Here is a 113928-nt window from a genome sequence, read left to right on the forward strand (position 1 = left end):
GGCATGTTCCGTCTGACCCAGGCGGCGCAGGCTACCCGTGGCCCGACGTTGCAGGCCGACCCGAGCATTCGCGTCATGTCTGGCGTGCTGGAAGGCAGTAACGTTAAGCCGGTGGCCGCGATGACCGACATGATCGCCAGCGCACGCCGTTTTGAAATGCAGATGAAGGTGATCTCCAGCGTTGATGAAAACGCCGGTCGCGCCAACCAACTGCTGTCAATGAGTTAACAGGACTTCTTATGATCAGTTCTTTATGGATCGCGAAAACGGGTCTCGACGCGCAGCAAACCAATATGGACGTCATCGCCAACAACCTGGCGAACGTCAGCACCAACGGGTTTAAGCGCCAGCGTGCTGTTTTCGAAGATTTGCTTTATCAAACCATCCGCCAGCCAGGGGCGCAGTCGTCTGAACAGACCACGCTGCCTTCCGGCCTGCAGATCGGTACCGGTGTTCGCCCGGTGGCGACCGAGCGTCTGCACAGTCAGGGCAACCTGTCCCAGACCAACAACAGCAAAGACGTGGCGATCAAAGGCCAGGGCTTCTTCCAGGTTCAGCTCCCGGACGGCACCTCTGGCTACACCCGTGACGGTTCGTTCCAGGTGGATCAGAACGGCCAGCTGGTGACCGCAGGCGGTTTCCAGGTGCAACCGGCGATCACCATTCCGGCGAACGCCCTAAGCATCACCATCGGGCGTGACGGGATCGTGAGCGTGACCCAGCAGGGCCAGGCCGCGCCAGTGCAGGTCGGCCAGCTTAACCTGACCACCTTCATGAATGACACCGGTCTGGAAAGCATCGGTGAGAACCTGTACATCGAAACCCAGTCCTCCGGTGCGCCGAACGAGAGCACGCCGGGTCTGAACGGTTCAGGTCTGCTGTATCAGGGGTATGTGGAAACCTCAAACGTCAACGTCGCGGAAGAGCTGGTGAATATGATCCAGGTGCAACGCGCGTACGAAATTAACAGTAAAGCAGTGTCGACGACCGACCAGATGCTGCAGAAACTGACGCAACTCTAAGGTGCAGTCCGGTGCGGTTCGCGCCGCACCGGCTCCCTGTTTTCGAAGATGAAGGCAATGCAAAAACACGCGGCGATTCGTTATCCGATAGTGACTCTCCTGGCCGTTACCCTCAGCGGTTGCGCCTGGGTTCCGTCTCAACCGTTGGTGCAGGGTGCGACTTCCGCCCAACCCATTCCTGGCCCGACCCCGGTAGTGAATGGCTCAATTTTCCAGACCGCGCAGCCGATTAACTACGGTTATCAGCCGCTGTTTGAAGACCGTCGCCCACGTAATATCGGCGATACGCTGACCATCCAGCTGCAGGAAAACGTCAGCGCCAGTAAGAGCTCGTCGGCGAATGCCAGCCGCGACGGGAAAACCAATTTTGGCTTCGACACCGTGCCACGCTACCTCGAAGGCCTCTTCGGTAACGCGCGTGCCGATGCCGAGGCGTCTGGCGGCAACTCCTTTAACGGAAAAGGCGGCGCCAATGCCAGCAACACCTTTAGCGGCACCCTGACGGTCACCGTCGACCAGGTGCTGGCGAACGGCAATTTACACGTTGTGGGTGAAAAACAGATCGCCATCAACCAGGGCACTGAGTTCATTCGCTTCTCCGGTGTGGTTAACCCTCGCACCATCAGCGGCTCCAACACCGTACCGTCCACCCAGGTGGCCGATGCGCGCATTGAGTACGTCGGCAACGGCTACATCAACGAAGCGCAGAATATGGGCTGGTTGCAGCGCTTCTTCCTTAACCTCTCACCGATGTAATCGAGGTGACCTATGTTTAAATCCCTCTTCGGGTTCCTGCTGGTGCTGGTGGCGACCTGTGCCCAGGCCGACCGTATTCGCGATCTCACAAGCGTACAGGGCGTGCGGGAAAACTCACTGATCGGTTACGGTCTGGTGGTGGGGCTGGACGGTACGGGTGACCAGACCACTCAGACGCCGTTCACCACCCAGAGCCTGAACAACATGCTCTCCCAGCTCGGCATCACCGTGCCGGCCGGAACCAACATGCAGCTGAAAAACGTGGCGGCGGTCATGGTCACCGCTTCCTTCCCGGCCTTCGCGCGCCAGGGGCAGACCATCGACGTGGTGGTCTCCTCCATGGGTAACGCGAAAAGCCTGCGTGGCGGTACCCTGCTGATGACCCCGCTGAAAGGGGTGGACAGCCAGGTCTATGCCCTGGCGCAGGGGAATATCCTCGTCGGCGGGGCGGGAGCCTCCGCAGGCGGCAGCAGCGTGCAGGTTAACCAGCTTAACGGCGGGCGTATTACTAACGGGGCCGTCATCGAGCGTGAGCTGCCGACCCAGTTCGGCACCGGCAACACCATCAACCTGCAGCTGAACCAGGATGACTTCACCATGGCGCAGCAGATTGCGGATACCATCAACCGCGGCCGCGGCTTCGGCAGCGCCACCGCGCTGGATGCCCGCACCGTGCAGATCCGCGTCTCCAGCGGCGGCAGCAACCAGGTACGTCTGCTGGCAGATATCCAGAATATGGAAGTGAACGTCACGCCGCAGGACGCCAAAGTGATCATCAATTCCCGTACCGGCTCGGTGGTCATGAACCGCGAGGTGACGCTGGACAGCTGTGCCGTGGCGCAGGGCAACCTCTCCGTTACCGTTAACCGCTCGGCGAACGTCAGCCAGCCGGATACGCCGTTTGGCGGCGGTGAAACGGTGGTGACGCCGCAGACCCAGATTGATTTACGCCAGAGCGGCGGCTCGTTGCAGAGCGTGCGTTCCAGCGCCAACCTGAACAACGTGGTCCGTGCCCTCAATGCGCTGGGCGCCACCCCGATGGATCTGATGTCGATTCTGCAGTCCATGCAGAGCGCGGGCTGTCTGCGCGCCAAACTGGAAATCATCTGATGCTGACCGATAGCAAACTGCTGAGCAGCGCGGCCTGGGATACCCAGTCGCTCAACGAACTGAAGTCCAAAGCGGGTAAAGATCCGGCGGGGAATATCCGTCCGGTGGCCCGCCAGGTCGAGGGAATGTTTGTCCAGATGATGCTGAAAAGCATGCGTGAAGCCCTGCCGAAAGACGGCATCTTCAGCAGCGACTCAACGCGTCTGTACACCAGCATGTATGACCAGCAGATTGCGCAGCAGATGACCGCCGGTAAAGGGCTCGGGCTTGCGGACGTGATCGTCAAGCAGATGGCGGCCGCCCAGGGCGTGCCCCCGGAAGATGCGCCGCAGCAGGTGCCGATGAAGTTCGATCTGGAAAAGGTGACCAGCTATCAAAATCAGGCCCTGACCCAGATGGTGCGTAAAGCGGTACCGAAGGCGCCTGAAAGTAACGATGAACCCCTCACCGGCGACAGCAAAGACTTCCTGGCGCAGCTCTCGCTGCCGGCGCGTCTTGCCAGCCAGCAGAGCGGGGTGCCGCATCACCTGATCCTCGCCCAGGCGGCGCTGGAGTCGGGCTGGGGGCAACGTCAGATCCGCCGCGAGAACGGCGAACCGAGCTTTAACATCTTCGGCGTCAAGGCCTCGGGAAGCTGGAAGGGGCCCACCACCGAGATCACCACCACCGAATATGAAAATGGCGAGGCGAAAAAGGTCAAAGCCAAATTCCGCGTGTACAGCTCGTATCTGGAGGCGCTTTCAGACTATGTCGGCCTGCTGAGTCGTAACCCGCGCTATGCGGCGGTGACCCAGGCCGCGACGGCAGAGCAGGGGGCGCAGGCGTTGCAGAATGCGGGCTACGCTACCGACCCGCAGTATGCCCGCAAGCTGACCAGCATGATTCAACAGCTGAAATCGATGGGTGAGAAAGTCAGCAAAGCCTACAGCAACGATATCGAAAATCTGTTCTGAAAGTTCTCAAGTCCGGCTGGAGACTGCCGATAATCTCCAGCAGGACTCGTGTCTGAAAGTATAAAAGGAACCCCCATGTCCAGTTTGATCAACAGCGCCATGAGTGGCCTCAGTGCGGCACAGGCTGCGCTGAATACCGCCAGTAATAACATTTCAAGCTACAACGTGACGGGCTACACCCGTCAGACGACGGTGCTGAGTGCCTCAAACAGCACGCTGACGGGCGGCGGTTGGGTTGGCAACGGCGTGTATGTCTCCGGGGTACAGCGAGAATATGATGCATTCATTACCAACCAGCTGCGCACCGCGCAGAACCAGAGCAGCGCCCTGACCACGCGCTACCAGCAGATGTCCAAAATCGACGACATTCTGTCTGGCAGCAGCAACAGCCTGGCCACCACCATGCAGGACTTCTTCAGCAGTCTGCAGACTCTGGTCAGCAACGCCGAAGATCCGGCTGCGCGCCAGACGGTACTGGGCAAGGCCGATGGCCTGGTGAACCAGTTCAAGGTGAACGATCAGTATCTGCGCGATCAGGATAAGCAGATCAACACCGCGATCGGCACCAGCGTTGAGCAGATCAATAACTACGCCAAACAAATTGCCAACCTCAACGATCAGATTTCCCGTCTGACCGGCGTAGGCGCGGGCGCGTCCCCGAACAACCTGCTCGATCAGCGCGACCAGCTGGTGAGCGAGCTGAACCAGATCGTGGGCGTTGAAGTCTCCGTTCAGGACAGCGGCACCTATAACGTCTCCTTCGGTAACGGCTACAACCTGGTTCAGGGCAGCACCGCCAACCAGCTGGCAGCCGTGAAATCCAGCGCCGATCCGTCCCGTACTACGGTAGCCTTTGTTGACGGTACCTCGGGCCCGGTCGAGATCCCGGAAAAACTGCTTACCAGCGGTTCTCTGGGCGGCATGATGACCTTCCGCACCGAAGAGCTCGACGCGGCACGCAATACCCTCAACCAGCTGGCGCTCTCATTCGCTAACGCAATGAATACCCAGCATGAAAAGGGCTTTGACGTAGAAGGCAAAGCCGGCGGTGAATTATTTGATATCGGCGCGCCAGCGGTGTTGGCCAACAGCAAAAATACCGGTACGGCAGCCGTGTCCGCGACGGTCGATATGGACAACTTTTCCAAAGTGCAGGCGACTGATTACAAAATGGAGTTTGATGGCTCCAACTGGAAAATCACCCGCCTTTCCGATAAAACGACGGTCACTGCCACCGATGACGGTAACGGAAATCTCTCCTTCGATGGCCTGAAGGTTAACGTATCCGGCGCGGCGAAAAACAAAGACAGCTTTACCATCAAGCCTGTTGCTAATGCCATCGTGAATATGGACGTGTCGATCAGCGAAGAGGGAAAACTGGCGCTGGCCTCTGACCCTGATGGCGGTGAAAGTGATAACCGCAACGGCCAGGCGCTGCTGGATCTGCAGAACAGCAAAGTGGTCGGCGGCAACAAAACCTTTAACGATGCCTATGCCTCGCTGGTCAGTACCGTCGGCAGCAAAACCGCGACGCTGAAAACCAGCAGCACTACCCAGGCAAACGTGACGACGCAGCTGAGCAACCAGCAGCAGTCGATCTCCGGCGTTAACCTCGACGAAGAGTACGGCAACCTGCAGCGCTACCAGCAGTACTACCTGGCCAATGCCCAGGTGCTGCAAACCGCCAGCATGCTCTTCGACGCGTTAATTAATATTCGCTAAGGCTGAGGTGAACGATGCGTATTAGCACCCAGATGATGTACCAGCAGAACATGCGCGGGATCACCGATTCCCAGAGCAAGTGGCTGAGTTACGGTGAGCAGATGTCCACCGGCAAACGCGTTAACCGTCCGTCTGACGACCCCATTGCCGCGTCGCAGGCGGTGGTGCTGTCGCAGGCCCAGGCGCAGAACAGCCAGTTTACGCTGGCCCGCTCTTTTGCCTCCCAGCGAGTAGGGCTGGAGGAGAGCGTTTTGGGTCAGGTGACCACGGCGCTGCAATCAGCGCAGGATAAAATTGTCTATGCCGGTAACGGCTCCCTGAGTGACAACGACCGTAGCTCTATTGCTACCGACCTGCAGGGTATCCGCGATCAGCTGGTGAACCTGGCAAACAGCACCGACGGTAACGGACGCTATATTTTCGCCGGTTATAAAACGGACGCTGTGGCTTTCGATCAGGCCACGGGTACCTATAACGGCGGTGACACGCCTATCCGGCAGCAGGTTGATTCCGCGCGTAACATGCAGATCAGCCATACCGGCAGTGAAGTGTTTGAATCCTTCACCAGTAACGCAGCGCCAGAGCCGGACGGCTCAACCCCGGAAACCAATCTGTTCAAGATCCTGGATAATGCGATTGCAGCCCTGAAAACGCCGGTCAGCGGCGATCAGGACAAGACGGATCAGCTGAATCTGGATATCGATAAGGCCAACCGCGGTCTGCGTAACTCCCTTGATAACGTGCTGACCGTGCGCGCTGACCTGGGGACTAAGCTGACCGAACTCGATGCACTGGATACGCTGGGCAGCGATCGTGCGTTAGGCCAGACCCAGCAGATGAGCGATCTTATTGACGTAGACTGGAACGCTGCAATTTCGTCCTACACCATGCAGCAGGCGGCGCTTCAGGCATCCTATAAAGCGTTCAGCGATATGCAGGGTATGTCGCTGTTCCAGATGAATAAATAACTGACTTGACCTTTAGAACATGGCTTGAAACTGGTTATGTTCTCTGTGCCCAATCCGTTTTGCGGATTGGGCATTTTTTTTCAGGAATTCTGCACGGCTGATGGGGTTGAGCGGACGTTCCCGGTCATACGAATAACCAGCGCCACACCGGCTGTCATCGTCGCCAGGGCAATCACGCCCGGCCAACCGGCCAGGGTATACAGCTGACTACCCAGCGCTGAACCCAACGCCATGCCGATAAACACGCCGGTGAAGAGCAGGGCGTTCAGGCGACCACGCGCCTGCGGCTCGAGGCTGTAAACCAGGTTCTGGTGGGCCACCAGGCTTGACTGCAGACCGAGATCAAAGCCCACGGCGGCAACGGCAATCAGGATCAGCTGGCCATGTACGCCTAAAGCAGGCATTAAAAACATCAGGGCGAAGGAGACGGTCACCAGGGCGGCACCCAGTTGGGTGACTTTACCCGCGCCCAGTTTATCCGCCAGACCCCCCGCCAGCGGCGCGGCCAGGGCACCTGCGGCACCGGCAATACCGTATCCTCCGGCTACCGCGCTGCCAAGCCCATAATGTTCCATCAGCATGACCGCCAGGGTCGACCAGAAGGCGCTAAAGGCGATGGAGAGGAAACCCTGAGCCAGCGCGGCGCGGCGCAGGGCCGGGTAGCGGCGCCACAGATGCGCCATGGAACGCATCAGTTCCGGATAACGCAGGTTCGAGGGTACCGCGAAGCGGGGCAGAATGAACCACATCACGGCGGCGAGGATCGCAATGCTGCCCGCAGCCAGCTGATACATCACGCGCCAGCCAAAGGCTTCCCCTACCACGCCGCTCACCGTACGGGAGAGCAGGATCCCCAGCAACAGGCCGGTCATCACCGTACCGACGGTTTTGCCCTGTTTGCCCTGAGGCGCAAGAATTGCCGCAGCCGGGACGATATCCTGCGCCATGGTGGCGGTCATACCAATCAGCAGGCTGACCAGCAGCAGGGAGTGGATCTGCCCCGTCAGGCTACAGGCCAGAAGCAGCAGCGCCAGGGCGACGCTTTTCACCACTATCAGGGTGCGACGGTCGTAGCGATCGCCGAGCGGCAGCAGGAACAGGATCCCCAGTGCATAACCGGCCTGGGTGAGAGTTGGCACCATTCCCATCCCTTCAACGCTGAGATGCAAATCTGAGCCCATCAGCGGCAGCAGCGGCTGAGCATAATAGATGGCGGCGACGCTAAATCCTGCGCCGATGGCGAGGATAAAAATGACCCAGCGGCTGACGGCTGGGGTTAAGGAGTTGGTGTTCATATGCGATTCCTCATTTCGGGTGTGTCGCTATTCTTTATCAGCCCGCCTTGCGGTGGTAGCCAGCCCAGTGATAAAACACTTATACGTGTAACGTATAACCGTGACGATAATGAAACGTTCAGAACGTATAGACAGAGTAGAGTTAATGCGGACCTTTGTACGCATCGTCGAAACCGGCTCTCTTTCCGCTGCCGCCGTGCAGATGGCTACCAGCCAGGCCACAGTCAGCCGCCGACTGCAGTCGCTGGAGATGCTGCTCGGCGCGCGCCTGATCCTGCGAACAACCCATGCCATGAAGCTGACCGATGACGGCGAACGCTGCTATCAACATGCCCGGCGGGTGATCGACAGCTGGCATGCGCTGGAAGATGAAGTGGGGCAGACGGAAGATGAACCGGTGGGGGTGCTCCGGGTGAGGGCACCGCATGCCTTCGGTCAGGAGCAGTTGCTGGAGCCGCTAACGCAGTTTTTGCTGCGCTATCCCCGGCTGAACGTGGAGTGGATGCTCAACGATCGCTCGGCTGATTTTTTAAGCGACAATATCGACTGCGCTATTCGGGTCGGGGCGGAGATCGACCCGGCCACGGTGTCGGTGCTGCTGGCCGAGGTGCCGCGCTGCATTGTGGCATCCCCTGAACTGCTTGCACGCTTTACCCCTGTGGAGAAGCCCGAAGATCTCTCCGCGCTGCCCTGGGTGGCACTCAATACGTTTTATCGTCAGCATGTAGAGTTGTTCAGCGCGGGGACATCACAACCGCTGCGGGTGGCTATCTCGCCTCGATTAAGTACCGACAGCCTGTACGTGGCGCGTAAAAGCGCACTCACCGGGCTGGGCATTGCTGTGGTCTCGAGCTGGACGGTAGAAGCGGATATCCGCGAGGGCAGGCTGGTGCATCTCCTGCCGGACTGGCAGCCGGCCGCGCTGCCGGTTCATCTGGTCTACCCGTGGTCACGCTATTATCCGGCGCGACTGCGTCGTTTTCTGGAGATGATGAGAGAGGTGATGCCTGAAATTGCGGGAATGCGCAGGCCTGAGCAGATGCAATAAAAAAGCCGACCCGAAGGTCGGCTTTTACGCTTAAGCGGGCTTATTCAGCCGGCTGTGGGCGCGTGGCTGGCGCAGTGGCCTGATGCGTGGCGCTGTGACCGCCTGCAGAGCCTTTACCGTCAAACTCAAATGCCGGACGTACCCAGTCGCTGTGACGCGGTGCTTCCGCAACATATTCCGGTGCCGGAGCACGGGTCATTGGGGCAGTGGCGTGATGCGCTTTAGCGTGAACCTGCGCGGCTGGCGCCGGTTTCACCTCAGGTTCTGGTTTCACTTCTGGCGCTTTTACTTCCGCGACTTCAATGTCTTCAGGTTCCACTTCAGCAACCTCAACCGGTTCAACATCGATTTCGATTTCAGGTTGAACTTCAGTTTCCACTTCAACTTCCACGACCGGCTGCGGCTCGGCTGCAACCTCGGTGGTTTCAGCCGGTTCAGCAGCGGCAGCTTCTTCCACAACCTGTTCTGCGACAACCGCGTCTTCAGGAGTGACGATCTGCGGTTGTTCAGTCACAGGCGCAGCAATCACTTCCGGATGTGACGTTTCAACTTCAGCAACCTGCGGCTCAGGGATCGCAACGGCAGCGGCCTCAGTAATCGCCTCAACGGCGGCTGGCGCAACAGGGGCTACCGTTTCTGCAGCAACGTTCTGCTCTTCAAACTGTGGCTCCTGAGGACGGGCAACCGGATAACGGATCCAGGCTTTACCTGATGCCATCTCTGGTGACGCACAGGCAATAGCCAGCGGCATTGGAGACTGCAGCGGATAACGCTCGTCACGATAACGGCGACGACGCTGACCGCTCACGCGCAGGTGACGCGGGGAGCGACGTGAACGACGCGGCATGCCGGCGTTTTCACGGCCTTCGCCGTTCTCTTCCTGCTCAGGTGCGTTTTCGATAACGGCAGGCAGGTCAACTTTTGCCAGTTCGGTGCTCTGGGCTGGTTCAGCCTGAGGTGCGACCGCTTCAACCGCTGCCTCTTCAGTCTGAGACTCGAAGCGCACTTTCTGGTTCAGCTGACGCTGCTTACGGCGTGGCATGACCTGAACGCGTTCTTCCTGCTCAGCATCCTGCACGGTCTCTTCTTCGCGATTCAGCGCTTTGACTTCCTGCTGGGCCTGGCGCTTGTCATCATTACGACGACGGTTACGCTCACGGCGCGGCTGCTGCTCATCACGCTGTCTGCCTTTATCAGACTCTTCGCTGACCGGCTGGCGAATTTCACGATCTTCCGCGTTCTGCTGCGGCTTCTCACGGCGGTTGCGACGGTTGTCGTCACGCCCTTCACGGCGCTCACGACCCTCACGGTTGTCGCGATTATCGCGATTGTCACGACCTTCGTTGCTGTCTGAACGGTTATCGCGGCGCTCGGTGCGGTCTCGACGGTTGTTCTGACGTTTACGACGATCCGGTGAACGCTCCTGTTTCTCTTCTTTCTTCTCAACCGGCGCCGGGGCTGGCTGCGGCTCTTCGCCTGCAAACATTTTTTTCAGCGCGCTGAAGAAGCGGCTCAGCAGGCCTGGCTGCTCAGTCGGCTGGCTGGCTTCTGCCGCCGGTTTGGCTGCAGCAGGCTTAGCCGCAACGGTCTCCTGCGCTGGCGCAGGTGGCGCTTCAGGCATCACGAATGCCGCAAGAGCAGGTTGCTCAGGCAGCTTACGCTCTGAGTACTCTTCCTCAGACGGCAGCGCCATCTCTTCTTCATGCAGCTTCGGCAGCATGTAGCTCAGGGTGGACGTCTCTTCACCTTTGCGCACGCGCAGCACGGAATAGTGCGGGGTTTGCATCTGGTCGTTAGGGACGATCACGCAGCGTACGCCGCTCAAACGGGATTCGATTGCGCTTACCGCTGCACGTTTTTCGTTCAGCAGGTAGGAGGCAACCGGCACAGGCACAATGGCGTGAACTTCTTTGGTGTTCTCTTTCAGCGCTTCTTCTTCGATGAGACGCAGGATAGAGAGCGCCAGCGATTCGTTGTCACGCACGGTACCGGTGCCGCTACAGCGTGGGCAGACGTGGTGGCTGGATTCGCCGAGCGACGGGCTCAGACGCTGACGGGACATCTCCAGCAGGCCAAAACGGGAGATATGGCTGATCTGGATACGCGCACGATCCTGACGCACCGCTTCACGCAGGCGGTTTTCCACCGCGCGTTGGTGACGTACTGGCGTCATGTCGATGAAGTCGATAACGATCAGGCCGCCGAGGTCACGCAGACGCAGCTGACGCGCAATCTCATCTGCCGCTTCCAGGTTGGTGTTGAACGCCGTCTCTTCGATATCGCCGCCGCGGGTTGCACGTGCGGAGTTGATATCGATGGCGGTCAGCGCTTCGGTGCTGTCGATAACGATAGAGCCGCCGGATGGCAGACGGACTTCACGCTGGAAGGCGGATTCAATCTGCGATTCGATCTGGTAGTGGCTGAACAGCGGGATCTCACCGGTGTACAGTTTGATTTTGCTGGTGAAATCCGGACGACCCAGGGCTGCGATGTGCTGGCGAGCCAGCTCAAGCACTTTCGGATTATCAATCAGAATTTCGCCGATGTCCTGACGCAGATAGTCGCGGAAGGCACGTACAATAACGTTACTTTCCTGGTGGATCAGGAACGGAGCAGGGCGACTTTCAGCGGCTTTCTGGATCGCTTCCCAGTGCTTCAGGCGGAAGCCCAGGTCCCACTGCAGGGCTTCGGCAGATTTGCCAACGCCTGCGGTACGGACAATCAGGCCCATGCCGTCCGGCAGCTCAAGGCTTGCCAGCGCTTCTTTCAGCTCGGTACGGTCGTCGCCTTCGATACGGCGAGAGATACCGCCCGCGCGCGGGTTGTTAGGCATCAGAACGAGGTAGCTGCCTGCCAGGCTGATAAAGGTTGTTAGTGCCGCGCCTTTGTTGCCGCGCTCTTCTTTATCAATCTGGACAATAACTTCCTGACCTTCACGCAGAACATCTTTGATGTTTGGACGGCCATGGGCGTTATAGTTGGAAGGGAAATACTCGCGAGCGATCTCTTTCAGCGGGAGGAAACCATGACGCTCGGCACCGTAATCGACAAATGCGGCTTCAAGGCTGGGTTCAATGCGGGTGATTTTGCCTTTGTAAATGTTCGCTTTTTTCTGTTCGTGTCCAGGACTTTCGATATCCAGATCGTACAGACGCTGCCCATCCACAAGGGCGACACGCAACTCTTCTTGCTGAGTTGCGTTGATTAACATTCTTTTCATCGTAACTTACTCATTATTCTTACATTGACGACTAAGCTGCGGGCAAGGTGACGCTTTCCGGGGTATGAACCGATGGCCTCGTGTCTATTCACGTCGCCAACCTCACGGTTGTCGCTCGCTTAAGAGGCGCAAAGTGTCGGTTGCCTGTATTTCATACGGAAATACAGCGCGATTATCAGGGGAATAGCCTGGGTAAAACTCTCCAGAGAAGATTCCATTTACCGGTAAGTACTGCAACCCGCAGCCCGCTAACTGTCTGAAAGATCAATACGTCTTACGCCATTGCTGCGTGGATGATCGGTCAGACAAAATTGGTCATTCCGTCGATATCCTTACAAAACCCGGATTTAACGCGGAAAACAGCAGCATTATTCCATTGCTAACCGGGTTATAGCAAGATGACTTTTACCAATTATCACCCGGTTACTCACAGTTTTTTCACTTCTCTGACGTGATTGGTTTAATAACCATCAAATCGATTGCGTGAATGAAACACCGTCCGGGTAAAGGTAAATATAAGCACAGAAAAATGAGTGGCGCTATTGGCTGCCGATAATTAGAATCGCCCCCCATGAAAACAGAGACTCCAGCCGTAAAAATGGTTGCCATTACCGATGATGAAGCGGGGCAACGCATCGACAACTTTTTGCGCACCCAATTGAAGGGCGTGCCGAAGAGTATGATTTATCGCATCCTGCGTAAGGGTGAAGTGCGTGTGAATAAGAAGCGCATCAAACCTGAATACAAACTTGAAGCAGGTGATGAAGTCCGCATTCCACCCGTTCGCGTCGCCGAGCGGGAAGAAGAGGCGGTATCGCCGCATCTGAATAAAGTTGCTGCGCTTGCGGATGTGATTTTATATGAAGACGATCATATCCTGGTGCTCAACAAACCGTCCGGTACCGCAGTACACGGCGGCAGCGGACTGAGCTTCGGCGTCATTGAAGGCCTGCGCGCGCTGCGTCCGGAAGCCCGCTTCCTTGAGCTGGTTCATCGCCTTGACCGCGACACCTCTGGCGTACTGCTGGTGGCGAAAAAGCGTTCGGCGCTGCGTTCGCTGCATGAACAGCTGCGTGAGAAAGGGATGCAGAAGGATTACCTCGCGCTGGTGCGCGGCCAGTGGCAATCCCATGTCAAAGTAGTGCAGGCACCGCTGCTGAAAAACATTCTGCAGAGCGGCGAGCGAATTGTCCGCGTGAGCCAGGAAGGCAAGCCGTCAGAAACACGCTTCAAAGTTGAAGAGCGTTATGAATTCGCCACCCTGGTACGCTGCAGTCCGGTCACCGGTCGTACCCATCAGATCCGTGTTCATACTCTGCATGCGGGACATCCTATCGCTTTCGACGATCGCTATGGCGACCGGGAATTTGATAAGCAGCTGGCCGGTACGGGGTTATCTCGCCTGTTCCTGCATGCCGCCGCGCTGAAGTTTACCCATCCGGGTACCGGCGAGGTAATACGTATCGAAGCCCCGATGGACGAGCAGCTGAAACGCTGTCTTAAAGTTCTGCGTGGTTGATTGCCCGGCGGCGCTGCGCTTGCACGGGCCTACGGTTTTGTAGGCCGGGTAAGCGCAGCGCCACCCGGCGTAAATTACGCCATCAACGGGTTGCTGTGCTCGCGACGCAGCATCTGACACAGCGCAATCAGCGGTAATCCCACCAACGTGTTCGGGTCACGCCCGTCCAGCCTGTCGAATAACGCAATCCCCAGTCCTTCGCTCTTAAAGCTGCCCGCGCAGTTTAACGGACGCTCTTTGCGGACGTAATCTTCAATCTCCTGTTCACTAAGATGGCGGAAATGAACATCAAAGGGCTCGCATTCCGTCTGCAGATGGCCCGTAGCGCTGTTATAGAGGGCGAGGCCAGTATAGAAGGTCACAATAGTGCCGCGTGCTTTCAGCAGCTGCTGGCGCGCATTCTCTTCGGTGTGCGGTTTTCCGGTGATAATCCCATCAAGGACGCAAACCTGATCGGAACCTATAATAAGATGGTCAGGAAATCGTGCTGCCAGGCTTTTCGCTTTTTCCTGCGCCAGACGTACCACCAGATGCCGTGGCGATTCACCGGGTTGTGGGCTTTCATCCACGTCCGGCGCGGCGCATTCAAAGGGTACGCCAAGTTTTTCCAGCAGCATGCGGCGGTAGGGCGAAGTCGAGGCGAGGATCAGATTTGGCATATTTTTTTCACCAGATATAGCGTATCGATGCCAGCCATTTTAAACTACGGGCCGCAATGTGTGCGAATAATTGGCAAAAGGCAGCCTGAGGTTGCCTTTTTCTTTGACTCTATGACGTTACAAAGTTAATATGCGCGCCCTATGCAAAAGGTAAAATTACCCCTGACTCTTGATCCGGTTCGTACGGCTCAAAAACGCCTTGATTACGAAGGTATCTATACTCGTGATCAGGCTGAGCGTATCGCCGAATCCGTAGTCAGTGTGGACAGTGATGTGGAATGCTCCATGTCGTTCGAAATCGATCCCCAGCGCCTTGCCGTTATCACCGGTGATGCAAAGGTGTCGGTCACGCTCGAGTGTCAGCGTTGCGGGAAACCGTTCCCACTTCATGTTCACACAACATATTGTTTTAGTCCGGTTCGTTCAGACGAACAGGCTGAAGCACTCCCGGAAGCGTATGAGCCGATTGAGGTTAACGAATTCGGTGAAATCGATCTGCTGGCGCTGGTTGAAGATGAAATCATCCTCACCTTGCCTGTAGTTCCGGTGCATGATTCTGAACACTGTGAAGTGTCCGAGGCGGACATGGTCTTTGGGGAACTGCCTGATGAAGCGCAAAAACCAAACCCATTTGCCGTATTAGCCAGCTTAAAGCGTAAGTAATTAAGGAGTAAGGTCCATGGCCGTACAACAGAATAAACCAACCCGTTCCAAACGTGGCATGCGTCGTTCCCATGACGCGCTGACTGCAGTTACCAGCCTGTCTGTAGACAAGACTTCTGGTGAGAAACACCTGCGTCACCACATCACTGCTGACGGTTTCTACCGCGGCCGCAAGGTTATCACTAAGTAATCACGCGTTTGCGTGATTAGGCTTAGTGAGGGTTTCCCCGTGCAAACGGGGATATACCGAACCAGGCTGCGACGATACCTTGACACGTCTAACCCTGGCGTTAGATGTCATGGGGGGAGATTTTGGCCCTTCCGTGACAGTGCCTGCAGCATTGCAGGCACTGAACTCTAATTCGCAACTCACTCTCCTTTTAGTCGGCAATCCCGACGCTATCACGCCATTACTCGCAAAAGCTGACTTCGAACAACGTTCGCGTCTGCAGATCATTCCTGCGCAGTCAGTTATTGCCAGTGATGTCCGTGCCTCACAGGCGATCCGCAGCAGTCGCGGAAGCTCGATGCGCATTGCGCTGGAGCTGGTAAAAGAAGGACGCGCGCAGGCGTGCGTCAGCGCCGGAAATACCGGCGCGCTGATGGGGCTGGCAAAATTACTGCTCAAACCGATTGATGGTATTGAGCGCCCGGCGCTGGTGACGGTTCTGCCGCATCAGCAAAAGGGCAAAACGGTGGTGCTGGATTTAGGCGCTAACGTCGACTGCGACAGTGTTATGCTCGCGCAGTTTGCCGTTATGGGCTCGGTGCTGGCAGAAGAGGTCGTCGGGATTTCGCATCCCCGCGTTGCCTTGCTGAATATTGGCGAGGAAGAGACTAAAGGTCTCGACAGCATCCGTGAGGCGTCCGAGAGGCTAAAAAATGAGCCATCCATAAACTATATTGGATATCTCGAAGCCAACGAATTATTGACCGGAAAAACGGATGTCCTGGTGTGTGACGGGTTTACAGGAAACGTTACATTAAAAACCATGGAAGGGGTGGTGAGAATGTTTCTTTCTCTGCTTAAATCGCAGGGAGAGGGTAAAAAACGGTCATGGTGGCTGATTATATTGAAGCGTTGGTTACAAAAGAGCCTGGCGCGGCGATTCAGTCACCTCAACCCCGACCAGTATAATGGCGCCTGTCTGTTAGGATTGCGCGGCATTGTGATTAAGAGTCACGGTGCGGCCAATCAGCGAGCCTTTACCGTCGCGATTGAACAGGCAGTGCAGGCGGTGCAGCGACAAGTCCCACAGCGGATTGCCGCTCGCCTGGGATCTGTATTAGCAAAAAGTGACTGAGCGTACATGTATACGAAGATTTTAGGTACCGGCAGCTATCTGCCAAAGCAAGTGCGAACCAACGCCGATCTGGAAAAAATGGTCGATACCTCTGACGAGTGGATCGTCACACGTACAGGTATCCGCGAACGTCGTATTGCCGCGCCAGATGAAACAGTTTCCACCATGGGCTATGAAGCCGCCCAGCGCGCGCTGGAGATGGCGGGTGTCGATAAAGATGACATCGGCCTGATTATCGTTGCGACCACCTCAGCCACGCATGCTTTCCCAAGCGCCGCGTGCCAGGTTCAGAACATGCTGGGGATCAAAGGCTGCCCGGCGTTTGACGTTGCCGCTGCGTGCGCAGGCTTTACCTATGCGCTGAGCATTGCCGATCAATACGTGAAATCCGGTGCCGTGAAGCATGCGCTGGTTATCGGTGCTGACGTGCTGGCTCGCACCTGCGATCCAAACGATCGCGGGACGATCATTATTTTTGGTGATGGCGCGGGTGCGGTCCTGTTAGGACAATCTGAAGAGCCGGGCATCATCTCCACGCATCTCCACGCGGACGGCCGCTACGGTGAGCTGTTAACGCTGCCAAACGCGGATCGTGTTAACCCGGACAGCTCTATTTACCTGACCATGGCCGGTAACGAAGTCTTTAAAGTGGCCGTGACCGAGCTCGCGCACATCGTTGACGAGACGCTGGAAGCCAATAATCTGGAGCGCTCCGCTCTCGACTGGCTGGTGCCGCACCAGGCTAACCTGCGTATTATCAGCGCCACAGCTAAAAAGCTCGGCATGTCTATGGATAACGTTGTGGTGACGCTCGATCGTCATGGCAATACGTCTGCAGCATCAGTACCGTGCGCGTTTGACGAAGCGGTGCGCGATGGACGAATTCAACGAGGCCAACTGGTCTTGCTCGAAGCCTTCGGTGGCGGTTTCACCTGGGGCTCTGCGCTGGTTCGTTTCTAGAAAAAGGATAAAAAATGACGCAATTTGCTTTTGTATTCCCGGGTCAGGGTTCTCAGGCCGTTGGAATGTTGTCTGTATTAGCGGAACAGTATCCGGTTATCGAAGAGACTTTTCGTGAAGCTTCTGATGCGCTGGGCTACGATCTGTGGGTGCTGACCCAGCAAGGGCCAGCCGAAGAGCTGAATAAAACCTGGCAGACGCAGCCAGCACTGCTGACCGCATCGGTCGCACTGTGGCGCGTATGGCAGCAGCAGGGTGGTAAAACCCCAGCGCTGTTGGCCGGTCACAGCCTGGGTGAATACTCAGCGCTGGTTTGCGCGGGCGTGATTGCGTTTGCTGATGCTGTGCGCCTGGTTGAGCTGCGCGGCAAATTCATGCAGGAAGCGGTGCCGGAAGGTACTGGCGGTATGTCAGCGATTATTGGTCTGGATGATGCTGCCATTGCGAAAGCGTGCGAAGAGTCCGCAGAAGGCCAGGTCGTTTCGCCGGTAAACTTCAACTCGCCGGGCCAGGTGGTTATCGCCGGCCATAAAGAAGCGGTTGAGCGTGCAGGCGCAGCCTGTAAAGCCGCTGGCGCGAAACGTGCGCTGCCGCTGCCGGTGAGCGTTCCGTCCCACTGCGCGCTGATGAAGCCTGCTGCGGATAAACTGGCTGTTGAGCTGGAAAAAATCACCTTCAGCGCACCGGCTATTCCGGTGGTGAATAACGTTGATGTGAAATGTGAAACCGCACCAGAGGCCATCCGCCATGCGCTGGTTCGCCAGCTGTACAGCCCGGTTCAGTGGACGAAGACCGTTGAATTCATGGCAGCACAGGGCGTTGAGCACCTGTATGAAGTGGGCCCGGGTAAAGTCCTCACCGGTCTGACCAAACGTATTGTTGATACCCTGACCGCATCGGCGATTAACGAGCCTGAAGCACTGTCAGCGGCACTTGCGCAGTAAGAAGAGGAATATCATGAGCTTTGAAGGAAAAATCGCACTGGTCACTGGCGCAAGTCGTGGTATTGGCCGTGCCATCGCTGAAACCCTCGTCGCGCGCGGCGCGACAGTGATCGGTACCGCGACCAGCGAAAACGGTGCGCAGGCCATCAGTGAATACCTGGGTGCGAACGGTAAAGGTCTGATGTTGAATGTGACCGATCCTGCATCTATCGAATCTGTTCTGGGAAATATTCGCGCAGAATTTGGCGAAGTGGATATTCTGGTCAATAATGCCGGAATCACTCGTGACAACTTACTGATGCGAATGAAAGATGATGAGTGGAACGATATTATCGAAACCAATTTGTCATCTGTGTTCCGTCTGTCAAAAGCGGTAATGCGAGCTATGATGAAGAAGCGTCATGGACGTATTATCACTGTCGGTTCTGTGGTTGGTACCATGGGAAATGCTGGTCAGGCAAACTACGCTGCGGCGAAAGCAGGCCTGATCGGTTTCAGTAAGTCGCTGGCACGTGAAGTTGCGTCCCGCGGAATTACTGTAAACGTTGTTGCTCCGGGCTTTATTGAAACGGACATGACGCGTGCGCTGACCGATGAGCAGCGTGCGGGTACGCTGGCGGCAGTTCCAGCGGGTCGTTTAGGCGACCCTAAAGAAATCGCCAGCGCGGTTGCATTTTTAGCCTCTGACGAAGCGAGTTACATCACTGGTGAGACTCTCCACGTCAATGGCGGGATGTATATGGTTTAACCACGATAGAAAATATTTGCGTTATGAGGGGGAATGGCCTCAAAATAACGTAAAATCGTGGTAAGACCTGCCGGGATTTAGTTGCAAATTTTTCAACATTTTATACACTACGAAAACCATCGCGAAAGCGAGTTTTGATAGGAAATTTAAGAGTATGAGCACTATCGAAGAACGCGTTAAGAAAATTATCGGCGAACAGCTGGGCGTTAAGCAGGAAGAAGTGACCAACAATGCTTCTTTCGTTGAAGACCTGGGCGCAGATTCTCTTGACACCGTTGAGCTGGTAATGGCTCTGGAAGAAGAGTTTGATACTGAGATTCCGGACGAAGAAGCTGAGAAAATCACCACCGTTCAGGCTGCCATTGATTACATCAACGGTCACCAGGCGTAAGTGAGCATCTCCAGGCGGTCATTCGACCGCCTGTGTTTTTTCTTTTGTAGTCCCTCGATTTTCTTTTTTTATCCCTCCCTGGAGGACAAGCGTGTCTAAGCGTCGTGTAGTTGTGACCGGACTTGGCATGTTATCTCCTGTCGGCAATACCGTAGAGTCCACCTGGAACGCTCTCCTTGCCGGTCAGAGTGGCATTAGCCTAATCGACCATTTCGATACTAGCGCCTATGCAACGAAATTTGCTGGCTTAGTAAAGGATTTTAACTGTGAAGAGATCATCTCGCGCAAAGAACAGCGCAAGATGGATGCCTTCATTCAATATGGAATTGTCGCTGGCGTTCAGGCCATGCAGGATTCTGGCCTTGAAATTACGGAAGAGAACGCAACCCGTATCGGCGCCGCTATCGGCTCCGGGATTGGCGGTCTTGGCCTGATTGAGGAAAACCATACCTCTCTGGTGAATGGTGGTCCGCGTAAAATCAGCCCGTTCTTCGTTCCGTCAACGATTGTTAACATGGTGGCAGGTCACCTGACCATCATGTTCGGCCTGCGTGGCCCAAGCATTTCAATTGCCACGGCCTGTACGTCTGGTGTGCATAACATCGGTCAGGCAGCGCGTATGATTGCCTATGGCGATGCTGATGCGATGGTCGCCGGTGGCGCAGAAAAAGCCAGCACCCCATTGGGCGTGGGCGGTTTCGGCGCAGCGCGTGCCCTGTCTACCCGCAACGATAATCCGCAGGCGGCAAGCCGTCCGTGGGATAAAGACCGTGATGGCTTTGTGCTGGGTGACGGTGCAGGTATGGTCGTACTGGAAGAGTACGAGCACGCGAAAAAACGCGGCGCGAAAATTTATGCAGAAGTCGTCGGCTTCGGCATGAGCAGCGATGCCTATCACATGACCTCTCCACCGGAAAACGGTGCAGGTGCTGCGCTGGCGATGGTTAACGCTATCCGTGACGCGGGTATCGAGCCGGGTCAGATTGGCTATGTGAATGCGCACGGTACCTCTACGCCTGCGGGCGATATCGCAGAAGCGCAGGCGGTTAAGTCTGTGTTTGGCGAGGCAGCCAGCCGCGTAATGGTCAGCTCCACCAAATCCATGACCGGCCACCTGCTGGGTGCGGCGGGTGCAGTAGAGTCTATCTACTCCATCCTGGCACTGCGCGACCAGGCCGTTCCGCCAACCATCAACCTGGATAACCCGGATGAAGGTTGCGATCTGGACTTCGTTCCACACGAAGCACGCCAGGTCAGCGGAATGGAGTACACCCTGTGTAACTCCTTCGGCTTTGGCGGCACCAACGGCTCTCTGATCTTCAAAAAGGTCTGAGGCTAATCGCCGGGGCGATAGTCTTGCTTCCCGGCACACTGATAAAAAAGGTCCGCTTGTCGGGCCTTTTTTATTCGGTTTTCTTCCCTTGTCCCGGGCTCACCTTCCTGCCAGACTATTTGACCATCTTAAAGGAGCCATCATGTTCTTGATAAATGGCATAAAGCAGGCAGTGCTTCCGGCAAATGACCGGGCTATCCAGTTTGGTGACGGATGCTTTACTACGGCGCGCATTGTCAAAGGCAAAATCAGTTTGCTTAACGCGCATGTGCAACGTTTGCAGACGGCCTGTGAAAGATTGTTCATTCCCTTTGCCCAGTGGGCAGAGTTAGAAAAGGAAATGGCAGAGCAGGCGCTGGGCATCGATCATGGCGTACTGAAGGTGATTATCAGCCGGGGAAGCGGCGGCAGGGGATACAGCGCAGCTGGCTGTCAGCAGCCGGTTCGCATTCTTTCCGTGTCGGCGTATCCGGCCCATTACGATCGCTGGCGGACCGAGGGGATCGCCCTGGCATTGAGTCCGGTGCGTCTTGGCCGTAATCCGCATCTGGCGGGGATAAAACACCTTAACCGGCTAGAACAGGTGTTGATCCGCTCCCATCTTGAACAGACGGACGCCGACGAGGCGCTGGTCCTTGACAGCGAAGGGTTCATTACGGAATGCTGTGCGGCGAATTTATTCTGGCGGCAGGGTAAGGATGTGTTTACCCCCCGTCTGGATCAGGCGGGCGTCGATGGCCTGATGCGCCAGTTTTGTCTGCGACAGCTGGCACACTCCGCCTTTCGCGTTGTCGAAGTGCAGGCGTGCGAAGCTGCGCTGAAGGATGCCGACGAGATCGTCGTGTGCAATGCGTTGATGCCTGTTGTGCCGGTGCGCCAGTATGGTCCTCACCATTTTTCATCGCGTGAGTTGCACCTGTTTTTAGCCCCTCTGTGTGAGCAAACCAGATAGTCATGAAGAAAATGTTGCGCTTTATTCTCCTCGTTGTTGTCGTGCTGGGCATTGCCGCTGGCGTGGGGATATGGAAGGTTCGCCAGCTGGCGGACAGCAAAATCCTCATCGCGGATGAGACGATATTTACCCTGAAGCCAGGCACCGGACGACTGGCGCTGGGCGAGCAGCTGTATGGCGAAAAGGTCATTAATCGCCCGCGGGTGTTCCAGTGGTTATTACGCGTGCAGCCGGAGCTGTCGCATTTCAAAGCCGGTACTTACCGTTTTACGCCAGGCATGACCGTTAAGGAGATGCTGGAGCTGCTCGAAAGCGGTAAAGAGGCCCAGTTCCCGCTGCGTTTTGTTGAAGGGATGCGCTTGAGCGATTACCTGAAACAGCTGCGCGATGCGCCATACATCAAGCACACGCTGCCGGATGACAGCTATGCCGCCGTCGCTGAAGCCCTGAAGTTTGAACATCCTGAATGGGTAGAAGGCTGGTTCTGGCCGGATACCTGGATGTACACGGCGGGCACCACCGATGTGGCGCTGCTGCAGCGTGCGCATAAAAAGATGGTCGAGGCGGTGGAGAAAGCCTGGGAAGGGCGGATGGAAAACCTGCCGTATAAAGATCAAAACCAGTTCGTGACCATGGCGTCTATCGTCGAGAAAGAGACGGCGGTGGCCAGCGAGCGCGATCAGGTGGCGTCGGTGTTTATTAACCGCCTGCGTATCGGCATGCGCTTGCAGACCGACCCAACGGTGATTTACGGGATGGGTGAGAACTACAAGGGCAAGATCTCACGTAAAGACCTCGAAACCCCAACCGATTATAATACCTACGTCATTAGCGGATTACCCCCGGGACCGATTGCCACACCGGGCCAGGCATCGCTGAATGCCGCCGCGCATCCGGCAAAAACGCCGTATCTCTATTTCGTCGCTGACGGAAAGGGTGGACATACTTTTAACACCAATCTTGCCGGTCATAATCGTTCGGTTCAGGACTATCTGAAGGCACTTAAGGAAAAAAATGCGCAGTAACTACATCGTCATTGAGGGGCTGGAAGGCGCCGGGAAAACCACCGCACGCAACGCGGTGGTTGAGACGCTGAAACAGTGTGGCATCGAAGAGATGATCTTCACCCGCGAACCGGGCGGCACACAGCTGGCGGAAAAACTGCGTAGCCTGGTGCTGGACATCAAATCGGTTGGCGACGAAGTGATTACCGACAAAGCCGAAGTCATGATGTTTTACGCTGCCCGTGTTCAGCTGGTTGAAACCGTGATTAAACCTGCGCTGGCGCGCGGTTGCTGGGTCATCGGCGACCGCCACGATCTCTCCACCCAGGCTTACCAGGGTGGAGGTCGCGGCATTGACCAGAATATGCTCGCCACGCTGCGCGACGCGGTGCTGGGTGATTTCCGCCCGAACCTGACGCTCTATTTAGACGTGACGCCGGAAGTGGGCCTGAAGCGGGCCCGCGCCCGTGGGGAACTGGATCGTATCGAACAGGAGTCGCTGGACTTCTTCAACCGTACCCGCGCCCGTTACCTGGAGCTGGCGGCACAGGACAGTTCAATCCGCACAATCGACGCGACGCAGCCTCTGGAAGCGGTGATGGGGGACATTCGTGCCACCGTTACTGACTGGCTGAAGGAACAACAGGCATGAAATGGTATCCATGGTTGCGCCCGCACTTTGAACAGCTGGTGAACGGCTATCAGTCAGGTCGGGGGCATCATGCGTTACTGATCCAGTCGCTGCCGGGGATGGGGGATGATGCGCTTATCTACGCCATCAGCCGTTTCCTGATGTGCCAGCAGCCGCAGGGGCATAAGAGCTGCGGCCAGTGCCGTAGCTGTCAGCTGATGCAGGCGCAAACCCATCCGGACTATTACGCCCTGGAGCCCGAAAAGGGCAAAACGACCCTTGGCATTGATGCGGTGCGCGGGGTTAGCGAGAAGCTGTACGAACGCGCGCGCCTCGGCGGGGCAAAAGTTGTCTGGCTGAAAGATGCCGCCCAGTTGACCGAAGCGGCCGCCAACGCGCTGTTAAAAACCCTGGAAGAGCCGCCGGAAAATACCTGGTTTCTGATGGCCTGCCGTGAACCGGGGCGATTGCTGCCGACTCTGCGCAGCCGCTGTCGTTTGCATCATCTCAGCGTTCCGCAAGAGGCGTGGGCTATCAGCTGGCTCGCAAGAGAAGTGACAACGTCACAAGAGGCGGCGCTGAGTGCGCTGCGCCTGTGCGGTGGGGCGCCCGCCGCGGCGCTGGCCTTGTTGCAGCCTAAAGTCTGGACCCAACGCGAACAGCTTTGCCAGGCGCTCGGGGCGGTGTCCGACAGCGGCGACTGGATGAGCCTGCTGCCAGTACTTAATCATGAGCAGGCGGCAGATCGCCTGCACTGGCTGGCAGCGTTGTTGCTGGATGCGCTTAAAATTCAGCAGGGCGCGACCCTGCTCAGCAATGCCGACGTCTGGCAACTTGTGAATAATCTCGCCCATAGCCTGCCAGGTGTGGCACTGCGGGCTATTCTTCATGACGTATGCCAGTGTCGCGAACAATTACTCAGCGTAACGGGGCTGAACCGGGAGCTTGTGCTGACCGACCTGTTACTCACTATCGAGCATTACCTGCAACCGGGCACGACGCTGCCTGTATCCCATCTCTGAGAGAGACATTATGTTTTTAGTCGACTCACACTGCCATCTCGATGGCCTGGATTATCAATCCCTGCATAAAAACGTCGATGACGTGCTGGAAAAAGCGGCCGCCCGCGATGTGAAATTTTGTCTGGCGGTCGCCACGACGTTGCCCGGCTATCGCACCATGCGCGAACTGGTGGGCGTGCGTGACAACGTGGTTTTCTCCTGCGGCGTGCATCCCCTGAACCAGGATGAAGCCTATGACGTCGAGGATTTACGCCGTCTGGCGGCGGAAGAGGGCGTGGTGGCGATGGGCGAAACCGGGCTGGATTATTTTTACACCCCGGAAACGAAAGACCGCCAGCAGACGTCCTTCCGCGACCATATCCGCATTGGCCGGGAGCTGAACAAGCCGGTGATTGTCCATACCCGCGATGCCCGGGCCGATACGCTGGCGATCCTGAAAGAAGAAAAGGTGACGGATTGTGGTGGCGTACTACACTGTTTCACAGAAGACAGAGAAACAGCGGGCAAGCTGCTGGATCTGGGTTTTTATATCTCGTTTTCCGGGATCGTAACGTTCCGTAACGCCGAGCAGCTTCGTGACGCTGCGCGGTACGTGCCGCTCGATCGCCTGCTGGTGGAAACAGATTCCCCTTATCTGGCACCGGTGCCGCATCGCGGTAAAGAGAACCAACCCGCGATGGTACGGGATGTGGCCGAGTACATGGCCGTTTTGAAAGGCGTCGACGTTGAAGAACTGGCACGCATTACCACCCACAACTTCGCCAGTCTGTTTCACATCGATTCCTCCCGCCTGCAATCTGCCTGATTAGTCAGTTTTTTTTTGGGCTCGTAATTAATAGCTAAAGCGAGTACAGTTCACCGCCCAAATGGGGGCGGTGAATACGTTTCTGGTAACATCTGGCAATCTATTTTGTAAAAATCTGAAAGTTTTTCAGCTGCCGAGCGCTGAAACGTGATAGCCGTCAAACAAAGATCCGCAGATTTATTTTACTCTGCGTAATAAATAAAGGGCGCTTAGATGTCCTGTCCACGGCACGGTTCTCCCCCCGGGCCAATGCGTGAAAACGTAAAAAAAGCACAAATACTCAGGAGCACTCTCAATTATGTTTAAGAATGCATTTGCTAACCTGCAGAAGGTCGGTAAATCGCTGATGCTGCCGGTATCCGTACTGCCTATCGCAGGTATCCTGCTGGGCGTCGGTTCTGCAAACTTCAGCTGGCTGCCAGCCGTAGTTTCCCACGTGATGGCCGAAGCAGGCGGTTCTGTTTTCGGTAACATGCCACTGATCTTCGCTATCGGCGTTGCGCTTGGCTTCACTAATAACGACGGCGTATCTGCGCTGGCCTCTGTTGTTGCCTACGGCATCATGGTTAAAACCATGGCTGTGGTTGCACCTCTGGTGCTGCACTTGCCACCGGAAGAGATCGCAGCAAAACACCTGGCTGACACCGGTGTTCTGGGCGGTATCATCTCGGGTGCTATTGCGGCGTATATGTTTAACCGCTTCTATCGCATCAAGCTCCCTGAATATCTGGGCTTCTTTGCTGGTAAGCGTTTTGTTCCAATCATCTCTGGTCTGGCGGCGATCTTCACTGGTGTGATCCTCTCCTTCATCTGGCCACCAATTGGTTCCGCTATCCAGACCTTCTCTCAGTGGGCTGCTTACCAGAACCCGGTACTGGCGTTCGGTATCTATGGCTTCATCGAGCGTTGCCTGGTGCCGTTTGGTCTGCACCATATCTGGAACGTTCCTTTCCAGATGCAGATCGGCGAATTCACCAACGCGGCGGGCCAGGTATTCCACGGCGATATCCCACGCTACATGGCAGGTGACCCAACTGCAGGCAAACTGTCTGGCGGCTTCCTGTTCAAAATGTACGGCCTGCCGGCTGCTGCGATTGCAATCTGGCACTCTGCTAAACCAGAGAACCGTGCAAAAGTGGGCGGTATCATGATCTCCGCAGCGCTGACCTCGTTCCTGACCGGTATCACCGAGCCGATCGAGTTCTCCTTCATGTTCGTTGCGCCGATCCTGTACGTTATCCACGCGATTCTGGCTGGCCTGGCGTTCCCAATCTGTATCCTGCTGGGTATGCGTGACGGTACGTCCTTCTCACACGGTCTGATCGACTTCATCGTACTGTCCGGTAACAGCAGCAAACTGTGGCTGTTCCCAATCGTTGGTGCGGGCTACGCGGTGCTGTACTACACCATCTTCCGCGTGCTGATCAAAGCACTGGACCTGAAAACACCAGGTCGTGAAGATGCAACAGAAGACAGCAAAGCGGGTGCGACCAGCGAAATGGCTCCAGCACTGGTTGCAGCCTTCGGCGGTAAAGAGAACATCACTAACCTGGACGCATGTATCACTCGTCTGCGTGTTAGCGTTGCCGATGTCGCGAAAGTTGACCAGCCAGGTCTGAAAAAACTGGGCGCAGCTGGTGTAGTTGTTGCAGGTTCCGGTGTACAGGCTATCTTCGGTACTAAATCCGATAACCTGAAAACCGAAATGGATGAGTACATCCGCGGCAACTAAGCTGTGACCTGGGGAGACTAAGGCAGCCAAATGGCTGCCTTTTTTATTGCCTGAGATTTGGGAAATGCCCGGCGGCGCTGCGCTTGCACGGGCCTACATATCCTGGGCCACAGGCAAACCGCGCGTACAAAAAAGGGAGCCTTCTGGCTCCCTTTGGTAACGGATGCTGTATCAGAACTGATAGCTTGCGGTCACGCTGACGTTACGCGGTTCGCCATAGACAATCGCGCCTTCAATATTCGTGTCGTAAGTCTTATCAAACAGGTTATTCACATTACCCTGCAGAGAGAAGTTCTTCGTGACCTGATAACGGGTGAAGAGGTCAACCAGCGCGTAGCTGCCCTGTGACGCTCGCCATGTGCCGTACGGCGTGTCCTGATAGGTATACACGCTGTTTTGCCAGTTAACGCCACCACCTACGGTCAGCTCAGGCATGACCGGCAGACGATAGCTGGTAAACAGTTTCACCGTGGTACGCGGCAGCTGCGGGTTAACCGCCTTGCCCTGGTTATCTTCTGCAACGTAACGCGTCGCACCGAAGGTCATCTGCCAGTTATCCGTCAGCGCGCCGTTGATTTCAAACTCAACGCCTTTACTCACGGTACCGTCTACGCTCTCGTAAGCCGTATCCGTCGAGCCCTGAATGGTCCGGCCGGTGCTTTGTCCCAGATTATCCTGCTCAATGCGGAAGACGGAGAGGGTGGTCGTCAGACGGCTGTTCATCCAGTCGGATTTCAGACCCGCTTCGTAGTTATTACCGGTGATCGGGTCGAGATATTTGCCCGAGCTGTCGCGGTAGTTCTGCGGCTGGAAGATAGAGGTATAGCTGGCGTAGGCAGACCAGTTGTCGTTGATGTCGTAGACCAGACCCGCGTAAGGCGTGGTGTGGTTCTTCTCCATGCCGTAGGTCAGGGTGTCAATGCTCCAGTTGGTATAGCGCGCGCCGAGGATCAGGTGCAGCGGATCGGCCAGCGAGATACGGGTTGCCGCATACAGCGACTTCATGTTGGTGGTATCGTCCTGGGCGAGGGACTGCGATCCCCAGTTGGTTTCCGGGAAGTTACCGTCATAGTCGTAGAAACTGCCGAAATCATCCGGGAAGACGTTGGCCCAGGAGTTGGTGTAACGGTTCGTCTGACGGCTGAAGCTGCCACCGATCATCACGGTGTGCTGACGACCTAACAGCTCGTAACCACCGTCAGCAAAGAGATCTACAGCATCCACTTTACGCTTGCCGCTGTTCCAGCCGGTACCGCCAATGTAGCCGTAATCCGGACCGTAGTTCACGTAAGGACCTTCCAGCATGCCGGTGCTCTTGTTGACATAGGCATCAAGGTACATCGCTTTACTGTCGAATTTCGCTTCGGTATGGGTCGCATTTAACGTGGCCTGCCAGTCGTCGGCAAAACGCTGCTTCAGCGTAAAGAAGACCTTATTGAACTCTTTGTCGTTGTAGGCCCAGTCTGGTGACGTGCTGTGTGCGCGATCGTAGTGTCTGACGCTGCCATCGGTGTTCCAGCGCGGCAAACCACCCCACGTCTGGTTGTTGATGTCGATACGCTGGTATTCGTAGCCCGCCGACAGCGCGGTGCTGGTGCCCAGGTCGGCGTCAAGAATTCCGGAGAAGAAGGTCCGCTTCTGGTTGTAGTTGTCGAGCCAGGAGTCGCTGTCCTGATAACCCGCCACGATGCGGCCGCGCAGATTGCCGTCATCCGTCAGCGGGCTTTGCATGTCCATCACGTAGCGCTGTTTGTTCCAGCTACCGTATTCCGCAGACAAATTGGCCTTAAATTCGCGGCTGGTGGCATGCTTACGCACCATATTGATCGCCGCAGAGGGGTTGCCTGTTCCGGTCATCAGACCGTTGGCGCCGCGCACCACTTCAACCCGCTCAAACAGGGCAGTGTCAGACTGAGAATCACCCAGATTCCAGCGTGATTCGAAGTAGGTTGGGATGCCATCGACCATGTAGTTGTCGATTTCAAACCCACGGGAGTAGAAGTTGCTGCGATCGGAATCGGTGGTGCTTTTGCTGATCCCCATCGTGTTGTCCATCACGTCGCCCAGCGTCTGCAACTGCTGGTCTTCCATGCGCTGCTCGCTGACGATAGTGACCGACTGCGGAATGTCACGCTGGACCATCTGCATTTTGGTGCCGACGGTTGTGGTTTTTACGCTGTAGTCCTGGCTGTCATCGCCAGATGCATCGGACTGTGAGGTACCATCGACAATGACGGTTTCCTCTGAAGGAGCAGCAAAACTGGCGGTAGGCATCAATGCCATAGCAATGCAGGCTGCCAGCAACGAAGGTGTTGCGACAGACTGAGATTGCCCTTCCCTGGATTGAATGGTGAAAGACATCATCAAACCCTTAATGAACGGTGAATGGTGTGCATCAGTCTCTTAAACGAGCTGAAATAGTTTTCTAGGTATTAATTGCGCATGAAAATGCAAATGCGAAATATACGCATTCGGTTTATCACTGTAAACAGATGTTGCGGTGGTAAGTGAAATAATGTTTCAGACGGAGCAGGGAAGAGATGGTCATTCAGCGAGCAGATCGGGGCGAACCAGCAAAGAAATCGTGGGATAAGGTTGAAAGGACTGGAGAAAGTCGCTCATACTCTTGAGTCGTGTCACAAAATAATGCGCCTGTACCGGGCGGGTTGTCTCCGGTCACGTCGCCAGATTAAATGAATAAGGAAAACCTCATGGCTGAAGAAACCATTTTCAGTAAAATTATCCGCCGCGAGATCCCGGCAGATATCATCTATCAGGATGAACTGGTTACTGCTTTTCGCGACATCTCCCCGCAGGCGCCTACCCACATTCTTATTATCCCCAATATTCTGATTCCTACGGTAAATGACGTGAAAACTGAGCATGAACTGGCATTAGGCCGTATGCTGACAGTAGCAGCGAAAATCGCTGAGCAGGAAGGGATTGCCGAGGAGGGTTACCGTTTGATCATGAACTGCAACCGCCACGGTGGGCAGGAAGTTTATCACATTCATATGCATCTGCTGGGCGGACGTCCGCTGGGCCCGATGCTGGCGCATAAAGGTCTCTAAGATGCAAAGAGGATGGATGGCGGCTCTGGTCATGGCGACGGTGTTAGCGGGATGCAGCTCGCAACCCTCGATACCCGTCAATGACGATCAGACGCTGGTAATGGAGTCATCGGTGCTGGCTGCAGGGATCACCGCGGATCAGCCTTCGCTTACCACTAGCGAAATTCAACCGTCCGCCTCCTCTGTGCTGTTTAATGAAAGAGATGAGCCGGTTACCGTTCACTACCGCTTTTTCTGGTATGACAACCGTGGCCTGGAGATGCATCCACTGGAAGCGCCGCGCAGCGTAATCATACCGGCAAAATCGTCGGTTAAGCTTTACGGCAGCGCAAACTACCTGGGTGCGCATAAGGTCAGACTTTATTTATATCTCTGAGGGGTGAATTTTGATTAATAACTTCAGTCGTTACGCGCTTGTCACGGCTTTTGCACTGTTCCTGTCGGGCTGTATTAGCCGCACTGAGCAACCACCGGCACCGGTGGAAGAGGTTAAACCGGGCGTTGAGCAGCCGGTTGAGCCAACCCAGCCAGTCCCAACCGTACCGACCGTGCCGTCAGTACCGGAGCAGCCAGGCCCGATCGAGCATCAGGAGCAGCCTGCTCAGCCCACACCGCGTGAACGTCACTACGACTGGAACGGGGCAATGCAACCGATGGTCGGCAAGATGCTGCAGGCGCAGGGCGTGACAGCGGGCAGCGTGCTGCTGGTGGACAGCGTCAACAACCGCACTAACGGCAGCCTGAATGCGGGTGAAGCCACCGAAACGCTGCGTAATGCGCTGGCGAATAACGGGAAGTTCACGCTGGTATCCGCGCAGCAGCTTGCGGTGGCCAAACAGCAACTGGGCCTCTCTGCGCAGGACAGCCTGGGCTCGCGCAGCAAAGCTATCGGTATTGCCCGTAACGTGGGCGCCCAGTACGTGCTCTATTCCAGCGCGACCGGTAACGTTAACTCCCCGGCGCTGCAAATGCAGCTGATGCTGGTTCAGACAGGTGAAATTATCTGGTCGGGTAAAGGTGCAGTTCAGCAACAGTAACCTGACGCGCGACACGCTGCTGTCGCGCTTTTTCCCGCAGTATCGCATCATCGCGCCGCCAGCCCACGCCGGGTTGAGCGGCGCGAGCTGCATTATCGAACATGCAGGGCACCGTCTGGTGCTGCGCCAGTGCCATGCCGGGCTGGCAACGCCTGCCCATTTTCGCCGTCAGTACCATGCCCTGCGCCATCTTCCCGCCGACATTGCTCCTCAACCGCGTTTTTACAGTCCTGGCTGGATGGCGGTGGATTATCTGGCGGGCGATATCAAAACCACGCTGCCCGCCGCACCTGCGCTGGCCGCAATGCTGTATCATCTCCATCAACAGCCGACGTTCGGCTGGAGCATCACCCTGACGCCGCTGCTGGAACAGTACTGGCTACAGGCCTCGCCCTCCCGACGCACGCCGCTATGGCTGAGATGGCACAAGCGCCTGCTAAAACGAGGAGAGCCGCGCCCGCTGCGCCTGGCGCCGCTGCATATGGACGTTCATGCGGGTAATATCGTGCATACCGACCTCGGCAGTCGGCTGCTGGACTGGGAGTACGCCGGTGATGGTGACGTGGCGCTGGAGCTTGCCAGCGTCTGGACCGATGGTGACGCCGGGCGTCAGGCATTGCTCGCCGCCTATGCAGAGGCCGCACAGCTTGACCTGACGCAGCTGCAACGACAGGTGAAGCGCTGGCGCCCCTGGGTGCTGATGCTGATGGCGGGCTGGTTTGAGCTGCGCTGGCAGCAATCACAAAACAAACAATTTATAACCCTGGCCGATGAAGTCTGGCGCCAGTTAGCAACGAGAGAATAAGAGAGGTTCGTGTGGGTCCGGTCATGTTGGATGTGGAAGGTTATGAGCTGGATGCGGAGGAGCGCGAGATCCTGGCGCACCCGCTGGTGGGTGGCCTGATCCTGTTTACCCGTAATTATCACGATCCGGCGCAGCTGCGCGAGCTGGTTCGCCAGATCCGCGACGCTTCCCATCACCGGCTGGTGGTGGCGGTGGATCAGGAGGGGGGCCGCGTGCAGCGTTTCCGCGACGGCTTTACCCGTCTGCCGGCTGCCCAGTCCTTTGTGGCGCTGCTCGGCCTGGAAGAGGGCGGCAAGCTGGCGCAGGAGGCGGGCTGGCTGATGGCCAGCGAGATGATCGCCATGGATATTGATATCAGCTTCGCCCCGGTACTGGACGTGGGCCATATCAGCGCTGCCATCGGCGAGCGTTCTTACCATGATGAACCGCAGAAGGCGCTGCAGGTGGCGACCCGCTTTATCGACGGAATGCATGAAGCGGGGATGAAAACCACGGGTAAACACTTCCCGGGACATGGTGCCGTCACGGCGGATTCCCATAAAGAGACTCCGCGCGATCCACGGCCACAGGCGGAGATCCGCGCCCGGGATATGTCGATTTTCAAATCGCTTATCAGCGACAACAAGCTCGACGCCATCATGCCTGCGCATGTGATCTACCCCGATGTCGATCCCCGTCCGGCCAGCGGCTCGCCGCACTGGCTCAAAACCGTTCTGCGTCAGGAGCTGGGTTTCAACGGGGTGATTTTTTCCGACGATCTGTCGATGGAAGGGGCGGCGATCATGGGCAGCTACGCTGAACGGGGTCAGGCATCGCTGGACGCGGGTTGCGATATGATCCTGGTCTGCAATAATCGTAAAGGCGCAGTGAGCGTGTTGGATAACCTGTCGCCGATCAAGGCTGAACGTGTTACACAATTGTATCATAAAGGTTCTTTTAGCCGTCAGGAGCTGCGGGATTCCGCACGCTGGAAAACCGTGAACGCGCAGTTACAGGCGCTTCATGAGCGCTGGGAAGCGCATAAAGCGGGGCAGTAATCCCTCCTGACAAGCGTAGTGTGGCGAGGATACGATGATCATCTATTTGCACGGTTTTGATTCGAACAGTCCCGGTAATCACGAGAAAGTACTGCAGCTGCAGTTTATCGATCCGGATGTGCGTCTGATTAGCTACAGCACGCGCCATCCGAAGCATGATATGCAGCATCTGCTGAAAGAAGTGGACAAAATGCTGCAGCTGAACGTTGACGACCGTCCGTTGATTTGTGGCGTCGGCCTGGGAGGGTACTGGGCTGAGCGCATTGGGTTCCTGTGTGATATTCGCCAGGTGGTGTTCAATCCTAACCTGTTCCCGAACGAGAACATGGAAGGCAAAATCGACAGGCCGGAAGAGTATGTTGATATCGCCACCAAGTGCGTGAGCAATTTCCGTGAGAAAAACCGCGATCGCTGTCTGGTGATCCTCTCCCGCAACGATGAGGCGCTGAACAGCCCCCGTGCGGCGGAGCTGTTGCACCACTACTACGAAATTGTCTGGGACGAAGAGCAGACGCACAAGTTCAAGAATATTGCCCCCCACCTGCAGCGTATCAAAGCGTTCAAGACTTTAGGATAAGGCTCATTTTTCCAACTAAGCCCGGCCACTTTCGTGAGCCGGGCTTTCTTTTTGCTAAGCTTGGGTGAATTTTAAGCGGCAAAACTTGATGCACATCAATTTTGGTATGACCAATGCACCGAACATGTTATTCTCATGACGGTTGAATGGTTTCAGTGCGGTAACCTGTTGTTAATTAAAGGTTATTTTAATAACTTTTAGTTAACAATTGGTTAATAATTTAGGGGGTCACGTTGACTACACCATTGAAAAAGATAGTGATTGTGGGCGGCGGCGCAGGCGGGCTGGAGCTGGCTACGCAGCTGGGTAAGAAGCTCGGCCGCGGTAAAAAAGCCAAAGTTACGCTCGTCGATCGCAACCACAGCCACCTGTGGAAACCGCTGCTGCACGAAGTCGCCACCGGTTCTCTGGATGAGGGCGTGGACGCGCTGAGCTATCTGGCGCATGCGCGCAACCACGGGTTCCAGTTCCAGCTGGGTTCAGTGGTCGATATCAACCGTGAAAGCAAAACTATTACGCTGGCAGAGCTGCGTGACGAGAAGGGCGAGCTGCTGGTGCCGGAGCGCAAGCTGGCGTATGACACGCTGGTGATGGCGCTGGGCAGCACCTCCAACGACTTCAACACCCCGGGTGTAAAAGAGAACTGCATCTTCCTCGACAACCCGCATCAGGCGCGTCGTTTCCATCAGGAAATGCTGAACCTGTTCCTGAAATATTCCAATAACCTCGGCGCAAGCGGCAAGGTGAATATCGCTATTGTCGGCGGTGGCGCGACGGGCGTTGAGCTCTCTGCGGAGCTGCATAACGCGGTGAAACAGCTACACAGCTACGGCTATAAAGGCTTAACCAACGACGCGCTGAACGTGACGCTGGTGGAAGCGGGCGAACGTATTCTGCCTGCGCTGCCGCCGCGTATCTCCGGCGCTGCACATAGCGAACTGACCAAGCTGGGCGTGCGTGTTCTGACCCAGACAATGGTGACCAGTGCCGATGAGCACGGCCTGAACACCAAAGACGGCGAGCACATCAAAGCCGATCTGATGGTCTGGGCGGCAGGGATCAAAGCGCCTGATTTCATGAAAGAGATCGGCGGCCTTGAAACCAACCGCATCAACCAGCTGGTGGTTGAGCCAACGCTGCAAACCACCCGCGATCCGGACATCTACGCCATTGGCGACTGCGCCTCATGCGCCCGCCCGGAGGGTGGATTCGTACCACCGCGCGCTCAGGCTGCTCACCAGATGGCAAGCCTGGCGCTGCACAACATCCTGGCCCAGGCGAAGGGCAAAACCCTGAAGAGCTACGTCTATAAAGATCACGGTTCCCTGGTTTCGCTTTCGAACTTCTCCACCGTGGGCAGCCTGATGGGTAACCTGATGCGCGGTTCAATGATGGTCGAGGGGCGCATTGCCCGCTTCGTCTATATCTCCCTGTACCGTATGCACCAGGTTGCGCTGCACGGTTACTTCAAAACCGGGCTGATGATGGTGGTTGGCAGCATCAATCGCGTGATCCGCCCGCGACTGAAACTGCACTGAGTTCTAAGCCCCTCCGCATCCGCGGTGGGGCTTTTTTAGCATATCGTTCTGCAAAACGCCCTCTCTGGGTCTAAGAGTCCTCCTAAACCAGCCAGTTTTGCGCTTGTCGCCGCATTTTTAATCCTTTCTCTGATTTGCCTGCGTACACCTTTCGTTGCAAAATTGTTACTAATAGCAATAAAAAGGAGAACGTCACATGAATAAATCCATGGTGGCAGGTATAGGGATTGGCGTGGTTGCCGCATTAGGTGTGGCGGCCGTTGCCAGTCTTAATGTTTTTGATCGTGGCCCACAATATGCGCAGGTGGTTTCGGCTACACCTATCAAAGAGACGGTAAAAACACCGCGCCAGGAGTGCCGCAACGTGACCGTAACGCATCGCCGCCCTGTGCAGGATGAAAACCGTATCGCCGGTTCCGTTCTTGGCGCGGTAGCCGGCGGGGTGATTGGTCACCAGTTTGGTGGCGGCCGCGGTAAAGATGTCGCAACGGTAGTGGGTGCCTTAGGTGGTGGTTACGCCGGGAATCAGGCGCAGGGTGCCCTGCAGGAGCGCGATACCTACACCACGACCCAACAGCGTTGTAAGACGGTCTATGACAAATCAGAGAAAATGCTCGGCTATGATGTGACCTATAAAATTGGCGATCAGCAGGGCAAGATCCGTATGGATAAAGATCCCGGCACCCAGATCCCGCTTAACGGCGACGGTCAGCTGGTACTGAATAACAAAGCATAAAAAAATCTGTTCTCTACATTTAGCTCCCCATTCGCTCAGGCTGGGGAGCTTTTTTTGCGCAAAAAAAAGACCTTAACACCGGCGCCGGTTGCGCGATGACTAAGGTCTTTCTCAGGGATACAGCAGGGTAAGAGTGGTTAGAGGTCGAATTCGTGATACTGGCGTAGCAGCAAAAATCCCGTTATCAGTACGGAAAGAAAAGCAAATAAAACTGACCCACCACATAAAACCCAGAGACCGAATAACAATGTAATTACTATTAACACCTTGAATAAAGGTAATAGCAAAATCATTTATATTCTCCTTCTGAATGTGTATAGCCAGAACTTCTCCGCCACAACTCATGCGCCTAATCATTAGCACATCAATAATCACACAATAAAGAATAGCAAACAGCAGAGCCAGGGGAGTAATTTTTGCCAGGCTTTGAGAAAGTATAGTTGAGAGGAGGGGATCAGGGCGGCAGGCCGCCCTGACGATCAGGCTTTCAGAAGTTCGGGCCACAGACGCAGGGTAATTTGCGTTATGGTCAGCAGTTTTTCCAGGCTGGCGCCTTCCCGGGCGCTGATGGACATGCCCTGTAAAACGCAGTTCAGATATTGGGCAAGTTTATGGGGATCGCTCTGGGCCGGGATCTCATCGCGCTGCTGACGCTGCTGTAAAAACCGGCACAGCGTCTCCTCCTGCATGGCATGGCGTGATTTCACCGTGTGGGCAATCTCTTCCGAAGAGGCCGCAAGCGTCGCCGAGGTATTAATCATAAAGCAGCCCGCAGGCGTATCTTTGCTGGTAAAGCAGGTCGCCACTGCGGTGAAGTAGTCTTCCAGCGCCTGTTCGACGCGCTTCTCTTCACAAAACAGCTGCGCTTCATGGCGTGCGGCGAAGCGGCTGATATAGCGATCCAGCACCGCGCGGAACAGCCCCTCTTTATTGGTAAATTCTGCATACAGCGTAGGCGCTTTCGCCCCCGTCGCGGCAACCAGGTCTGCCAGCGATGTGGCTTCATACCCATGCTGCCAGAACAGCGTCATGGCCTTATCCAGCGCCGCTTCCCTGTCGAACACTTTTGGTCGGCCACGGCTTTTCTTTTCGCAACGCGTGTCATCGGTTGTCATAGCCGTTGTACCTCTGTTGGTTTGTTGAACGACCATTATAAAAATAATCCCTTTCTGCGACCAGCGCTGAATGGATAAAAATTTATTCATCCTATCAATATGAATTTAAACGCTTTTAAAATTATTTTAATGATCGTTATAAAAATTAATTGACGTGTGACGCAGATCACATCTATCATTTTGTTATCGATCGTTAAGTAAATTCTTGCGACATCCCTTCACTTGCAAAAGGTCTTTATCATGAAAAACGTAAAAACACTGATCGCCGCCGCCGTACTTAGCTCACTCTCATTTGCCAGCTTTGCAGCCGTTCAGGTGCAGTCTACCCCTGCCGATCAACAAAAAGTGGGCACTATCGCCGCGACGGGTGGGACTAACCTGGATTCACTGGAAAGCCAGTTAGCGCAAAAAGCGGATGAAATGGGGGCGAAATCTTACCGTATCACTTCCGTTACCGGCCCGAACACCCTGCACGGTACTGCAGTGATCTACAAATAAGCATGGCTTAACCCTCATTAATGCCACTACGAAAAAAAACGCTCTGCCTGTGCAGAGCGTTTTTTGTTTGTGCAGTTTACATCGACTGGGTTACAGGATGTGGCGTCACGTCCACCGGCATACCCGAACGCGCTTCCATGGCGCGCTCCATCACCACCTCGTCAGCGCTGGCCTTAAAACCCTGCTGGGCGGCATTGAGGATAATCGGCAGGGTTTGCGGATCGTCATTCAGCTGCTTCGACAGCGGCTGGTGTACCTCCACCAGACGCACGCTGCCTGGCTCTTCCGACACCTTGATCGGCGTATTCATGATATTCACTTTGGTGCCGGGCTGGATGACACGGAACAGCGTCTCGATGTCATTGTCCCGCAGGCGAATACAGCCGGAACTCACGCGCATGCCGATGCCAAAATCGGCATTGGTGCCATGCAGCAGATACACCCCACCGTAGGCTGCGAGGCGAATGGCGTGATGTCCCATCGGGTTTTCCGGCCCGGCGGGCACCACCGCAGGCAGATCGATACCCTGGGCTTTATAGCGGGCGCGGATGTTGGCGGTTGGGGTCCAGGTCGGATTGGCGCGTTTGTCCGACACCGTAGTCACCATCGTTGGCGTCAGGGTATCGCCCCCCAGCTGACCAATGCCGATGGGGTAAACCGTGACCTCATTTTTACCCGGCGGGTAATAGTAGAGCCGCAGCTCGGCCAGGTTGATCACAATTCCTTCCCGCGGCGCGTCGGGGAGCAGGGTTTGCAGCGGGATAGTCAGCACGCTGCCCGCACGGGGAACGTAGGGGTCAACGCCCGGATTTGCCTGCAGCAGGGCCAGGAAACCGACGTTATATTTTTTGGCAATGGCTTCCAGCGAGCCGCCATCGTTCTCCACCACATGAAAACGATTTTCGCCCACCAGCCGACTGCCCGCCGGGGGCAAGGGCCAGGTATTGGCCCGGGTGGGCAGGGCAAGCGCCAGGGTCGCGAGGAGCGCAACCAACGGTATCCAACGGGTAAAACGCGACGTTTTTTTCATCACCAGAATCCATAGCAATAAAGATTATTATTATCTGAACGTTAATCGATAATTATGGCGAATGAGTGTGTCGGGAAGTCCAGGCGGATTGCAAAGAGTTGTAAATTGCGCGGGGGAAATCATGCCGGGCGACATCAACATCGCCCGGCACGGGGTCAGGCTACGGCGTTCTCTTCCAGCTGACGCATAAAGTTGCACACCCACTCCATGCGGGTTTTGCGCTCCGCCAGATCCTGAGTGAACTTCAGGCGCGTCGGGCCGTCAAGCCGGTAGTGCTGGGGCTGTTTCTGCAGCAGGCCGATCAGCCACATCGGATCGACATGGTTCTTCTCGGCAAACTCAATCATGCCGCCTTTTTCATTCCCTTCCAGCTTGCGGATCCCCAGTTTCTGCGCCTGCTGACGTAACCGGGCGATATCCAGCAGGTTACGCGCTGCATCCGGCAGCAGGCCAAAGCGGTCGATCAGCTCTACCTTAATTTCGTCGAGACCGGCCTCGTCTTTGGCGCTGGCAATACGCTTGTAGAACGAGAGGCGGGTGTTGACGTCCGGGATAAAATCATCCGGCAGCAGGGCTGGCATGCGCAGCTCCACTTCCGTTTGCTGGCTGGTGAGATCTTCCAGCGACGGCTCGCGCCCCGCCTTCAGCGCATCGACGGCGTTTTCCAGCAGCTCCATATAGAGCGAGAAGCCGATGGTCTCCATCGAGCCGCTCTGATCTTCCCCGAGCAGCTCACCCGCCCCGCGGATCTCCAGGTCGTGGGTGGCCAGCGCAAAACCGGCACCCAGATCTTCCAGCGAGGCGATAGCTTCCAGGCGCTTCTGCGCATCGGTGGTCATCGCTTTCGGATGCGGGGTCATCAGCCAGGCATAGGCCTGATGGTGCGAGCGCCCGACGCGACCGCGCAGCTGGTGGAGCTGCGCGAGGCCGAAGTGATCTGCCCGCTCGATGATGATGGTGTTGGCGGTAGGAATATCGATACCGGTTTCGATGATCGTGGTACACACCAGCACGTTAAAACGCTGGTGGTGGAAGTCGTTCATCACCCGCTCCAGCTCGCGCTCGCGCATCTGGCCGTGGCCGATGGCGATACGCGCTTCTGGCACCAGCTCCGCCAGCCGGTCGGCCGCTTTCTGGATATTCTCCACATCGTTATAGAGATAGTAGACCTGGCCGCCGCGCAGCACTTCACGGAGGATCGCCTCACGCACCACCAGATTGTCGTATTCACGGACAAAGGTTTTCACCGCCAGACGACGGGCAGGCGGGGTGGCGATAATCGACAGATCGCGCATGCCGCTCATCGCCATGTTCAGCGTACGCGGGATCGGCGTGGCGGTGAGGGTCAGAATGTCCACGTCGGCACGCATCGCTTTGATGCGCTCCTTGTGGCGAACGCCGAAGCGGTGCTCCTCATCGACAATCAGCAGCCCCAGATCTTTCCACTTCACGTCGCTCTGCAGCAGCTTATGGGTGCCGATCAGAATGTCGATCTTGCCTTCGCTTGCCTGCTCCAGGATCTGCGCCTGCTCTTTGGCGCTGCGAAAACGCGACATCATCTCGATGCGCACCGGCCAGTTGGCAAAGCGGTCGCGGAAGTTATCGTAGTGCTGCTGCGCCAGCAGGGTGGTGGGAACCAGCACCGCCACCTGCTTGTTGTTTTCTACCGCCAGGAAGGTGGCGCGCATCGCCACTTCGGTTTTACCAAAGCCCACGTCGCCGCAGACCAGCCGGTCCATCGCCAGCGGCTGACACATGTCGCTGAGGACGGCGTTAATCGCCTGGGCCTGATCCGGGGTGGTTTCAAACGGGAAGCTATCGCAGAACAGCTGATACTGCTCTTTATCGTGCTTGAAGGCATAGCCCGCTTTCGCCGCACGCTGGGCGTAGATATCCAGCAGCTCCGCCGCCACGTCGCGCACTTTTTCTGCCGCTTTCTGCCGTGCTCTGGCCCATGCGTCACCGCCGAGCTTATGCAGCGGCGCGTTCTCTTCCGCACCGCCCGCGTAGCGGCTGATCAGATGCAGGGAGGAGACCGGCACGTAGAGTTTGGCGTCGTTAGCGTACATCAGCATCAGATATTCACCCTTGATGCCACCGGCCTCCAGGGTCGTCATCCCCGCGTAACGGCCTACGCCATGCTCCAGATGGACAATCGGCTGGCCGGTATGCAGCTCCGCCAGGTTGCGGATCAGCGTGTCCGGGTTGATGGTGCGACGGCTGTCCTGCCGACGGCGCGCCACGCGCTCACCCAGCAGATCGCTTTCACAGATCAGCGCCAGATTATTGATGGTATCAATAAACCCATGTTCGGCTGCGCCGATCATCAGGTAGCGCCCGGTGCCGCTGGCTTCGTCCAGACGCAGGATCCGTTTCGGAGCCACCTTAATGCGGCCAAGCAGTTCGCCCAGCGCCTCACGACGGCCTTCGCTCTCCACAGAGAAGATCACCGGCCCGGTAAAGGATTCGAGAAATTTACGCAGGTTATCCAGCGGCGATTTATTCTGCGCCTGCACCGCGAGGTCCGGCAGCGGCTGATAGGCGAGGTTGGTGTTGGCGGCTTTATCCGGCAGGCTTTCGGTTTTGAGCTGCACGCGCGGCCAGCGTTTCAGCTCGCTGAACAGTTCGTCAGTGCGCAGCCACAGCAGCTCGGGCTCCAGCAGCGGACGCATCGGATCGACACCGCGATTCTCAAAGCGGGCGCGGGTTTCACTCTCAAAACGGTTGGCGCTGGCCTCCAGATCGCCGGTGTTCAGCACCAGGGTATTCGCCGGAAAATAGCTGAACAGGGGAGGCAGCGGCTCGCTGAAGAACAGCGGCTGCCAGTATTCGATCCCCGACGGCAGGGTGCCTTTGCTCACCTGCTGGTAGATATGCTCGGCGTCACGCTTGACGTCAAACTTATCGCGCCACTGGCTGCGGAACAGCTCGATAGCGGTTTTGTCGGTGGGGAATTCATGGGCCGGCAGCAGGTTGATGGATTCCACTTCCTCCAGCGTGCGCTGGGTGTCGGCATCAAACAGGCGCAGGCTGTCGATTTCGTCATCGAAGAAGTCCAGACGATAAGGCTGTGCGCTGCCCATCGGGAAGAGGTCGAGCAGCGCGCCGCGGGTGGCGTACTCCCCATGCTCCATCACCTGATCGACATGGCGATAGCCGGCGCTGTCGAGCTGCACGCGCAGGCCATCCCTTGAGAGGCGCTGGCCTTTTTTCATCACCAGGGCGTGACCGTGCAGATAGCTGTGCGGGCAGACGCGCTGCATCAACGTATTAACCGGCACAATCAGCACACCGCGCTGCATGGTGGGCAGCTGATAGAGCGTGGAGAGGCGCGAGGAGATGATCTCCTGGTGCGGCGAGAAGCTGTCGTAAGGCAGCGTCTCCCAGTCGGCAAGGCTGGTGACCAGTTGATCGGTGAACTGGCGGATCTCATCATGCAGACGCAGGGCGTTTTGCATGTCAGGCGCGACCAGCACCACCGGGCCCTGATGACGCTCTGCAATTTCCGCAACCAGCGTGGCGCAGGCAGCCCCGGTCAGTTCACCCAACTGGCGTTGGTCGCCCGCTTTGCCGGGCAGGGAAAAACGATTTTGTTCAGGCATGGCTTTGTCAGGATCTCTTATGGGCATATCACTGATACACAATGTCTTTATTATCCTTGATCGTTTTACATTAGCAAACCGTAACCGCACACAGGGTGAAGACGCCCCCTGAGGGGCGTTAACGCGCGGCCTGAACCGGCGTAAGACGGGCAGGCGGGGTAAAGAAGAAATCCCCTGTCAGCGAAGTGGAGAGTTTGCGGGCAGCCAGGCCCACCAGCGTGCAGAGCAGCAGGCTGGCAAACGGGTAGAACAGCACCAGGGTCAGCTCTGCCCATACCGGCCATGCGCCGCCATTCAGCTCGTGAATCAAAAACAGGCTCATCCCTTCGATAAGAATGCGGTGGGTGGTGTAAATCGCAATGGTGTTCGAGCCAATCACGTTCAGCAGATTGTCTGGTCCGACGGCGAAGCGCTGCTCCAGGCGCGAGAACAGGGTCATGATCAGTAAAATAGAGAGCAGCGACAGCGGCAGGGGCACGTTCGCGAACCACAGCACGACCGAAACCACCGCAAAAGCCGCCACCGCCAGCCAGTCGCGTCGCCACACCCTGGCCTGCATCCAGGTCATCAGCTGCACGCCGTACCAGGCTCCCAGGCTGTAATAAATCATATTGCGCACCACGCTGTTCATCCCCCACCACGGCAGCGGCATAAAGTTAATGGCGATGCTCGCCAGGGCCAGCAGCCCGACCAGCGGCAATTTCCAGCGGCTCAGCAGCTTGCAGAGGGTGAAATAGACCACCAGGGCATAGAGATACCACAGGCTGGTGCTGGCGGTGAGCATACCGGTGATAAAGCCGGTCAGCGAGTCAGCGTAGGCGGCGTTAGAGGTGGTGTTGAGCTCGCGCTCCGGTGCCAGCCAGGCGTTGAGATGGGTCAGCGCCTGCCACTGCAACACGCCCCACAGCATCAGAACCCAGACAATGCTCCAGAGCCGCTTATCGAGGCTGTTTTTCCAGTCCACCTCGTCGATATAGCGGCGGATCAGATAGCCTGAAATAAAGAAGAACACCGGCATGCGAAACGGGGCAAGATAGAGATTAAAATAGACCCAGCATTTGGCAAGCAGCGCCGACAGCGGCGAGTGCAGCGCGTTCAGATGGGGATAAAAGGTGATGACCGAGTGGTAGATCACCACCAGGCAGATGCAGAGCCCCTTTATCTGGTTAATCCATAGTGTTTTTTGTTTCATCGCTTACCGGGTCCTGTTGTTACCTTGTTCGAACGGGTAAGTGTGTTGGGCGGCGGGCAGGATGTAATGGGTAAGAGTCTGTATCCGTACGATTTTCAGAAAAGCTGCAAACAACCCCGGGCGTCAGGCTTGCGGGCAGATACGGTTATTACGCTGATTTATCGTGCTTTTTCAGACAACCGGTAAGCAAAGCTTAGGGTTTCAGTCATTTACCCTTTGCGGATTCGCTTATATACTCGTGGGTCTGCTATCAGCAAACAGACGGATTTCATGTACCAACCTGTCGCACTATTCATAGGCCTGCGTTATATGCGTGGGCGCGCCGCGGACCGCTTCGGTCGCTTTGTCTCCTGGCTTTCAACCATTGGCATTACGCTTGGCGTGATGGCGCTGGTGACGGTTCTCTCCGTCATGAACGGCTTTGAGCGCGAGCTGCAAAATAACATTCTGGGGCTGATGCCGCAGGCCATCCTCTCATCCAGCAACGGGTCGGTTAATCCGCAGCAACTGCCCGAAAGCGCCGTGAAGCTGCAGGGCGTCAGCCGTGTGGCGCCGATCACCTCCGGTGACGTGGTGCTGCAAAGCGCCCGCAGCGTGGCGGTGGGGGTGATGCTGGGCATCGACCCGGCGCAAAAAGATCCCCTGACGCCATACCTGGTTAACGTCAAACAGACCGATCTGGCTCCCGGCCAGTACAACGTCATCCTCGGCGAACAGCTTGCCGGACAGCTGGGCGTCAATCGGGGCGACCAGCTGCGGGTGATGGTGCCGTCTGCCAGCCAGTTCACCCCGATGGGACGTCTGCCGAGCCAGCGCCTGTTTAACGTGATCGGCACCTTCGCCGCCAACAGCGAAGTGGACGGCTACCAGATGCTGGTCAATATTCAGGACGCGTCGCGTCTGATGCGCTATCCGCTCGGCAATATCACCGGCTGGCGTCTGTGGCTTAACGAGCCGCTGAAGGTCGATGTTTTGAGCCAGCAAACGCTGCCGGAAGGGACAAAATGGCAGGACTGGCGCGAACGCAAGGGCGAGCTGTTCCAGGCCGTGCGGATGGAAAAAAACATGATGGGCCTGCTGCTGAGCCTGATTGTGGCGGTCGCCGCGTTTAACATTATTACCTCCCTTGGCCTGATGGTGATGGAGAAACAGGGCGAGGTGGCGATCCTGCAAACCCAGGGGCTGACGCCGCGGCAGATCATGGCGGTCTTTATGGTGCAGGGCGCCAGCGCCGGTATCGTTGGGGCGCTGCTGGGCGCCGTGCTCGGTACGCTGCTTGCCAGCCAGCTGAACAATTTAATGCCGATTATCGGCGCGCTGCTCGACGGCGCGGCGCTGCCGGTGGCCATTGAGCCGCTGCAGGTGGTAGGCATTGCGCTGGCCGCGATGGCCATTGCCTTACTCTCCACGCTTTATCCTTCATGGCGCGCTGCCGCCACTCAACCCGCTGAGGCTTTACGTTATGAATAAGATCCTGTTGCAATGCGACAACCTGTGCAAACGCTATCAGGAAGGCACGGTGCAGACGGATGTCCTGCACAATGTCAGCTTCAGCGTAGGCGTTGGGGAGATGATGGCGATCGTCGGCACCTCCGGCTCCGGCAAAAGTACTCTGCTGCACCTGCTCGGCGGGCTGGATACGCCAACCTCCGGCGACGTAGTCTTCTCCGGCACCCCGCTGAGTACGATGTCATCGAGCGCCAAAGCCGACCTGCGTAACCGCGAGCTGGGCTTTATCTACCAGTTCCACCACCTGCTGCCTGATTTTACGGCGCTGGAAAACGTGGCGATGCCGCTGCTGATCGGCAAAAAGAAACCGGCTGAAATCAACGCCCGCGCCAGCGATATGCTGAAGGCGGTCGGGCTGGGCCATCGCGGCAACCACCGTCCTTCGGAACTCTCCGGCGGCGAGCGCCAGCGCGTGGCAATTGCCCGTGCGCTGGTGAACAACCCGCGCCTGGTGCTGGCTGATGAACCGACCGGCAACCTGGACGCCCGCAACGCCGACAGCATTTTCCAGCTCCTCGGCGAGCTGAATGCCTCCCAGGGCACCGCGTTTCTGGTGGTGACCCACGATCTGCAGCTGGCGAAACGCATGTCCCGCCAGCTGGAGATGCGTGACGGGCATCTGAATACCGAGCTGACCCTGATGGGGGCAGATTGATGGCTTCACCGTTATCGTTACTTATTGGTCTGCGTTTCAGCCGGGGCCGCCGTCGCAGCGGCATGGTGTCGCTGATCTCTGTTATCTCCACCATCGGTATCGCGCTGGGCGTGGCGGTGTTGATCGTTGGCCTCAGCGCCATGAACGGTTTCGAGCGTGAGCTGAACAACCGCATTCTGGCGGTAGTGCCGCACGGTGAAATCGAGCCGGTTAACCAGCCGTGGAATAACTGGAACGATGCGCTGAACAAGGTGGAAAAAGTGCCGGGCATTGCCGCGGCCGCGCCGTACATCAACTTCACCGGGCTGGTGGAGAGCGGCGCAAACCTGCGCGCCATTCAGGTGAAAGGAGTCAACCCGCGCCAGGAAGAGAAGCTCAGCGCGCTGCCGCAGTTTATCCAGAAAGATGCCTGGGCGAACTTTAAGGCCGGCGATCAGCAGATCATTATCGGCAAGGGCGTCGCCGACGCGCTGAAGGTCAAGCAGGGCGACTGGGTGTCGATCATGATCCCAAACGCCAGCGCCGATCATAAACTGCAGCAGCCGAAGCGCGTGCGTCTGCACGTCACCGGCATTCTGCAGCTGAGCGGCCAGCTGGATCACAGCTTCGCCATGGTGCCGCTGGAAGATGCCCGCCAGTATCTGGATATGGGCAGCAGCGTCACCGGCATCGCCATCAAGGTGAACGACGTCTTTAGCGCCAACAAGCTGGTGCGCGACGCCGGAGAAGTGACCGACAGCTACGTCTACATCAAGAGCTGGATCGGCACCTACGGCTATATGTACCGCGATATCCAGATGATCCGCGCCATCATGTACCTGGCGATGGTGCTGGTGATTGGCGTGGCCTGCTTTAACATCGTCTCTACGCTGGTGATGGCGGTGAAAGACAAGAGCGGCGACATTGCGGTCCTGCGTACTCTTGGAGCAAAAGACGGTCTTATTCGTGCCATCTTCGTCTGGTATGGTCTGCTGGCGGGGCTGCTGGGCAGCCTGTGCGGCGTGGTCATCGGCGTGGTGGTTTCCCTGCAGCTGACGCCGATTATCAACGGTATTGAGGCCCTGATCGGCCATCAGTTCCTGTCGGGCGATATCTATTTTATTGACTTCCTGCCGTCTGAATTGCACTGGCTGGACGTTTTTTATGTGCTGGTAACGGCACTTTTACTGAGTCTGCTGGCAAGCTGGTATCCGGCGCGTCGCGCAAGCCGAATTGATCCGGCGAGGGTATTAAGTGGCCAGTAATTACGTCATGATTTAGCGGTTGCGAGGCCGCTGAATCAGAAAGAGGAATGCACTATGTATTACGGATTTGATATTGGCGGCACCAAAATCGCGCTGGGCGTATTTGATACCAACCTGAAGCTGCAGTGGGAAACCCGTGTCCCCACGCCGCGCGAAAGCTACGATGAATTTTTAACCGCCATTGCCGCGCTGGTGGCCCAGGCCGATGAGCGCTTCGGCGTGAAGGGCACTGTCGGGATTGGCATTCCCGGGATGCCGGAAACCGACGACGGTACGCTCTATGCCGCCAACGTCCCTGCTGCCAGCGGCAAGCCGCTGCGCGCCGACCTGACACGTCTTCTTGAGCGCGACGTGCGCCTCGACAACGACGCCAACTGTTTTGCCCTCTCCGAAGCCTGGGACGATGAGTTCCAGCAGTATCCGCTGGTGATGGGTCTGATCCTCGGGACCGGCGTTGGCGGGGGGATTGTGGTCGACGGCAAACCGGTGACCGGGCGCAGCTATATCACCGGCGAGTTTGGCCATATTCGTCTCCCGGTGGACGCGCTGGAGGTGGTCGGGCGCGATTTCCCGTTGATCCGCTGCGGCTGCGGCCAGCACGGCTGCATCGAAAATTACCTCTCCGGCCGTGGATTTGCATGGCTTTATGAACACTTCTATCATCAAAAACGTGAGGCACCAGAAATCATTGCGCTGTGGGAGCAGGGCGATGAACAGGCCGTTGCACACGTCGAGCGCTATCTCGATCTGCTGGCCGTCTGTCTGGGTAACATCCTGACCATTGTCGATCCAGACCTGCTGGTGATCGGCGGAGGATTGTCGAACTTTACGGCTATCGCCGAGCGGTTGTCCGGTCGGTTGCCGCGTCATCTGTTGCCGGTTGCCCGCGTCCCGCGCATTGAGCGCGCGCGACATGGCGATGCCGGGGGAATGCGCGGCGCCGCGTTCCTCCATCTCACCCGTTAGCCATACGAGGTTTTTATGCTGTCGCGTCGGTCACTTCGACTCAGCCGTTTTCGCAAAAACAAACGCCGCTTGCGTGAGCGCTTACGCCAGCGAATCTTCTTCCAGGATGGGGCTCTGCCAGAAATGATGGAAAAACCAAGAGTGTTGGTCCTGACCGGGGCGGGGATCTCCGCCGAGTCGGGCATTAGAACGTTTCGCGCGACCGACGGGTTGTGGGAAGAGCATCGGGTTGAAGACGTGGCGACGCCGGAAGGTTTTGCCCGCGATCCTGAGCTGGTGCAGGCGTTCTACAACGCCCGCCGCCGTCAGCTTCAGTCGCCGGAGATCGCCCCTAACGCGGCGCATCTGGCGCTGGCGAAGCTGGAAGAGGCGCTGGGCGACCGCTTTCTGCTGGTGACGCAGAACATCGATAACCTGCATGAACGCGCGGGCAACCGCAACGTGATTCATATGCACGGTGAACTGCTGAAGGTGCGTTGTTCCGGCAGCGGGCAGGTCTTTAACTGGACCGGCGATGTGACCAGCGATGACAAATGCCACTGCTGCCAGTTCCCCTCTACGCTGCGCCCACACGTGGTCTGGTTTGGCGAAATGCCGCTGGGGATGGACGACATCTACAGCGCGCTGGCGATGGCGGACGTGTTTATCGCCATCGGCACCTCCGGGCATGTCTATCCGGCAGCAGGATTTGTTCACGAAGCGAAACTGCATGGGGCGCACACGGTGGAGTTAAACCTTGAGCCGAGCCAGGTGGGCAGCGAATTTGAAGAGAAAACCTACGGACTGGCAAGCGTTGTGGTGCCGGAATTCGTGGATAAATTATTGAAGGGATTGTAGGCATATTTCCCCTCACCCCGGCCCTCTCCCCATAGGGGAGAGGGTGTAAAGTTCCCTCTCCCCTATGGGGAGAGGGTTAGGGTGAGGGGCCCAGACCGCACGAAATTAACGTCCCGCCTTTAACTTCTGATAATACTCTTCATACAGGCGGCTCGCGTCGCCGACATCGTTCTGCCACTCGCCTTTGCTGATGGTTTGCGCATCCGGGTAGAGCGACTTGTCATTTGCCACCTCCGGGCTCAGCAGCTTGCGGGCGGCGAGGTTTGGCGTCGGATAGCCGATAGTCTCTGCCACCTGTTTTGCCACATCCGGGCGCAGCAGGAAGTTAATCAGCTTCAGCGCCCCGTCCACGTTTTTGGCATTGGCCGGAATAGAGAGGCTGTCCATCCAGAAGATCCCACCTTCAGCAGGCCACACCACGTCCAGCGGCGTACCGGCCTGGCGCGCCACGTACGCTGAACCGTTCCATACCATCCCCACGTTCACTTCCCCTTCCATGTACGGGTTAGCCGGGTTATCGGAGTTGAAGGCGGCGACGTTAGGCATCAGTTTTTGCAGCTCGTGATAGGCTGCTTCAATCTCTTTCGGATCGGTGGTGTTACCAGAGTAACCGAGCTTACGCAGGGCAATCTGGAACACTTCGCGGGCATCGTCGGTCAGCAGCAGCCCGCCCTTATACTCCGGTTTCCACAGGTCGGCCCAGCTCGTTACCGATTTCGGATCCATCGCCTCGCTGTTGATCCCGATAGCCGTCGCACCCCAGATGTAGGGAATAGAGTAATCGTTATTCGGGTCAAACGGCTTGTTGAGCATCTCCGGATCGAGGTTTGAAAAATTGGTCAGCTTCGTTTTGTCGATCTTCTGGATCATGCCCTCTTTGCGCATCTTGTCGACAAAATAGGTCGACGGGACCACCAGATCGTAGGCGCCCTCTTTATAGGTTTTGAGCTTGGCGTACATGGTTTCATTCGACTCGTAGGTCGAGTAGATCACCTTGATGCCGGTCTCTTTGGTGAACTGCTCCAGCAGGCCTGGCGGCACATACTCGGTCCAGTTGTAGAAGTAGAGCGTTTTACTGTCGTCCGCGTGCGCAGCGCTCATACCCATTGCCAGAGCGCCTGCCGCGAGCAGGTGGCGTGACCATTTTTTCATTTTAACGTCCCCTGAGATTTTGTTTTATCACGAGCAATAAGCTGGCTGGCGATCACCAGAACCAGCGATAACATCAACAGAATGGTCGCCAGCGCATTCACCTCCGGTGAGACGCCGACTTTCACCATTGAATAGATCTTCAACGGCAGAATTTCATAGCTCGGCCCGGTGACAAACGACGAAACCACCACGTCATCCATCGACAGAGTAAAGCTGAGCAGCCATCCCGCCGCCACGGCGGGCATCGCCAGCGGCAGGATAATTTTGCGCAGAATGGTCATCTCGCTGGCACCCAGATCTTTTGCCGCCTCCAGCATCCGCACGTCAAAGCCTTTCAGACGGGAGTAGACCGTCACCACCACAAACGGCAGACAGAAGGTGATGTGCGAGAAGAGCAGGGACCAGAAGCCCAGTTGCACCCCCAGCAGCATAAACAGCACCAGCAGCGAAATGGCCATCACGATGTCCGGAGACATCATCACCACGAACAGCATGCCGCTGACGAAGGGCTTGCCGCGAAAACGGTAGCGGTAGAGCGCCACCGCGGTCAGCGAGCCAATCAGGGTGGCAAGAGTGGCCGAGAAGATCGCCATCGTCAGGGAGTGTTGCGCCGCCTGCAGCAGGCTGTCGTTATTCATCAGCAGGCTGTACCACTGGGTGGTGAAACCCTGCCAGTTGATGCCAAAGCGCGAGCTGTTGAACGAGTTCACGATCAGAATAATGATCGGAATGTAGAGATACGCATAAATGGCGGTCATAAAACCGCCCCGGAGCAGTCGACCGATCATTCAAGATCACCTTTACTGTTAAGCAGGCGAGACGCACGCCAGTAGATCAGCAGCATCAGGCCCATTACCAGAGTCAGGGTGATGCTGGTGGCTGAGCCGAACGGCCAGTCGCGAATATTCAGGAACTGGCTCTTGATGACGTTACCGATCAGCAGGTTTTTGGCGCCGCCCATCAGGTCGGAGACGTAGAAAAGACCCATCGCCGGCAGCATCACCAGCAGGCAGCCGGCAATGATCCCCGGCATGGTCAGCGGAACGATGATGCGGATGAAGGTCTGCATTTTGCTGGCACCCAGATCCCTTGCCGCTTCCAGCAAGGGTTTATCCAGCTTCTCAATGCTGGAGTAGAGCGGCATCACCATAAACGGCAGCAGGATATAGACCAGCCCGACGATCACCGCGCTGGGGGTGAACATGATGCGGATCGGGGTATCAATCACCCCCAGCCACAGCAGGAACTCGTTCAGGTAGCCTTTGGTGCTGAGAAAGATCTTCAGGCCGTAAATGCGGATCAGCGAGTTGGTCCAGAACGGCACAATCAGCAGGAACAGCAGCAGCGGGCGCACCTTGGTCGGCAGCTTCGCCAGGAACCAGGCGAAGGGATAGCCGAGTATCAGACACGCCAGAGTGGCAATCAGGGCCATGTTGAGCGAATGCAGCAGCACCTGGAAATAGAGCGGATCGAGCAGGCGCGCGTAGTTATCCAGCGTAAAGACCAGCGAGACGAAATGCGCGTCGTCACGGGTCAGGAAGCTGGTGGCGATGATCATCAGGTTGGGTAAAAAGACAAACAACACAAGCCAACCGACGATAGTGGCGATCACCACATTCTGGAATTTACTTGTGTTCTTCATCAGCCAGCACAACCTCCCAGCTTTCTACCCAGTTAATGACCATTTTTTGATTGAGCGAGTGGTCAAAATCAGGATCGTCTTCGTTAAAGAATTCGCTGACCATCACCATCTTGCCGTTTTCCAGCTCAACGACCGACTCCAGGGTCATCCCTTTATAGTTGCGCTCGCGAATATAGCCGATTAACCCTTCAACTTCGGTTTCGTCGTGGATCTCATCGACGCGCAGATCTTCCGGACGCAGCAGGACGTTCAGCTGCTGTCCCGGCTCTACGGCAAAGTTAACGAAGATATTGCAGGCGCGGCCTTCGACATTAGCCAGCACGCGCTGGTCGTCGAGACGTTCAATAACGGTAGCACTGAAGATGTTGATTTCGCCAATAAAGCTGGCAACAAACAGGTTTTTTGGCTCTTCGTAGATCTCGCGCGGGGTGCCGTCCTGCTCGATCTTGCCGTCGCGCATCACCACGATGCGATCGGACATGGTCAGGGCCTCTTCCTGATCGTGGGTGACAAAGACAAAGGTGATCCCGAGCTTACGCTGCAGCGCTTTTAATTCGTTCTGCATCTGCTTGCGCAGCTTGTAGTCCAGCGCGGAGAGGGACTCATCCAGCAGCAGCAGGCGCGGCTTATTGACCACGGCGCGGGCGATGGCGACACGCTGTTGCTGTCCACCCGACAGCTGGTGCGGTTTACGCTGGGCAAACTCCTCCAGCTGCACCATGCGCAGGGCATCGGTAACGCGTGGGGTGATTTCACTGGCGGGGGTTTTTTGCATCCGCAGACCAAAGGCGACGTTTTCGAAAACCGTCATGTGCGGAAAAAGCGCGTAACTTTGAAAGACGGTATTAACGTGGCGGTGTTCAGCAGGAACCTGAGTAATGTCCTGATTTTCCAGATGGATATGACCGCGGTCGACGTTTTCCAGCCCGGCGATAAGGCGAAGCACTGTCGTTTTACCACAGCCCGAGGGGCCAAGTAGTGTAAGAAATTCGCCGTTGTTGATCGTTAAATCGAGGTCGGAAATGACGGTTTTTCCGTCAAAGCTCTTACGAATTCCGGCCAGTTGCACCAACGGTGACAGTGAAGCTGGTTGTGTATTCAATTTTTGATTCAGTCCCATATCGACGCTGCAAATACTTATCGCAGCGGGGTTTGTGGTTAACCACCTTGGTGAAACGTAATGAGGGCGGACATTCTACGGGAAACCTCTGCAATCGCCAATCCTTGTTACCCATTGATAAGCTACATTTATTAGCAAACGGCGAGATAAACGGAAATATTCTCGTTTACGGGATAATAGTGACCTGACGCAATATTTGGGTTTTGATGCTTATTGATAATGTTGTCACAAAAAGTGAGGGTGACTGCATGGATAAATTACTTGAGCGTTTTTTACAGTACGTATCGCTGGATACCCAATCTAAGCCGGGTGTCCGCCAGGTGCCTAGCACCGAAGGCCAGTGGAAACTGTTACAGCTGTTAAAAAACCAGCTGGAGGAGATGGGCCTCATCAACGTGACCTTAAGCGAAAAGGGGACGGTGATGGGCACGCTACCTGCGAATGTCAGCGGTGATATTCCTGCCATCGGCTTTATTTCCCATGTCGATACCTCACCGGATTTTAGCGGTAAAAACGTCAATCCGCAGATTGTTGAGAATTATCGGGGCGGCGATATCGCCCTCGGCATCGGTGATGAAGTGCTTTCGCCGGTAATGTTCCCGGTGTTACACCAGCTGCTCGGCCAGACGCTGATCACCACCGACGGCAAAACGCTGCTGGGTGCCGATGATAAGGCGGGCGTGGCCGAGATCATGACCGCGCTGGCGGTACTGAAAAATAATAACGTCCCGCACGGCGATATCCGCGTCGCCTTCACCCCCGATGAAGAGGTGGGGAAAGGGGCGAAGCATTTTGACGTTGCGGCGTTTGATGCCCGATGGGCCTATACCGTCGACGGCGGCGGGGTGGGCGAACTGGAGTTTGAAAACTTCAATGCCGCTTCGGTGAATATCCGCATCGTTGGCAATAACGTTCACCCGGGTACCGCGAAAGGGGTGATGGTCAACGCGCTGTCGCTGGCGGCCCGCATTCATGCCGAAGTCCCGGCGGAGGAAAGCCCGGAAAAAACCGACGGCTATGAAGGCTTCTACCATCTCACTAGCATTAAAGGGACGGTGGATCGCGCGGACATGCACTACATCATCCGCGATTTCAATCGCGAAGGGTTTGAAGCGCGTAAACGCAAGATGATGGACATTGCCAAAAAGGTGGGTAAAGGGCTGCACCCGGACTGCTACATTGAGCTGGTGATTGAAGACAGCTACTACAATATGCATGAAAAGGTGATCGAGCATCCCTATATCCTCGAGGTGGCGCAGCAGGCGATGCGCGACTGCGACGTCGAACCCCAGCTCAAACCGATCCGCGGTGGCACCGATGGCGCCCAGCTCTCGTTTATGGGACTGCCGTGCCCGAACCTCTTTACCGGCGGCTATAACTACCACGGCAAGCATGAGTTTGTGACGCTCGAGGGAATGGAGAAAGCCGTGCAGGTGATTGTGCGCATTGCCGAGTTAACGGCGAAGCAGCAGTAGAGAATTACCCGGTTCACCGGGCCCATTCGTAGGCCGGGTAAGGCGTAGCCGCCACCCGGCAACGTAAAAACCACTCAGTCCTCGAAGAACCAGTACCCGCTGTTGACCAGCGCCGCCAGCATCGCGAGGAACGACGGATCTTCAAGTGCATCACCGAAATGCTCGGCGGTCAGCACCATATGGCTGGCAAGGGCTTCCAGCGCCGGACGGTGCGGGGAATCCAGCTGTTCGCCGTTGACGAAAACATCTTCGCCAATGCGCAACACGCGTAATCCACCCAGACGCGCCAGCTTGTCGCCCTGCTGCAGCGCATCATAAATTTCATCCGGCTGATACGGCGGCTCCGGCAGGGAGACGTCCAGCTCGTGGCGGGACTGGCTGATAAACTCCCCGAACCACTGGTTGAAATGCTCAGGCTTGTTGATCATATCCAGCATCATCCCGCGCAGCTGATCCAGCTCCTGCGGCAGAATATCGGCCGGATGTTCCCGGGAAGGCACCGCCGGATCGCTGAAACGATGGCTGCCCAGCTCGCGTTGCAGAACGTAATCGGCAAACCCGCTGATCATCTCGCGACCGCTTGGCGCGCGGAAGCCCACTGAATAGTTCATCGAGTTCTCAAGAGAGTAACCTTCGTGCGGGAAGCCCGGTGGAATATAGAGGATATCGCCCGGCTCCATCTCTTCGTCGATGATGCCGACAAAGGGATCGACCTGCAGCAGGTCAGGGTGCGGACAGTGCTGTTTCATCGGCACCTTCTCACCCACGCGCCAGCGGCGGCGGCCGGTACCCTGAATAATGAACACGTCGTACTGATCCAGATGCGGGCCAACGCCGCCGCCGGGCACGGAGAAGGAGATCATCAGATCGTCCATGCGCCAGTCGGGCAGGGCGCGGAACGGCAGCATCAGGGCTGCGGCGGGCTGGTGCCAGTGGTTAACCGCCTGCACCAGTAACGACCAGTTGCTCTCGCCCAGATGGTCATAGCTTTCAAACGGACCGTGGCTGACCTGCCATTTCCCGTCCTGATGGCTGACGAGACGGCTGTCGACTTCGCTCTCCATGGCCAGGCCGGCCAGTTCGTCAGGAGAGATGGGATCGACGAAGTTGGCGATGCCGCGTTTCAGAACAACCGGACGCTTTTGCCAGTAACGTTCGATAAAGTCGGGCCAGTTGAGCGCTAATTGATAATCCATATTTATATTCCGCAGGCTTTTACTTGCTCGGATTATAACGGAAGCACGGCAGCCTGCGTGTGAGAATCACGCTTTTTTCACCCAGGCGCTCAACTATCGTCGCTGGTCAGGTGCTGGCGGCCAAAAATCGCCTCCATTCGGGCACCGCCCAGCAGGCTGTCGCTGGTCTCGATCCTGCCGTCGTACTGCTCCACAATGTCGCGGGCGACCGACAAACCAACACCCTGGCCGGGACGCAACGTATCGGCGCGCTGGCCGCGATCGAAGACCTGATCGCGTTTACCCTGCGGGATCCCGGGGCCATCATCCTCAACAATAATGTGCAGCTGATCCTCTCCCTGCCGGGCAGAGACTTCGACAAACTCCAGGCAGTATTTACAGGCGTTATCGAGCAGGTTGCCCATCACTTCCATAAAGTCGTTTTTCTCGCCCACAAAGCTGATTTCCGGCGAGATATCGAGGGTAATGTTCACCCCCTTGCGCTGATATACCTTGTTCAGGGCCGAGGTCAGGCTGTCGAGCAGCGGGGCAACAGGGTGCAGCTCCCGGCTCAGGAGGGTACTGCCGGTTCGCATACTGGCGCGGTGCAGGTAGTACCCGATCTGCTGGGAGATACGGCTGATCTGCTCCAGCATTACCGGCTCCGCTTCATCGGCGCTCAGTCTGGCGCTGCGCAGGGATCGCATGGTGCTCTGCATCACCGCCAGCGGCGTTTTCAGGCTGTGGGTCAGATCGGTGAGGGTGGTGCGGTACTTATCGTAACGTTCGCGCTCGCTTTTCAGCAGACGGTTCAGGTTACGCACCAGGCTGGTGAGTTCCCGGGTGGTATTCGGATTGAGCTTCTCCCGGTGATGCTCTTCCAGCTCGCGCACCTCTTTCGCCAGCGACTCGATGGGCCGCAGGCTCCACCAGGCGGCCAGCCAGAGCAGGGGGATCACCAGCAGCAGGTTGGCGGCCAGCACGTACACGAACCAGTTCCACACCATATAAGAGCGTTTTAGCTCTACCGGAATGGTGTCGATGACCACAATCGTCAGCTGGGGCATCGCGATCGTGGCGGGGTAGATGTTTACCGCCACCGAGTGGGTCAGCTCGCTGTCGTCATCGTCCTCACGGATCTCGGCCAGCTCCTGCTGCATATTGTGATTGTCACCCACCAGCACGCTGGTGGCATCGACATTCGCTTCCAGCTCATGAAAACCGTTGGTGCGTAACCACTCCGGGCGGATGCTTTTAATCAGCCAGGGGACGTCGCGCTGGGCCCACAGCAGTTTGCCTTTTTCATCGTAAATCAGCGACATGGTCGGGCTCTGGCGATCAAGATGCTCCGGCATATCAATGCTGATTTTATTGTCTTCCCATCGAGCAAGGGTATAGAAAAGATTGCTCTCCCCGCGCAGCAGGCGAAAGGTGGTTTTGTCGAAGCTGACGCTGTAGCCCACCAGCGCCACCATCCCATAGGCCAGCGAGAGCACCAGCACCACTACCGCTGTCGCCAGCAGAAAACGAAACCGCAGCGACAGAGGCAGAAAGTGACGAAAGAGATTTTTCATTTAGCGTAATTCGAAAAGATAGCCCTGGCCGCGCACGGTGGTAATGACATCCTCCGGGTACTGCGCCTGAATTTTCTTGCGCAGACGCCCCATCAGCACGTCGATGGTGTGGCTTTCGCGCAGCTCTGCGTCAGGGTAGAGCTGGAGCATCAGGGAATCTTTACTCACCACCTTGCCGCTGTTGCGGATCAGCGTCTCCATAATGGTGTACTCAAAGGCCGTCAGCTTAATGACCTCATCATTAATCGCCAGCTCGCGGCGGGAGAGATCGACCTGAAACGGCGGGATGGAGATCACCTGCGAGGCCAGACCGCTGTTGCGGCGCATCAAGGCCTGCATGCGCGCGGCGACCTCTTCGATATGGAAAGGTTTAGTGACGTAATCGTCGGCGCCGGCGCTGAGCACTTCAACCTTATCCTGCCAGCCTTCGCGGGCGGTTAAGACCAGTACCGGCAAAGAGACATCGTGGCTGCGCCAGCGGCGGATCAGCGACAGGCCATCTTCATCAGGCAGACCCAGGTCAACGATGGCGATATCGGGAAGGTGTTCATTGAGATAGTAATCGGCTTCTTTTGCATCTTCGGCATCATCCACCTGATGTCCCATTTCCTGAAGCTGAACTTTCAGGTGATGGCGTAGCAACGCATTATCCTCAACAACCAGAACGCGCATCATCGCTTCTCCCTAATATGAATGGTCAGAGTAGTTTAACGCTGATTATGTTGCGGCGGGGATAAACATTTCGTAAACCGAAGGGGAGGAACCCTCTTTCCGGGCGGAAAGAGGGTTAAAAGCGTTATTTCAGCTCATCAACCATCGCAATCGCGCGACCGATGTAGTTTGCCGGAGTCATCGCTTTCAGACGGGTTTTCTCTTCTTCTGGCAGGGCCAGACCGTCGATAAACTGCTTCATGCCTTCGGCGTCAACGCGCTTGCCGCGGGTCAGCTCTTTCAGTTTTTCGTACGGCTTCTCGATGCCATAGCGGCGCATCACGGTCTGGATTGGCTCCGCCAGCACTTCCCAGTTGTGATCCAGTTCGTCCAGCAGACGCTCGCGGTTCACTTCCAGCTTGCTCACGCCTTTCAGGGTGGATTGATAGGCGATCAGCGCGTAGCCAATGCCCACGCCCAGGTTACGCAGTACGGTGGAGTCGGTCAGGTCACGCTGCCAGCGGGAAACCGGCAGTTTGCTGGCCATGTGCTGCAGCAGCGCGTTCGCCAGACCCAGGTTGCCTTCGGAGTTTTCGAAGTCGATTGGGTTAACCTTGTGCGGCATGGTGGACGAACCGATTTCACCGGCGATGGTCTTCTGCTTGAAGTGGTTCAGGGCGATGTAACCCCACACATCGCGGTCGAAGTCGATCAGGATGGTGTTGAAACGCGCGATGCAGTCGAACAGTTCGGCGATGTAGTCGTGCGGCTCAATCTGCGTGGTGTACGGGTTCCACTGGATACCCAGAGAGGTCACAAACTCTTCGCTGAACTGGTGCCAGTCCACTTCCGGGTAGGCGGCGATGTGCGCGTTGTAGTTACCCACAGCGCCGTTGATTTTACCGAGGATCTCCACCTGCTCCAGCTGGCGGTACTGACGCTCCATACGGTAGGCGACGTTGGCCATCTCTTTACCGATGGTGGATGGGGTCGCTGGCTGACCGTGGGTACGGGAGAGCAGCGGGATATCGCGATACTCGACCGCCAGCGCTTTGACCGCGTCGATGATTTTGCGCCAGTACGGCAGCACCACTTCTTCACGCGCGGTAGAGAGCATCAGCGCGTGGGAGAGGTTGTTGATATCTTCTGAGGTGCAGGCGAAGTGAATGAATTCAGACACCGCGTGCAGCGCCGGGACGCTGGCGACTTTCTCTTTCAGGAAATATTCAACGGCTTTTACGTCGTGGTTGGTGGTGCGCTCAATGGTTTTGATGCGCGCGGCATCTTTTTCATTGAATTCTGCGACGATTTTATCGAGGTAATCGTTTGCCTGTCTGTCAAAAGCAGGAACTTCCTTGATTGCTGCCTGCGCGGCCAGCTTTTGCAGCCAGCGTACTTCAACCTGTACACGGAATTTCAGCAGACCATATTCGCTGAAGATCCCGCGCAGCGCGCTGACTTTATCGCCGTAGCGTCCATCGACAGGGGAAACGGCGGTCAGTGAGGATAATTCCATAGTTCGCAACTCCGGGAGGTTAACAATGAGCAAGAATTTGTTTTGCCTGAGTGGTCAGGCGATTACGATAAAACATTAACTGCAGGCGGCCACCGCCGACCTGATGCCACAGCACAGCGGCACGAATACCTGCCAGCAGGGAGGCGCGCACTTTGGCCTGCACCTGTGGGCTTTGCAGCACGGCAGGGGAGCCGGTGACCTGGATACGTGGCCCCAGTGGACTGATGACATCCACATAAATGCCCGCCATGGCGCTGAGTAACGTATCGGATTGCAGCTCGAAATGGTCGAGCTGGCGCTGCAGGCCGCTAATGCGGTCACCGAGGGTGTCCATCGCCCCTTTGGCGGCATGCAGCTTGCGCTCGAGCACCATCATGCTGAGGGTATAACGCGTCAGTTCAGCGTTCAGCCCTTGACGGCTGCTGGCATTTAATACACCGAGCAAGGTTTCCAGACCGAGGCGAAGATTCGCTTCGCTACCACCAAACACGCCGAGGGTTGAACTGGGGTTCAGATCCACAACGCTGTTGAGCGAAACGTGCAGCGCGTCAGCATCGCAGTGACCCTGATGCGCCAGCTGTTGCACCAGACGGGCTGACTGGCAAATTCCCGCCAGCGCCAGGGTGATGTCATAAAAGTTCTTCGCCACACTTGCTCCTTTCTGTGTGTTATCGCATTAAACCGCGGTCAGCGGCAGGCGTTGTTCGATGATGCCGCCGCCAAGGCAGATCTCGCCGCTGTAAAAGACGGCAGACTGGCCCGGGGTCACGGCAGCAACCGGCTCGTCGAAACGCACTTCAATGCGTTCGTCGTCCAGCGCGGTCACGGTGCAGGGAATATCGGTCTGGCGGTAGCGGGTTTTCACCGTGCAGCGCAGCGTGCCTTTCAGCGGCTCGCGGTCGACCCAGTGCAGCTGTTGGGCAATCAGGCCGACGGACATCAGACGCGGATGGTCATGACCCTGCGCCACAATCAGAATATTGTTTTCGACGTCTTTATCGACGACGTACCACGGATCTTCGCTACCCTCTTTGATACCGCCGATACCCAGGCCCTTACGCTGGCCGAGGGTGTGATACATCAGACCCTGGTGCTCGCCGATGGTATCGCCATCCACACTGATGATTTTACCCGGCTGGGCAGGGAGGTAGCGGCCAAGGAATTCACGGAATTTGCGCTCACCGATAAAGCAGATACCGGTGGAGTCTTTTTTCTTCGCGGTGATCAGATCCAGCTCTTCGGCGATTTTACGCACTTCCGGTTTTTCCAGCTCGCCCACCGGGAACAGGCTTTGGGCAATCTGTTCGTGGCCGAGGGTATAGAGGAAGTAGCTCTGATCTTTGTTGCCGTCGAGACCGCGCAGCAGCTGGCTTTTGCCGTCGACATCGGCGCGGCGCACGTAGTGGCCGGTGGCGATGTAATCAGCACCCAGATCTTCAGCGGCGAACTCGAGGAAGGCTTTAAATTTGATCTCTTTGTTGCACAGAATATCCGGGTTCGGCGTGCGGCCGGCTTTGTACTCTTCCAGGAAATGCTCGAAGACGTTATCCCAGTACTCTGCGGCAAAGTTGACGGTGTGCAGTTCAATGCCAAGCTTGTCGCAGACCGCCTGGGCATCAGCCAGATCCGCAGCAGCCGTACAGTATTCCTCGCCATCGTCCTCTTCCCAGTTCTTCATGAACAGGCCTTCAACCTTATAGCCCTGTTGCAGCAACAGCCAGGCAGAGACGGAAGAATCGACGCCGCCGGACATGCCGACGATCACTTTTTTTTGGCTTTCAGACATTGGAATACTCACGACATTGAACTTCAAGGCGGCGTATTCTATCACGCGCCCCCGGCATTGACACCCTCTGTAAACGGCCAGTTAAATTCCCCGATGGTCTCCAGCGGCAGACGCTGGCCGGAGAGGTAGCTGCGAATACTCTCCGCAACCAGCGGCGAGCGCAGATTTGTCGCGTTGAGAATGGTGTCGGCATCCACCCACAGGCAGCGGTCGATGTCGCTGTCATGGGGCTCAGTGGCGCACGTTTCGCTAAGCTCGATGGCGAACAGAAAACGGATAAACGGCGTTTTGTCCGGGGCAATCCACTGATGCAAACGGATGAAATGCTGGGGCTTAGCCTGAATGCCGGTCTCTTCCCACAGCTCGCGCTCTGCCGCCTGAGCCAGCGTCTCGTCGGCTTCAAGATGGCCCGCAGGCTGGTTCCACAGCGCCTTGCCGTTGATGGTCTCTTCCACGACTAAAAATTTGCCCTGGGCGTGCACAATGGTGGCCACCGTGACATGCGGCTTAAACATGAGGCTCTCCTTGTTGAGTAACGTCCCGCCACTCACCGTTGGCGAGGCTATCCAGCGTATAACTGCCCATGGCGTAGCGGATCAGGCGCAGTGTCGGATGGCCGACATGGGCCGTCATGCGACGCACCTGGCGGTTGCGGCCTTCATAAAGGGTCACTTTGATCCACGAAACGGGAATGGATTTACGCTCGCGGATCGGTGGGTTGCGCGGCCAGAGCCACTCTGGTTCATTGACCAGCTCAATACCTGCAGGCAGGGTAGGACCGTCGTTGAGCGTAACGCCTTGACGTAACGCCGTCAGCGCTGCTTCGTCCGGCACGCCTTCAACCTGCACATAGTAGATTTTGCCGGTGCGCTTACCGGGCTGGGTCAGCCTGGCCTGCAGTTCACCATCATTGGTGAGCACCAGCAGCCCTTCGCTGTCGCGATCGAGCCGGCCTGCGGCATAGACCCCCTGGACAGGGATGTAATCTTTCAACGTGCTGCGTCCGGCTTCGTCGGTAAACTGCGGCAGGACATCGTAAGGTTTATTGAACAAAATAACGCGTGTCGGCGCGCTTTGCTTGCGCGGTCTGGACGCTTGTCGTTTGCTGAATCGTTCAACCCGGTGATTTCTAAAAGAAGTTTTCTGCATGGTATTTTCAGACGTTATCAATTGCCGCATTATAGCCTAATAACGAATGCCTTTCATGGCGCCAGACATTCAGGTACTATCGATGGGCTCATTACAAATTATTAACATAAGATCAGTAACAACCAGAAGCGCTCGAAGGAGAGGTTAATGGAAAGCAAAGTAGTTGTTCCGGCGGAAGGTAAAAAGATCACCCTGCAAGACGGTAAGCTGAACGTCCCACACAATCCGATTATCCCGTTCATCGAAGGTGACGGTATCGGTGTTGACGTAACCCCAGCGATGCTGAAAGTGGTGGATGCCGCTGTTGAGAAAGCCTATAAAGGCGAGCGTAAAATTTCCTGGATGGAAATTTACACCGGTGAAAAATCTACCCACGTTTACGGCCAGGACGTCTGGCTGCCAACTGAAACTCTTGACCTGATCCGTGACTACCGCGTTGCCATCAAAGGCCCGCTGACTACGCCAGTCGGTGGCGGTATTCGCTCCCTGAACGTTGCTCTGCGTCAGGAACTCGACCTGTACGTTTGTCTGCGCCCGGTACGTTACTACCAGGGTACGCCAAGCCCGGTTAAACACCCTGAACTGACCGACATGGTTATCTTCCGTGAGAACTCCGAAGATATCTATGCTGGTATCGAGTGGAAAGCGGACTCCGCAGAAGCAGAGAAAGTGATCAAGTTCCTGCGCGAAGAGATGGGCGTGAAGAAAATTCGCTTCCCTGAACATTGCGGTATCGGCATCAAGCCGTGCTCCGAAGAAGGCACAAAGCGCCTGGTTCGTGCAGCGATCGAATACGCAATCACCAATGACCGTGACTCTGTGACCATCGTTCACAAAGGCAACATCATGAAGTTCACCGAAGGCTCGTTCAAAGACTGGGGTTACCAGTTGGCGGCGGAAGAGTTCGGTGGTGAACTGATCGACGGCGGCCCATGGCAGAAGATCAAGAATCCGAACACCGGCAAAGAGATCATCATTAAAGATGTGATCGCCGATGCGTTCCTGCAGCAGATCCTGCTGCGTCCGGCTGAGTACGACGTTATCGCCTGTATGAACCTGAACGGTGACTACATCTCCGACGCTCTGGCGGCGCAGGTTGGCGGTATCGGTATCGCACCAGGCGCGAACATCGGTGACGAGTGCGCGCTGTTCGAAGCGACCCACGGTACTGCACCTAAGTACGCGGGCCAGGACAAAGTGAACCCAGGTTCAATCATCCTGTCCGCAGAAATGATGCTCCGTCATATGGAATGGTTCGAAGCCGCAGACCTGATCGTTAAAGGTATGGAAGGCGCGATCAACAACAAGACCGTGACCTATGACTTCGAACGTCTGATGGAAGGCGCTAAGCTGCTGAAATGTTCAGAGTTTGGTGACGCGATCATCGAAAACATGTAATCCAGATTTCGGGTTGTATGCGAACGGGAGCCAGTTGGTTCCCGTTTTTTATTATTAGCTTTTGAACGGTTATCAAAAATTTATCAAAACAAGTTATCAAAACCCCACCCCAAAATCCTATATCGCGATTGTCGTCCAGTCCTTCCCGCGGTCGTCGTTGTAGCGATCGGTCTGCTGCTGTGACTTGTGGCCGAGCAACTTTTTAGTGTCAATTCCCTGTTCCTTATAAAGACGTTCCGATAGCGATCGCTGCTCATGGAATGTCGCCGGCGTTCCTTCCCTCCAGTCGATCCCTGCCTTATCCCGGGCCTTACTAAAATTCATTGTGAGCGTGTTCGCTTTAACCTGGGCACCACGCTCTGCTTGCGAAGTGGCCCTGAAAAAATGGACGAGGTAAGGGCTAACCGCATAATCCCGACAGCGCGATATAACATCCCGCAAACTCCAGTTAATGGCGTTCAGTCGGAGCGATAACGGGATCGCGATTTTGCTTCCCGTTTTCTCCTGAATAATGTGCAGCTGGTCATCCCAGACATCGCTAAATTTCATCCTCGAAATATCACCCAGGCGTTGGCCGGTTACTAAAGCCAGCAACATAGCATTACCCATATACTGGTGGTTTGCGTCTGCAATCTCGAATATCCGCTGCCATTCCTCAAGGCTAAGTCGCTGCCGGGTGATTCTACGTCTGGGCTTTTTAGTGGCTGACGCAGGATCGTAACCCGGGGGAACTTCACCTGCGTGTTGCGCTTCTTTAAATATATCGACCAAAACGGTTCGAATAACCTGAGCCATTCTCGCCTGACCCGCCGCAATATATTCATCAAGAATTTGGGCGATATCGCGTACATCAACGGATGGCAACAGTTTCATACCAACACGTTCACGCAGTAGAGTCGCTGGCTTATTTTTTTGTTTGAATGTGTTTAATTTAATGTCACCTGAAGCCAGGCGCTCTTCCTGAATTTTCCAGTATCGGTCGAGCCATGTTGAAACCGTGATCGCTTTGCCTTTGCTTGTGGCGATCCTGTCACTGATCGCCAAAATCTGCCGGCTTCTCTGTTCTGCCAGGCGCGCGTTTGCCTCAGTAGCAATCGCGATGGCATCCAATTCGTCAGTGCCCAGCGCATGGAACTTGCCGGTGACTGGATGTTTATAGCGCCAGTAAACCTTGTTCACCTTCCTGCTGTAGAGAGGGTAAAGGTTCGGTACAGAAACATTGTTTTTACGTGGTCTGGCAGCCATCGTTCAAAATCCTTTGCAGCAATATGGAGTCGTTCTTCTTAACTACCGGCGCGGTCAGTTCACCTACCAACTCAGCATCTTCACGAACGCGCCATAAGCGGCCCTGCTTCATTGCTGGTGGAGAGAACTGATTCTGTTTCGCATAACGTCGAAGTGTCGACACGCTTGGAGGGTTGCTTCTGTATTTTTCAGCGGCCCACTCTTCGAGAGTTAACATCTGGATCATATGCTTTACCCCATAATGGCCCAGTAATGGGCCATTGGCTGAAATATTGTAATCAGATTGCTGTCAGGCGCTGCCAGATAGCGGATACGTATTTGACCTGGTGGCGGGCGTCCGCCAGGGCATTATGCTGATCCCCCTCGAGAGGAATGTCGTAGCGCGAGTTCAGCCCAACAGCTTTGCCCAGTTCGACAACGGTACGCACGTCCCGGTAGTTCCAGTGCGGGATCGGGAATGGCGTGTCGGCCAACTCGAATGCCGCCTCCAGAAGAGAGCAATCAAACGAACTACCATTCCCCCAGAGCTGAACGGTCTTCGATCCGTTAGCCGCGTTTTCAGCGATGAAGTCGAGGAATTGCTCCAGCGCTTCCACCAGACCGACCGTATCCTCTACCACGATTGCAGATCGGGCTTCTGGCGATTGCTTCAGCCACCAGAGGATGGTGCCGGCATCTGGCCTGGCCCCGAATGACATCGAAGATTCAAGGTTAATTACCTGATAATATTCAGCACCGGTTTTCCCGCTGACAGGGTCAAAGAATACCGCCCCCACTGAGACAATCGGTGCGCCTGGTTTTTTACCCATGGTTTCGAGATCCACCATCAGGTGCGTGAACATGGTTTCAGAGTTTGAGGTATCAGGCTCCAGCGCTTCCAGTTCCTCTTTCAGGTCTGTTTCCATCACCATATAGGTTGCATCGCCAACCGTGGCGCCACAGTCAGGGCAACCGCCGCCACCTTCGGCACCACAGCCAGTGCAGACGGTTCCCGCTACGGCATTTGTTTGCGCAGCAGTTGCATCAGCGCTTTCGCCTGGCGGAACCGCGTCAATACTTTCTCCTTCCTCTGGGTCAGTCTTTTCCATCTGCACATCGCTGGTGGTCTCCTCATAAACGGGTGAACGGTCATCATTTTCTGGTTGGTTTTCGTTCATCAGGCCTTCGATGGAGAACATGCCTCCGCCGAGGCCCGCGACCTGCGGCTGACTGTTGGCCTCATCCGCACGACGGCGTGCTCCCTCTTCACGTACGCGTTTCAGGTTTTCCTCGTGAGTGCAGAGGGGGGCTCGAGAAGATTTGTCATCTGCAGGATTGATGGTTATTTCATTCTCAACCTGAGCAGCGGAGGCTGCAGGGATCGGCAGCAGTTCGGTTGCAGCGTTAAACTCAGCCGTCATTGTCTGGTTCACGAACTCAAGGTGAGCCGCAGGCGTCAGATGGATATTCTCTGGCGCGATGCGCACCAGATTAAAGATGGCTGTGCGGTTCACTGCCAGAACGCCGGGCTGGTTGCGCAGAATTTTGCTCCACGATTTCCATGGTTCTTCTTTTTTCTCGATGATTTCTTTGGCGCGGCGGGCGATGCTGCCCGGGATTTCTCGGTAGTTGAAGTCCATCGGCAGCAGGGCGCTGGCAATCTCCAGATCGAGGGTATCCAGAGTGTGATGCGCGCCTTCACCGCGATCAGTGACATACCCGCTGTCGGCATTGGTACCAGCGTCGGTGCGCTGCACGTGATTGATGCGGTTGCCGGTGGCCCATTCGCGCGCCAGGATCCCGCGGTCGATATATGGGGTTGCTACCCAGGCTTTAGTGAACTGCAGCAGCAGGCCCAGCTCATGGCGTTTTTCTATGCTGAACACTCTGCGAATGGCGGCGGTATAGCGCCAAAGGTCTTTGGTATCGAAAGCCTTAACTTCTGCAAAGTTTTCAGCGGCGAGCAGCAGATCCTGGACATAACCATTGTCGGTATCCATTTCCAGTGCGTAGAGCTCTGCATTCTCGCTGCGGGTGATGTGGTGGCGCAGTTCGTCCACCGTCAACTGGGCAAGCAGCTGTTTGCGGAATGGCATTTTGCAAACGGGGTAGTGGGCACCACCATCATCGTGTTCGCTGATCTTCAGGCCGTACTCATACAGGGAATTAGGCACTTCTGTAGCAGCGCTACTATTATCTAAGATATCAACAGATGTTTTCGTCGTGTCAGGGGAGGAGGCATCACTGGTTGTCACCGGGGCGAGGGTGGTTTCACCCTGAGATGCGGCGGCGGGGATCGCGTTCCAGGTGCGCTGGTCTTCGGCCAGTTCGTAGCGTTCGCACCAGGTGTAATCGATGGTGCTTTCTTCCGGCAGGTCATTGAACACTGGAAAATCTGTGCGGATCGGTTTGAGGTAGTCTTTTCCACGACCTGTTTCGATACCTGCATCTTCCAGTTCAACATCAAGTTGCAGCGCTGCGCGCGATTCGGTTTTGGCTGTAAACCAGATTACGCCGTCAGGTTTGCCCGATTTCTGGGTCGCCTTAATATGATAAAAAAATTCCATCTTGGAGCCTCGTTTGGGTGTAAGATACCCAACAGCTAATGAACGCTGCTTAGGTAGTGGTCATTGGTCAAAACTCGATTCCGGAAAGCTTTGGTCGGCTGACCGGGTACTTAACCCGCCTTGCGCGGGTTTTGTGCTTATTGGGCGCTGGGCTTGTTCGCCAGCTGAGAGATAAGCACTCCATCAAGTGCATCAAGCACCGGGTCGAACGTGGTATTCGACGGGATCTTGCTGACTGCGCGGATGACTGCTGAAACTGAGATATCACCTTCACGAAGGCTATAGCCGCCGCCCGGCCCTCTGTGCGAGGTGACCAGCTTGCCGCTGCGCAGCCGCTTAAAAATTTGCTCCAAGTAGGAAACCGAGAGCTTCGATTCTTTACTCAGTGTGGCGAGGGGTACTGGCTTGCCGCAGTAGATTCTTTCCAGAACCGCAACAGCCTGGACAGATGCCATCACTCGTTTCATTCCAAATTCCATTGTCTATCCCTTCACCGGATCCCGGCCGTAGCCAGGGTTATCTTCAATAGCATCCTGCAGAACCAGAATCGCTTCGCTGTATGGAAGGGTCAGTGCCAGCCTAATCGCCGTCCCGAACGTCTCTGCTACCAGTTCAAACTTCTGAGCGAGGCGGTTCGCTTCCTCGGTCTGCTCCTCAACAGCCTCCATTTCAAACTGGTGCTCCTGCCAGACTTCATCCATAACGTCTTCTTCAACTTCACCGCGCAGCGCTTCTTTAACTTCAAGAACAGGCAGGATGCCGATTAACTCCTCTGCCGGTGCGGTGCTATATCGCAATGCCAGTTCGTTCGCTGACATAAATCCTCCGGAAAAAAGGCCCGCCACGGGCGACGGGCAAAGAGAACTTTTCCAATTTAACCAGAACAGGTCATCGACTCCTCTCTGGTTGAGATGGCGGGATTACCATCACGATGCCATATGCACCTGGCATCAGGCTGGCAACAGCCATTGGTCGAAACTCGATTAAAAATGTAACGCTGGCTGTTGGTCGTCAGCCGATTTGTATGGGTAACACTGTCCTTTCACGTGCTGCTCTGCGGCAGCTGCTTCACAAACCGCCTCGGTCCTATGAACGCCGAGCATGATGTCTGAGCATTCCCCGGTGAGGGCGCAGACGGTAACGATTAAGGCGAAAAGCGAGTTCATGCGTTGAGCTCTGGGTTGCCTTTCTGCGCCATGAAGTAGCAGAACTTGCGGATCAAAACTTCAAAGATGTTGAGGCGAATAGCCTGCTGCCCAACTGGGTTACGTGCGTAGTCGATCATGATTATCTCCTTATTGCCATTTACGTCTGGCCGACGGAACGGTAAAGCCTGCTGCGCGTTAGTTTTTGTCATCTCATCCGGTGTTTCATATGCCGCCGGCAGCTACTACGTGGGCGTCCTGCCTGGATGACTGAATTTGTGAAATCAGACTACAAATAAATTTGTCATCAGTCAAACTGATTATGACATATTTTATTTCAATGATTATTTTAGAAGGGATTTTAGGTTGGCGAGACACAAAAAAAACGCCGCTAAAAGCGGCGTTTTTGTTCTTTTTTAGTCTTTGTTCGGGGTCGGTTCTATTTTTCTCTTGCTCAAGAACTCTGCCATAAACCTATCGAGCTCTTCGAGGCGATCACTAGCCGACTGAACGAAGCGTGTTTGTTCTACCTCTGGGAGTTGATCAAACACCTCTAGTAAAGCAGCCTGCTTTTCAGTTAACACAGTTTTGCTGGCTGTAGTGGCCTTAAGTTGAGCCTCTTCTTCATCAGTCATGAAGAACCAATACAGTGGTTTTCCAAGGGCTTGAGGAAATAATGCAAGCTTTTCCTTGCGAGGAAAGTTACCTGTATTACACCAGTTACTGACTGTTTGAGAATTGACGCCAACTCTCCTGCCTAACTCAGATTGAGATATGCCAGCTTCCTCAAGAGCTCTTAATAGTCGTTCTTCGAAGTTCATATTCGGATCCAAATTAAACCTATTAGCAAGCATACAAAGTTTCTTTTCAGTTGTGACTGATTAAGTTTCTTGACATTGACAAATTATTTATCAATTATGTGATTCCTAAACTAGGAGGAACCATGAACGAAGCCATTCAACAAAAAATTATTTCTTTGTGTGGAAGTCAGTCTGAACTAGCTCGCCGCCTGGGTAAGAACTCGCAGACAGTATCAGTCTGGTTTCGCACTCAAGTTGCCAGCACTGAAGTTCTTAATGCCTGCAGGGCTCTGGACTGGCAGGTAACTCCGCACGAGTTGCGCCCTGATCTCTACCCGAACCCCACTGATGGTTTGCCTCAAAAGGAAGCCTAATCATGCAATCAGTAACGTTTGAACATCTTAATAGGCAGAACGCCGCTTCGCTGAAAACAAGAAATCAGATTGAGCATCGGCGCCGGGACTCAACGCGCCATCGCGCGATTTTGTCTGCCGTTCGTGAGTGGGAGGCAACTATCCCGGGCCAGGCGCAGGACGTGGTTACGAAGCTGGTGGCCGAGCAGTGGGCAAAAGACGGCGGGCGGGGGATCACCGTGAACAAGCAAAACCTCTATCGCTACCTGAAAAACGAAACCAACTCCAGCAAGTATACGGCTCACGTCATGCAGCTCTCAAACGCGATCAGTTTGGCGATGCCCATCGAGATAGCCAGAAAGCATGGACTTCGACAGGGCAAAACCGATATCGAGCTGGTGGCCGAAGCGATTAAAGAAACTGGCGAGCACCATCAGGCCAAGCTGCTTGGCCTGCCGACCAAGAAGCAGGCGAAAGAGGGGTTCGAAAACCTTCTCGCCAACGCAGCACTGCTACCGGGAGAACTGGCTGGTGTGGTGATCGCTCATCTGCAGGCGCTGGCTCCGCTATTTACGTAATCGAGTTTTGACCAATGACCATACGACCCGGTACGCCGGGCAACAGGAGTAAACATGGCAGCGCTGCCCTATATGCAACTTTACATTGCTGATTACCTGGCGGACACCATGCATCTGTCTACGGAAGAGCACGGCGCTTACCTGCTGCTGATGTTCAATTACTGGCAGACAGGTAGACCCATTCCAAAAAACCGGCTGGCAAAAATAGCACGGCTGAGCAACGACCGTTGGAACGCCGTTGAACCTTCGTTAAAAGAGTTTTTTAACGACAATGGTAGCGAATGGTCGCAAGAGCGGATTGAGAGGGATCTGGAGGCTGTAAAAACTTCGCTCAGTCAGAAGTCCGCAGCAGGAAAAGCATCAGCACAGGCGAGAAAGGCCAAAAAAGAGACCAAAAGCCAACGGAACGACAACGGGTGTTCAACGGGCGTTGAATCACCGTTGCAACATGAGGCCAACGGAAACCCAACTAATACAGATACAGATACAGATACTGAAGTGGTTTACTGAATTTGGCCACCTGAACAGAGGTGATATGCTCACCTCAGAACAACACAGGTGCCATAATGAAAAAAAGAAATTTCAGCGCAGAGTTTAAACGCGAATCCGCTCAACTGGTCGTTGACCAGAATTACACCGTGGCAGATGCAGCCAGCGCTATGGATGTCGGCCTTTCCACAATGACGCGATGGGTGAAACAATTACGTGATGAGCGGCAGGGAAAAACACCAAAAGCCTCCCCCATTACCCCGGAACAAATTGAAATCCGTGAGCTCAGGAAAAAGCTACAACGTATTGAAATGGAAAATGAAATATTAAAAAAGGCTACCGCGCTCTTGATGTCAGACTCCCTGAACAGTTCTCGATAATCGGGAAACTCAGGGCGCGTTATCCTGTGGCCACTCTCTGCCATGTGTTCGGGGTCCATCGCAGCAGCTACAAATACTGGAAAAACCGTCCTGAAAAGCCAGACGGCAGACGGGCTGTATTACGCAGCCAGGTACTTGAACTGCATGGCATCAGCCACGGCTCTGCCGGAGCAAGAAGCATCGCCACAATGGCAACCCAGAGAGGCTACCAGATGGGGCGCTGGCTTGCTGGCAGACTCATGAAAGAGCTGGGGCTGGTCAGTTGCCAGCAGCCGACTCACCGGTATAAGCGTGGCGGTCATGAGCACGTTGCTATCCCGAATCATCTTGAGCGACAGTTCGCCGTAACGGAACCAAATCAGGTGTGGTGCGGTGATGTGACCTATATCTGGACGGGTAAGCGCTGGGCGTACCTCGCCGTTGTTCTCGACCTGTTCGCAAGAAAACCAGTGGGCTGGGCCATGTCGTTCTCGCCGGACAGCAGGCTTACCATGAAAGCACTGGAAATGGCATGGGAAACCCGTGGTAAGCCCGTCGGGGTGATGTTCCACAGCGATCAAGGCAGTCATTATACGAGCAGGCAGTTCCGGCAGTTACTGTGGCGATACCGGATCAGGCAGAGTATGAGTCGGCGTGGAAACTGCTGGGATAACAGCCCAATGGAGCGCTTCTTCAGGAGTCTGAAGAACGAATGGGTGCCAGCGACGGGCTATGTAAGCTTCAGCGATGCAGCTCACGCAATAACGGACTATATCGTTGGATATTACAGCGCACTAAGACCGCACGAATATAATGGTGGGTTACCACCAAACGAATCAGAAAACCGATACTGGAAAAACTCTAACGCGGTGGCCAGTTTTAGTTGACCACAACAGTTCAGACTGGACCTGTCCACCAAACAGGACGCGACGAACTACTTCCTGATTGACTGGGTGGCAGTAGGGCGGCCAACACCGGGGGCCGGGATGGCGGCGCTGCAGCAGGAAACGACAGCCCGTGTAAGGGGTGATCAGGCGGAGGCCACGGCACGTGAGACGCTGGCGACGCAGATCCGGGGTGGTTATACCGGTGACGACCCGTCGAAGCTGGCATCGGGCCTGCTGTACACCGAACGCCAGGCGCGCATCACCGCGCAGGAAGCAGAGGTGACAGAGCGGAAGAAACTGGAATCGACCGTAAACGATAACCATGCAGCCGTTACTCAGGAGCTGGCGACGCTGACAACGGAGCAGGAGGCTCAGGCCACCACGCTTTCCAGTCTGCAGACGACGGTTGGCAAAAACACCGGTGATATTACACGCATCGATAAAGCGGTCGTTGATAACAACAAAGCGCAGACTACCGCGCTGGCTGCAGTTAAGGCCACGACCGACCAGAATAAGACGGATATCAGCACGGAAACCACGGCCCGCACGGATGGTGACAGCGCGCTGGGCCGCCGTATCGACAGTCTGAAAGTTGACGTGGACGGTAACACGGCCAGCCGGGACGCAGGGATTATCGGCAACGTTACCAATGCTCTCGCCAGCTTCACAGCGTTCTCGGATCAGCGCGTTACGTTCGCCGTTGGCGAAACGAAAACGATGGCCGAGATCACCGAAGCCCGGAAGACTGCAGCTGATGCCACAAGCGCCGTGGCGGAGCAGGTCACCTCGCTTAAGGCCACGGTTGAACAAAACGGCCAGACCAACGCTGCGGCCATTACGCGCATTGATAAAGCCGTTACGGATCTGGAGAGCGCCACGGCGACCAGCATTCAGCAGGTGACGGCGGCTATTGGTGATACCAACTCCGCAGTCCAGACGACCAGCCAGGCTGTTGCTGATATCAACGGCAAGCTGAGCGCGCAGTGGGGCGTTAAAGTCCAGGTGGAGGCGAACGGCATTAAACGCATCGCGGGTATCCAGCTGGGCATTGACGGTACAGGGGCCTCAAACTTCCTGATTTCTGCCGATACGTTCGCGGTTTATAACCCGACGACCACCGGTCAGGAGCTGGTTTTTGCGGCGACCGGCGGCCAGATGTTCCTGCGATCGGTGCTCATCCAGGACGGTTCCATCGATAACGGCAAGATCGGCAACTACATCCAGTCCAGTAACTGGGACGGGACCGGCAACGTTGGCTGGCATATCAATAAATCCGGGTATGCCACGTTCAACGGCGTGACTGTCCGGGGAACGATATACGCAAATGCAGGTGAGTTCAGAGGGACAGTTTATGCTACCAACGGTGAATTTAGAGGAACAGTTTACGCGACGGATGGAGATTTTCAGGGCACAGTTTATGCCAATAAGATCGTTGGTAATATTTCAGAGTCGAGAATGTATCCGGGCTTTACCCAAATTAATGGCGGCAGCTCGACAATGAATATCAACTATGCTGGAAACCCTCGCATGTCGGTCAGGGTTTCTATTTTCTTCACCATTAACTCTTATTCATCAGGAACGCGATTCTGGATTAATGGAGATGAAAAAGCCAACCGCTCGCCGGGTCAATCTTTCGGAATTTCATTTGACGTAGCGGCGGGAGCGCCTTTAACAATAACGCTCAGGGCATCCGGTAACGGGGAAATCACAACCAGCCCAATTATTGCAATCGTTACTCCGCAGGGTACAGCATTAAATTAAACCCTTACCCACCGCAAACCAGACACACCAAACCTAAAGAACCCGGCTCCGGCTGGGTTTTTCATTTTAAGGACATCACGAATGGCCACACTTGATGACGATTTAGCAAACGCCGTCACGGAAGGTTTTCGCCAGGCGCAAATTGATATCGTTAACCAGGACCTGATTTTATCGGGCTCCGGTGACGTCACCGTAACCCTTGCAGACGGTTCGAAAAAAACGGGGCCGAGCTGGTCGAAGCTGATCACAGCTGCGAACGCGGCAGGGACCAGCGCCGCCGCAGCCAAAACCAGTGAAACAAACGCCCTGGCTTCAAAAAACGCCGCAGCAACCAGTGCTACAAACGCGGCAACGTCAGAGGGGAATGCTCTCGCATCGAAGAACGCTGCCAAAACCAGCGAAACCAACGCCAAAACGTCTGAGACGAACGCGAAGACTTCAGAGAATAACGCTAAAACCAGTGAAACGAACGCCGCAGCATCACTGGCCGCCGCGCAGCTGCTGACATCCGTACCCTATGAGGCTGCGCCGTACCCGGATGTGTGGGTGCCGCTCAATGATGACATGCGCCTGCTGGCAGGGTTCGCGCCATATGACAAACTTACAATTTCCGGGCAGGTACTGGAGCTGCCAACAAAGTCAGCGACCTTTACCCGGTTAACCACTGCAACGTATTTTGATAAATGTGGTGTAATGCAGGCCGCCGCTATTAACGAGCCACGATTTGAGCGAGAAGGTTTGTTAATGGAAGGGGTAGGTACTAACTTATATACCTACTCCGAACAGTGGGGGACGGGTTCCCGAGTAACTACTACAAATAATAGTGGTGATTCTCCTCGCGGCGACAAGACGATGGCGCTGTTGGTAGAGGATACGGCGGGTGCGGAACATTATGCGCAAGACCGTAATATCAACTTAACGTCCGGTACGATATATTGTTATTCTGTATTTGTTAAAGCTCATACAAATTCTCGTCTTTTATATTTACGGGTTGCAACGGGAACTACATCTGGCGTTTTCTTTGACCCAGTTGCAGGAGCATTCGTCGGCGGTGCTGTCGGTGCGCAATACCTGGACCGTGGTTTTGATGATCTTGGAAATGGCGTTTATCGTGTTTGGATGTCGCTGACAGCTGGAGCGACTCAGAGTAGCGTTTTCCGTCTGCAACTTGCAAAAGACGGTGTAACGGCAAGTTATACCGGTGATGGTGTATCCGGTTTATATATCTGGGGAGCGCAATTAGAAGCTGGTCCTGTCCCTACTTCGTATATTCCAACTGTGGCATCCACAGTTACACGAGGGGCAGATTACTGGTATCTGTCCCCTGAGAATGTCGGATATAAAACGTTAGCAACTAAATTTAAACGTACTGTAGCTTTTGAAATTGTTGTGAAAGGTGCGGGGCCTGCATCAAGTAACTATGTTGATGTAATACGTGTTTCTGGCGTTACTAATGATATTATTTGTCGACTAAGTTCGGCAAACAGGCTTACGTCATATAGGGATGGCGGAGGGGTATTTGTACCTTACGTCGCTAACGTTTCCGGCGCCTATGTACATAAAATAGATGGAGATGAATATTCTTCGTACTTTAATGGAAACACTTCCTCCAGAACACAAGCACCAGTTAACAACACAAGCGCAGCGGGAGATATTTCAAATACGACAGGCCCTTCAGGAACTACTTTTGTTTACCATATTCGCAATCTCCGTATTTGGCATCGAGTGTTAACCCTTAATCAAATTAAAGGACTTCGTTGATGAAAGATTTATATTTGCGCTTCACTGACGCCGCTGAAATGCGTACTAAATTAAACAAGGCGGGGTTTGTGTTTGATGAGGAGCAGGGCATTCTATCTCACCCGGATATAAGTCTTGATATCATCGGAATTATTGCAGTCCCGTCTGGGATTAATAATACCGGTGAAGAAAACGAATATATCCAATACATCAACCTTCCCGGGTATCACGCCAATTTGCGCGTCATGAATGACTCGCTCGACTTATCCGGGCTGAACGACTTTGTGGTTACACCGAAAACACCGGCTCGTGTCTGGGCGTAAGGAGTTACATCATGGCATTGAGAAAAGACATAGTAGCCCTGGCTGCGGCAGACGTAAAGGCACTGAGTAGTGAGTCCGGCGGTGTCGTAAACGGCAACGTGCAGGTAACTGGCAAAATGACGGTAAATGCCGGAGGCAGCGTATTTACAGACATTCACACCAGTGCGGGAGGTGGCTGCGGGGTTAATGCGTGGCGGCCTGAATCCAATAACTGGATTGAGCTAAACAACGTCAAAAATGACACCGTAGAAGGAAATTTTGTAAATTACCTAACTGGCAGCTGGTACAACGGCGGCTGGTCGATTGGTGGCGTAAGAGGCTCCAGCACTAATATAGACAGGGTGCAAATTAACGCTAACGGTGGATCATCAAATTTAAACTCTTCTTTTATCTTTGGTGCTAACGGCAACGCAGGCGGCGGGACATGGAACAACCCATCAGATGAGCGACTGAAATACAATATTAAAACCATTGAAAACCCCATCGAGAAGATGAAGTCATTTCATGGGAAGACGTTTACCTATAAGAAAGGTGATGTTGATTCTGCAGGGTATATCGCTCAGGAAGTGAAAGAGGTTCTACCGGAGGTTGTCGGTGAGGATAACGACGGATTCCTGACTCTAAACGTCGCGGGTGTTGGAGCGCTTCACCATGAGGCAATCCTGGCACTGGTTGAGCGCGTTGAATATCTGGAAGCGAAGCTTGGTTTGCAGCCAGGCGAGGATAAGGGGCCTGAAGAGACGAGCGAACAGCCGGATGTTCAGCAGTAATTATTGATAGGCGCATTCTCGAACACTCTGAAGAGAGAAAAAAGCCCGTACGGGAACGGGCACAACTCCCTTAGTTTTGTTATCAGTCCCACGCTCAGGGCGCAGGTAAATTTCATATCGGCAGCGTAAGCCATTACTTTAGGTCGTGGGTATTGGCGCTTCGTTTAAAATCATTTAAATTTAAGCGAGGTGATTCCCCCTGTGCGGCGGGGCAATCCAGTTAACTGCTGAGTGCAGATATGCTTGCGGCTCGTATGACTGGTAACGAGTCACCTGGAGGCACCCGGCACCTACATTCTAACAAGCTATATGTTTTTGTTGCTTTCATTTGCCGGCTAAACCGCGGGCATTTTTTTCAGCCAGGCGAGGCTGTACCCCCACTCAAGATCAAGAGCAGAACTGCATTACGCTTGCAGACTGTGCAAAGAAAAGGCACAGGGTATCCATAATCGCAGAAATCTAAGCCTTATAATTTGTCAGGAAAAAACTGAAGACGAGGGTCTTTGATGATATCAGGTGCATCATTAGCCGTTTTATTTCTGCTCATCGTGGCGGCTCTTATCTGTATTTTAAAGGAGTTGATAGATATCTGGTGCGGTCACGGGGATATTTAAAGCCATATCGGATACCTTCAGCAGCGTTCTGTATGCTTAAGGTACGCCTTATGTAGGCTGTACTTTCTGAGGTTGTGGATTGTTAACTATTACTCGTTTGGTTATAACGAAACGGTGTATGTTATGAATTCAGCCATCGGTCCGGAGGCGTTATATCCGTTATGAAATTCATCTGCCCTGTTTGCAAAAGCAACCGGTTCTTTTTCACTTCCTTCAATCCCGTGCAGGATGTGCCACACGGCGCGGTATGTTCCGTATGCGGAACCCGACTGACTACCCGTTCCACTCTTCCAACGCCGCGCAAAAGGCGCTGGCCTAAACAAGTGGTTTAGGCTTCTTGTGATACAAAGCTGACCACCTGAAGCGTCGCGAGGTCTGCTAAGAGCGTATTGCAGACCATAGTTCATTAAAGCCTGGTTGTTTTATTGCATCATCAGCCATGTCCTTAAGCATTGGCTATGTTTCTTCAGGAATGCTGATTTTTCCCGTCCGCACTAGATAAACCTGAATCCGGCTTGATGTCGGTCAAAAAAGACAGTTTTATGTGCATGAAATAAATAATAATTCTTGAATGCTGGCAAAACACTGGGATAGTAGTGTTGATTATTAGACGATCGGTCAATATTATTTATTGACGACTTAACGACTGAACAGTAAACGTCCAGACAAACGAGGTAAACGTGTTTAAATCTTTATTAATCAACAAAACAGATGAACGCTATAGTGCGCAACTTGCTGAAATTGCAGAAAGTGAGCTGCCGCAAGGGGATGTAGAGGTCAATGTTGACTATTCATCCATTAATTACAAAGACGCACTGGCCATTACGGGCCGAGGGCCTGTCGTCCGGCACTTTCCAATGGTGCCTGGCATTGATTTTGCCGGTACGGTGTCCGCCAGTTCACATCCGGAATATCAGGCAGGAGATAAGGTTCTCCTGACCGGCTGGGGTGTGGGGGAAAAACACTGGGGCGGGCTGTCCGAAAAAGCACGGGTAAAAGGAGACTGGCTGACGCCGCTCCCGGCTGGCGCTAACAGCAAACACGTAATGGCAATCGGAACAGCTGGCTTTACCGCGATGCTGTGCGTCGACGCACTCCTGAATCATGGTATTAAGCCTGAAGATGGTCCGGTACTTGTTACCGGTGCCAGCGGCGGTGTCGGGAGTATTGCGGCCATGATCCTTGCATCAATGGGGTACCGCGTAACGGCGTCTACTGGTCGTCCGGAAGAAGCTGCCTGGCTCTATAAAACGGTCGGTGTGGACGAGATTATTAACCGTTCCGAGCTCTCCTGTCCCGGAAAACCGTTACAGAAAGAACGCTGGGCAGCCGCCATTGATACAGTCGGTAGCCACACGCTCTGTAATGCCTGTGCCAGTGTACAGTACGGCAGCATTGTTGCAGCCTGCGGCATGGCACAGGGTATGGAACTGATGGGGAATGTGGCACCGTTTATCCTGCGTGGCGTCACGCTGAAAGGGATTGACAGTGTCATGCTCGCGAAGGATAAAAGAGTGGCGATCTGGCAGCAGGCGGTACAGTATTTACCGGAGTCCAGACTGGATAGCCTGACCACCGTTTATCCGCTCAGTGATGCCATCAATGTGGCTGAAAAACTTCTGAATGGCGGAATTCGTGGCAGGGCAGTAATTCAGTGTAGCTAATGAGAGGGGAGCCAGGCTGCCGGGTTTGATACTCTATCATCAGGGGGCTGAGGCCCCTTTTTTACCGCGCAACCGTCGTATCCTTAGAGGGTTGATAGCGTACTGACGTTTTGAAAAAGCTCCAGAAGTCGTACACAGGCTGGGTTGAACAATAAAGTTTGGCACGCATCACGGCTCCCTCCCAACTACTCCAGAAAATGGCCGCCAGTTGTGTATCGTTCATATCGGAGAGGATTTCGCCCGAAGATAACGCGTCGGACAGGCAGGACGCCACAAGTGCCTGCCAGCGCTCAAGTATTTCCTGGAGCTGTTTGATAAAGGAAAGTGGAAGCCCCGGACTCTCCTGCATCATATTGCCAACCAGACAGCCCCGGGTGAAATTGTACTTTTTAATGCCGTCGCAGGCATCGTCGATGAAATTTTCCAGGCGCATCATTGGCGTGCCGGATGAATCATGCAGATGTTTTTTGAGTTTATGCACAAAGAAACTGTCATAGGCGTCCAGAACGGTCCGGGCATACTCTTCTTTGCTCCTGAAGTAGTAATAAAATGAGCCTTTAGGAACACTGGCATTTTTGACAATGGCATCGACTCCCGTTGAAAGAAAACCATTCTGCGTGAGCAGTTCAAGCCCGCTTCGGATCAGGTCATTACGGGTATCAGCATAGGTACTTTCTGTTTTTCGTGGCCTGCCTCGCCCACGAATTTCGCCAGTCATGGCTCATCTCCAGTATTTTATTAACGGAAAAGAATAAGTGATTTTGCGCGGAGGCTTCAATCAGTTTATCCCCAGCGGTGACGAGGTGGTCACATATGCCGACTGGACAGAGGACTGACTATTGCCATAACGCCATCGCAGGCTGCTTCAGTAAACCTGCTATTCCCATGCAATGGCGAATTCGCTATGTCCGCTCCTGGCACTTAACAGGCCAATAGATTTGAGTGGGTTAAGCACTCCTATTGGTGAAAAGTGGTTATCAAAACTTTCTGCCACTATCGCAAAAACAACGGGTTAGAAAGCAGGTCAAATTAGCCCTCAAAACTGATTTTGCGTTATCATTCTATTATAAAGTAATGGCTTACCATGATTACGTTGAACTACTGCTCCGTCACATGGAGTGGTTCGAAGCCGCAGACCTGATCGTTAAAGGTATGGAAGGCGCGATCAACAACAAGACCGTGACCTATGACTTCGAACGTCTGATGGAAGGCGCTAAACTGCTGAAATGTTCAGAGTTTGGTGACGCGATCATCGAAAACATGTAATCCGGATTACGGGTTAAACAAGAACGGGAGCCGAAAGGCTCCCGTTTTTTTTTGGGATACGGAGGAGGAATGATGCTTGATGACACTGAACTGCGCCGCATCGCTGCAGGCGATCTTTCCGAAATAACCGCAGCAGAGCTTGCCACAGAACTGCTCTCACTGCGCCAGGAAAATACCCGCCTGAAACAGCTTCTCGCGACGGAAGTAAAGCTCCCTTACGTCAGCGCAAGCCCGGTATGCGATATCGAGGCAGGGTACGCGGCAGGCGTCACGGACAGCAAAGAGGCGATACGTCGGGCAGGGTTCTTCATCGAAGGGGATGATTAAAAGATGAAACCCGGCGGGATGCCGGGTCTGCTCACATTAAAACCAGTTAAATTTGTCAGAGAGTATCAGTAACAACGAACTGGCACAAACAAGGTTAATACAAATCACGAATCTGCTGGAAACATTCATGTTATCAATACCATTAAGGCTGTTCTGGGATTGTGTTAATAAGCGTAATAGCAAAATCCAGAACGTCAAATGGCAGAATGAGGGACAAAAAAAAGCCCACATAAAGTGGGCAAGAAATACTGGAAGCAATGTGAGCAATGTCGTACTGAATACCTGAGTGTTTTGCTCAACTATTCAGTGTTGAGAAAGATAATGTTTCTCATTAACGATTGCAACCCCAATTTTTGTGCGGAACACAGGTTTGCCGACTAATTCTTAATTTTTTCGCGTGATGGTAATCACAAACTTGCATTTCTGAATCCTGTGCTAAGCTTTCTGTGTACTTGATTTGACGACAAAAACCATACAGAGAGGAAAGCAGTTATGGGAATCATATCCTGGATTATCTTTGGGCTTATCGCGGGTATTCTGGCTAAGTGGATCATGCCGGGCAAAGATGGCGGTGGATTCATCGTTACGGTCATTCTGGGGATCATCGGTGCCGTGGTCGGCGGCTGGATCAGTACCCTCTTCGGTTTCGGCAGGGTCGATGGCTTTAACTTCGGCAGCTTTATGGTCGCGGTAATTGGTGCGCTGGTAGTACTGTTCATTTACCGTAAGGTGAGAAGCTAACCCGACATTGCAAAAAAAAGACCGCCAAGTGGGCGGTCTTTTTACGCGATTTACCACCAGCCTAGCTGGCTACCGGCAACGGCCACAATGGCGACAATCAGCATAATAATCGTCGTTTTTCTCATTTATCCCCCGGGCGCAGCGTAGCCGCCGACAAAAAACCACGTTAAAAAAATCACCGCCGTAATAAAGATTACGATCGGGAACAGAATACCAAGCCGCATGCTATCACCTGTCCTGAAATGCGAAACCCGTTGAGTGTACGGGGTTAATCGATATTGAGAAAGGGCGTTTTTATTTTCCCTTTTTTATCGCTGTACATGGCCGCATCGGCTGCCCGCAGGGCGCTGTCGGCATCCAGTTGGGCCGGATCCACCTCAATCACGCCAATACTTGCGCCCGGATAAACGATATGCACATCCCCGAGCCAGTATTCACCGGCAATCTGCGCGCTCAGCTGCGTATTCATTACCGTTAATGGGATCTGCTCCCCGGTGTCGCGGTTCTGACTCAGACAGGCCACCAGGAATTCATCCCCGCCCAGCCTGCCGACGATATCATCGTCGTCGCGTCCGTCGTTCAGCCGTTTACCCACCTCAACCAGAAAGCGGTCGCCCGCCTCGTGACCAAAGCGATCGTTGATGAGCTTAAAATCATCCAGATCGATGTACGCGATGATGGCGTTACGGTTCAGATGGCGCGCCAGCGAAAAGAGGGTGGTGAGATTGTCAAAGATGGCGCGGCGGTTAGGCAGCCCGGTAAGGGCATCGGTATAGGAGTACGCAATCAGGGCGGCGTTCGCTTCACGCAGCTGATTCACCAGCGACTCTTTCTCAATGTACTGGGCGATGAGTCCGGCGAAGAGCTTTAAGACATGCTCACCGCGTTCGCTCAACTCCTGTTTGCGGGTGCTGGTGGCGCACAGGGTGCCGTAGAGCGAACCATCGGTCAGATGAATGGGAATGCTCATATAGGTGGTAATACCCAGCGCTTTTGCGGCGTCGCAGTCGGCAAAACGTTCGGGAACGCTATCGCTGTAGAAGCAGTCGGAATCGATCGCCCGTTTACACAGCGTCTCGTCCCAGGGAACGCTTAGCCCTTCCGGAATGTGCATCTGCTTGCTGTTTCTGGCGTAGAGAATGTGCTGCAGACGGGCGTTGATATCAATTTTGGTGAGGTAGGTGGACTCCATATCCGTCACCACCTCCAGCATTTCGAGCAGCTGACGCACCAGGCTTTCAAGTGATTGCTCAGTGCTGAGCGTTTCTGAAACACGGGCAAGAATAATATCCGACATGACGCTGCTCAACTCCCCTACAGATGACCTCTGTACCTGACTGTTTTGCTGAAAGATTCGACGGCGGATAGTAAAACATGAATTGAAAACATTTCATATATTCAGGCGAGGAACGACAAATTCTGGCAGGGAAAAAAGCCCCGGCGCAGGGCCGGGGAAAGTAACATCTTGATTACGGAATGATGTTCTCTGGTCAAGGCGAGAACAACCTCACTATAGCGATGAAACATGTCGGCATAATGAAGAAATCATGGAGAAAAATTCACCTGTTCACCCTGGTGACAGAGCCTTTTGGCTGAGCTAAAATCCGCACTAAGAAAATTCTTATATGCAATATTCAGACACGAGGAAGCATGTTTCAGTTAAATCCGGGCAGCCTGGCGATGATTATTGGTGCCCGCACGCCAGCAGGCCGTCGCAATATTGGCAAATCCGTTGAGCTGTTCAGCCTTTGCCATCCGGGAGAGCGGTTTTTAAATCCGGTCAACGGCGTGATGACAGAGCTGCCGCCATCTGCACAGCGCCCCCTGTGGCTGGTGACCGGGGATGTCTGGTCGGTGGATAATCAACACGGCTTTGCGTTTGTGCGCCCGGAATACCTGATGCCGCTCACGCCTGAAGAGGCGCCGGAAACCCTCGACGCCCTGATGCTGGACTGACTTACAGCTCGCGTAGCCAGGCGGCTAACACCCGCGCGTGATTCTGCTGCGGATCTTTTGCGCCGTAGAGCAGCGTCACGGTCTGCTTGTCCGCCAGGCGGGCAATGCGCCGTCCCTCATCCTCATGTAATGCCAGCTCCTGACGATAGGCTTCGCTGAAGCTGGCAAAGTCGATCGTCTCGCTATGAAATGCCTTGCGCAGTTCATTTGACGGCGCCAGCGTCTTACACCACTCATCACACGCCAGCGCCTCTTTTTTCATACCCCGCGGCCAGAGCCGATCCACCAGGATCCGGTAACCATCCCCCTGGCTGGCCTCGTCATAAAGACGTTTGCAATGAATCATTCTCTTGCCCCTCAATTTAAGGTGTTGTGATAACAACGAAAGATCGGTAGTCTGACGCGCCTTATGTTATCTGATATTTATCTGGCATAAGGATCACTCTATGGAACTCTCTCCGGTAAAAGATACCCTCCGAATTGCACTGGTCGGCGACTACAATCATGACGTGCTGGCTCACCAGGCGATCCCTCTGGCCATTGACGATGCCGCTGCGGTGCTGGACATTACCGCCGACTACGACTGGCTGGCGACCACCGAATTAACCAGCCCGGAAGACCTGGTCGGCTATGATGCTCTGTGGCTGGTTCCTGCAAGTCCGTATAAAAACACCGAAGCCGCGTTTATTGCCGCGCGCTATGCCCGTGAAAACAGCGTGCCTTTTCTGGGCACCTGCGGTGGATTCCAGCATGCGCTCATAGAATATGCGCGTAACGTGCTGGGCTGGGAAGATGCCGCCCACGCGGAAACCGATACCGAAGGCCGGATGGTGATTGCCCCGCTGACCTGCTCGCTGGTGGAGGTCGCCGATACCATCGAACTGCGCGCCAACACCCTGATCGCTAAAGCCTATGGTCAGGAAGAGATCGAGGAGGGCTATCACTGCAACTACGGCGTTTCGGCTGAGTTCGCGCAGGCGCTGGAGAAAGGCGATATGCGCGTCACCGGCTGGGACGCGCAGGGTGAGATCCGCGCCGTTGAGCTGGTAACGCATCCGTTCTTCGTGGCGACGCTGTTCCAGCACGAGCGCGCCGCCCTGGCCGGGCGTCCTGCGCCGCTGGTGCGGGCTCTGCTTCGCGCGGCGCAGAATTACTGAAGACAACTTAGCCCGGTGTGATCTCCCGGTCACGCCCGGCAAGCATACCGCACACCGCCATGATGACTGACACCAGCGCGCAGGCAAGCAGTGGGATCCGCCAGTCGCCGTTGGCATCATGGATTTTACCCATTAACGGTGGACCACAGGCGGCAAGCAGATAACCGACCGACTGCGCCATCCCGGAAAGCGCCGCCGCCTGATGAGCCGAGCTGGCACGCAGGCCGATAAAGGTCAGGCCGAGGATCATGGTGGCACCGGAGCCAAAGCCAAATATTAGCGTCCACATCACCGCCATATCCGGCATAAACCACAGCCCGGCCGCGCTCACCGCGCACATCATTGCCGCCAGTCCGGCGACACCGCGCTGATCCTTCAGGCGAAGCAGGATCAACGGCACCACAATTCCCGGCGCGGCGGTCGCCAGCTGTAACAGCCCGTGCAGGGAGCCCGCCTCGGTTTCGCTGTAGCCATGACTCTGCAGGATCGCCGGAAGCCAGCCGATAATCACATAGTAAATCAGCGAGTTGATCCCCAGAAACAGCGTCACCTGCCAGGCGAGCGCAGAGCGCCAGATCCCCCGGTTTTGCAGCGCGCGGGCGCCGCTCAGGGAACCGGCGGGGCGCTGACTCCACTGCGGAAGCCACAGCAACAGCGCCAGCAAAGGAAACGCCATTAGCATCAACAATGCCCCGTGCCAGCCCGCGCCGCTCAGGGCCACGGGCACCACCAGCGCCGAGCCCAGCGCAGCGGCGGCCCCCATGGTCAGGGAGTACGCCCCGGTCAGTTTTGCCACCTGGCCGGGAAAATCGCGCTTGATAAGCCCTGGCAGCAGCACGTTGCCCAGCGCAATGCCGCAGCCAATGACGGCGGTGCCGCCAAACAGCAGCGCCGCTGAGGGCAACGAACGCAGGGCGATCCCGGCAATAATCAGCAACAGGGCGATAAACAGGCTGCGCTCCATCCCAATACGCCGGGCGAGACCCGCCGCCAGCGGGGAGATCAGGGCAAAGGCCAGCAGGGGCAGGGTGGTGAGCAGCCCGGTCTGGGCGGTGGTCAGGGCATAATCCGTGCGGATAGCGTCCAGCAGCGGTGCGGCCCCGGTAAAGGTCACCCGCAGCGAGGTGGCAATCAGCAAAATTCCGGCGATCAACAGCGCTCGCTGTTTACCGGTGGCAGAAAGGGCAAGGGTCATGAGTATCTCTTACGTCGAAATGAGCCTACAGGATACGCATTTTCACGCTGGCTGAAATCAGGCTAAAATGACAGATTATCGCTAATATCGGACAAAATTATGATTGGCCTCGGCCTTGAGGGATACGATCCCGACAGCCAGCACGACCCGGCGGTGGCGTTTCATGTGCGCGTGGTGGCAGACGAGCAGCGCATCCCGCGCCACCAGCACCGCAAAGGACAGCTCATTCTGGCCCTGCATGGGGCCATCACCTGCGAAGTGGAAAATGCCATGTGGATGGTGCCGCCGCAGTTTGCCGTCTGGATCCCCGGCCAGCTACCGCACAGTAACAAGGCGACACCCAGCGCCCGACTCTGCTTTTTATTTATCGAACCCGACGCCGTGTCGCTGCCGGACCGCTGCTGCACGTTAAAAATTTCACCTCTGGTGCGGGAGCTGATCCTCACCCTGGCCGAGCGCAGCCCGGACGTGCAGGAGCCGGCGACCCGGCGGCTGGTGGAGGTGCTGTTTGATGAACTGCCCCGCCAGCCCCAGGAGCAGCTGCAGCTCCCGGTATCCACGCACCCCAAAATTCGCCTGATGAGCGACACCATGGCGCAAACGCCTGCCGAATGGCAGACGCTGCACCAGTGGGCGCGCCATTTTGCGATGAGCGAGCGCAACCTCGCCCGGCTGGTGGTCAGCGAAACCGGGCTCAGTTTTCGCCGCTGGCGGCATCAGCTTCAGCTGATTGTCGCCCTGCAGGGGCTGATTAGCGGGCAGTCGGTGCAGCAGGTGGCGCATCATCTGGGTTATGACTCCACCACGGCGTTTATCACCATGTTCAAAAAAGGGCTGGGACAAACCCCGGCCCGGTATATCGCCAGCCTCGCTACGACTTTCCGATAAACAGCGACACCAGCCCGGCGGCAATAAGCGGCCCGACCGGGACGCCGCGAAACAGCGCCACCCCCAGCACTGTCCCCACCAGCAGTCCCGCTACCAGCGTGGGCTGGGAGCTCATCAGCGTGACGCCACGACCGCCGAGCCAGGAGACAAATACCCCTACGGCAATGGCGATAAGCGATTTCCAGTTCATAAAGGCGTGGATCAGCGTCGAGGCTGGTAAGGTACCGCTGGCAATGGGTGCCATCACGCCGATGGTGAGGATGATAATCCCGATGGTCAGCCCCTGTTTTTCAATCCACGGAAAAAAGGTGTTAAGCGGCGTCACCCGGACAATGATCAGCACCAGAATCGAGATCGCCACCGTGGTGTTATGGCTGACAAAGCCCAGCGCGGCCAGAGCCAGAAGAATGAGCAGGGTAGGGTCAAACATGTTGTATTCCTTGCCAAAAATAAAAAAGTAAGCCTGCTTACTTTACGCCCTCGCACGCCTGTAAAAAGGGTTATGTGAAAAAAAAGTATTGATTTGGGCGATTGCCTGAAAGGGGCCGGGCAACGCGGCGGGAACCCGTTTCGTTGACGATAAGCCCTTTCTACTACAGAAGGTTATTTACAGATATTTGGAAACATTCATTTCGTATCTTTATTAGTAGCGGGCTATATAATCTTTAAATGCCCTTGCAAATATTGAGATTTAATTTGATATGATCTTTTTCGTTATTAATTTGTTAATTGCGAGGTCCAATGAACCGGAAATTCAAAGAGATTGATGAAACCGTTCGCGGGCTGAACCAGTCAACGGATGCGCACTTTAAGTGGTTGGTAAAGTTATTGCGCTTTATTGATAGCGGTGATGTCGATATACCCGAAATATGCAGTGACGATGCCCACCTGCATTGCGAGTTTGGACACTGGTTAAATACTCGCTTACTGGAGGAGCGGGAAGATACAAATTTTTTACTGGATATTAACAAAAAGCATATATGCGTGCATCAAACCTGTCGGAGTCTGATTACCGCCATTGAGCATCGGCGGCAAAAAAGTGAAGATTTCGATCTTTTCGAACAATCGTTGCTGGCTTTTACCGATGCCCTGACCACTTATAAAGTACATCTGCTGCAGCTGCGTACCAGCTACGATGCCCTGACCGGTCTGCCGCTGCGACGCATTCTTGATGAGTCGTTCTGCAGCATGAATAAAGAGCTGGGTGCCGAAGGGTTATACCTGTTATTACTGGATATCGATCACTTTAAAAAAGTGAATGATAATTACGGTCATCTGAACGGGGATATTGTCCTGCGTTCGCTGGCGATGAATATCAGCAATAATATTCGCCGCTCTGAGTCAATGTATCGCTACGGTGGCGAAGAGTTTATTGTTGTTCTGCATGCCACCAACGACCGGGAAGCGGTTACCATCGCCGAACGGCTTCGTCGTGATATTTCTCGTCTGGAAACTATCGCTGGAGAGCATATTATTCGCATTACTTTTACCGGCGGCTTAACGCGTATTCATCAGGAGGAGACGCTCAGGGAAGTACTTGAGCGAGCAGATATTGCGTTATATACCGGCAAAAAAAGCGGGCGTAATTGCACCCATTTAATTAACAGGGATCTGCAAACCCAGAAGTATTGTGATTAACGAACAGGCCAGTTATTAATTAACTGGCTTGCTTATTTGTGCGGTCGGTCTGCCTGAACTGGCAGTATTAATTTTTTCAACTCTTTTCTGTACCTCTTATTCTCTTCACCCGGCGTTGTTATGGCCCTTACCCTTCGGCAAAATTTTACTCCAGTTTATGTGCCTGCTCGTTAAGCGCTTTCGGTAGCGAAAGGATTCGGTTTGCAGCGGTACACCACGCCATCCTTAGCTCAGGCACAGAAATGAAAAAAGTAAAATTTACCCCCCATCCGCTGGCCGTGGGGCTGCTGATCGCTATCTCCGGCACCAGCCTGGCGGCAGAGAATAGCCGCACGGCGCCGGTAGACGATCAGGATGTGATCACCGTGACGGCACCGGTGCTATCTCCTCTGGAAGTGGTGACATCGCCAAAAACGCCGCGCCAGCCGGTCCCGGCAAGCGACGGCTCGGACTACCTCAAAACCATCCCCGGCTTTAGCCAGATCCGTAACGGCGGCAGCAATGGCGATCCGGTATTTCGCGGCATGTTTGGCTCCCGCCTGCGCCTGCTGACTAACGACAGCGAGATGCTCGGTGCCTGCCCGGCACGAATGGATGCCCCCAGCTCGTACATTTCCCCTGAAAGTTACGATCTGCTGACGGTCACCAAAGGGCCGGAAACGGTGCTCTGGGGGCCAGGTAACTCTGCCGGGACGGTACGTTTTGATCGCGAACCGCCGCGCTTTGACAGCGCAGGCATCAAGGGTGACGCCAGCTTCCTCGCCGCCTCTAACGATCGCTTCGACGAGAACGCCGACGTCAGCTTCGGTAACGACACCGGCTATGTTCGCCTCAACGGCAATAAATCGAAATCGGGCGACTACAAAGACGGCAACGGCGATCGCGTGGCGTCGAAGTGGGACAAGTGGAACACCGATCTGGCGGTTGGCTGGACGCCGGACGCCGATACGCTGCTGGAACTGACCGCCGGGCAGGGTAACGGCGATGCCAGCTATGCCGGTCGCGGTATGGACGGCTCTCAGTTCAAACGCGAAAGCCTGGGCCTGCGCTTTAAGAAAGAGAATATCGGCGAGGTCTTCGACTCGCTGGATATGAGCGTCTACTACAATTACGCCAACCACATCATGGACAACTACTCCATGCGTTCTCCGGAATCCGGCTCCATGAACGGGATGCCAATGGGGTCGATGAATATGTCGATGCCGATGGAGAAACAGGTCGATCGCCGCACCGTCGGCGGCAGAATGATGGGCACCTGGCTGTGGTCAGATTTCCAGCTACAGAGCGGGCTGGATATGCAAACCAACACCCACCGCAGCAATGAAGATGACGAGAATACAGGCTGGCAGGAGGACGCGCGTTTTCACGACTACGGCGCCTTCAGCGAGCTGACGTGGAATGCGACCGATCTGAGTAAAGTGATCGGCGGCGCGCGTCTGGATAAAGTCGAAGTGGATAACTACACCGGCATCGGCAGCGACAGCCGGGAAGATACGCTCCCGGCGGGCTTCCTGCGCGTGGAGCACAATCTGGGCACTATGCCGGCGATGGTTTACGCCGGGCTGGGGTATACCGAACGCTTCCCAGATTACTGGGAGCTGTTCTCGCCCACCTATGGTCCGGACGGCACCTCGGACGTGTTTGATAATCTGAAGCCAGAGCAAACCACCCAGCTTGATATCGGAGCCCAGTACAAAGGCGAGCGCACCACCGGATGGGTTTCCGCCTATGTCGGGCGCATCAATGACTACATCCTGTATATCTACGATCAGGACGACTCCCACGTCAGCCAGGCCGACAACGTCGATGCCACCATTATGGGCGGTGAGATGGGCGCGTCGTATCAGCTGAGCGATCAATGGAAAACCGACGCGACCCTGAACTACTCCTGGGGCCAGAACACCGACGATCACCAGCCGCTGCCGCAGATGCCGCCGCTGGAGGCGCGTCTTGGCCTGACGTGGGAGAAGGGCGATCTGAGCTCAACCGGGCTGCTGCGCATGGTCAGCCCACAGCATCGGGTGGCGATGAACGAAGGTAACGTGGTCGGGAAAGATTTCGATCAGAGCGCCGGGTTCGCCATCCTCTCCGCCAACGCCGCGTACAAGGTGAATAAGTTCCTGAAGCTCAGTACCGGCGTCGATAACCTGCTGGACAAGAACTACAGCGAACACCTGAACCTGGCGGGGAACAGTAGCTTTGGTTACTCCTCCGACACGCCAGTGAATGAGCCGGGCCGCACGGTGTGGGCGAAGATGAACGTCACGTTCTGAGGCGTGACAGCCAACGTAAAACCGCCGGTCAGTGACCGGCGGTGGCGTTAACTGTTGCTGGTGGCAGATTGCTTGTGGAACAGCTCTCTGAATACCGGATAGATATCTTCCTGGTCGCGAATGTGCTGCATCGCGAAGTTATCAAACGTGGTTTGCAGATGTTCATACTCACGCCACAGCGTCTGGTGGGCGCGGCGGGTGATCTCGATATAGCTGTAGTAACGCACCACGGGCAGCAGTTTTTTCGCCAGAATTTCATGACACAGCGGCGAATCGTCTGCCCAGTTATCACCATCCGACGCCTGCGCGGCATAGATGTTCCACTGCGCCGGGTCGTAACGCTCTTTCACCACTTCATCCATCAGCTTCAGGGCGCTGGAAACAATCGTCCCGCCGGTCTCCTGGGAGTAGAAGAACTCGTGCTCATCCACCTCTTTGGCCTGGGTGTGGTGGCGAATATAGACTACCTCCACGTTCTTATAGGTTCGGCTCAGGAACAGATAGAGCAGAATATAAAAGCGCTTCGCCATGTCCTTGGTGGCCTGATCCATCGAGCCCGAGACGTCCATCAGGCAGAACATCACCGCCTGGCTTGAAGGCTCGGCACGTTTTTCATAGTTCTTGTAACGCAGGTCAAAGGTGTCGATAAAGGGCACGCGCTCGATTTTGGCGCGCAGTTCGGCGATCTCTTTACGCAAACGCTCCTCTTCCAGCAGCTGCGCGGGTTCGCTGTTTGCCACGCTATCCAGGGTGGCTTCCAGCTCGCGCAGTTCACGCTTTTTGCCCGCCGTCATGGCGGTACGGCGCGCCAGAGAATTCTGTAGCGAACGCACCACGCTGATGTTGGCCGGAACGCCGTTAGCGGTGAAACCGGCCCGGTGCGTTTTATATTCGTTCAACTGACGATGCTGGTTTTTCTTCAGATTTGGCAGGGCCAGATCTTCGAACAGCAGATCCAGGTACTCATCTTTCGAGATCTGGAAGACAAATTCGTCCTGTCCTTCACCGTCCTGGCTGGCCTGGCCCTGACCACTCCCGCCGCCACCGCCGCCGCCCTGAGGACGCTCGATACGGTCGTTCTGGACAAAATGGTCATTACCTGGATGAACGCGATGGCGTAAACCGCCGCGTCCCTGATGGAACATCGGTTCGCTAATGTCGTCCGTCGGGATAGAGACGGACTCCCCGCTGTCTACGTCGGTCACCGAACGCTTGTTAATGGCCTCGGAGATCGACTGTTTGATTTGCGCTTTATAACGACGCAAGAAGCGCTGGCGATTCACCATGCTCTTGTTTTTGCCGTTAAGACGCCGGTCAATAAACCAGGTCATATGCCCCCCGTACTGCATTTGCCAACTTGCATTGTCCGCAAGTGCCGGATGGCGTTAACGCTTATCCGGCCTGCGGAACATAGTTGTAGGCCCGGTAAGCGGCAGCGCCACCGGGCTTAGTGTTAAGACGATTTACGCACGCGCAGGTACCATTCGCAGAGCAGGCGAACCTGTTTGCGGGTGTAGCCTTTCTCCATCATGCGATCCACAAAATCGTCGTGCTTTTTCTGCTCGTCGGTAGAGGTTTTGGCATTAAACGAAATGACCGGCAACAGCTCTTCGGTATTGGAGAACATTTTCTTCTCAATAACGGTGCGCAGCTTTTCGTAGCTGGTCCAGTTCGGATTGCGTCCGCTGAAGTTCGCTCTGGCGCGCAGCACGAAGTTGACGATCTCATTACGGAAGTCTTTCGGGTTACTGATCCCGGCAGGCTTCTCGATTTTTTCCAGTTCCGCATTCAGTGACTCGCGGTCAAACAGCTGGCCGGTATCCGGGTCGCGGTACTCCTGATCCTGGATCCAGAAATCGGCGTAGGTGACATAGCGGTCAAAAATGTTCTGCCCGTACTCAGAGTAAGATTCAAGATAGGCGGTCTGGATCTCTTTGCCGATAAACTCGGCGTATTTCGGGATCAGATAACCTTTCAGGAACTCCAGATAACGTTCAGCCTGCTCTTGCGGGAACTGTTCACGCTCAATCTGCTGCTCCAGCACGTAGAACAGATGCACCGGGTTGGCGGCCACTTCGGCGTGGTCAAAGTTGAACACGCGGGAGAGGATTTTGAACGCGAAGCGCGTGGAGAGACCGTTCATCCCCTCATCGACACCGGCGTAGTCGCGATACTCCTGGTAGGATTTCGCTTTCGGGTCGGTATCTTTCAGGCTTTCACCGTCGTACACGCGCATCTTCGAGTAGATGCTGGAGTTTTCTGGCTCTTTCAGGCGCGACAGGATCGAGAAGCGCGACAGCGTTTCCAGGGTTCCCGGGGCGCACGGCGCATGAACCAGTTCACTGTGGTTCAGCAGTTTTTCGTAAATCTTGATCTCTTCGGAGATCCGCAGGCAGTAAGGCACTTTGACGATGTAAACACGGTCAAGGAAGGCCTCGTTGTTTTTGTTATTGCGGAAGGTGACCCATTCCGATTCGTTGGAGTGCGCCAGGATAATGCCGTTAAACGGCAGGGCGGAGATACCTTCCGTCCCGTTGTAGTTCCCTTCCTGGGTTGCCGTCAGCAGCGGATGCAGCACCTTGATAGGCGCTTTGAACATCTCGACGAACTCCATAATCCCCTGGTTGGCGCGGCATAGCGCACCGGAATAGCCGTAGGCGTCAGGATCGTTCTGGGCGTGGTTTTCCAGTTTACGGATGTCCACTTTACCCACCAGCGCCGAGATGTCCTGGTTGTTCTCATCACCCGGTTCGGTTTTGGCAATCGCAATCTGCTCCAGAATGGATGGCCACACCTTCACCACGCGGAATTTGGTGATATCCCCGCCAAATTCGTTCAGGCGTTTCGCTGCCCACGGCGACATGATCGTGCCGAGATAGCGGCGGGGAATGCCGTACTCTTTATCCAGAATCTGCGCATCTTCCTGCGGGTTAAACAGGCACAGCGGATGATCGTTAACCGGGCTGCGTTCGCCGTTGGCGCTAAGTACGTAAATCGGTACGCGCTGCATCAACGATTTCAGCCGCTCGGCCAGGGACGATTTACCGCCGCCGACGGGACCCAGCAGATAGAGGATCTGTTTCTTCTCTTCCAGACCCTGAGCAGCATGCTTCAGATAGGAAACAATCTGCTCGATGGCATCTTCCATGCCGTAAAATTCTTCAAACGCAGGATATCGGGCGACGACCCGATTCGAAAACAGACGGGAAAGCCGTGGCTCCTGGGCGGTATCAACCATATTAGGCTCACCGATAGCCATCAATAGTCGTTCCGCCGCATTGGCATAAGCACTGCGATCTTGCCGGCAGATGGTAAGAAACTCCTGCAGTGTGAACTCTTCGTCCTTGGCAGCTTCATAACGCTGGCGATAGTGATCGAATATATTCATGGCATGCCGTCCTTTCGTTTTTTAGCACAGGAAAAGAGCCGTTCATATGAATAGTAGAGGCTCCCGGAAGCAGGATCCGTTGCACCTCACTGCCAGAGCAGCAACCCGTGTGCCAGGTCGGGCGGCCGAAACTGCGGGGTGATCGGGTACTCAGCTTCTTAAAATTAAGCGTAGATGGCATTTGCAAAACTTGCATGTATGCCAAAACCAATTTCAATGACATATCAATAACTCATCCAGAAATTCAGCCAAATCTTTAACGCCAAACACACTTCCTTCACTGAACGGTAATCCGGGTGACAGCGTTTCGTCATCTGCCGCACGCACAATAATCGGTTAATCGAATTGATTAGCAGACAAAAAATTTTGAGCAAAAGGGGGAATGACGGTTACACTTCACCCGCTGATTATTTGACTACAGGAAAGAATGGATTGTGACCAAACTCAAACTTCTGGCACTGGGGATTATCGTTGCCACCTCAGTGAGTACAGCATATGCGGAGAATCAGTGGTCTGTTGGTGCTGGTGTCGGCGTAATCAATAGCCCTTACAAACAGTACGATCGCGATTTCTACCCGGTTCCGGTTATCACTTATGAAGGGGATAACTTCTGGTTCCGCGGACTGGGCGGCGGCTACTATCTGTGGAACGACCAGACCGACAAACTCTCCATCATGGCCTATTACGACCCGACGCACTTCAAACCTGGCGACAGCGACAACCGTCAGCTGCGTCAGCTCGACAAGCGTAAGAGCACCATGATGGCCGGGATTTCCTGGGTACATAACACCGAGTACGGTTTCCTGCGTACCGCGCTGGCGGGCGACACGCTCGACAACAGCAACGGTTATATCTGGGATCTGGCGTGGCTGTACCGCTACACCAACGGCGGTCTGACGCTGACGCCGGGCATCGGCGTGGAGTACAACAGCGACAACTACAACGACTACTATTATGGCGTGTCCCGTGACGAAGCGCGTCGCAGCGGGCTGCACAGCTATGATGCAGACGACAGCTGGAAGCCGTACCTGGAGCTGACCGCCAGCTACAAGTTCGCGACTGACTGGAACGTCTACGGCACCGGCCGCTATGCCCGTCTTAGCGATGAGGTGAAAGACAGCCCAATGGTCGACAAGTCCTGGACCGGGCTGATGTCGGTGGGTGTAACCTACAGTTTCTGATTGTGCATTTTCACTGTGCAATCTGTGCATCATAACGGGGCCTTCGGGCCCCGTTTGTTTTAGGGTGGTGCAGACAACGAGGAGCCTGATATGAGTAAAAAAACCGTTACCTTTGGCGACAACAGAGTACTGCCAGCCATCGGCCAGGGCACATGGTATATGGGTGAAAAGGCGAGTCAACGCCGCCAGGAGAGCGATGCCCTGCGGGCAGGTATCGAGCGGGGACTGACGCTAATCGACACCGCCGAGATGTATGCCGAGGGCGGCGCGGAAGAGGTGGTGGGGGAGGCGATCAAAGGCCAGCGCGATAAGGTTTTTCTGGTCTCCAAAGTGTACCCGTGGAATGCCGGGGGACAAAAAGGCATCGCCGCCTGCGAAGCCAGCCTGCGCCGTCTGGGAACCGATCGTATTGACCTTTATCTGCTGCACTGGCGCGGAAATTACCCTCTGGAAGAGACCGTAAGGCTGATGGAGACGCTGCAACAGCAGGGCAAAATTGGCCGCTGGGGCGTATCTAATCTCGACTATGCGGATATGCATGAACTCTGGCAGACGCCGGGCGGCCAGGCGTGCGCCACCAATCAGGTGCTGTACCATCTGGCCTCACGCGGGATCGAATATGACCTGCTGCCCTGGTGTCAGCAGCAAAATATGCCGGTGATGGCCTACTGCCCGCTGGCGCAGGCCGGGCGGCTGCGCACCGGGCTGATGAATCACCCGGTGGTCAATGCGATTGCCCGAGAGTACAACGCCACGGCGGCGCAGGTTCTGCTGGCGTGGGTTATTCGTCACCGCGGGGTGATTGCCATCCCGAAAGCGTCATCGATAGCGCACGTGGAGGAGAATGCGGGGGCGCTGGAGATTTCACTCTCAGCAGAAGCCTTGCAGCAGCTGGATGCGGCCTTCCCGGCACCGCAGCAGAAAACGCCGTTGGACGTGGTGTGACAACGAAATGCCCTCTCAGCATGAGAGGGCAAGAGCAGGGATTAACGCTTCACGATGTGAATGGTTTGTCCCAGACGGGTAGGTTTATCTTCCGTCGCTTTTTGCGGTTCGCTGACGCAGGCGGTTTCCACGCAGACGAAGGTTTTATACCCGTCATCCGGAACATCACCCATGCTGACGGAGAGCGCCGGACCAGGGTTCCAGCCAACCACGTTGCTGTGATGGTGATGGATAACTTCAATCGCGCGGTTCAGGGCGGTATCTTCGATAACGCTACAGGCTTCCGGGTTCAGATAGACGCGGTCGGTACGATCCGGGAAGGTCTGCGCGCCGTCGGTCAGTCGGCCCTCTTTCGCATTATCCACCTTGTCGATAAAGGTATCGCCAAGGCCGTTCACGGTGACGGCAGCGATGTCGCCGACGTTGAAGTAGGTGTGCAGGGCAGAGGTGGTTTCAAATTCACCGTGCGCTTCCAGTTCGATCTCACAGGTTTTACCCAGCTTAAAGCGCGCGTACAGGGTGAAGTCGTGCGGCCAGAGTTTGCGCGTCTCGTCATCGCTTTGCAGTTCAAAGGTCAACACCACGCCGGATTCATCTTCGTTGTGCGCTTTCAGCGTCCACGGCAGGTTGCGGGCAAAACCGTGTGACGGCAGCCCCTGCTGAGCGGCCGGGCCAAACCACGGCCAGCAGATCGGCACGCCACCGCGAATAGCGGCGCCTTTTTTGAACGAGGTGATATCGCTCAGCCACAGGGCTTCCACTTCGCCCTCCGGCTGCCAGGAGAGCAGGTGCGCGCCCTGCAGGGCAACGGAAGCCTGAACCTGCGGATGTTCGACCACAATCACTTCAACATCGTCAATCTGACGGCGGGAAAGCACAGGGGTAAGCTGTTCGACTACCGGAAGTGCAAAAATTGTTTTAATCATTACGCAATCCTCTGTCTTTAATGCCATAAAAAAAGGCGACCGAGGTCGCCTTTTTGGATCAGTTTCTCATCTCACTTATTTGGAGATGTGAGCGATCAGGTCCAGAACTTTGTTAGAGTAGCCGGTTTCGTTGTCGTACCAGGAAACCAGTTTCACGAAGTTGTCGTTCAGTGCGATACCTGCTTTAGCATCGAACACGGAAGTGCAGATTTCGCCGTTGAAATCGGTAGAAACAACGTCGTCTTCGGTGTAACCCAGAACGCCTTTCATTGCGCCTTCAGAAGCCGCTTTGATTGCTTTCTTGATTTCTTCGTAGCTTGCTGCTTTTTCCAGACGAACGGTCAGGTCAACAACAGATACGTTTGGAGTAGGAACGCGGAACGCCATACCAGTCAGTTTGCCGTTCAGTTCTGGCAGAACTACGCCTACTGCTTTAGCAGCACCGGTAGAAGAAGGGATGATGTTCTGAGCTGCGCCGCGGCCGCCGCGCCAGTCTTTGTGAGACGGGCCATCAACGGTTTTCTGAGTTGCGGTGGTAGCGTGAACGGTGGTCATCAGGCCTTCAACGATACCGAAGTTGTCGTTGATAACTTTAGCCAGTGGCGCCAGGCAGTTAGTGGTGCAGGATGCGTTGGAAACGATGTCCTGGCCAGCATACTTCTCGAAGTTAGCGCCTTTAACGAACATTGGGGTGTTGTCTTTGGATGGACCAGTCAGAACAACTTTTTTCGCGCCAGCGGTGATGTGCTTACGCGCAGTTTCGTCAGTCAGGAAGATACCGGTTGCTTCAGCAACAACGTCAACACCGATTTCGCCCCACTTCAGGTTAGCTGGATCTTTTTCAGCAGTAACACGGATGGTTTTGCCGTTGACAACCAGGTGGCCGTCTTTCACTTCAACGGTGCCGTTGAAACGACCGTGAGTTGAGTCGTACTTCAGCATGTACGCCATGTATTCAGCGTCTAACAGATCGTTGATACCAACGATTTCGATGTCAGAACGTTCCTGAGCAGCACGGAAAACAATACGGCCGATACGGCCAAAACCGTTGATACCTACTTTGATAGTCATATATTCCACCAGCTATTTGTTAGTGAATAAAAGGTTGCGTGTAAAATTACAAAAACCTTACGCAGCGTCAAGCGGAATCGTGTCAATCATTGCGACAAATCAATCCTTCGCACTAGCTTTGCTCGATTGACCTACCTCACATTCCCTTGGAGCTAGCACCCATATGGGGCCTGCGCACGGAATTTTAAAGGGCTGCCCACATAAAAACGTGGACTGGATCACATTTGTCTGAGCACCTCTGCGCAACGAGTAAGTTTAGAACAAAAGTTCATACTTCAGTGTTAATGTTTTGTTAGAATCGACGGTAAAAGTAGTCTGTTTCAACTGCGAGATGTAAGCCTATGTCGAATCAACATAACTCCGATGAACTGAAAAAAAACCTCACAGAAATGCAGTTCTACGTAACCCAGCACCACGGTACGGAACCCCCGTTTACCGGGCGTCTGCTGCATAATAAGCGGGATGGTGTTTACCACTGCCTGGTGTGTGACGCCGCCCTGTTTAACTCCCAGAGCAAATACGATTCTGGCTGCGGCTGGCCGAGCTTCTATGAACCGGTCAGTGAAGAGGCGATTCATTATCTGAAGGACACCAGCCACGGTATGGAGCGCATTGAGATCCGCTGTGGAAACTGTGACGCGCATCTCGGTCACGTCTTCCCGGATGGCCCTCAGCCGACAGGGGAGCGTTTTTGCGTCAATTCCGCCTCATTAAGCTTCACCGATGACCAGAACGGCGACCAGACCAAAGGCTGAAAAATCGATTCAGCAAATTATTCCTTCACCTCAGGATAAAACATGAACATTGAAGAGATGATTAACGGCATGACGCCGGAAGTTTATCAGCGTCTGGTCACGGCGGTTGAGCTGGGCAAATGGGCCGATGGCGTGGCGCTGACCCCGGAGCAGAAAGAGAACTGTCTGCAGCTGGTGATGCTGTGGCAGGCGCGCAATAACACCGACGCGCAGCACATGACCATCGACACCCAGGGACAGATGGTGATGAAGAGCAAACAGCAGCTGAAAGAAGATTTTGGTATTGCGCCGAAATCCATCGCGACGCTGAAAATGCATTGATGGCGACTGCGGCCCGGCGATCCTCTCACCGGGCCTTTTTGATGCCGCTAGTGTTTGATCCCCAGCGAGTCAGCTAACTGCTTCGCCAGCTGGTTATTATCATCCGCGCCGTACTCCCAGAACATGGCGCCTGCCAGTCCTTTCTCTTTGATGTAGTCCGCTTTGATCGCCACCGAGCGCGGGTTTTCATACGACAGGGCGAACAGCGGCTTGCCATCATCAGACTTCACCGATAACCACGGCACTTTGGCCTCATCGTCCCACTGCTCCGTAAAGCGTTTCTGCGGATCGTTTAAAAACGTCTTCACGATATCGTTGTACTTCACGTAGGTATCTTTGGTCAGATCGTAGCCCAGGGATTTGAACAGTTCGATCTGCTGTGCGCTGAAGTAAGGCTGCGTTGCGGGATTTTTCTGTGCATCAGCTTTGCTCCAGTCGATGCCCGGCTCAACGGCGCGCTTCGGCACGCGCCCATAAAAACCGATGCCCAGGTTCATCTGCTGCGGTTTCAGCCCGGCGGCCAGATAGTTGTTCACCACAAAATCGACGCTGTATTTATCCGCGGCGGCAACGGTCGGCCAGGCGCTGGAGTCATACAGGTTGGCGTTGAAGTACTGAGTGCCGTACGCCATGTCGTAGGTCATCAGGTTGATGTAATCGAGCTGCGGGGCCACCGCTTTCACGTCCACCCAGCTTTTCGGACTTTCTGCATTGGCACCAACGGCGATGGTCACCAGTTTTTTATCGCCGAACGCGGCACGCAGCTCTTTCAGCAGTGCGGTAAAGTTAGCCCGATCTTCAGGCTTGCTGGCGACCAGTCCCCACGCGCCGTTGACCGGATACTCCCAGTCCAGATCGATCCCATCAAGTCCGTATTTCTCAACGATAGCGTCGGCGGAGCGGATGAACACCGCCCGGGTCTCCGGGGTTGATGCTGCACCCGAGAAACCACGAGCGCCCCAGCCGCCGACGGAGAGCAGCACCTTAAGGTTGGGGTTCTGCTTACGCAGGACAGGGAGCAGGGCCAGATCGGCTTCCACCTTAGGAGATAACCAGATCTGGTGCAGCCTGGCTGGATCTTTTAACGCCGGGTTAGTTTCGTCTTTCTCATCGTTATAGATCAGGCCAAAGGAGTAATTCAGGTGGGTTATCTGGCGCACGTCCAGTTTATTGATATCCCCGCCCGGTCCGGCAGTGACATCGCCGCCACCGTTGAAATAGCCGACGGACATCATCGAACTGGCGGAAGCAACCGAGGCGCAGAGCAGGGGTAAAGCTGCCAGCAATGGCAAACGTTTCATACAAGTTCCTCTTTGACTGAATAAAAATAACCACGCCACGGAAAGGCGTGGCGAAAAAACAGCCGAAAAAGAATAGCATTACCGCTGCGCTGAGAGTGGGAGGGAGTTCACTTTATGGGAGATCGTGCGGGTTGCCGGATTGCCCGGCGGCGCTGCGCTTGCACGGGCCTACGTGTCCGATGCCAGTTGTTGATTTTGTAGGCCGGGTAAGCGTCAGCGCCACCCGGCGAACAGGCGCGCTACGCCTGGGTTTCCTGCCAGTCCGCCAGCGTATACAGCGTGGCGCCTTCCGCCGCCATGTCCATAAAGGCCTGGGCGCTGTCCTGACGCTGAATGTTCACCCCGCGACAGCCGTCGGTGATCACATTCACCCGGTAGCCCAGCTGCAACGCGTCCAGCACGGTAAACTTCACGCAGTAATCCGTCGCCAGCCCCATCACAATCAGCTCCACAATCTCGTGATGACGCAGCCACTGATCCAGCCCGGTTTTCTGTCGGTGCCCGTTATCAAAAAAGGCGCTGTAGCTGTCGATGTTCGGGTTTTCTCCCTTCTGAAACACCGCGTCAATGGCTTTGCTGTTGAGCAGGGGATGCAGCTCTGCGCCTTCGCTGTGCTGCACGCAGTGATCGGGCCAGAAGGTTTGCGGCAGGCCGTCCAGCTCGCCCTGGGTAAAGGGCTCAACGTTATGCTGGCTGGCAAAGCTGCCGTGATCCGCCGGATGCCAGTCCTGGCTGGCAACCACCGCTTCGCCGCGTGCTTTACACCACCCGATCAGCGCGTTGGCAACATCTACCGTGCTGTCGCCTTCGGCTACCGCCAGCGCGCCGCCGGCGCAAAAATCATTTTGTAAATCGACCAGTAACAGGGCTCGTTGCTTCATAGGGGCTCCTTATTCGTCTGGCGTCAGTTCGCCACGCAGGTTTTGCATCATCGCGGTGCGGATCGCCTGCACATCCAGATCCTGACTGAGTAAGTAGTGAAGTTTAGTCAGCGTCGCCTCGACCGTCATATCGAACCCGCTGATCACCCCCGCATGGGCCAGGGCGTTACCGGTGGCATAGCCGCCCATATTCACCTTGCCGGACATGCACTGGGTCAGGTTCACCACCACAATTCCACGGCTGCTCGCCTCCTGCAGCTCTTTCAGGAACTCACCGTTCTGCGGCGCATTGCCCACGCCGTAGGAGCGCAGGATCAGCGCCTTCACCGGCTGGCGCAGGAAGTTACGCACCACCTCGGCGGAGATGCCCGGATAGATTGTCACCACGCCGATGGGCTGCGGGGTAATCGGATGCACCACCAGCTCGCCGGAGGTATGCGGCGCTGGCGGCGTGCCGAGGCGGCGGATATGGATCCCCGCTTCCAGCAGCGGCGTAAGGTTCGGCGAGGCAAAGGCGTCAAAACCGTCGGCATGGGCTTTGGTGGTGCGGTTCCCGCGATAGAGCCGGTTGTTGAAGAACAGGCTCACTTCGTTAATCGGGAAGTTGGCCGCCACGTACAGGGAGTTGAGCAGGTTGATCTGCCCGTCGGAGCGCAGCTCCGCCAGCGGGATCTGCGACCCGGTGACGATCACCGGCTTGCTGAGGTTTTCCAGCATGAACGACAGCGCCGAGGCGGTAAACGCCATGGTGTCGGTGCCGTGCAGGATCACGAAGCCATCGTAGTCGTCGTAGTGCGCCTTGATGTCGTCAGCGATATGTTGCCAGTCTTCCGGGGTCATGTCGGAAGAGTCCATCAGCGGATCGTATTCGTGGATGGTGAAGTCCGGCATCTCCGGGCGATGGAATTCGGGCATTAACGCCAGCTGGCGTTGCAGGTGGCCGGATACCGGAATGTAGCCATTTTCCGAGCGCTGCATACCGATGGTACCGCCGGTATAGGCCACATAAATTGATTTCTTTTGCATGATGTTATGTTCGTTTGCTTCAAAGAAAAATCCCCTCTTCGCAGAAGAGGGGATGAGGATTATCGTACGTTAGCGCAGGTGAGGCAGAACGCGTAGCGGTTTTGCGGATCGTTAAAGGCGGCCAGCTTGTCGCCCTCCGCTTTGACCGCTTTCGCCGCCGTGGCGACCGGGGCAGGCAGGTAAGCTTGCATCGCGTCCGGCAGCATGGCTTTTACCGAGCCGGAGAAGCTGTCCATCACCAGATCCATAAAGGTCGGCTCATCCTGATAGAAATCGATGTGCCACTGCTTCAGTTTCGCCAGCTCAGCGGCCTTCGCCACGGCATCGTCGAAGTCGCCCAGGTTATCCACCAGACCGTTGTTCTTCGCATCCTGGCCGGTCCAGACGTGACCCTGCGCAATCTGGTCGATCTGCTCCGGGGTTCGCTTACGGGAGTCGGCCACCAGGGTGATAAAACGCTTATAGCCGTTCTCAATGCTGAGCTGCATCATCTGCGACACTTCCGGCGGCAGCGCCTTGGTTACGGAGATGTCGGCCAGCGGTGAGGTGGCGACGCCGTCGGTGTGCACGCCCAGATAGTCAAGGCTGTTTTCGACGGTGTTAATCACCCCGAAGATGCCAATCGAGCCGGTGAGGGTGCTCGGGTTCGCCACGATGTAGTTCGCCGGGGTGGAGATCCAGTAGCCACCGGATGCCGCCATACCGCCCATCGAAACCACCACCGGCTTACCGGCGGCGCGCGCGGCTGCCAGTTCAGCACGGATCACTTCTGATGCGCTGACGCTGCCGCCCGGGCTGTTGACCCGCAGGACGATGGCTTTCACTTTCGGATCGAGACGCGCGTCGCGGATCTGTGCGGCGGTGGTATCACCCCCGACGTTACCCGGCGTCTCTTCGCCATCCATAATCGCCCCGTTAGCAAAGACCACGGCGATGCTGTCCCCGGTATCGGCCGGTTTTTTCGCCTGATAATCGTAGAAGCTGATGGCGCTGAAGTTCTTCTCCTCTTTGCTCCAGCCGAACTGTTTGGTCAGGGATTTTTCAACCTCGGCGCTGGAGCCCAGAGCATCCACCAGTTTGTTGTCCAGAGCATATTTCGCGGTATCGCCATCCACCTTACGCAGCCCGTCCAGCACGCCCTGCGCGCCCGGGAACACCTGCTCAGCGGTGATCTGACGGTTCGCGGCAACGGTGCTCAGGTAGTTCTGCCACAGCTCGCCAATCCAGCGGCTGTCCGCTTCACGGGCGGCAGGGGACATATCGTCGCGGATAAACGGCTCAACGGCGGATTTATAGGTCCCGACGCGGAAGACGTGGGTGGTGACCTTCAGCTTATCGAGCAGCGATTTGTAATAGAGGCCATTGGTGGCAAAGCCGTGCAGATCCACGCTGCCCTGCGGCGAAAGCCACACTTTGTTGGCAAAGCTCGCCAGATAGTACTGCCCCTGGCTGTAGTTATCGCCCACCGCAATCACCGGTTTGCCGCTGTCGCGGAACTCGCGCAGCGCTTTACCGATGTACTGCATTGAAGGCTGATCCGCCCCGGCAAAGTTTTTCAGATCCAGCACGATGCCGGTAATGTTGCGATCGTCCTTCGCCTGACGAATGGCGTCGACGATATCGAACAGCGAGTTCTCCTGCAGACGGTCGCTGGTAGCGCCAAACAGCTGGCGGCCCAGTACGCCAAGTCGATTGCTGGTGGACGGTTTATCCACTACCACGCCGGTAATATCCAGCAGCAGCGCGCCGCGCCCGGCGTTCTGGCTCTGGCTGGTGGCGCTGAGGTGCATCCAGACACCGACGCAAACCATCACAATAAGGATGAAAAAGAGGTTCATCACCAGGTTGCGGACGAAATTAAGCAGTCGCCACGTCCATTTAAAAAAACCGGCAAGCAGTCGCCAGAGGGTTCGCATGTATTCTCCCTGTCCAGATAATTACCTGTCCGTCCACGCTGGACGGTGTTGTCGGGCTATCGTAATGACCCGACCGTCACTTGTCAGCAGGAATCGCCTGCTACGCTGTAACAAAATCTGCCGTCGTGTTAATTTTGAGTAAATTTCAAGACAGGAGTTAACCCAATGGATGCACTCGAACTGCTTGTTAACCGTCGTAGCGCCTCGCGCCTGGCGGAGCCTGCTCCGGCTGGCGAACAGCTGGACAACATTCTTCGCGCCGGGATGCGCGCCCCTGATCACGGCACCTTACAGCCGTGGCACTTCTTTATCATCGAGGGTGACGGACGCGATCGCTTCAGCACCCTGCTGGAAAAAGGCGCCATCGCTGCCAGCCAGGATGAGAAGGCGATTGAGAAAGCCCGCAACGCACCGTTCCGCGCCCCGATGATCATCGCCGTGGTCGCCAAATGCCAGCCGCAGCACAAAGTGCCGGTGTGGGAGCAGGAGATGTCTGCCGGTTGCGCGGTGATGGCGATGCAGATGGCGGCGGTTGCACAAGGCTACAACGGTATCTGGCGCAGCGGCGCGTTAACCGACAGCCCGGTGGTGCGTGAAGGCCTCGACTGCGGCGCAGACGATAAAATCGTCGGTTTCCTCTATCTGGGCACCCCGCAGCTCAAAGCCTCGACCACCGTTTCCGTGCCTGACACCGCGCCTTTCGTCACCCGATTCTGAACATCCTCATAAAAACTGTCTGGATCCTGAGCAAGCGCAGCAGAATTCAGACAGTCATACTTATCACTTAATGGAATGAGCGCTAACATAGTGCAATTGTAATGAAAGGAGATTGTCATGAGCGAGCAAGCCATTCGTTTAACGCAATACAGCCATGGAGCCGGTTGCGGTTGTAAAATTTCACCTAAAGTGCTGGAGACCATCCTGCACAGCGAGCAGGCGAAGTTTGTCGACCCGAACCTGCTTGTGGGCAATGAAACCCGCGACGATGCCGCCGTCTACGATCTGGGCAACGGCACCAGCATCATCAGCACCACCGATTTCTTCATGCCCATCGTCGACAACCCGTACGACTTCGGGCGCATCGCGGCCACCAACGCCATCAGCGATATTTTTGCCATGGGCGGCAAGCCGATCATGGCGATTGCGATCCTCGGTTGGCCGATTAATACCCTGGCCCCGGAGATCGCCCGGGAGGTGATCGAGGGTGGGCGTTTTGCCTGCCAGCAGGCGGGGATCGCCCTGGCGGGTGGCCACTCCATTGATGCCCCGGAGCCGATTTTCGGCCTGGCGGTCACGGGCGTGGTACCCACGGAACGCGTCAAACGCAACAGCACCGCTGAAGCGGGCTGCAAGCTGTTCCTCACCAAGCCGCTGGGGATTGGCGTGCTCACCACCGCCGAGAAAAAATCACTGCTGCTGCCGGAGCACAAAGGGCTGGCGACGGAAGTGATGTGTCAGATGAACCTGGCCGGTGCCGCCTTTGCCAATATCGACGGCGTGAAGGCGATGACCGACGTGACGGGCTTCGGGCTGCTGGGCCACCTCAGCGAAGTGTGTCAGGGCGCGGGCGTGCAGGCGCAGCTCTGGTATCAGGACATACCTAAACTGCCGGGCGTCGAAGCCTACATTACCCAGGGCGCTGTCCCGGGCGGAACACAGCGTAACTTCGCCAGCTACGGTCATCTGATGGGCGAGATGCCTGCCGAGTGGCGCGATCTGCTGTGCGATCCGCAGACCTCCGGCGGCCTGCTGCTGGCCGTAACCCCAGACGCCGAAGACGACGTCCGCGCGACAGCCGCCGAGTACGGTATCACCCTCACCGCCATTGGCGAGCTGGTGACCGCCCGCGGCGGCCGTCCGATGATTGAGATCCGTTAATTCAATGCGGTTATTTATTGCCGAAAAACCGAGCCTCGCCAGGGCGATTGCGGATGTTTTACCCAAACCGCATCGCAAGGGCGATGGCTATATTGAGTGCGGAAACGGGCAGGTGGTCACCTGGTGTATTGGCCACCTGCTGGAGCAGGCCCAGCCGGACGCCTACGACAGCCGCTACGCGCGCTGGAATCTGAACGATCTCCCCATCGTGCCGGAAAAGTGGCAGCTGCAGCCGCGCCCGTCGGTGACCAAACAGCTGAACGTGATTAAGCGGCTGCTGAATGAGGCGACGGAAGTGATCCACGCCGGTGACCCGGACCGTGAAGGTCAGCTGCTGGTGGACGAAGTGCTGGATTACCTGAGTCTGGCCCCGGAAAAACGCCAGCAGGTGCAGCGCTGTCTGATTAACGATCTCAACCCGCAGGCGGTCGAGCGGGCCATTTCGCGTCTGCGATCCAACAGCGAGTTTGTCCCGCTGTGCGTCTCGGCGCTCGCCCGTGCCCGCGCCGACTGGCTGTACGGCATCAACATGACCCGCGCCTACACCATTCTCGGGCGTAACGCCGGGTATCAGGGTGTGCTCTCGGTGGGCCGGGTGCAGACCCCGGTGCTGGGGCTGGTAGTGCGTCGCGATGAGGAGATCGAGAACTTTGTCGCCAAAGACTTCTTCGAAGTGAAGGCCCACATCGTCACCCCGAAAGACGAACGCTTTACCGCCGTATGGCAGCCGAGCGAGGCCTGCGAACCCTATCAGGATGAAGAGGGGCGTCTGCTGCATCGTCCTCTGGCCGATCACGTGGTGACCCGCATCCAGGGTCAGCCCGCTGTGGTCACCAGCTATAACGATAAACGGGAATCAGAACCTGCGCCGCTGCCGTTCTCGCTTTCTGCTTTGCAGATTGAAGCGGCAAAACGCTACGGCCTGAGCGCGCAAAACGTGCTCGATATCTGCCAGAAGCTGTATGAGACGCACAAGCTGATTACCTATCCGCGTTCCGACAGCCGCTACCTGCCGGAAGAGCATTTCGCCGGGCGTCACGCGGTACTGAACGCCATTGCCGCGCACGCTCCCGATTTGGTGCCGCAGCCGGTGGTCAACCCGGACACCCGCAACCGCTGCTGGGACGATAAAAAGGTGGATGCTCACCACGCCATCATTCCGACGGCGCGCAGCAGTTCCGTCAACCTGACGGATAACGAAGCGAAGGTCTATAACCTCGTGGCCCGCCAGTATCTGATGCAGTTCTGCCCGGATGCGGTGTTCCGCAAGTGCGTTATTGAGCTGGAGATCGCCAAAGGCAAGTTTATCGCTAAAGCCCGATTCCTCGCGGAAGCCGGGTGGCGCACGCTACTGGGCAATAAAGAGCGGGACGAGGAGAACGACGGTACGCCGCTGCCGGTGGTGGCGAAAAACGACGAGCTGCTGTGCGAGAAAGGCGAAGTGGTGGAGCGACAAACCCAGCCACCGCGCCACTTCACCGACGCCACAATCCTTTCTGCCATGACCGGGATCGCCCGCTTTGTGCAGGATAAAGATCTGAAGAAGATCCTGCGCGCGACCGACGGGCTGGGAACGGAAGCGACCCGCGCTGGGATCATCGAGCTGCTGTTCAAACGCGGTTTTCTGCACAAGAAAGGGCGCTATATCCACTCGACGGATGCGGGCCGGGCGCTGATCCACTCTCTGCCGGAGATGGCCGCCAGACCGGACATGACCGCGCACTGGGAGTCGGTGCTGACGCAGATCAGCGAGAAGCAGTGTCGCTATCAGGACTTTATGCAGCCGCTGGTGGGGACGTTATTTGATTTGATCAACCAGGCGCGGAACACCTCGGTGAGAGATTTTCGCGGCATGGTGGCGCCGGGCGGCGACAAGAAGAAAAAGTTTAAGAAGAAGAGTGCGGCCTGAGGAATTGCCGGGTGGCGGCTACGCCTTACCCGGCCTACAAAAGCACGAACCGTAGGCCGGGTAAGCGCAGCGCCACCCGGCACAGCCACAGAATCAGATCACACCCTGACCCAACATCGCATCCGCCACTTTCACAAACCCGGCAATGTTCGCGCCGCGAACGTAGTTGGTCTGCTTCTCCTCGCCGCCGTACTCGACGCAGGCGTGGTGAATATCCAGCATAATGTGATGCAGACGCGCATCCACTTTCTCCGCTTTCCAGCCCATACGCGCGGCGTTTTGCGCCATCTCCAGACCTGAGGTTGCCACACCGCCGGCGTTCGCCGCTTTACCCGGTGCGAACAGCACGCCAGCCTGCAGGAACAGGTCGGTGGCTTCGATGGTGGTTGGCATGTTGGCCCCTTCGGCCACCGCTTTCACGCCGTTGGCGATCAGCTGGTGCGCGGCATCCACGTCCAGTTCGTTCTGGGTGGCGCACGGCAGGGCGATATCCACCGGTACGGCCCACGGCTGTTTGCCTTCCAGATAGACCAGCCCGAACTCACGGGCATAATCGGCCACGCGGCCGTCGCGGCTGGCTTTGATCTCGCACAGGCGCGCCAGTTTTTCGGTAGTGAAGCCCGCTTCGTCAACCACGGTACCGCTGGAGTCAGAGGCGGTGATCACCCGTGCGCCCAGCTCCATCGCTTTCTCGATTGCGTACTGGGCCACGTTGCCGGAGCCGGAAACCGCAACCCGCATCCCGTCAAAGCTCATCCCGTGACGCTTCAGCATCGCTTCCGTGAAGTAGACCAGACCGTAGCCGGTGGCTTCCGGGCGGATCAGGCTGCCGCCGAAGGAGAGGCCTTTCCCGGTAAAGACGCAGGCGCTGTTGTTGGAGAGTTTTTTCATCATCCCGGCCATAAAGCCCACCTCGCGACCGCCAACGCCGATATCCCCGGCCGGTACGTCGGTATCCGCGCCCAGGTGACGATAGAGTTCAGTCATCAGCGCCTGGCAGAAACGCATCACTTCGCCTTCGCTTTTGCCTTTCGGATCGAAATCGCTGCCGCCTTTACCGCCGCCCATAGGCAGGGTGGTCAGGGCATTTTTAAAGGTCTGTTCAAAGCCGAGGAACTTCAGGATCGACAGGTTCACCGACGGGTGGAAACGCATCCCGCCCTTGAACGGGCCAATCGCGGAGCTGAACTGCACGCGCCAGGCACGGTTGACCTGCACCTGATTGCGGTCATCGATCCATACCACGCGGAACTGGATCACGCGTTCAGGTTCAACCAGGCGCTCAAGCAGGGACATCTGACGATAGCGGGGGTTTTGTTCCAGGAATGGCCAGAGGGTGGTCATTACTTCACGTACGGCCTGAGCAAATTCGCTCTGGTGCGGGTCACGCTGTTGAACACGATTCAAAAAGGATTCAAGGGAGCAAGCCTGGTCCATAACTATAAGTTCCTCTTATATTAAAGATTGTTCTATTTGTTACAAATATATACATGTTGTTGTGTTTTTCGACTATACCACCCGATGGCCTTTTGAATGCAAGCGAAATTTCGCCGTCCAGATAAATTCATTAAACGCGCCAGGTCATAACAAAAAACGATGACCGGCGGGATTAAAGCTTCGGCCACTTTTTACCGTTATAGTGATTATCAGGACACAACAGGAAGAGACGTCTATGAAGCGTATTGTGATGGCTGTTTTGCTTGGGGTTTTCTCGGCCGGCAGTCAGGCCGACCAGCGGTTTGGCACCGGCGTGGATGTGAATATCCCGCCGGAGATCTTCAGCTCCAGCGGTCAGCGTCCGCCGCCTTGCAACCAGTGCTGCATTTTTCAGGATCAGAACTATTCAGAAGGGGCGGTAGTAAAAGCCGAAGGGGTGCTGTTGCAGTGCCAGCGCGATCCTAATGCCCTGAGCACGAATCCGCTGGTGTGGCGTCGCGTAAGAGAATAAACGCTTCAAGCAAAGGGATATCCGCCGGGGCGAGATCGTAATCCAGCGCCTCGCGCGGTGAACACCACACCAGCTGGCTGTGGTAGTGCGTTTGGGGTGCGCCGGTAAATTCCGGTACGTGCCAGGCGTGCAGATTGATGAGTCGCTGCGACACTTCCCGCTGATGGCTGGCGACGTAGCGGGCAGGGCGGGCTTCAATACCCAGCTCCTCGCGCAACTCACGCACCAGCGCGTCGGGCTGCGTCTCCCCGGTTTCCACTTTACCCCCGGCAAACTCCCACAGACCCGGCTGATCCGCATGCTCAGGGCGTTGCGCCAGTAAAATTTTGCCATCCCGTTCGAGAATAGCGCAGACAACATCGAGTGTTTTTAGCATGATCGTCAATAATGGTTGAGAGAAAAAGAGTTAGGATCTGCGCACTTAACACGCCAGGGAGCATCCTGTGAAAGAGATACCGCCAGTCTGGGTTAAACCCATCGAATCCATCCCCGCCATTCTAACGCCAGTCGCCTCGATGCAGAAAAAACATTATGGCGCGGTGCTTAATCCCCTGCGTTGGTGGGGACGCATGCCCCGGCTCTTCTGGCTGGTGGCGCTGTTTGTCGGCTTTCTGGAGCGTAAAAAATCGCCGCTCGAGCCGGTACTGCGATCGCTGCTGATGACCCGTATCTCGCAGATCTGCCACTGCGCCTTTTGCATCGACGCCAACGCGTTGCGCCTGGCAGAACGCAGCGGCGGGCTGGATAAGGTGCAGGCGGTGGCGACATGGCGCGACAGCAGCCTGTTCAACGATAAAGAGCGCGCCGCGCTGGCCTATGCGGAGGCGGTGACCGCCACGCCGCCGAGGGTTGATGAGACCACCAAAGCGGCGCTGCGCCGTCACTTTGATGAGGAGGCGATCACCGAGATGACGGCCCTGATCGCTTTCCAGAATTTATCGGCCCGCTTTAACGCGGCGCTGGAGATCCCCTCGCAGGGATTATGTGCAGTGGCAGGAGAGAAACGCGATGCTTGACCGTCACCTTCACCCGCGCATCAAGCCGCTGCTTAACCGGCTGGTAACCACCCTTGATAAACCGGGCATCACCCCGGACGGCATTACGTTGATTGGCTTTGCCATCGGGGTGCTGGCGCTGCCGTTTCTGGCGCAGGGCTGGTATCTGGCAGCGCTGGTGGTCATTGTGCTGAACCGTCTGCTTGACGGGCTGGACGGGGCGCTGGCCCGGCGGCGCGGGCTGACCGATGCCGGCGGTTTTCTCGATATCTCTCTCGACTTCCTGTTCTACGCCCTGGTGCCCTTTGGTTTTGCCCTCGCCGATCCTGTCCATAACGCGCTGCCCGCCGCCTGGCTGCTGTTTGCCTTTATCGGCACCGGGAGCAGTTTTCTGGCGTTTGCGGCGCTGGCCGCGAAGCATGAGATTGATAATCCGGGCTATGCCCATAAGTCGTTTTACTATCTGGGGGGCCTGACGGAGGGGACGGAAACGCTACTGCTGTTTCTGCTTTTTTGCCTGTTCCCGGCGTATTTCGGCTGGCTGGCGTGGGTGTTTGGCGCGTTGTGCTGGCTCACCACCGCAACGCGCATCTGGAGCGGGTATCTGACGCTGAAAAACGTTCAGCGCCAGCCGTGATCACAGCGTACTGTCTGGCCCGCGTTCACCGGTTACCACCGGGTTCTGCGGGTTGCTGCTCCACTCATACCAGCCCCCGTCATAGACGCCGACGTTTTTCCAGCCCATCGCCCGGGCGTACATAAAGGTTTCGGACGCCCGCCAGCCGGTGCCACAGTAAAACGCCACCTGCTGATCCGGCAGAATATGCCACTGCTTCCACATCCCCGCGATATCGTCCGCGCTGCGCATGGTGCCGTCCGGGTTCTTGAAATCTTCCATATGGGTGGCATCGTTCCCCGCATGGCCCCAGCGAGCGCCCTGAATCTCACCTTTTGGCTTGATGTAGCTGTAGCCGCTGGTGACGCCGGTAAACTCCGGCCACGAGCGGATGCTCACCAGCGAGGCGTCCTTACGATGCAGCAGGCCGCGAGCCTGTTCGGTATTCAGCATCAGCTGCGGCTGCCCGGGAACTGGCGCGCCAAAATCGGCGGCGGGGGTCACTTTGCCCGGCGTGCCGCGCTCAACCGGCAGGCCGGCTTCGTCCCACGCTTTCCAGCCGCCATCCAGCAGGCGGACATCTTTCACCCCGGCATACAGCATGATTTGCGCCACGCGTGCGGCGGCATAGACGTCGCGGCCGTAAAGGATCACCGTGGTGTCATGGCGAATGCCGTGTTTCGCCAGCATGGCTTTGAGCGCGTCATCGGAGACCTTGTTCCACAGTGGCTCGCTCTCCACCTCGTTGGTGTCGATATAGTCCGCACCGGGAATGTGGCTCAGCAGATAAAATTTCGGCGCGCCCCAGGCTGCCTCAATCACTTTCCACTCCCCGGCAGGGGCGGCGGTCACGGGTTTACCCTGCTGAAGTTGACTGAGCCATTGGGGATAAACCAGCTGTTCGAAGTGGGCGAGGCGCTGCAGGCGGGCCGGGGTGTGCAGGGCGTCACCGAGCAAAGCGATGTGGCTGAAGCCCGCCTCGCTCAGCCGCGCATTCACGGCCTGGTTATCGCTGTCGCTGCCGTATAACGCGATGGGGGTTGCTTGAGTTAACTGATGCTGCGAAGCCCAGGCTTTCAGCTGCGCCTCGTTCATCGCGCCAAGCCAGCTGGCAGAAAGATTTAGAGCCGAAGGTTCATGCCCGGACGTCCCGTTCAGTGCCTGGGGCCAGCCGTTGTAAAAGGCGCTGACGCGGGTATCAATCACCGCGCCTTTTTGCTGCTGAAGCTCAGCCAGGGTGAGGGAGTGCGTCATATCAGCGGCGAAAGAAGAGAAAGCGGCGAGACCTAAAGCGGCGGTCAGCGCGGTCAGTTGAGAAACACGTTTCATCGAAATGCCCGTCGTGAGAGAAAAGAGCCGTGATTGTGGCAACCCTCCCGACTAAAAACGTTGCGTTTGCGCAGGTTGCCCTTCGATTCATTGCCACTTCTCCATCGCCAGCACCCGACCGCCGGACGGTACATCGTCCTCGTCGTGGGTCACCTGTACGACCGGAATGCCCAGGCTGCGCACTTCGGCAAACACCCAGCGGCGAAACTGATCGCGCAGTGTTTTATCCAGACGACTGAATGGCTCATCAAGCAGCAGCGCTTGCGGCTGCGCCAGCAGGGCGCGCAGCAGGCCGATCCGGGCGCGCTGCCCGCCGGAAAGCGTGGCGGGATCGCGATGAAAAAATCCGCTCAGTTCGGCGGCGTCCAGCGCGTCGTTGACCTGCTGTTTGCGCGCCGCGCCTTTGACCGACGCCGGGAGCGCCAGCAGCAGGTTCTGCCCGACGCTGAAGTGATCGAACAACAGCGCGTCCTGGAACAGCAGCCCCAGGCCCCGCTGCTCGGTGGGCAGGGTGTCGCAGCGCCGGGCGTTGATCCACAGCTCCCCTTCGGCATGCAAATCCGCGGGCAGGGCCCCCACCATCCAGGCAAACAGCGAGGATTTCCCGCTGCCAGAAGGGCCCATCAGAGTGAGGATCTCCCCTGGCTGCACGGTAAAACTGACGTTATGCAGCAGCGTTGTCTGGCGCAGCGAGAGCGAAACATCCTTGACCATCAGCATTAACGTAACCCCTGTCGAAAACGGCCAATCAGCCTGGAAAGTACAATGCAGACGGCGAAAACCAGCATCGGCAGCAGCAGCTGCCACAGCGCCTGCGCCGCCAGCACCGCGCTGCTACCGCCGCTGCTGAGCGCGACGGCGTCGGTTGTGAGGGTGGTAAACCGTCCGCTCCCCAACCACAGGGTGGGCAGATACTGCGCCACGCTGACGGAAAAGCCGACCGCGAACGCCGTCAGCGCCGGGCGGATCATCTGCGGGCATTTGATCAGCCAGAAAATTTTAAGCGATCCCCAGCCGAGCGTGCGGGCGGTCAGGATCAGGCGCGGATCGAGCCTGCGCCAGGCCGGTTGCATCACCAGCAGCATCCACGGCAGCACCCACAGCAGATGCCCCCACAGCACGGCGATAAACTGTCCGTCCAGCTGTAACAGCAGCGCGAGCCGATACTGCCCGGCCACCAGCGGCAGGGCGGGAAGGGCCAGCGGCAGCCAGACCCAGAACGCGCCGCGCTGCGGGCCCCACTCGAGCCACAGCAGAATCATCCCCAGCGCAATACCCGCAGAGAGCAGCCCCAGCGTCAGGCTCAGCCCGGCCGTCTCGCGCGTGACGCTGGCATTGCCCGCCACCAGCACCAGCACCGCGATGCTGGCGAGACCGGCCAGGGGGAGCAGCACCCCGCAGGCTTGTCCCATCACAAGCGGTCGCGGCGTCGGGCGCTCCCCGGACACCGCCGGGATGGTGCGCCGCCAGCGCCGCCAGCCGGTAAACACCGCGATGGCGATCAGTTCCAGCAGCACCAGCAGGATCGCGCATACCAGCATCCCTTTGGCCTGCTGGACGCTGTCGCCCTGCGTCAGCCACTGCCAGGCCAGCACCGCCAGGGTGGGGGGATTACCGGGCCCGAGGATCAGGGCGACATCCACCACCGACAGCGACCAGGCGATCACCGCCAGCATTACCGCCCCCAGCGCCGGGGCAATGGCGGGCAGGATCAGCCAGCGCAGCGCCTGCCAGCGGCCGTAGCCCAGCGATCGCAGGATCGTCACTTTTTGTGCCAGTTCCTTCTCCGGCAGCGAGGCATAAATCGCCCACATCACGAAAGCGCTCTCCTTGACGGCGAGGCTCAGGCCCAGCCCGATCCCGTAGCGATCCATCACCGGGGAGCAGATCGTACAGACGCGATAGAGCGCGCCGCCTTCGGCAAAAACCAGCAATACGCTAACGGCAAAAGCCACGTGCGGGATCGCCAGCAGCCAAGG

At 56.0% G+C, this 113928-nt stretch carries 113 protein-coding genes and 2 pseudogenes (2 of these 115 running past the window's edge); 66 read left to right on the top strand and 49 right to left on the bottom strand.

Going from position 1 to position 113928, the window contains the following annotated elements:
- From FHN83_RS20375 to flgL, 7 genes are all read left to right on the top strand, one after another.
- Window positions 1-228: the 3' end of a flagellar basal body rod protein FlgF gene (locus tag FHN83_RS20375; RefSeq protein WP_039028915.1), read on the top strand. Its footprint begins 528 nt before the window's first position; 228 of the gene's 756 nt are visible here — the last part of the coding sequence; the start codon falls outside the window, past its left edge; the stop codon is at window positions 226-228.
- Between the two features lie 11 nt (window positions 229-239).
- Window positions 240-1022: a flagellar basal-body rod protein FlgG gene (gene flgG, locus FHN83_RS20380; RefSeq protein ID WP_039028916.1), complete on the top strand. Its 783-nt coding sequence runs from the start codon at window positions 240-242 to the stop codon at window positions 1020-1022.
- Window positions 1023-1079: 57 nt separating this feature from the next.
- Window positions 1080-1778 carry a flagellar basal body L-ring protein FlgH gene (gene flgH, locus FHN83_RS20385; protein ID WP_039028917.1) on the top strand — a complete coding sequence of 233 codons (699 nt, stop codon included), beginning with the start codon at window positions 1080-1082 and terminating at the stop codon, window positions 1776-1778.
- A gap of 12 nt (window positions 1779-1790) precedes the next feature.
- Window positions 1791-2888 (top strand): flagellar basal body P-ring protein FlgI, encoded by a 1098-nt coding sequence (locus FHN83_RS20390; RefSeq protein ID WP_138368630.1) that lies wholly within the window; start codon window positions 1791-1793, stop codon window positions 2886-2888.
- The gene (gene flgJ, locus FHN83_RS20395) at window positions 2888-3841 is read left to right on the top strand and encodes a flagellar assembly peptidoglycan hydrolase FlgJ (RefSeq protein WP_039028919.1); all 954 of its coding nucleotides are present in this window, start codon (window positions 2888-2890) and stop codon (window positions 3839-3841) included. Before FHN83_RS20390 ends, flgJ begins: the two co-directional genes overlap by 1 nt.
- A gap of 75 nt (window positions 3842-3916) precedes the next feature.
- The gene (gene flgK, locus FHN83_RS20400; RefSeq protein ID WP_139564757.1) at window positions 3917-5563 is read left to right on the top strand and encodes a flagellar hook-associated protein FlgK; all 1647 of its coding nucleotides are present in this window, start codon (window positions 3917-3919) and stop codon (window positions 5561-5563) included.
- Window positions 5564-5577: 14 nt separating this feature from the next.
- Window positions 5578-6531, top strand: a complete 954-nt coding sequence (gene flgL, locus FHN83_RS20405) for a flagellar hook-associated protein FlgL (RefSeq protein WP_139564758.1) — start codon at window positions 5578-5580, stop codon at window positions 6529-6531.
- Window positions 6532-6611: 80 nt separating this feature from the next.
- Here the strand turns inward: flgL and FHN83_RS20410 are convergent, their stop codons facing one another.
- Window positions 6612-7826 carry an MFS transporter gene (locus FHN83_RS20410; protein ID WP_139564759.1) on the bottom strand — a complete coding sequence of 405 codons (1215 nt, stop codon included), beginning with the start codon at window positions 7824-7826 and terminating at the stop codon, window positions 6612-6614.
- A gap of 109 nt (window positions 7827-7935) precedes the next feature.
- On the opposite strand from FHN83_RS20410, the gene FHN83_RS20415 reads away from it, so the two are divergent.
- Window positions 7936-8874 (top strand): LysR family transcriptional regulator, encoded by a 939-nt coding sequence (locus FHN83_RS20415; protein WP_139564760.1) that lies wholly within the window; start codon window positions 7936-7938, stop codon window positions 8872-8874.
- A 40-nt stretch (window positions 8875-8914) separates the two neighbouring features.
- On the opposite strand, the gene rne is transcribed toward FHN83_RS20415, so the two are convergent.
- On the bottom strand, window positions 8915-12094 hold the full coding sequence (rne, locus tag FHN83_RS20420) for a ribonuclease E (RefSeq protein WP_139564761.1): 3180 nt from the start codon (window positions 12092-12094) through the stop codon (window positions 8915-8917).
- A gap of 571 nt (window positions 12095-12665) precedes the next feature.
- Between rne and rluC the strand changes: the two genes are divergently transcribed.
- Complete coding sequence (gene rluC, locus FHN83_RS20425; protein ID WP_039028925.1) at window positions 12666-13613, top strand: 23S rRNA pseudouridine(955/2504/2580) synthase RluC; 948 nt, start codon at window positions 12666-12668, stop codon at window positions 13611-13613.
- A gap of 74 nt (window positions 13614-13687) precedes the next feature.
- On the opposite strand, the gene FHN83_RS20430 is transcribed toward rluC, so the two are convergent.
- The gene (locus FHN83_RS20430; protein ID WP_139564762.1) at window positions 13688-14272 is read right to left on the bottom strand and encodes a Maf family protein; all 585 of its coding nucleotides are present in this window, start codon (window positions 14270-14272) and stop codon (window positions 13688-13690) included.
- A 141-nt stretch (window positions 14273-14413) separates the two neighbouring features.
- Between FHN83_RS20430 and yceD the strand changes: the two genes are divergently transcribed.
- The 14 genes from yceD (at window position 14414) to ptsG (ending at window position 26761) form a co-directional block, all read left to right on the top strand.
- Window positions 14414-14935 (top strand): 23S rRNA accumulation protein YceD, encoded by a 522-nt coding sequence (gene yceD, locus FHN83_RS20435; RefSeq protein ID WP_032617547.1) that lies wholly within the window; start codon window positions 14414-14416, stop codon window positions 14933-14935.
- A gap of 16 nt (window positions 14936-14951) precedes the next feature.
- Window positions 14952-15125: a 50S ribosomal protein L32 gene (gene rpmF / locus FHN83_RS20440; protein WP_003857964.1), complete on the top strand. Its 174-nt coding sequence runs from the start codon at window positions 14952-14954 to the stop codon at window positions 15123-15125.
- A 79-nt stretch (window positions 15126-15204) separates the two neighbouring features.
- Window positions 15205-16239, top strand: a complete 1035-nt coding sequence (plsX, locus tag FHN83_RS20445) for a phosphate acyltransferase PlsX (RefSeq protein ID WP_205735732.1) — start codon at window positions 15205-15207, stop codon at window positions 16237-16239.
- A 6-nt stretch (window positions 16240-16245) separates the two neighbouring features.
- Complete coding sequence (locus tag FHN83_RS20450; RefSeq protein ID WP_039028928.1) at window positions 16246-17199, top strand: beta-ketoacyl-ACP synthase III; 954 nt, start codon at window positions 16246-16248, stop codon at window positions 17197-17199.
- 14 nt (window positions 17200-17213) lie between these two features.
- The gene (fabD, locus tag FHN83_RS20455; protein ID WP_139564763.1) at window positions 17214-18143 is read left to right on the top strand and encodes an ACP S-malonyltransferase; all 930 of its coding nucleotides are present in this window, start codon (window positions 17214-17216) and stop codon (window positions 18141-18143) included.
- Window positions 18144-18156: 13 nt separating this feature from the next.
- Entirely contained in the window at window positions 18157-18891 is a 735-nt protein-coding gene (gene fabG / locus FHN83_RS20460) for a 3-oxoacyl-ACP reductase FabG (RefSeq protein ID WP_039028930.1), read from the top strand.
- Window positions 18892-19045: 154 nt separating this feature from the next.
- Window positions 19046-19282, top strand: a complete 237-nt coding sequence (gene acpP, locus FHN83_RS20465) for an acyl carrier protein (protein WP_000103754.1) — start codon at window positions 19046-19048, stop codon at window positions 19280-19282.
- A gap of 91 nt (window positions 19283-19373) precedes the next feature.
- Window positions 19374-20615, top strand: a complete 1242-nt coding sequence (fabF, locus tag FHN83_RS20470; protein ID WP_039028931.1) for a beta-ketoacyl-ACP synthase II — start codon at window positions 19374-19376, stop codon at window positions 20613-20615.
- Between the two features lie 142 nt (window positions 20616-20757).
- Window positions 20758-21567: an aminodeoxychorismate lyase gene (gene pabC / locus FHN83_RS20475; protein WP_139564764.1), complete on the top strand. Its 810-nt coding sequence runs from the start codon at window positions 20758-20760 to the stop codon at window positions 21565-21567.
- A 2-nt stretch (window positions 21568-21569) separates the two neighbouring features.
- On the top strand, window positions 21570-22592 hold the full coding sequence (gene yceG, locus FHN83_RS20480) for a cell division protein YceG (RefSeq protein ID WP_138368639.1): 1023 nt from the start codon (window positions 21570-21572) through the stop codon (window positions 22590-22592).
- A complete protein-coding gene (gene tmk / locus FHN83_RS20485) occupies window positions 22582-23223 on the top strand; it encodes a dTMP kinase (protein ID WP_139564765.1) in 642 nt (213 codons plus the stop codon). The genes yceG and tmk overlap by 11 nt, the downstream gene beginning before the upstream one ends.
- The gene (gene holB, locus FHN83_RS20490) at window positions 23220-24224 is read left to right on the top strand and encodes a DNA polymerase III subunit delta' (RefSeq protein WP_139564766.1); all 1005 of its coding nucleotides are present in this window, start codon (window positions 23220-23222) and stop codon (window positions 24222-24224) included. Before tmk ends, holB begins: the two co-directional genes overlap by 4 nt.
- Window positions 24225-24234: 10 nt before the next feature.
- Complete coding sequence (locus FHN83_RS20495; RefSeq protein ID WP_139564767.1) at window positions 24235-25029, top strand: metal-dependent hydrolase; 795 nt, start codon at window positions 24235-24237, stop codon at window positions 25027-25029.
- A 298-nt stretch (window positions 25030-25327) separates the two neighbouring features.
- Entirely contained in the window at window positions 25328-26761 is a 1434-nt protein-coding gene (ptsG, locus tag FHN83_RS20500) for a PTS glucose transporter subunit IIBC (RefSeq protein WP_138368641.1), read from the top strand.
- A 171-nt stretch (window positions 26762-26932) separates the two neighbouring features.
- On the opposite strand, the gene fhuE is transcribed toward ptsG, so the two are convergent.
- On the bottom strand, window positions 26933-29122 hold the full coding sequence (gene fhuE, locus FHN83_RS20505) for a ferric-rhodotorulic acid/ferric-coprogen receptor FhuE (protein WP_139564768.1): 2190 nt from the start codon (window positions 29120-29122) through the stop codon (window positions 26933-26935).
- Between the two features lie 350 nt (window positions 29123-29472).
- Between fhuE and hinT the strand changes: the two genes are divergently transcribed.
- The 8 genes from hinT (at window position 29473) to FHN83_RS20545 (ending at window position 35562) form a co-directional block, all read left to right on the top strand.
- Entirely contained in the window at window positions 29473-29832 is a 360-nt protein-coding gene (gene hinT / locus FHN83_RS20510) for a purine nucleoside phosphoramidase (protein WP_138368681.1), read from the top strand.
- A gap of 1 nt (window position 29833) precedes the next feature.
- Window positions 29834-30208, top strand: coding sequence for a YcfL family protein (locus FHN83_RS20515; protein WP_138368682.1), 375 nt, complete (start codon window positions 29834-29836; stop codon window positions 30206-30208).
- A gap of 10 nt (window positions 30209-30218) precedes the next feature.
- Entirely contained in the window at window positions 30219-30869 is a 651-nt protein-coding gene (lpoB, locus tag FHN83_RS20520; protein ID WP_255296447.1) for a penicillin-binding protein activator LpoB, read from the top strand.
- The gene (gene thiK, locus FHN83_RS20525) at window positions 30850-31674 is read left to right on the top strand and encodes a thiamine kinase (RefSeq protein ID WP_139565464.1); all 825 of its coding nucleotides are present in this window, start codon (window positions 30850-30852) and stop codon (window positions 31672-31674) included. The genes lpoB and thiK overlap by 20 nt, the downstream gene beginning before the upstream one ends.
- A gap of 11 nt (window positions 31675-31685) precedes the next feature.
- Window positions 31686-32711 (top strand): beta-N-acetylhexosaminidase, encoded by a 1026-nt coding sequence (gene nagZ, locus FHN83_RS20530; protein WP_139564769.1) that lies wholly within the window; start codon window positions 31686-31688, stop codon window positions 32709-32711.
- A 34-nt stretch (window positions 32712-32745) separates the two neighbouring features.
- The gene (gene ycfP / locus FHN83_RS20535) at window positions 32746-33288 is read left to right on the top strand and encodes an alpha/beta hydrolase YcfP (protein WP_032617568.1); all 543 of its coding nucleotides are present in this window, start codon (window positions 32746-32748) and stop codon (window positions 33286-33288) included.
- Window positions 33289-33521: 233 nt separating this feature from the next.
- A complete protein-coding gene (locus tag FHN83_RS20540) occupies window positions 33522-34826 on the top strand; it encodes an NAD(P)/FAD-dependent oxidoreductase (protein ID WP_039028944.1) in 1305 nt (434 codons plus the stop codon).
- A 196-nt stretch (window positions 34827-35022) separates the two neighbouring features.
- Window positions 35023-35562, top strand: coding sequence for a glycine zipper 2TM domain-containing protein (locus tag FHN83_RS20545; protein WP_039028945.1), 540 nt, complete (start codon window positions 35023-35025; stop codon window positions 35560-35562).
- A gap of 479 nt (window positions 35563-36041) precedes the next feature.
- On the opposite strand, the gene FHN83_RS20550 is transcribed toward FHN83_RS20545, so the two are convergent.
- Complete coding sequence (locus tag FHN83_RS20550; protein WP_139564770.1) at window positions 36042-36677, bottom strand: TetR/AcrR family transcriptional regulator; 636 nt, start codon at window positions 36675-36677, stop codon at window positions 36042-36044.
- Between the two features lie 240 nt (window positions 36678-36917).
- Here FHN83_RS20550 and bhsA point away from each other — a divergent pair, with 240 nt between their 5' ends.
- A complete protein-coding gene (bhsA, locus tag FHN83_RS20555; RefSeq protein ID WP_139564771.1) occupies window positions 36918-37175 on the top strand; it encodes a multiple stress resistance protein BhsA in 258 nt (85 codons plus the stop codon).
- A gap of 76 nt (window positions 37176-37251) precedes the next feature.
- Here the strand turns inward: bhsA and ldtC are convergent, their stop codons facing one another.
- The 3 genes from ldtC to FHN83_RS20570 form a co-directional block, all read right to left on the bottom strand.
- Complete coding sequence (ldtC, locus tag FHN83_RS20560) at window positions 37252-38205, bottom strand: L,D-transpeptidase LdtC (RefSeq protein WP_327062094.1); 954 nt, start codon at window positions 38203-38205, stop codon at window positions 37252-37254.
- Window positions 38206-38360: 155 nt separating this feature from the next.
- Window positions 38361-41807: a transcription-repair coupling factor gene (mfd, locus tag FHN83_RS20565; protein ID WP_138368686.1), complete on the bottom strand. Its 3447-nt coding sequence runs from the start codon at window positions 41805-41807 to the stop codon at window positions 38361-38363.
- 118 nt (window positions 41808-41925) lie between these two features.
- Window positions 41926-42999, bottom strand: a complete 1074-nt coding sequence (locus FHN83_RS20570; protein ID WP_139564773.1) for an acyltransferase family protein — start codon at window positions 42997-42999, stop codon at window positions 41926-41928.
- A gap of 270 nt (window positions 43000-43269) precedes the next feature.
- Here FHN83_RS20570 and lolC point away from each other — a divergent pair, with 270 nt between their 5' ends.
- From lolC to cobB, 5 genes are read left to right on the top strand one after another with little or no spacing between them, the layout of a single operon-like run.
- Window positions 43270-44469, top strand: a complete 1200-nt coding sequence (lolC, locus tag FHN83_RS20575) for a lipoprotein-releasing ABC transporter permease subunit LolC (RefSeq protein ID WP_039028951.1) — start codon at window positions 43270-43272, stop codon at window positions 44467-44469.
- Complete coding sequence (gene lolD, locus FHN83_RS20580) at window positions 44462-45163, top strand: lipoprotein-releasing ABC transporter ATP-binding protein LolD (protein ID WP_039028952.1); 702 nt, start codon at window positions 44462-44464, stop codon at window positions 45161-45163. The genes lolC and lolD overlap by 8 nt, the downstream gene beginning before the upstream one ends.
- Window positions 45163-46407: a lipoprotein-releasing ABC transporter permease subunit LolE gene (lolE, locus tag FHN83_RS20585; protein WP_139564774.1), complete on the top strand. Its 1245-nt coding sequence runs from the start codon at window positions 45163-45165 to the stop codon at window positions 46405-46407. Before lolD ends, lolE begins: the two co-directional genes overlap by 1 nt.
- Window positions 46408-46461: 54 nt before the next feature.
- On the top strand, window positions 46462-47373 hold the full coding sequence (nagK, locus tag FHN83_RS20590) for an N-acetylglucosamine kinase (RefSeq protein ID WP_139564775.1): 912 nt from the start codon (window positions 46462-46464) through the stop codon (window positions 47371-47373).
- A gap of 15 nt (window positions 47374-47388) precedes the next feature.
- Window positions 47389-48210 carry a Sir2 family NAD+-dependent deacetylase gene (cobB, locus tag FHN83_RS20595; RefSeq protein WP_139564776.1) on the top strand — a complete coding sequence of 274 codons (822 nt, stop codon included), beginning with the start codon at window positions 47389-47391 and terminating at the stop codon, window positions 48208-48210.
- Window positions 48211-48315: 105 nt separating this feature from the next.
- On the opposite strand, the gene potD is transcribed toward cobB, so the two are convergent.
- The 4 genes from potD to potA are packed head-to-tail and all read right to left on the bottom strand — an operon-like array spanning window position 48316 to window position 52124.
- Window positions 48316-49362, bottom strand: coding sequence for a spermidine/putrescine ABC transporter substrate-binding protein PotD (gene potD, locus FHN83_RS20600; protein WP_139564777.1), 1047 nt, complete (start codon window positions 49360-49362; stop codon window positions 48316-48318).
- Window positions 49359-50150, bottom strand: coding sequence for a spermidine/putrescine ABC transporter permease PotC (gene potC, locus FHN83_RS20605; RefSeq protein WP_039028957.1), 792 nt, complete (start codon window positions 50148-50150; stop codon window positions 49359-49361). The genes potD and potC overlap by 4 nt, the downstream gene beginning before the upstream one ends.
- Complete coding sequence (potB, locus tag FHN83_RS20610) at window positions 50147-51004, bottom strand: spermidine/putrescine ABC transporter permease PotB (RefSeq protein ID WP_138368693.1); 858 nt, start codon at window positions 51002-51004, stop codon at window positions 50147-50149. The genes potC and potB overlap by 4 nt, the downstream gene beginning before the upstream one ends.
- The gene (gene potA / locus FHN83_RS20615; protein ID WP_138368694.1) at window positions 50988-52124 is read right to left on the bottom strand and encodes a spermidine/putrescine ABC transporter ATP-binding protein PotA; all 1137 of its coding nucleotides are present in this window, start codon (window positions 52122-52124) and stop codon (window positions 50988-50990) included. Before potA ends, potB begins: the two co-directional genes overlap by 17 nt.
- Window positions 52125-52372: 248 nt before the next feature.
- On the opposite strand from potA, the gene pepT reads away from it, so the two are divergent.
- Window positions 52373-53599 carry a peptidase T gene (gene pepT, locus FHN83_RS20620; protein WP_039028960.1) on the top strand — a complete coding sequence of 409 codons (1227 nt, stop codon included), beginning with the start codon at window positions 52373-52375 and terminating at the stop codon, window positions 53597-53599.
- Window positions 53600-53673: 74 nt separating this feature from the next.
- Here the strand turns inward: pepT and FHN83_RS20625 are convergent, their stop codons facing one another.
- The 8 genes from FHN83_RS20625 to rluE form a co-directional block, all read right to left on the bottom strand.
- On the bottom strand, window positions 53674-54795 hold the full coding sequence (locus FHN83_RS20625; protein ID WP_039028962.1) for a cupin domain-containing protein: 1122 nt from the start codon (window positions 54793-54795) through the stop codon (window positions 53674-53676).
- A gap of 89 nt (window positions 54796-54884) precedes the next feature.
- Complete coding sequence (gene phoQ / locus FHN83_RS20630; RefSeq protein WP_139564778.1) at window positions 54885-56348, bottom strand: two-component system sensor histidine kinase PhoQ; 1464 nt, start codon at window positions 56346-56348, stop codon at window positions 54885-54887.
- Window positions 56349-57020 carry a two-component system response regulator PhoP gene (gene phoP, locus FHN83_RS20635; RefSeq protein ID WP_039028964.1) on the bottom strand — a complete coding sequence of 224 codons (672 nt, stop codon included), beginning with the start codon at window positions 57018-57020 and terminating at the stop codon, window positions 56349-56351.
- Window positions 57021-57144: 124 nt separating this feature from the next.
- Entirely contained in the window at window positions 57145-58515 is a 1371-nt protein-coding gene (gene purB / locus FHN83_RS20640; RefSeq protein WP_139564779.1) for an adenylosuccinate lyase, read from the bottom strand.
- Window positions 58516-58534: 19 nt separating this feature from the next.
- Entirely contained in the window at window positions 58535-59164 is a 630-nt protein-coding gene (gene hflD / locus FHN83_RS20645; RefSeq protein ID WP_039029007.1) for a high frequency lysogenization protein HflD, read from the bottom strand.
- A gap of 27 nt (window positions 59165-59191) precedes the next feature.
- The gene (gene mnmA / locus FHN83_RS20650) at window positions 59192-60301 is read right to left on the bottom strand and encodes a tRNA 2-thiouridine(34) synthase MnmA (RefSeq protein WP_138368696.1); all 1110 of its coding nucleotides are present in this window, start codon (window positions 60299-60301) and stop codon (window positions 59192-59194) included.
- Window positions 60302-60342: 41 nt separating this feature from the next.
- Window positions 60343-60816 carry an NUDIX hydrolase gene (locus FHN83_RS20655; RefSeq protein WP_139564780.1) on the bottom strand — a complete coding sequence of 158 codons (474 nt, stop codon included), beginning with the start codon at window positions 60814-60816 and terminating at the stop codon, window positions 60343-60345.
- Complete coding sequence (gene rluE / locus FHN83_RS20660; RefSeq protein ID WP_139564781.1) at window positions 60809-61480, bottom strand: 23S rRNA pseudouridine(2457) synthase RluE; 672 nt, start codon at window positions 61478-61480, stop codon at window positions 60809-60811. Before rluE ends, FHN83_RS20655 begins: the two co-directional genes overlap by 8 nt.
- 117 nt (window positions 61481-61597) lie before the next feature.
- Between rluE and icd the strand changes: the two genes are divergently transcribed.
- A complete protein-coding gene (icd, locus tag FHN83_RS20665) occupies window positions 61598-62848 on the top strand; it encodes an NADP-dependent isocitrate dehydrogenase (RefSeq protein WP_039029011.1) in 1251 nt (416 codons plus the stop codon).
- A gap of 117 nt (window positions 62849-62965) precedes the next feature.
- Here icd and FHN83_RS20670 read toward each other — a convergent pair whose 3' ends face one another.
- From FHN83_RS20670 to FHN83_RS20700, 8 genes are all read right to left on the bottom strand, one after another.
- Window positions 62966-64093 carry a site-specific integrase gene (locus tag FHN83_RS20670; RefSeq protein WP_139564782.1) on the bottom strand — a complete coding sequence of 376 codons (1128 nt, stop codon included), beginning with the start codon at window positions 64091-64093 and terminating at the stop codon, window positions 62966-62968.
- The gene (locus FHN83_RS20675) at window positions 64074-64319 is read right to left on the bottom strand and encodes an excisionase (protein WP_059359847.1); all 246 of its coding nucleotides are present in this window, start codon (window positions 64317-64319) and stop codon (window positions 64074-64076) included. Before FHN83_RS20675 ends, FHN83_RS20670 begins: the two co-directional genes overlap by 20 nt.
- 52 nt (window positions 64320-64371) lie before the next feature.
- Window positions 64372-66639 (bottom strand): exonuclease, encoded by a 2268-nt coding sequence (locus FHN83_RS20680; RefSeq protein ID WP_139564783.1) that lies wholly within the window; start codon window positions 66637-66639, stop codon window positions 64372-64374.
- A gap of 137 nt (window positions 66640-66776) precedes the next feature.
- The gene (locus FHN83_RS20685) at window positions 66777-67118 is read right to left on the bottom strand and encodes an Rrf2 family transcriptional regulator (RefSeq protein WP_171029913.1); all 342 of its coding nucleotides are present in this window, start codon (window positions 67116-67118) and stop codon (window positions 66777-66779) included.
- A 3-nt stretch (window positions 67119-67121) separates the two neighbouring features.
- A complete protein-coding gene (locus tag FHN83_RS20690) occupies window positions 67122-67457 on the bottom strand; it encodes a hypothetical protein (protein WP_139564784.1) in 336 nt (111 codons plus the stop codon).
- Between the two features lie 165 nt (window positions 67458-67622).
- Window positions 67623-67805 carry a DUF1482 family protein gene (locus FHN83_RS20695; protein WP_139564785.1) on the bottom strand — a complete coding sequence of 61 codons (183 nt, stop codon included), beginning with the start codon at window positions 67803-67805 and terminating at the stop codon, window positions 67623-67625.
- Window positions 67802-67924, bottom strand: coding sequence for a hypothetical protein (locus FHN83_RS28655; protein ID WP_255296448.1), 123 nt, complete (start codon window positions 67922-67924; stop codon window positions 67802-67804). The genes FHN83_RS20695 and FHN83_RS28655 overlap by 4 nt, the downstream gene beginning before the upstream one ends.
- Before the next feature lie 276 nt (window positions 67925-68200).
- A complete protein-coding gene (locus FHN83_RS20700; RefSeq protein ID WP_255296449.1) occupies window positions 68201-68605 on the bottom strand; it encodes a helix-turn-helix domain-containing protein in 405 nt (134 codons plus the stop codon).
- 122 nt (window positions 68606-68727) lie between these two features.
- Here FHN83_RS20700 and FHN83_RS20705 point away from each other — a divergent pair, with 122 nt between their 5' ends.
- The 9 genes and pseudogenes from FHN83_RS20705 to FHN83_RS20750 all read left to right on the top strand — a co-directional run bounded on the left by FHN83_RS20705 (window position 68728) and on the right by FHN83_RS20750 (window position 78122).
- A complete protein-coding gene (locus FHN83_RS20705) occupies window positions 68728-68958 on the top strand; it encodes a transcriptional regulator (RefSeq protein WP_072010774.1) in 231 nt (76 codons plus the stop codon).
- Window positions 68959-68960: 2 nt separating this feature from the next.
- Window positions 68961-69515, top strand: coding sequence for a toxin YdaT family protein (locus FHN83_RS20710; protein ID WP_139564787.1), 555 nt, complete (start codon window positions 68961-68963; stop codon window positions 69513-69515).
- 54 nt (window positions 69516-69569) lie between these two features.
- Window positions 69570-70007, top strand: a pseudogene (locus FHN83_RS20715) (YdaU family protein); the annotation flags it as partial.
- Between the two features lie 74 nt (window positions 70008-70081).
- Window positions 70082-71250, top strand: a protein-coding gene (locus tag FHN83_RS20720; RefSeq protein ID WP_103255452.1) for an IS3-like element ISEc52 family transposase whose coding sequence is annotated in 2 segments (ribosomal slippage) — window positions 70082-70331 and window positions 70331-71250 — 1170 coding nt in all. Because the reading frame shifts where the segments join, the coding sequence is not laid out codon by codon here.
- 99 nt (window positions 71251-71349) lie between these two features.
- Window positions 71350-73011 carry a phage tail tip fiber protein gene (locus FHN83_RS20725; protein ID WP_139564788.1) on the top strand — a complete coding sequence of 554 codons (1662 nt, stop codon included), beginning with the start codon at window positions 71350-71352 and terminating at the stop codon, window positions 73009-73011.
- Between the two features lie 81 nt (window positions 73012-73092).
- The gene (locus FHN83_RS28255; protein WP_176556507.1) at window positions 73093-74772 is read left to right on the top strand and encodes a phage head spike fiber domain-containing protein; all 1680 of its coding nucleotides are present in this window, start codon (window positions 73093-73095) and stop codon (window positions 74770-74772) included.
- Window positions 74772-75074, top strand: a complete 303-nt coding sequence (locus tag FHN83_RS20740; protein WP_139564789.1) for a hypothetical protein — start codon at window positions 74772-74774, stop codon at window positions 75072-75074. The genes FHN83_RS28255 and FHN83_RS20740 overlap by 1 nt, the downstream gene beginning before the upstream one ends.
- Before the next feature lie 11 nt (window positions 75075-75085).
- Window positions 75086-75844 carry a tail fiber domain-containing protein gene (locus FHN83_RS20745; RefSeq protein WP_139564790.1) on the top strand — a complete coding sequence of 253 codons (759 nt, stop codon included), beginning with the start codon at window positions 75086-75088 and terminating at the stop codon, window positions 75842-75844.
- A gap of 1294 nt (window positions 75845-77138) precedes the next feature.
- Window positions 77139-78122: an MDR family oxidoreductase gene (locus FHN83_RS20750; protein WP_139564791.1), complete on the top strand. Its 984-nt coding sequence runs from the start codon at window positions 77139-77141 to the stop codon at window positions 78120-78122.
- 61 nt (window positions 78123-78183) lie between these two features.
- On the opposite strand, the gene FHN83_RS20755 is transcribed toward FHN83_RS20750, so the two are convergent.
- Window positions 78184-78840: a TetR/AcrR family transcriptional regulator gene (locus FHN83_RS20755; protein WP_139564792.1), complete on the bottom strand. Its 657-nt coding sequence runs from the start codon at window positions 78838-78840 to the stop codon at window positions 78184-78186.
- Between the two features lie 377 nt (window positions 78841-79217).
- Between FHN83_RS20755 and FHN83_RS20760 the strand changes: the two are divergent.
- Window positions 79218-79388, top strand: a pseudogene (locus FHN83_RS20760) (isocitrate/isopropylmalate family dehydrogenase); the annotation flags it as partial.
- Between the two features lie 69 nt (window positions 79389-79457).
- A complete protein-coding gene (locus FHN83_RS20765) occupies window positions 79458-79715 on the top strand; it encodes a hypothetical protein (protein ID WP_139564794.1) in 258 nt (85 codons plus the stop codon).
- A gap of 36 nt (window positions 79716-79751) precedes the next feature.
- Here the strand turns inward: FHN83_RS20765 and yncL are convergent, their stop codons facing one another.
- Window positions 79752-79946 carry a stress response membrane protein YncL gene (yncL, locus tag FHN83_RS29010; protein ID WP_353620492.1) on the bottom strand — a complete coding sequence of 65 codons (195 nt, stop codon included), beginning with the start codon at window positions 79944-79946 and terminating at the stop codon, window positions 79752-79754.
- 261 nt (window positions 79947-80207) lie between these two features.
- Here yncL and FHN83_RS20775 point away from each other — a divergent pair, with 261 nt between their 5' ends.
- Window positions 80208-80456: a GlsB/YeaQ/YmgE family stress response membrane protein gene (locus FHN83_RS20775; RefSeq protein ID WP_032617669.1), complete on the top strand. Its 249-nt coding sequence runs from the start codon at window positions 80208-80210 to the stop codon at window positions 80454-80456.
- A 50-nt stretch (window positions 80457-80506) separates the two neighbouring features.
- Here the strand turns inward: FHN83_RS20775 and yoaJ are convergent, their stop codons facing one another.
- From yoaJ to FHN83_RS20790, 3 genes are read right to left on the bottom strand one after another with little or no spacing between them, the layout of a single operon-like run.
- Window positions 80507-80581, bottom strand: a complete 75-nt coding sequence (yoaJ, locus tag FHN83_RS29015) for a protein YoaJ (protein WP_073885218.1) — start codon at window positions 80579-80581, stop codon at window positions 80507-80509.
- Complete coding sequence (locus tag FHN83_RS20785; protein WP_032617670.1) at window positions 80582-80680, bottom strand: YoaK family small membrane protein; 99 nt, start codon at window positions 80678-80680, stop codon at window positions 80582-80584.
- A gap of 44 nt (window positions 80681-80724) precedes the next feature.
- Window positions 80725-81753 carry a sensor domain-containing diguanylate cyclase gene (locus tag FHN83_RS20790; protein ID WP_139564795.1) on the bottom strand — a complete coding sequence of 343 codons (1029 nt, stop codon included), beginning with the start codon at window positions 81751-81753 and terminating at the stop codon, window positions 80725-80727.
- Between the two features lie 353 nt (window positions 81754-82106).
- Here FHN83_RS20790 and FHN83_RS20795 point away from each other — a divergent pair, with 353 nt between their 5' ends.
- The gene (locus FHN83_RS20795) at window positions 82107-82412 is read left to right on the top strand and encodes a hypothetical protein (RefSeq protein WP_039029014.1); all 306 of its coding nucleotides are present in this window, start codon (window positions 82107-82109) and stop codon (window positions 82410-82412) included.
- 1 nt (window position 82413) lies between these two features.
- Here the strand turns inward: FHN83_RS20795 and FHN83_RS20800 are convergent, their stop codons facing one another.
- Window positions 82414-82758 carry a DUF488 domain-containing protein gene (locus FHN83_RS20800; RefSeq protein WP_139564796.1) on the bottom strand — a complete coding sequence of 115 codons (345 nt, stop codon included), beginning with the start codon at window positions 82756-82758 and terminating at the stop codon, window positions 82414-82416.
- 100 nt (window positions 82759-82858) lie between these two features.
- Between FHN83_RS20800 and FHN83_RS20805 the strand changes: the two genes are divergently transcribed.
- Window positions 82859-83569 carry a CTP synthase gene (locus FHN83_RS20805; protein WP_139564797.1) on the top strand — a complete coding sequence of 237 codons (711 nt, stop codon included), beginning with the start codon at window positions 82859-82861 and terminating at the stop codon, window positions 83567-83569.
- A 7-nt stretch (window positions 83570-83576) separates the two neighbouring features.
- Here FHN83_RS20805 and FHN83_RS20810 read toward each other — a convergent pair whose 3' ends face one another.
- The gene (locus FHN83_RS20810) at window positions 83577-84764 is read right to left on the bottom strand and encodes a CynX/NimT family MFS transporter (protein WP_139564798.1); all 1188 of its coding nucleotides are present in this window, start codon (window positions 84762-84764) and stop codon (window positions 83577-83579) included.
- 99 nt (window positions 84765-84863) lie between these two features.
- Here FHN83_RS20810 and FHN83_RS20815 point away from each other — a divergent pair, with 99 nt between their 5' ends.
- Window positions 84864-85652: an AraC family transcriptional regulator gene (locus tag FHN83_RS20815; RefSeq protein ID WP_139564799.1), complete on the top strand. Its 789-nt coding sequence runs from the start codon at window positions 84864-84866 to the stop codon at window positions 85650-85652.
- Here the strand turns inward: FHN83_RS20815 and FHN83_RS20820 are convergent.
- Complete coding sequence (locus tag FHN83_RS20820) at window positions 85636-86082, bottom strand: DUF441 domain-containing protein (RefSeq protein WP_039029019.1); 447 nt, start codon at window positions 86080-86082, stop codon at window positions 85636-85638. The two genes, FHN83_RS20815 and FHN83_RS20820, sit on opposite strands and share 17 nt — an antisense overlap.
- A 311-nt stretch (window positions 86083-86393) precedes the next feature.
- On the opposite strand from FHN83_RS20820, the gene FHN83_RS20825 reads away from it, so the two are divergent.
- Both FHN83_RS20825 and FHN83_RS20830 read left to right on the top strand, forming a co-directional pair.
- Complete coding sequence (locus FHN83_RS20825) at window positions 86394-87290, top strand: diguanylate cyclase (protein WP_139564800.1); 897 nt, start codon at window positions 86394-86396, stop codon at window positions 87288-87290.
- 242 nt (window positions 87291-87532) lie between these two features.
- Window positions 87533-89563 (top strand): TonB-dependent copper receptor, encoded by a 2031-nt coding sequence (locus FHN83_RS20830; RefSeq protein WP_139564801.1) that lies wholly within the window; start codon window positions 87533-87535, stop codon window positions 89561-89563.
- Window positions 89564-89610: 47 nt separating this feature from the next.
- On the opposite strand, the gene FHN83_RS20835 is transcribed toward FHN83_RS20830, so the two are convergent.
- The gene (locus tag FHN83_RS20835) at window positions 89611-90894 is read right to left on the bottom strand and encodes a YeaH/YhbH family protein (protein ID WP_139564802.1); all 1284 of its coding nucleotides are present in this window, start codon (window positions 90892-90894) and stop codon (window positions 89611-89613) included.
- Window positions 90895-91016: 122 nt separating this feature from the next.
- Entirely contained in the window at window positions 91017-92951 is a 1935-nt protein-coding gene (yeaG, locus tag FHN83_RS20840) for a protein kinase YeaG (RefSeq protein WP_039029022.1), read from the bottom strand.
- A gap of 434 nt (window positions 92952-93385) precedes the next feature.
- On the opposite strand from yeaG, the gene FHN83_RS20845 reads away from it, so the two are divergent.
- Both FHN83_RS20845 and FHN83_RS20850 read left to right on the top strand, forming a co-directional pair.
- On the top strand, window positions 93386-94132 hold the full coding sequence (locus FHN83_RS20845) for a MipA/OmpV family protein (RefSeq protein WP_039029023.1): 747 nt from the start codon (window positions 93386-93388) through the stop codon (window positions 94130-94132).
- A 90-nt stretch (window positions 94133-94222) separates the two neighbouring features.
- Window positions 94223-95077 carry an aldo/keto reductase gene (locus tag FHN83_RS20850; RefSeq protein WP_139564803.1) on the top strand — a complete coding sequence of 285 codons (855 nt, stop codon included), beginning with the start codon at window positions 94223-94225 and terminating at the stop codon, window positions 95075-95077.
- Between the two features lie 41 nt (window positions 95078-95118).
- On the opposite strand, the gene FHN83_RS20855 is transcribed toward FHN83_RS20850, so the two are convergent.
- Both FHN83_RS20855 and gapA read right to left on the bottom strand, forming a co-directional pair.
- A complete protein-coding gene (locus FHN83_RS20855; RefSeq protein WP_138368755.1) occupies window positions 95119-96003 on the bottom strand; it encodes a D-hexose-6-phosphate mutarotase in 885 nt (294 codons plus the stop codon).
- A gap of 75 nt (window positions 96004-96078) precedes the next feature.
- Window positions 96079-97074: a glyceraldehyde-3-phosphate dehydrogenase gene (gapA, locus tag FHN83_RS20860; protein ID WP_039029026.1), complete on the bottom strand. Its 996-nt coding sequence runs from the start codon at window positions 97072-97074 to the stop codon at window positions 96079-96081.
- 341 nt (window positions 97075-97415) lie between these two features.
- Between gapA and msrB the strand changes: the two genes are divergently transcribed.
- Both msrB and FHN83_RS20870 read left to right on the top strand, forming a co-directional pair.
- Complete coding sequence (gene msrB / locus FHN83_RS20865) at window positions 97416-97829, top strand: peptide-methionine (R)-S-oxide reductase MsrB (protein ID WP_039029027.1); 414 nt, start codon at window positions 97416-97418, stop codon at window positions 97827-97829.
- A 42-nt stretch (window positions 97830-97871) separates the two neighbouring features.
- Window positions 97872-98150, top strand: coding sequence for a YeaC family protein (locus FHN83_RS20870; RefSeq protein WP_039029028.1), 279 nt, complete (start codon window positions 97872-97874; stop codon window positions 98148-98150).
- Between the two features lie 47 nt (window positions 98151-98197).
- Here the strand turns inward: FHN83_RS20870 and FHN83_RS20875 are convergent, their stop codons facing one another.
- From FHN83_RS20875 to sppA, 4 genes are all read right to left on the bottom strand, one after another.
- Entirely contained in the window at window positions 98198-99451 is a 1254-nt protein-coding gene (locus tag FHN83_RS20875; protein WP_139564804.1) for a glycoside hydrolase family 18 protein, read from the bottom strand.
- 239 nt (window positions 99452-99690) lie between these two features.
- The gene (gene pncA, locus FHN83_RS20880) at window positions 99691-100332 is read right to left on the bottom strand and encodes a bifunctional nicotinamidase/pyrazinamidase (protein WP_039029030.1); all 642 of its coding nucleotides are present in this window, start codon (window positions 100330-100332) and stop codon (window positions 99691-99693) included.
- A gap of 9 nt (window positions 100333-100341) precedes the next feature.
- Window positions 100342-101358, bottom strand: coding sequence for an asparaginase (ansA, locus tag FHN83_RS20885; protein WP_039029031.1), 1017 nt, complete (start codon window positions 101356-101358; stop codon window positions 100342-100344).
- A 59-nt stretch (window positions 101359-101417) separates the two neighbouring features.
- Window positions 101418-103274, bottom strand: coding sequence for a signal peptide peptidase SppA (sppA, locus tag FHN83_RS20890; protein WP_139564805.1), 1857 nt, complete (start codon window positions 103272-103274; stop codon window positions 101418-101420).
- 165 nt (window positions 103275-103439) lie between these two features.
- On the opposite strand from sppA, the gene FHN83_RS20895 reads away from it, so the two are divergent.
- The 3 genes from FHN83_RS20895 to FHN83_RS20905 all read left to right on the top strand — a co-directional run bounded on the left by FHN83_RS20895 (window position 103440) and on the right by FHN83_RS20905 (window position 107061).
- Window positions 103440-103991, top strand: coding sequence for an NAD(P)H nitroreductase (locus tag FHN83_RS20895; RefSeq protein WP_139564806.1), 552 nt, complete (start codon window positions 103440-103442; stop codon window positions 103989-103991).
- A gap of 117 nt (window positions 103992-104108) precedes the next feature.
- Window positions 104109-105152, top strand: a complete 1044-nt coding sequence (gene selD / locus FHN83_RS20900) for a selenide, water dikinase SelD (RefSeq protein WP_138368757.1) — start codon at window positions 104109-104111, stop codon at window positions 105150-105152.
- Between the two features lie 4 nt (window positions 105153-105156).
- Window positions 105157-107061, top strand: coding sequence for a DNA topoisomerase III (locus tag FHN83_RS20905; protein WP_139564807.1), 1905 nt, complete (start codon window positions 105157-105159; stop codon window positions 107059-107061).
- 93 nt (window positions 107062-107154) lie between these two features.
- Here FHN83_RS20905 and gdhA read toward each other — a convergent pair whose 3' ends face one another.
- Entirely contained in the window at window positions 107155-108498 is a 1344-nt protein-coding gene (gene gdhA, locus FHN83_RS20910) for an NADP-specific glutamate dehydrogenase (RefSeq protein ID WP_139564808.1), read from the bottom strand.
- A gap of 235 nt (window positions 108499-108733) precedes the next feature.
- On the opposite strand from gdhA, the gene FHN83_RS20915 reads away from it, so the two are divergent.
- Complete coding sequence (locus tag FHN83_RS20915) at window positions 108734-109009, top strand: YnjH family protein (RefSeq protein ID WP_039029037.1); 276 nt, start codon at window positions 108734-108736, stop codon at window positions 109007-109009.
- Here FHN83_RS20915 and FHN83_RS20920 read toward each other — a convergent pair.
- Window positions 108960-109385 (bottom strand): pyrimidine (deoxy)nucleoside triphosphate diphosphatase, encoded by a 426-nt coding sequence (locus FHN83_RS20920; protein ID WP_139564809.1) that lies wholly within the window; start codon window positions 109383-109385, stop codon window positions 108960-108962. The genes FHN83_RS20915 and FHN83_RS20920 overlap by 50 nt on opposite strands.
- Before the next feature lie 67 nt (window positions 109386-109452).
- On the opposite strand from FHN83_RS20920, the gene FHN83_RS20925 reads away from it, so the two are divergent.
- Window positions 109453-110025, top strand: coding sequence for a carboxymuconolactone decarboxylase family protein (locus FHN83_RS20925; protein WP_419146395.1), 573 nt, complete (start codon window positions 109453-109455; stop codon window positions 110023-110025).
- Entirely contained in the window at window positions 110018-110641 is a 624-nt protein-coding gene (locus tag FHN83_RS20930) for a CDP-alcohol phosphatidyltransferase family protein (RefSeq protein WP_139564810.1), read from the top strand. Before FHN83_RS20925 ends, FHN83_RS20930 begins: the two co-directional genes overlap by 8 nt.
- Here FHN83_RS20930 and FHN83_RS20935 read toward each other — a convergent pair whose 3' ends face one another.
- The 3 genes from FHN83_RS20935 to FHN83_RS20945 all read right to left on the bottom strand — a co-directional run.
- On the bottom strand, window positions 110642-111949 hold the full coding sequence (locus FHN83_RS20935; protein ID WP_139564811.1) for a sulfurtransferase: 1308 nt from the start codon (window positions 111947-111949) through the stop codon (window positions 110642-110644).
- An 87-nt stretch (window positions 111950-112036) separates the two neighbouring features.
- A complete protein-coding gene (locus FHN83_RS20940) occupies window positions 112037-112669 on the bottom strand; it encodes an ATP-binding cassette domain-containing protein (protein ID WP_139564812.1) in 633 nt (210 codons plus the stop codon).
- On the bottom strand, window positions 112669-113928 hold the 3' portion of the coding sequence (locus FHN83_RS20945) for an ABC transporter permease subunit (RefSeq protein ID WP_139564813.1). The gene runs 276 nt beyond the window's last position; the window shows 1260 of its 1536 coding nt (coding positions 277-1536); the start codon falls outside the window, past its right edge — the gene reads right to left on this strand; the stop codon is at window positions 112669-112671. Before FHN83_RS20945 ends, FHN83_RS20940 begins: the two co-directional genes overlap by 1 nt.

This window comes from Leclercia adecarboxylata (genome assembly GCF_006171285.1).
GTDB classification, from domain to species: domain Bacteria; phylum Pseudomonadota; class Gammaproteobacteria; order Enterobacterales; family Enterobacteriaceae; genus Enterobacter; species Enterobacter barmai.

Coding starts and splice junctions, on each gene's coding strand:
- FHN83_RS20495 (WP_139564767.1), top strand. CDS start 24,235: ATGTTTTTAGTCGACTCACACTGCCATCTCGATGGCCTGGATTATCAA.
- purB (WP_139564779.1), bottom strand. CDS start 58,515: ATGGAATTATCCTCACTGACCGCCGTTTCCCCTGTCGATGGACGCTAC.
- msrB (WP_039029027.1), top strand. CDS start 97,416: ATGTCGAATCAACATAACTCCGATGAACTGAAAAAAAACCTCACAGAA.
- gdhA (WP_139564808.1), bottom strand. CDS start 108,498: ATGGACCAGGCTTGCTCCCTTGAATCCTTTTTGAATCGTGTTCAACAG.
- FHN83_RS20670 (WP_139564782.1), bottom strand. CDS start 64,093: ATGGCTGCCAGACCACGTAAAAACAATGTTTCTGTACCGAACCTTTAC.
- cobB (WP_139564776.1), top strand. CDS start 47,389: ATGCTGTCGCGTCGGTCACTTCGACTCAGCCGTTTTCGCAAAAACAAA.
- rne (WP_139564761.1), bottom strand. CDS start 12,094: ATGAAAAGAATGTTAATCAACGCAACTCAGCAAGAAGAGTTGCGTGTC.
- FHN83_RS28255 (WP_176556507.1), top strand. CDS start 73,093: ATGGCCACACTTGATGACGATTTAGCAAACGCCGTCACGGAAGGTTTT.
- potA (WP_138368694.1), bottom strand. CDS start 52,124: ATGGGACTGAATCAAAAATTGAATACACAACCAGCTTCACTGTCACCG.
- FHN83_RS20810 (WP_139564798.1), bottom strand. CDS start 84,764: ATGACCCTTGCCCTTTCTGCCACCGGTAAACAGCGAGCGCTGTTGATC.
- fhuE (WP_139564768.1), bottom strand. CDS start 29,122: ATGTCTTTCACCATTCAATCCAGGGAAGGGCAATCTCAGTCTGTCGCA.
- phoQ (WP_139564778.1), bottom strand. CDS start 56,348: ATGAAAAATCTCTTTCGTCACTTTCTGCCTCTGTCGCTGCGGTTTCGT.
- ldtC (WP_327062094.1), bottom strand. CDS start 38,205: ATGAAAAAAACGTCGCGTTTTACCCGTTGGATACCGTTGGTTGCGCTC.
- sppA (WP_139564805.1), bottom strand. CDS start 103,274: ATGCGAACCCTCTGGCGACTGCTTGCCGGTTTTTTTAAATGGACGTGG.
- FHN83_RS20895 (WP_139564806.1), top strand. CDS start 103,440: ATGGATGCACTCGAACTGCTTGTTAACCGTCGTAGCGCCTCGCGCCTG.
- FHN83_RS20690 (WP_139564784.1), bottom strand. CDS start 67,457: ATGTCAGCGAACGAACTGGCATTGCGATATAGCACCGCACCGGCAGAG.
- yceD (WP_032617547.1), top strand. CDS start 14,414: ATGCAAAAGGTAAAATTACCCCTGACTCTTGATCCGGTTCGTACGGCT.
- yceG (WP_138368639.1), top strand. CDS start 21,570: ATGAAGAAAATGTTGCGCTTTATTCTCCTCGTTGTTGTCGTGCTGGGC.
- FHN83_RS20915 (WP_039029037.1), top strand. CDS start 108,734: ATGAAGCGTATTGTGATGGCTGTTTTGCTTGGGGTTTTCTCGGCCGGC.
- FHN83_RS20700 (WP_255296449.1), bottom strand. CDS start 68,605: ATGAACTTCGAAGAACGACTATTAAGAGCTCTTGAGGAAGCTGGCATA.
- FHN83_RS20740 (WP_139564789.1), top strand. CDS start 74,772: ATGAAAGATTTATATTTGCGCTTCACTGACGCCGCTGAAATGCGTACT.
- FHN83_RS20775 (WP_032617669.1), top strand. CDS start 80,208: ATGGGAATCATATCCTGGATTATCTTTGGGCTTATCGCGGGTATTCTG.
- FHN83_RS20705 (WP_072010774.1), top strand. CDS start 68,728: ATGAACGAAGCCATTCAACAAAAAATTATTTCTTTGTGTGGAAGTCAG.
- FHN83_RS20710 (WP_139564787.1), top strand. CDS start 68,961: ATGCAATCAGTAACGTTTGAACATCTTAATAGGCAGAACGCCGCTTCG.
- potB (WP_138368693.1), bottom strand. CDS start 51,004: ATGAAGAACACAAGTAAATTCCAGAATGTGGTGATCGCCACTATCGTC.
- flgG (WP_039028916.1), top strand. CDS start 240: ATGATCAGTTCTTTATGGATCGCGAAAACGGGTCTCGACGCGCAGCAA.
- lolD (WP_039028952.1), top strand. CDS start 44,462: ATGAATAAGATCCTGTTGCAATGCGACAACCTGTGCAAACGCTATCAG.
- FHN83_RS20745 (WP_139564790.1), top strand. CDS start 75,086: ATGGCATTGAGAAAAGACATAGTAGCCCTGGCTGCGGCAGACGTAAAG.
- tmk (WP_139564765.1), top strand. CDS start 22,582: ATGCGCAGTAACTACATCGTCATTGAGGGGCTGGAAGGCGCCGGGAAA.
- yeaG (WP_039029022.1), bottom strand. CDS start 92,951: ATGAATATATTCGATCACTATCGCCAGCGTTATGAAGCTGCCAAGGAC.
- rluE (WP_139564781.1), bottom strand. CDS start 61,480: ATGCGGCAATTGATAACGTCTGAAAATACCATGCAGAAAACTTCTTTT.
- holB (WP_139564766.1), top strand. CDS start 23,220: ATGAAATGGTATCCATGGTTGCGCCCGCACTTTGAACAGCTGGTGAAC.
- FHN83_RS20390 (WP_138368630.1), top strand. CDS start 1,791: ATGTTTAAATCCCTCTTCGGGTTCCTGCTGGTGCTGGTGGCGACCTGT.
- FHN83_RS20550 (WP_139564770.1), bottom strand. CDS start 36,677: ATGACAACCGATGACACGCGTTGCGAAAAGAAAAGCCGTGGCCGACCA.
- FHN83_RS20695 (WP_139564785.1), bottom strand. CDS start 67,805: ATGAACTCGCTTTTCGCCTTAATCGTTACCGTCTGCGCCCTCACCGGG.
- flgH (WP_039028917.1), top strand. CDS start 1,080: ATGCAAAAACACGCGGCGATTCGTTATCCGATAGTGACTCTCCTGGCC.
- FHN83_RS20935 (WP_139564811.1), bottom strand. CDS start 111,949: ATGAAACGTGTTTCTCAACTGACCGCGCTGACCGCCGCTTTAGGTCTC.
- FHN83_RS20515 (WP_138368682.1), top strand. CDS start 29,834: ATGCAAAGAGGATGGATGGCGGCTCTGGTCATGGCGACGGTGTTAGCG.
- pncA (WP_039029030.1), bottom strand. CDS start 100,332: ATGAAGCAACGAGCCCTGTTACTGGTCGATTTACAAAATGATTTTTGC.
- gapA (WP_039029026.1), bottom strand. CDS start 97,074: ATGACTATCAAAGTAGGTATCAACGGTTTTGGCCGTATCGGCCGTATT.
- ycfP (WP_032617568.1), top strand. CDS start 32,746: ATGATCATCTATTTGCACGGTTTTGATTCGAACAGTCCCGGTAATCAC.
- FHN83_RS20725 (WP_139564788.1), top strand. CDS start 71,350: ATGGCGGCGCTGCAGCAGGAAACGACAGCCCGTGTAAGGGGTGATCAG.
- FHN83_RS20430 (WP_139564762.1), bottom strand. CDS start 14,272: ATGCCAAATCTGATCCTCGCCTCGACTTCGCCCTACCGCCGCATGCTG.
- FHN83_RS20930 (WP_139564810.1), top strand. CDS start 110,018: ATGCTTGACCGTCACCTTCACCCGCGCATCAAGCCGCTGCTTAACCGG.
- FHN83_RS20905 (WP_139564807.1), top strand. CDS start 105,157: ATGCGGTTATTTATTGCCGAAAAACCGAGCCTCGCCAGGGCGATTGCG.
- selD (WP_138368757.1), top strand. CDS start 104,109: ATGAGCGAGCAAGCCATTCGTTTAACGCAATACAGCCATGGAGCCGGT.
- ansA (WP_039029031.1), bottom strand. CDS start 101,358: ATGCAAAAGAAATCAATTTATGTGGCCTATACCGGCGGTACCATCGGT.
- FHN83_RS20680 (WP_139564783.1), bottom strand. CDS start 66,639: ATGGAATTTTTTTATCATATTAAGGCGACCCAGAAATCGGGCAAACCT.
- FHN83_RS20675 (WP_059359847.1), bottom strand. CDS start 64,319: ATGATCCAGATGTTAACTCTCGAAGAGTGGGCCGCTGAAAAATACAGA.
- FHN83_RS20410 (WP_139564759.1), bottom strand. CDS start 7,826: ATGAACACCAACTCCTTAACCCCAGCCGTCAGCCGCTGGGTCATTTTT.
- flgK (WP_139564757.1), top strand. CDS start 3,917: ATGTCCAGTTTGATCAACAGCGCCATGAGTGGCCTCAGTGCGGCACAG.
- phoP (WP_039028964.1), bottom strand. CDS start 57,020: ATGCGCGTTCTGGTTGTTGAGGATAATGCGTTGCTACGCCATCACCTG.
- mnmA (WP_138368696.1), bottom strand. CDS start 60,301: ATGTCTGAAAGCCAAAAAAAAGTGATCGTCGGCATGTCCGGCGGCGTC.
- FHN83_RS20815 (WP_139564799.1), top strand. CDS start 84,864: ATGATTGGCCTCGGCCTTGAGGGATACGATCCCGACAGCCAGCACGAC.
- FHN83_RS20625 (WP_039028962.1), bottom strand. CDS start 54,795: ATGGATTATCAATTAGCGCTCAACTGGCCCGACTTTATCGAACGTTAC.
- lolC (WP_039028951.1), top strand. CDS start 43,270: ATGTACCAACCTGTCGCACTATTCATAGGCCTGCGTTATATGCGTGGG.
- lolE (WP_139564774.1), top strand. CDS start 45,163: ATGGCTTCACCGTTATCGTTACTTATTGGTCTGCGTTTCAGCCGGGGC.
- yncL (WP_353620492.1), bottom strand. CDS start 79,946: ATGTGGGCTTTTTTTTGTCCCTCATTCTGCCATTTGACGTTCTGGATT.
- FHN83_RS20755 (WP_139564792.1), bottom strand. CDS start 78,840: ATGACTGGCGAAATTCGTGGGCGAGGCAGGCCACGAAAAACAGAAAGT.
- FHN83_RS20855 (WP_138368755.1), bottom strand. CDS start 96,003: ATGATTAAAACAATTTTTGCACTTCCGGTAGTCGAACAGCTTACCCCT.
- mfd (WP_138368686.1), bottom strand. CDS start 41,807: ATGCCTGAACAAAATCGTTTTTCCCTGCCCGGCAAAGCGGGCGACCAA.
- rluC (WP_039028925.1), top strand. CDS start 12,666: ATGAAAACAGAGACTCCAGCCGTAAAAATGGTTGCCATTACCGATGAT.
- FHN83_RS28655 (WP_255296448.1), bottom strand. CDS start 67,924: ATGATCGACTACGCACGTAACCCAGTTGGGCAGCAGGCTATTCGCCTC.
- FHN83_RS20875 (WP_139564804.1), bottom strand. CDS start 99,451: ATGAAACGTTTGCCATTGCTGGCAGCTTTACCCCTGCTCTGCGCCTCG.
- FHN83_RS20790 (WP_139564795.1), bottom strand. CDS start 81,753: ATGTCGGATATTATTCTTGCCCGTGTTTCAGAAACGCTCAGCACTGAG.
- rpmF (WP_003857964.1), top strand. CDS start 14,952: ATGGCCGTACAACAGAATAAACCAACCCGTTCCAAACGTGGCATGCGT.
- FHN83_RS20570 (WP_139564773.1), bottom strand. CDS start 42,999: ATGAAACAAAAAACACTATGGATTAACCAGATAAAGGGGCTCTGCATC.
- pabC (WP_139564764.1), top strand. CDS start 20,758: ATGTTCTTGATAAATGGCATAAAGCAGGCAGTGCTTCCGGCAAATGAC.
- nagK (WP_139564775.1), top strand. CDS start 46,462: ATGTATTACGGATTTGATATTGGCGGCACCAAAATCGCGCTGGGCGTA.
- FHN83_RS20765 (WP_139564794.1), top strand. CDS start 79,458: ATGATGCTTGATGACACTGAACTGCGCCGCATCGCTGCAGGCGATCTT.
- FHN83_RS20800 (WP_139564796.1), bottom strand. CDS start 82,758: ATGATTCATTGCAAACGTCTTTATGACGAGGCCAGCCAGGGGGATGGT.
- ptsG (WP_138368641.1), top strand. CDS start 25,328: ATGTTTAAGAATGCATTTGCTAACCTGCAGAAGGTCGGTAAATCGCTG.
- FHN83_RS20655 (WP_139564780.1), bottom strand. CDS start 60,816: ATGTTTAAGCCGCATGTCACGGTGGCCACCATTGTGCACGCCCAGGGC.
- flgL (WP_139564758.1), top strand. CDS start 5,578: ATGCGTATTAGCACCCAGATGATGTACCAGCAGAACATGCGCGGGATC.
- FHN83_RS20805 (WP_139564797.1), top strand. CDS start 82,859: ATGGAACTCTCTCCGGTAAAAGATACCCTCCGAATTGCACTGGTCGGC.
- potD (WP_139564777.1), bottom strand. CDS start 49,362: ATGAAAAAATGGTCACGCCACCTGCTCGCGGCAGGCGCTCTGGCAATG.
- FHN83_RS20820 (WP_039029019.1), bottom strand. CDS start 86,082: ATGTTTGACCCTACCCTGCTCATTCTTCTGGCTCTGGCCGCGCTGGGC.
- hinT (WP_138368681.1), top strand. CDS start 29,473: ATGGCTGAAGAAACCATTTTCAGTAAAATTATCCGCCGCGAGATCCCG.
- FHN83_RS20940 (WP_139564812.1), bottom strand. CDS start 112,669: ATGCTGATGGTCAAGGATGTTTCGCTCTCGCTGCGCCAGACAACGCTG.
- pepT (WP_039028960.1), top strand. CDS start 52,373: ATGGATAAATTACTTGAGCGTTTTTTACAGTACGTATCGCTGGATACC.
- FHN83_RS20920 (WP_139564809.1), bottom strand. CDS start 109,385: ATGCTAAAAACACTCGATGTTGTCTGCGCTATTCTCGAACGGGATGGC.
- FHN83_RS20795 (WP_039029014.1), top strand. CDS start 82,107: ATGTTTCAGTTAAATCCGGGCAGCCTGGCGATGATTATTGGTGCCCGC.
- FHN83_RS20825 (WP_139564800.1), top strand. CDS start 86,394: ATGAACCGGAAATTCAAAGAGATTGATGAAACCGTTCGCGGGCTGAAC.
- FHN83_RS20415 (WP_139564760.1), top strand. CDS start 7,936: ATGAAACGTTCAGAACGTATAGACAGAGTAGAGTTAATGCGGACCTTT.
- FHN83_RS20450 (WP_039028928.1), top strand. CDS start 16,246: ATGTATACGAAGATTTTAGGTACCGGCAGCTATCTGCCAAAGCAAGTG.
- FHN83_RS20545 (WP_039028945.1), top strand. CDS start 35,023: ATGAATAAATCCATGGTGGCAGGTATAGGGATTGGCGTGGTTGCCGCA.
- fabG (WP_039028930.1), top strand. CDS start 18,157: ATGAGCTTTGAAGGAAAAATCGCACTGGTCACTGGCGCAAGTCGTGGT.
- FHN83_RS20850 (WP_139564803.1), top strand. CDS start 94,223: ATGAGTAAAAAAACCGTTACCTTTGGCGACAACAGAGTACTGCCAGCC.
- icd (WP_039029011.1), top strand. CDS start 61,598: ATGGAAAGCAAAGTAGTTGTTCCGGCGGAAGGTAAAAAGATCACCCTG.
- bhsA (WP_139564771.1), top strand. CDS start 36,918: ATGAAAAACGTAAAAACACTGATCGCCGCCGCCGTACTTAGCTCACTC.
- acpP (WP_000103754.1), top strand. CDS start 19,046: ATGAGCACTATCGAAGAACGCGTTAAGAAAATTATCGGCGAACAGCTG.
- FHN83_RS20870 (WP_039029028.1), top strand. CDS start 97,872: ATGAACATTGAAGAGATGATTAACGGCATGACGCCGGAAGTTTATCAG.
- potC (WP_039028957.1), bottom strand. CDS start 50,150: ATGATCGGTCGACTGCTCCGGGGCGGTTTTATGACCGCCATTTATGCG.
- FHN83_RS20785 (WP_032617670.1), bottom strand. CDS start 80,680: ATGCGGCTTGGTATTCTGTTCCCGATCGTAATCTTTATTACGGCGGTG.
- FHN83_RS20835 (WP_139564802.1), bottom strand. CDS start 90,894: ATGACCTGGTTTATTGACCGGCGTCTTAACGGCAAAAACAAGAGCATG.
- flgJ (WP_039028919.1), top strand. CDS start 2,888: ATGCTGACCGATAGCAAACTGCTGAGCAGCGCGGCCTGGGATACCCAG.
- FHN83_RS20685 (WP_171029913.1), bottom strand. CDS start 67,118: ATGGAATTTGGAATGAAACGAGTGATGGCATCTGTCCAGGCTGTTGCG.
- FHN83_RS20830 (WP_139564801.1), top strand. CDS start 87,533: ATGAAAAAAGTAAAATTTACCCCCCATCCGCTGGCCGTGGGGCTGCTG.
- fabD (WP_139564763.1), top strand. CDS start 17,214: ATGACGCAATTTGCTTTTGTATTCCCGGGTCAGGGTTCTCAGGCCGTT.